The organism is Flavobacteriales bacterium (genome assembly GCA_020635855.1).
GTDB lineage: Bacteria > Bacteroidota > Bacteroidia > JACJYZ01 > JACJYZ01 > JACJYZ01.
The window spans coordinates 1,326,446-1,441,788 of the sequence record JACJYZ010000002.1 but is presented as its reverse complement, the minus strand read 5'-3'; the positions used below and the strand labels follow the sequence as shown (position 1 = coordinate 1,441,788).

At 50.9% G+C, this 115,343-nt stretch carries 86 protein-coding genes and 2 tRNA genes (2 of these 88 running past the window's edge); 35 read left to right on the top strand and 53 right to left on the bottom strand.

What is annotated here, in order from left to right; all coding sequences use genetic code 11:
* Positions 1–469 carry the 5' end (the start) of a cation:proton antiporter gene (locus H6585_05920; GenBank protein MCB9447867.1) on the bottom strand. It extends 1,496 nt beyond the left edge of the window, so 469 of the gene's 1,965 nt are visible here — the first part of the coding sequence; its start codon is at positions 467–469; its stop codon lies off the left edge, out of view.
* Positions 470–944: 475 nt separating this feature from the next.
* On the opposite strand from H6585_05920, the gene H6585_05915 reads away from it, so the two are divergent.
* Positions 945–1,328 carry a DUF1987 domain-containing protein gene (locus H6585_05915; protein ID MCB9447866.1) on the top strand — a complete coding sequence of 128 codons (384 nt, stop codon included), beginning with the start codon at positions 945–947 and terminating at the stop codon, positions 1,326–1,328.
* Positions 1,329–1,366: 38 nt separating this feature from the next.
* Here H6585_05915 and H6585_05910 read toward each other — a convergent pair whose 3' ends face one another.
* A complete protein-coding gene (locus H6585_05910) occupies positions 1,367–2,110 on the bottom strand; it encodes a response regulator transcription factor (protein MCB9447865.1) in 744 nt (247 codons plus the stop codon).
* Positions 2,111–2,340: 230 nt separating this feature from the next.
* Here H6585_05910 and H6585_05905 point away from each other — a divergent pair.
* The 3 genes from H6585_05905 (at position 2,341) to H6585_05895 (ending at position 3,863) form a co-directional block, all read left to right on the top strand.
* A tRNA-Pro gene (locus H6585_05905) sits at positions 2,341–2,415 on the top strand.
* 137 nt (positions 2,416–2,552) lie between these two features.
* Entirely contained in the window at positions 2,553–3,329 is a 777-nt protein-coding gene (locus H6585_05900) for a DUF1835 domain-containing protein (protein ID MCB9447864.1), read from the top strand.
* 156 nt (positions 3,330–3,485) lie between these two features.
* Positions 3,486–3,863: a hypothetical protein gene (locus H6585_05895; GenBank protein MCB9447863.1), complete on the top strand. Its 378-nt coding sequence runs from the start codon at positions 3,486–3,488 to the stop codon at positions 3,861–3,863.
* Here the strand turns inward: H6585_05895 and H6585_05890 are convergent.
* From H6585_05890 to H6585_05865, 6 genes are all read right to left on the bottom strand, one after another.
* A complete protein-coding gene (locus H6585_05890) occupies positions 3,860–6,013 on the bottom strand; it encodes a PKD domain-containing protein (GenBank protein MCB9447862.1) in 2,154 nt (717 codons plus the stop codon). The two genes, H6585_05895 and H6585_05890, sit on opposite strands and share 4 nt — an antisense overlap.
* Positions 6,014–6,142: 129 nt before the next feature.
* The gene (mltG, locus tag H6585_05885) at positions 6,143–7,156 is read right to left on the bottom strand and encodes an endolytic transglycosylase MltG (protein ID MCB9447861.1); all 1,014 of its coding nucleotides are present in this window, start codon (positions 7,154–7,156) and stop codon (positions 6,143–6,145) included.
* 39 nt (positions 7,157–7,195) lie between these two features.
* Complete coding sequence (locus H6585_05880; GenBank protein ID MCB9447860.1) at positions 7,196–9,211, bottom strand: tetratricopeptide repeat protein; 2,016 nt, start codon at positions 9,209–9,211, stop codon at positions 7,196–7,198.
* Positions 9,208–9,732 (bottom strand): GNAT family N-acetyltransferase, encoded by a 525-nt coding sequence (locus tag H6585_05875; GenBank protein MCB9447859.1) that lies wholly within the window; start codon positions 9,730–9,732, stop codon positions 9,208–9,210. Before H6585_05875 ends, H6585_05880 begins: the two co-directional genes overlap by 4 nt.
* Positions 9,733–9,748: 16 nt before the next feature.
* On the bottom strand, positions 9,749–10,312 hold the full coding sequence (locus tag H6585_05870; protein MCB9447858.1) for a hypothetical protein: 564 nt from the start codon (positions 10,310–10,312) through the stop codon (positions 9,749–9,751).
* Positions 10,309–11,109, bottom strand: a complete 801-nt coding sequence (locus tag H6585_05865; protein MCB9447857.1) for a diaminopimelate epimerase — start codon at positions 11,107–11,109, stop codon at positions 10,309–10,311. Before H6585_05865 ends, H6585_05870 begins: the two co-directional genes overlap by 4 nt.
* 186 nt (positions 11,110–11,295) lie before the next feature.
* On the opposite strand from H6585_05865, the gene H6585_05860 reads away from it, so the two are divergent.
* From H6585_05860 to H6585_05845, 4 genes are all read left to right on the top strand, one after another.
* Entirely contained in the window at positions 11,296–12,738 is a 1,443-nt protein-coding gene (locus tag H6585_05860; GenBank protein ID MCB9447856.1) for a Do family serine endopeptidase, read from the top strand.
* Between the two features lie 275 nt (positions 12,739–13,013).
* Positions 13,014–13,877, top strand: a complete 864-nt coding sequence (locus tag H6585_05855) for an RNA polymerase sigma factor RpoD/SigA (GenBank protein MCB9447855.1) — start codon at positions 13,014–13,016, stop codon at positions 13,875–13,877.
* Between the two features lie 35 nt (positions 13,878–13,912).
* Positions 13,913–15,367 carry a glyceraldehyde-3-phosphate dehydrogenase gene (locus H6585_05850; protein ID MCB9447854.1) on the top strand — a complete coding sequence of 485 codons (1,455 nt, stop codon included), beginning with the start codon at positions 13,913–13,915 and terminating at the stop codon, positions 15,365–15,367.
* A gap of 79 nt (positions 15,368–15,446) precedes the next feature.
* Entirely contained in the window at positions 15,447–15,761 is a 315-nt protein-coding gene (locus tag H6585_05845; protein MCB9447853.1) for a YbjQ family protein, read from the top strand.
* Positions 15,762–15,909: 148 nt separating this feature from the next.
* Here H6585_05845 and H6585_05840 read toward each other — a convergent pair whose 3' ends face one another.
* A complete protein-coding gene (locus H6585_05840; GenBank protein MCB9447852.1) occupies positions 15,910–16,959 on the bottom strand; it encodes an acyl-CoA reductase in 1,050 nt (349 codons plus the stop codon).
* Positions 16,960–17,081: 122 nt separating this feature from the next.
* On the opposite strand from H6585_05840, the gene H6585_05835 reads away from it, so the two are divergent.
* The 10 genes from H6585_05835 (at position 17,082) to H6585_05790 (ending at position 26,894) form a co-directional block, all read left to right on the top strand.
* Positions 17,082–17,429 carry a 4Fe-4S dicluster domain-containing protein gene (locus H6585_05835; protein ID MCB9447851.1) on the top strand — a complete coding sequence of 116 codons (348 nt, stop codon included), beginning with the start codon at positions 17,082–17,084 and terminating at the stop codon, positions 17,427–17,429.
* A 90-nt stretch (positions 17,430–17,519) separates the two neighbouring features.
* A complete protein-coding gene (locus H6585_05830) occupies positions 17,520–18,467 on the top strand; it encodes a hypothetical protein (protein MCB9447850.1) in 948 nt (315 codons plus the stop codon).
* Positions 18,468–18,606: 139 nt separating this feature from the next.
* Entirely contained in the window at positions 18,607–19,707 is a 1,101-nt protein-coding gene (gene serC, locus H6585_05825; GenBank protein ID MCB9447849.1) for a 3-phosphoserine/phosphohydroxythreonine transaminase, read from the top strand.
* A 33-nt stretch (positions 19,708–19,740) separates the two neighbouring features.
* Positions 19,741–20,709 carry an NAD(P)-binding domain-containing protein gene (locus H6585_05820; GenBank protein ID MCB9447848.1) on the top strand — a complete coding sequence of 323 codons (969 nt, stop codon included), beginning with the start codon at positions 19,741–19,743 and terminating at the stop codon, positions 20,707–20,709.
* A gap of 106 nt (positions 20,710–20,815) precedes the next feature.
* Entirely contained in the window at positions 20,816–22,060 is a 1,245-nt protein-coding gene (locus H6585_05815; protein MCB9447847.1) for a DUF1015 domain-containing protein, read from the top strand.
* Positions 22,061–22,109: 49 nt separating this feature from the next.
* Positions 22,110–22,784 (top strand): YggS family pyridoxal phosphate-dependent enzyme, encoded by a 675-nt coding sequence (locus H6585_05810; GenBank protein MCB9447846.1) that lies wholly within the window; start codon positions 22,110–22,112, stop codon positions 22,782–22,784.
* Between the two features lie 122 nt (positions 22,785–22,906).
* Positions 22,907–23,854, top strand: coding sequence for a DMT family transporter (locus H6585_05805; GenBank protein MCB9447845.1), 948 nt, complete (start codon positions 22,907–22,909; stop codon positions 23,852–23,854).
* The gene (locus tag H6585_05800) at positions 23,818–25,398 is read left to right on the top strand and encodes an aminotransferase class V-fold PLP-dependent enzyme (GenBank protein MCB9447844.1); all 1,581 of its coding nucleotides are present in this window, start codon (positions 23,818–23,820) and stop codon (positions 25,396–25,398) included. The genes H6585_05805 and H6585_05800 overlap by 37 nt, the downstream gene beginning before the upstream one ends.
* A complete protein-coding gene (locus tag H6585_05795; protein MCB9447843.1) occupies positions 25,376–25,783 on the top strand; it encodes a hypothetical protein in 408 nt (135 codons plus the stop codon). Before H6585_05800 ends, H6585_05795 begins: the two co-directional genes overlap by 23 nt.
* Before the next feature lie 10 nt (positions 25,784–25,793).
* Positions 25,794–26,894 (top strand): NADH:flavin oxidoreductase, encoded by a 1,101-nt coding sequence (locus H6585_05790; protein ID MCB9447842.1) that lies wholly within the window; start codon positions 25,794–25,796, stop codon positions 26,892–26,894.
* 189 nt (positions 26,895–27,083) lie between these two features.
* Here H6585_05790 and H6585_05785 read toward each other — a convergent pair whose 3' ends face one another.
* Positions 27,084–27,566: a hypothetical protein gene (locus tag H6585_05785; protein ID MCB9447841.1), complete on the bottom strand. Its 483-nt coding sequence runs from the start codon at positions 27,564–27,566 to the stop codon at positions 27,084–27,086.
* A 130-nt stretch (positions 27,567–27,696) separates the two neighbouring features.
* Between H6585_05785 and H6585_05780 the strand changes: the two genes are divergently transcribed.
* Complete coding sequence (locus H6585_05780; GenBank protein MCB9447840.1) at positions 27,697–30,021, top strand: M1 family metallopeptidase; 2,325 nt, start codon at positions 27,697–27,699, stop codon at positions 30,019–30,021.
* Positions 30,022–30,474: 453 nt separating this feature from the next.
* On the opposite strand, the gene H6585_05775 is transcribed toward H6585_05780, so the two are convergent.
* From H6585_05775 to H6585_05760, 4 genes are all read right to left on the bottom strand, one after another.
* Complete coding sequence (locus H6585_05775; protein ID MCB9447839.1) at positions 30,475–30,789, bottom strand: type II toxin-antitoxin system RelE/ParE family toxin; 315 nt, start codon at positions 30,787–30,789, stop codon at positions 30,475–30,477.
* On the bottom strand, positions 30,773–31,000 hold the full coding sequence (locus H6585_05770; GenBank protein MCB9447838.1) for an addiction module protein: 228 nt from the start codon (positions 30,998–31,000) through the stop codon (positions 30,773–30,775). Before H6585_05770 ends, H6585_05775 begins: the two co-directional genes overlap by 17 nt.
* Positions 31,001–31,442: 442 nt before the next feature.
* A complete protein-coding gene (locus tag H6585_05765; protein MCB9447837.1) occupies positions 31,443–32,423 on the bottom strand; it encodes a phosphoribosylaminoimidazolesuccinocarboxamide synthase in 981 nt (326 codons plus the stop codon).
* Between the two features lie 13 nt (positions 32,424–32,436).
* On the bottom strand, positions 32,437–33,384 hold the full coding sequence (locus H6585_05760) for a PhoH family protein (GenBank protein MCB9447836.1): 948 nt from the start codon (positions 33,382–33,384) through the stop codon (positions 32,437–32,439).
* Positions 33,385–33,504: 120 nt separating this feature from the next.
* Here H6585_05760 and H6585_05755 point away from each other — a divergent pair, with 120 nt between their 5' ends.
* The 3 genes from H6585_05755 (at position 33,505) to H6585_05745 (ending at position 37,408) form a co-directional block, all read left to right on the top strand.
* Positions 33,505–34,296 (top strand): SAM-dependent chlorinase/fluorinase, encoded by a 792-nt coding sequence (locus tag H6585_05755; GenBank protein MCB9447835.1) that lies wholly within the window; start codon positions 33,505–33,507, stop codon positions 34,294–34,296.
* Between the two features lie 223 nt (positions 34,297–34,519).
* Positions 34,520–34,813 carry an antibiotic biosynthesis monooxygenase gene (locus tag H6585_05750; GenBank protein ID MCB9447834.1) on the top strand — a complete coding sequence of 98 codons (294 nt, stop codon included), beginning with the start codon at positions 34,520–34,522 and terminating at the stop codon, positions 34,811–34,813.
* A 240-nt stretch (positions 34,814–35,053) separates the two neighbouring features.
* Entirely contained in the window at positions 35,054–37,408 is a 2,355-nt protein-coding gene (locus tag H6585_05745; protein ID MCB9447833.1) for a PKD domain-containing protein, read from the top strand.
* Positions 37,409–37,627: 219 nt separating this feature from the next.
* Here the strand turns inward: H6585_05745 and H6585_05740 are convergent, their stop codons facing one another.
* From H6585_05740 to H6585_05730, 3 genes are all read right to left on the bottom strand, one after another.
* A complete protein-coding gene (locus tag H6585_05740) occupies positions 37,628–38,116 on the bottom strand; it encodes a hypothetical protein (GenBank protein ID MCB9447832.1) in 489 nt (162 codons plus the stop codon).
* A gap of 191 nt (positions 38,117–38,307) precedes the next feature.
* Complete coding sequence (gene lysA, locus H6585_05735; protein ID MCB9447831.1) at positions 38,308–39,477, bottom strand: diaminopimelate decarboxylase; 1,170 nt, start codon at positions 39,475–39,477, stop codon at positions 38,308–38,310.
* A 3-nt stretch (positions 39,478–39,480) separates the two neighbouring features.
* Positions 39,481–40,815 carry an aspartate kinase gene (locus H6585_05730; GenBank protein ID MCB9447830.1) on the bottom strand — a complete coding sequence of 445 codons (1,335 nt, stop codon included), beginning with the start codon at positions 40,813–40,815 and terminating at the stop codon, positions 39,481–39,483.
* A gap of 204 nt (positions 40,816–41,019) precedes the next feature.
* Between H6585_05730 and H6585_05725 the strand changes: the two genes are divergently transcribed.
* A complete protein-coding gene (locus tag H6585_05725; GenBank protein MCB9447829.1) occupies positions 41,020–41,685 on the top strand; it encodes a DNA alkylation repair protein in 666 nt (221 codons plus the stop codon).
* 26 nt (positions 41,686–41,711) lie between these two features.
* A complete protein-coding gene (gene xerD, locus H6585_05720; GenBank protein ID MCB9447828.1) occupies positions 41,712–42,614 on the top strand; it encodes a site-specific tyrosine recombinase XerD in 903 nt (300 codons plus the stop codon).
* A 156-nt stretch (positions 42,615–42,770) separates the two neighbouring features.
* Here xerD and H6585_05715 read toward each other — a convergent pair whose 3' ends face one another.
* From H6585_05715 to H6585_05660, 12 genes are all read right to left on the bottom strand, one after another.
* A complete protein-coding gene (locus tag H6585_05715; GenBank protein MCB9447827.1) occupies positions 42,771–44,033 on the bottom strand; it encodes a peptidoglycan DD-metalloendopeptidase family protein in 1,263 nt (420 codons plus the stop codon).
* A gap of 114 nt (positions 44,034–44,147) precedes the next feature.
* Positions 44,148–45,194, bottom strand: a complete 1,047-nt coding sequence (locus tag H6585_05710; GenBank protein MCB9447826.1) for a tetratricopeptide repeat protein — start codon at positions 45,192–45,194, stop codon at positions 44,148–44,150.
* 88 nt (positions 45,195–45,282) lie between these two features.
* The gene (locus H6585_05705) at positions 45,283–47,922 is read right to left on the bottom strand and encodes a gliding motility-associated C-terminal domain-containing protein (protein ID MCB9447825.1); all 2,640 of its coding nucleotides are present in this window, start codon (positions 47,920–47,922) and stop codon (positions 45,283–45,285) included.
* 753 nt (positions 47,923–48,675) lie between these two features.
* Positions 48,676–50,886 carry a glycoside hydrolase family 9 protein gene (locus H6585_05700; protein MCB9447824.1) on the bottom strand — a complete coding sequence of 737 codons (2,211 nt, stop codon included), beginning with the start codon at positions 50,884–50,886 and terminating at the stop codon, positions 48,676–48,678.
* Positions 50,879–53,068: a choice-of-anchor J domain-containing protein gene (locus H6585_05695; protein MCB9447823.1), complete on the bottom strand. Its 2,190-nt coding sequence runs from the start codon at positions 53,066–53,068 to the stop codon at positions 50,879–50,881. Before H6585_05695 ends, H6585_05700 begins: the two co-directional genes overlap by 8 nt.
* A gap of 88 nt (positions 53,069–53,156) precedes the next feature.
* On the bottom strand, positions 53,157–54,125 hold the full coding sequence (gene hutG / locus H6585_05690; protein ID MCB9447822.1) for a formimidoylglutamase: 969 nt from the start codon (positions 54,123–54,125) through the stop codon (positions 53,157–53,159).
* A 22-nt stretch (positions 54,126–54,147) separates the two neighbouring features.
* Entirely contained in the window at positions 54,148–55,374 is a 1,227-nt protein-coding gene (locus H6585_05685) for an imidazolonepropionase (GenBank protein ID MCB9447821.1), read from the bottom strand.
* 159 nt (positions 55,375–55,533) lie between these two features.
* Positions 55,534–57,204, bottom strand: a complete 1,671-nt coding sequence (hutU, locus tag H6585_05680) for a urocanate hydratase (protein ID MCB9447820.1) — start codon at positions 57,202–57,204, stop codon at positions 55,534–55,536.
* Entirely contained in the window at positions 57,182–58,747 is a 1,566-nt protein-coding gene (hutH, locus tag H6585_05675; protein ID MCB9447819.1) for a histidine ammonia-lyase, read from the bottom strand. Before hutH ends, hutU begins: the two co-directional genes overlap by 23 nt.
* Before the next feature lies 1 nt (position 58,748).
* A complete protein-coding gene (locus H6585_05670; protein MCB9447818.1) occupies positions 58,749–59,231 on the bottom strand; it encodes a MarR family transcriptional regulator in 483 nt (160 codons plus the stop codon).
* A 94-nt stretch (positions 59,232–59,325) separates the two neighbouring features.
* Positions 59,326–60,057, bottom strand: a complete 732-nt coding sequence (locus H6585_05665) for a hypothetical protein (protein ID MCB9447817.1) — start codon at positions 60,055–60,057, stop codon at positions 59,326–59,328.
* A gap of 408 nt (positions 60,058–60,465) precedes the next feature.
* A tRNA-Arg gene (locus H6585_05660) sits at positions 60,466–60,542 on the bottom strand.
* Between the two features lie 317 nt (positions 60,543–60,859).
* Here H6585_05660 and H6585_05655 point away from each other — a divergent pair.
* The 4 genes from H6585_05655 (at position 60,860) to H6585_05640 (ending at position 66,707) form a co-directional block, all read left to right on the top strand.
* On the top strand, positions 60,860–61,726 hold the full coding sequence (locus H6585_05655) for a protein-glutamate O-methyltransferase CheR (protein MCB9447816.1): 867 nt from the start codon (positions 60,860–60,862) through the stop codon (positions 61,724–61,726).
* Entirely contained in the window at positions 61,723–62,334 is a 612-nt protein-coding gene (locus tag H6585_05650; protein ID MCB9447815.1) for a chemotaxis protein CheB, read from the top strand. Before H6585_05655 ends, H6585_05650 begins: the two co-directional genes overlap by 4 nt.
* A complete protein-coding gene (locus H6585_05645) occupies positions 62,331–65,885 on the top strand; it encodes a response regulator (GenBank protein ID MCB9447814.1) in 3,555 nt (1,184 codons plus the stop codon). The genes H6585_05650 and H6585_05645 overlap by 4 nt, the downstream gene beginning before the upstream one ends.
* A gap of 252 nt (positions 65,886–66,137) precedes the next feature.
* A complete protein-coding gene (locus tag H6585_05640; protein MCB9447813.1) occupies positions 66,138–66,707 on the top strand; it encodes a DUF2306 domain-containing protein in 570 nt (189 codons plus the stop codon).
* A gap of 38 nt (positions 66,708–66,745) precedes the next feature.
* Here H6585_05640 and H6585_05635 read toward each other — a convergent pair whose 3' ends face one another.
* Positions 66,746–71,089, bottom strand: coding sequence for a T9SS type A sorting domain-containing protein (locus H6585_05635; protein ID MCB9447812.1), 4,344 nt, complete (start codon positions 71,087–71,089; stop codon positions 66,746–66,748).
* Positions 71,023–74,136, bottom strand: a complete 3,114-nt coding sequence (locus H6585_05630) for a hypothetical protein (protein ID MCB9447811.1) — start codon at positions 74,134–74,136, stop codon at positions 71,023–71,025. Before H6585_05630 ends, H6585_05635 begins: the two co-directional genes overlap by 67 nt.
* Positions 74,137–74,486: 350 nt before the next feature.
* On the opposite strand from H6585_05630, the gene H6585_05625 reads away from it, so the two are divergent.
* The 3 genes from H6585_05625 (at position 74,487) to H6585_05615 (ending at position 78,839) form a co-directional block, all read left to right on the top strand.
* Positions 74,487–75,245: a hypothetical protein gene (locus H6585_05625; protein MCB9447810.1), complete on the top strand. Its 759-nt coding sequence runs from the start codon at positions 74,487–74,489 to the stop codon at positions 75,243–75,245.
* Positions 75,246–75,321: 76 nt separating this feature from the next.
* Positions 75,322–77,724 carry a TonB-dependent receptor gene (locus H6585_05620; protein ID MCB9447809.1) on the top strand — a complete coding sequence of 801 codons (2,403 nt, stop codon included), beginning with the start codon at positions 75,322–75,324 and terminating at the stop codon, positions 77,722–77,724.
* 2 nt (positions 77,725–77,726) lie between these two features.
* Positions 77,727–78,839, top strand: coding sequence for a PepSY domain-containing protein (locus tag H6585_05615; protein MCB9447808.1), 1,113 nt, complete (start codon positions 77,727–77,729; stop codon positions 78,837–78,839).
* Positions 78,840–78,904: 65 nt separating this feature from the next.
* On the opposite strand, the gene H6585_05610 is transcribed toward H6585_05615, so the two are convergent.
* From H6585_05610 to H6585_05540, 15 genes are all read right to left on the bottom strand, one after another.
* Positions 78,905–80,218, bottom strand: a complete 1,314-nt coding sequence (locus H6585_05610; GenBank protein MCB9447807.1) for a TolC family protein — start codon at positions 80,216–80,218, stop codon at positions 78,905–78,907.
* Positions 80,199–83,273, bottom strand: coding sequence for an efflux RND transporter permease subunit (locus tag H6585_05605; GenBank protein ID MCB9447806.1), 3,075 nt, complete (start codon positions 83,271–83,273; stop codon positions 80,199–80,201). The genes H6585_05610 and H6585_05605 overlap by 20 nt, the downstream gene beginning before the upstream one ends.
* Before the next feature lie 9 nt (positions 83,274–83,282).
* Positions 83,283–84,323 carry an efflux RND transporter periplasmic adaptor subunit gene (locus tag H6585_05600; GenBank protein MCB9447805.1) on the bottom strand — a complete coding sequence of 347 codons (1,041 nt, stop codon included), beginning with the start codon at positions 84,321–84,323 and terminating at the stop codon, positions 83,283–83,285.
* Positions 84,320–84,757, bottom strand: a complete 438-nt coding sequence (locus H6585_05595; GenBank protein ID MCB9447804.1) for a MarR family transcriptional regulator — start codon at positions 84,755–84,757, stop codon at positions 84,320–84,322. Before H6585_05595 ends, H6585_05600 begins: the two co-directional genes overlap by 4 nt.
* 207 nt (positions 84,758–84,964) lie before the next feature.
* Positions 84,965–85,939, bottom strand: a complete 975-nt coding sequence (gene floA / locus H6585_05590; protein ID MCB9447803.1) for a flotillin-like protein FloA — start codon at positions 85,937–85,939, stop codon at positions 84,965–84,967.
* A 197-nt stretch (positions 85,940–86,136) separates the two neighbouring features.
* Entirely contained in the window at positions 86,137–86,604 is a 468-nt protein-coding gene (locus H6585_05585; GenBank protein MCB9447802.1) for an NfeD family protein, read from the bottom strand.
* A 23-nt stretch (positions 86,605–86,627) separates the two neighbouring features.
* Positions 86,628–87,419 carry a M48 family metallopeptidase gene (locus tag H6585_05580; protein MCB9447801.1) on the bottom strand — a complete coding sequence of 264 codons (792 nt, stop codon included), beginning with the start codon at positions 87,417–87,419 and terminating at the stop codon, positions 86,628–86,630.
* Between the two features lie 127 nt (positions 87,420–87,546).
* Positions 87,547–87,942, bottom strand: coding sequence for a hypothetical protein (locus H6585_05575; protein ID MCB9447800.1), 396 nt, complete (start codon positions 87,940–87,942; stop codon positions 87,547–87,549).
* A 5-nt stretch (positions 87,943–87,947) separates the two neighbouring features.
* Complete coding sequence (locus H6585_05570) at positions 87,948–93,512, bottom strand: PD40 domain-containing protein (GenBank protein MCB9447799.1); 5,565 nt, start codon at positions 93,510–93,512, stop codon at positions 87,948–87,950.
* A 219-nt stretch (positions 93,513–93,731) separates the two neighbouring features.
* The gene (gene plsY / locus H6585_05565) at positions 93,732–94,391 is read right to left on the bottom strand and encodes a glycerol-3-phosphate 1-O-acyltransferase PlsY (GenBank protein ID MCB9447798.1); all 660 of its coding nucleotides are present in this window, start codon (positions 94,389–94,391) and stop codon (positions 93,732–93,734) included.
* A 39-nt stretch (positions 94,392–94,430) separates the two neighbouring features.
* Complete coding sequence (gene prmA, locus H6585_05560; GenBank protein MCB9447797.1) at positions 94,431–99,827, bottom strand: 50S ribosomal protein L11 methyltransferase; 5,397 nt, start codon at positions 99,825–99,827, stop codon at positions 94,431–94,433.
* A gap of 31 nt (positions 99,828–99,858) precedes the next feature.
* A complete protein-coding gene (locus H6585_05555; GenBank protein MCB9447796.1) occupies positions 99,859–100,614 on the bottom strand; it encodes a triose-phosphate isomerase in 756 nt (251 codons plus the stop codon).
* Positions 100,615–100,643: 29 nt separating this feature from the next.
* Positions 100,644–101,720 (bottom strand): ABC transporter permease, encoded by a 1,077-nt coding sequence (locus H6585_05550; GenBank protein ID MCB9447795.1) that lies wholly within the window; start codon positions 101,718–101,720, stop codon positions 100,644–100,646.
* Positions 101,721–101,723: 3 nt separating this feature from the next.
* The gene (locus H6585_05545) at positions 101,724–102,980 is read right to left on the bottom strand and encodes a DoxX family protein (protein MCB9447794.1); all 1,257 of its coding nucleotides are present in this window, start codon (positions 102,978–102,980) and stop codon (positions 101,724–101,726) included.
* Entirely contained in the window at positions 102,980–103,543 is a 564-nt protein-coding gene (locus H6585_05540; protein ID MCB9447793.1) for a DUF1599 domain-containing protein, read from the bottom strand. The genes H6585_05545 and H6585_05540 overlap by 1 nt, the downstream gene beginning before the upstream one ends.
* A gap of 123 nt (positions 103,544–103,666) precedes the next feature.
* Here H6585_05540 and folP point away from each other — a divergent pair, with 123 nt between their 5' ends.
* Both folP and H6585_05530 read left to right on the top strand, forming a co-directional pair.
* The gene (gene folP / locus H6585_05535; GenBank protein MCB9447792.1) at positions 103,667–104,434 is read left to right on the top strand and encodes a dihydropteroate synthase; all 768 of its coding nucleotides are present in this window, start codon (positions 103,667–103,669) and stop codon (positions 104,432–104,434) included.
* Positions 104,431–105,228, top strand: coding sequence for a TIGR00159 family protein (locus tag H6585_05530; protein ID MCB9447791.1), 798 nt, complete (start codon positions 104,431–104,433; stop codon positions 105,226–105,228). The genes folP and H6585_05530 overlap by 4 nt, the downstream gene beginning before the upstream one ends.
* Here the strand turns inward: H6585_05530 and H6585_05525 are convergent.
* Complete coding sequence (locus H6585_05525) at positions 105,208–105,789, bottom strand: tetratricopeptide repeat protein (GenBank protein ID MCB9447790.1); 582 nt, start codon at positions 105,787–105,789, stop codon at positions 105,208–105,210. The two genes, H6585_05530 and H6585_05525, sit on opposite strands and share 21 nt — an antisense overlap.
* A 21-nt stretch (positions 105,790–105,810) precedes the next feature.
* The gene (locus H6585_05520; GenBank protein MCB9447789.1) at positions 105,811–106,371 is read right to left on the bottom strand and encodes a peptide deformylase; all 561 of its coding nucleotides are present in this window, start codon (positions 106,369–106,371) and stop codon (positions 105,811–105,813) included.
* A gap of 118 nt (positions 106,372–106,489) precedes the next feature.
* On the opposite strand from H6585_05520, the gene mnmE reads away from it, so the two are divergent.
* Positions 106,490–107,866 (top strand): tRNA uridine-5-carboxymethylaminomethyl(34) synthesis GTPase MnmE, encoded by a 1,377-nt coding sequence (gene mnmE / locus H6585_05515; protein ID MCB9447788.1) that lies wholly within the window; start codon positions 106,490–106,492, stop codon positions 107,864–107,866.
* A gap of 38 nt (positions 107,867–107,904) precedes the next feature.
* Here mnmE and H6585_05510 read toward each other — a convergent pair whose 3' ends face one another.
* Entirely contained in the window at positions 107,905–109,065 is a 1,161-nt protein-coding gene (locus H6585_05510; GenBank protein MCB9447787.1) for an SGNH/GDSL hydrolase family protein, read from the bottom strand.
* 257 nt (positions 109,066–109,322) lie between these two features.
* On the opposite strand from H6585_05510, the gene H6585_05505 reads away from it, so the two are divergent.
* Positions 109,323–110,384, top strand: coding sequence for a DUF4407 domain-containing protein (locus H6585_05505; GenBank protein MCB9447786.1), 1,062 nt, complete (start codon positions 109,323–109,325; stop codon positions 110,382–110,384).
* 11 nt (positions 110,385–110,395) lie between these two features.
* Here the strand turns inward: H6585_05505 and H6585_05500 are convergent, their stop codons facing one another.
* The 4 genes from H6585_05500 to H6585_05485 all read right to left on the bottom strand — a co-directional run.
* Positions 110,396–111,025 (bottom strand): hypothetical protein, encoded by a 630-nt coding sequence (locus H6585_05500; GenBank protein ID MCB9447785.1) that lies wholly within the window; start codon positions 111,023–111,025, stop codon positions 110,396–110,398.
* 142 nt (positions 111,026–111,167) lie between these two features.
* Complete coding sequence (locus tag H6585_05495) at positions 111,168–111,527, bottom strand: Hpt domain-containing protein (protein ID MCB9447784.1); 360 nt, start codon at positions 111,525–111,527, stop codon at positions 111,168–111,170.
* A gap of 12 nt (positions 111,528–111,539) precedes the next feature.
* On the bottom strand, positions 111,540–115,217 hold the full coding sequence (locus H6585_05490; protein ID MCB9447783.1) for a PAS domain S-box protein: 3,678 nt from the start codon (positions 115,215–115,217) through the stop codon (positions 111,540–111,542).
* Positions 115,208–115,343 carry the end of a DUF2378 family protein gene (locus H6585_05485; GenBank protein MCB9447782.1) on the bottom strand. The gene runs 425 nt beyond the window's last position, so only the last 136 of its 561 coding nucleotides appear in the window; its start codon lies beyond the right edge, outside the window; its stop codon occupies positions 115,208–115,210. Before H6585_05485 ends, H6585_05490 begins: the two co-directional genes overlap by 10 nt.

Sequence of the window (115,343 nt, the reverse complement as noted above, 5' to 3'; positions counted from 1 at the left end):
ACCTGGCTACAAAAATAGTACTGAATAAAAGGGCCACGGCAAAGCGTCCATGAAGCGGCATTGGTTGCATGAAAGGTATCTCCGAAGCAAGTAACATGACCGCAAATGCTCCCAGAACAAAGGTCACAACCAACTGACCAAAAGTCATCCATTTGATGCTTTTGAAACGCCCCCTCATTTCTTTCAGGAACAATTCGGAGCCCGCTGCAAAGGCAATGAATGCCAAGGCCACATCATTCAAAAAGTGGAGGTTATTCACCGATTCCCTGGAGAGAAGACGAAATACAAATGGTCCGGACAACAGACCTACGAGTAGCAACCCCGTTATGGCGGGAAGATGAACTTTTTTGAAGTACGCCGAAAGTTGACGGGCAGCAACCGCAACGATGACAAACCCGCCTAGAAACATCCCTATCTCCTCAAGATCGGTCAAGCCCAACATCAACTGAATATGCCCTTTGATTTTCATCCGACTTTTGAAGCCTCTGCAAAATTCATTTATTTCGCCGAAGCAGATTGTACCCTGATTCGCTCAATAGGTTTCTGAATCCATGCAAAAATTATTGACAAGACTGTCATCTATCAGGCTCAGGTATTTTGCCTGGATATGTTTTGGCAGCACCCTTCTGATCGCCATAACTGCAACCTTACTGATTCATGGAGCCATGCACGGATGGGTGTATGCCCTGTTGATAATTACCCTGTTTATGCCTTCCGCGCTGGTGTTTTTGGCATTTATGATGCGAACGTATCGGGTATTCAGTCAGATGTTCAGTATGGGCAGAATGGATTTCTTCCTGCTGCTACTCACATACATCTTTTCCTTTCTGGCACAATTCTTTTCAACTTTGCTAACAATTTCATATGTCGCAATTTAGTCTTGTATTTTTATATCTTTGAGTTGACGCAGGTGACCTGCCTCCGGGTTTACTTATTATTTGACTATGGAAACACTACAAATTCAAGGAACTGTTAACAGCCCGACCGTATTATTCAATGCCCAGGCGGGCATACTGGAAATCAGCGGGAGGTCCATACCGGAAGCAGCTCATGAATTTTTTGCACCACTGGTAAAATGGCTGAAGGAATATGCCACCAGTCCTGCAGATACCACTACACTGAACCTACGTTTGGAGTACATCAACTCCAACTCATTTAAGATGATACTGGACATTTTCAGACCCCTTGAAGACCTTTACAAAGACGGTAAAAATGTAGTGGTGAAGTGGTACTACGAAGAAGATGATGAAGCCATGCTGGAGGCAGCGGAAGACTACAAGGATGTTCTCACACTGCCGTTCAAGGTCATTGCGGTAGAAGAATTCTGATTGCAGAATTTTCCCAACGCATATCCGGTATTCTCCGGCTATAAACCCAAACTTGCAAACACCTCATCCTTTTTCAATTTGGAAATAGGCACCTGATTGTCATTTTCCATCACGAGGTATCCCCCGTCGCTGCGCACCACCTTTTTGATGTATTTCCGGTTAACGAGGTATGACTTATGCACCCTGAAAAAGTTGGATTCAGACAAGAGCGGGTCATATTCCCTCAGGCCTTTGGACACCATCAGCATCTTGCCATCATTCAATATGAAGCGGGTATACGGACCATCGGCCTCACAGTACATGATGTCTGACACGGCCACGAGGATATATTCATTTTTTTGAGGAAGCGCGATCCTTCTGCTCTCATTGGGATTTTGCAACAAAAGCTCAAGGCGATTCATGCGGTCCTTCTTATCGAGCGCCGAGAACACCGAATCCATCGCATTGATCAGATCTTCCGTCAGAATAGGTTTCAACAGATAATCGATGGCCGCAAAACGTATTGCCTGGATGGCGTAATTGTCGTGGCCTGTAATAAAAACCACTTCAAAATCCCTTCTTTTCACTTTCCGTAAAAAATCAAACCCGGTTCCATCGGGCAATTCTATATCTAGAAAAATCAAATTGGGATGATACGTCGCTTGCTTTTGAAGCGCTTCTTCAATGGAAGCGGCGGTTTGAATCTTTGTAATTTCGGGGTATTCAAGCGCAAGGTAGGCTTGGAGGGTATCGGATGACGAAGGCTCATCCTCTACGATCAAACAGGATAGTGAAAAGCTCATATACTAAAAGTTTCAGGCAACCAATGAAACCGGTGTTTAAAGGTACGAATATTTGAATGTACCCGACGTATCTATCAGCAAAACGAATGACACCGCACAAACAACATGTTGCTCTTTCCTTTTTTGTCAATACCTCAACGTGGATATTTATTCCATCGGTAAGGAAATATTTCTATTTTTGCATCCCCGGAATCCCCAACAGTAAAAAACTGCCAGAGATTCAACAAATTCGGGGTGTAGCTCAGCCAGGTTAGAGTACACGTCTGGGGGGCGTGTGGTCGGTGGTTCGAATCCACTCACCCCGACTGGCAACAAAAAGCCGCCATGCATGGCGGCTTTTCTTTTTTCCTTTTGACCTTACTTATGGATAAAGACACATTCACATTCGGGGATTGTTCTATTTTTGACCGGAGACAACATGTTCCGGCTATTGGAAAAAAGCATGCAAGATTCTGCAGATAACATATACCATATCCTGAACGGAGATGTGCTAAAGGAATATTTCCCTGACGAAATTGTCGGTCGTTACATCGTGATGAGGGAATGCCTGGTCGTTGGGCCGACACCTGATGGTGACCTGGATGATTTCTTCAAAGCACGTGCCGCCTTTCTTCATGAAGAATACAGTGTATCACCGGAAGAATATGAAAGGAACGCAAAGCCGGAGTTGCTCAAAATTGCTACCATTCCTCCCGGCGTGGAAGTAAACATGTGGTTTGAAGACGATCTGTTCTGCCAGGTCAACATGTGGTTCGCCTGCTCACTCCTGTGCAAGATCAAACCAGAACCTCATGTATTCCTGGTGAGACCCGAACATCAGAATCCATATCAGTTTTCTTGCGTGGTACCGGAACATTTGCCGGTACTGCTGAATGAAAGAATATCTCTTCCTTCGAAAACCGTAAAAGGCTTAGCTGATTTGTGGGGCGCCTATCAGACCGAAGACCGGAACCAAATGGAAAAACTGGCAAAGCAAATGGGAAACAAGTTACAGTTCCTGGAACCTGCCGTTGAAGCCCACCTTGCCCGTTTACCTCAAAACGGGAAGCCCGGACGCCCGGAACAGGTGATTACTGAAATACTTGAACGCAACCCCGAACTGGGATTTGAATCTGTATTCAGACTGTTTCAAAGCAAAGAAGCCATTTACGGATATGGAGACCTCCAGGTGAAATCCATTTACAACCGCGTGAAGGAAAAAACGAAACACAAGAAATAAACAAACATTGGAGAAGAAGAAGAAAACACTGGATCTTTCCACGGGTTATGTACTCCCTACCGCAGCACGCACCGGCGGATCCATATTTCTGGCAGGTGGCTTGATTGGTCTTGCAACAGGAAACATGGCAGGAATCAGTTTCTTGCTGTTAGGCTGGTGGTTGTATTTCTTCGGGGAGGAACAGAGATCAACGTTGAAAACAAAGCCTATCGACGATTCACCGGATTGTTGGGGCTTAAATTCGGGAACTGGATGTCCCTGGAGGAATATCCTTTTGTCGTTATCATCCAGGGCGCCGACACACAATCCACCTTCAGCCGGGGACAGTCACAATTGATCACCCGAGATGAATACTTTGACATCACCCTGCTCAACCAAAACCATTCGAAAAAACTTGCCATTAAGCGGCTTGACAACCTTGAGGATGCCAAAACAGATCTTGCTATTCTGGCAGATATGTTGCAAGTGACCCCCACCCGGTACAACCCACCCATCAGCGCTAAAACACAGGCAAGAAAGCGAGCCAGGCGCTAACGAACGAGGGTCACAGAACCTACACGGTATTTTTGCACTCCCAGGGCATCGACGTAATCGATCTTGTATACATATACATCTTCAGGAACACCTTCTCCCGCTTCCCATCCCTGATTCATGTTGTTCGTTTCAAAGATCACATTGCCCCAGCGATCAAAAATCAGCATATGAAATTCTTTGATGTATTCCCCGTAAACATGAAACACATCATTCTTACCATCATCATTGGGCGTAAAAACATTCGGCACATAAAAACTCACCACCGGTTCTATATAGACCTTATCCCATGTGGTATCACGACACCCCCTTGCATCTTCCACCATCAGAGACACATCAAACCAACCGGTATCATTGTAAACATGGATGGGGTTGGTCACTTCAGAGGAATCCCCATCACCGAAGGCCCAATACCATTCAATGGCGTTGAACGATTGATCGGTAAATGAAAATTCGGGATGCATGATATCCTGCTCGTATGTATCCACCGTATACTTTGCTTCAGGCACGGGGTATATTTTCAACAATGCCTTTTTCTTCAGTGAATCCGTACACCCCTGACGGGTGACCATTTTCAGACTGATATCATAAGATCCGGGATCGGTATACACGTGTGATGGAAACCTATCTGTTGATTGTTCACCATCGCCGAAATCCCAATAATAGCTAGCTAACGGATCAAGTGAGTCGGTCGGCAAGAACCCTACCGAAAGGGGGATGCATCCGGTTGCCACCGAAGGCATAAATTCCGGATCGGGATCCGGATAAACGTACATGGTTTTTCGCACCAAGGACCGGCAACCGTCTTTTGACACCACTTCCAGCAAAACGGGGTATACTCCATCATTTTCATATGTATGAACAGGATCGGGCTGATCCGATGTGGTACCGTCACCGAAAGTCCAACTCCATGTCTGGATCGGCTCATTCCCGAAGATCCAGGATGAGTCTGAGAAGACGGATGCATAACTGAGGCACGGCAGGTTAAACCCGAAGTTGGCATGCACAGCCGGAAAAATAGAAATGGTTGCCGTGGCTGTATCCGAGCAGGTTTCGCCCTTGTTAACGATCAGTTGTACCTGATAATCGCCGGGACCAGGATAATCATAATGGGGAGACACATCTTCGGATGTATCCGAGTCGGAAGTCAAATCTCCAAAATCCCAGAAATAACTGAAGGCGCCTTTGCTTGTATTGTTGAAATAAACCCGTTGATCGCCGCACTGCGTTACGTTTTCAGGAATGGAGACCGACACGTTGGGTTCGCAATACATCACATTGAACTGAAAATCCCGCTTATTAATACCTATCAACACACCATCCCTGTACTCTTTTACACAGATCCCCACCACAAACTGCCCCAGCTTGCCGGGGATACCGGTAAGAAATCCTGTCACGGGATCTATGGTCAAAGGTGTACCCCCCATCGGATCCTGAAGGGAATAGGGCGAACTGAATGTGACATTCTTATAAGGTGGCGGGTTGATGGGGTTATTCCCGAACGGATCGGTGTAGCTCGCACCATCGTAAGGAATGCATAATTCATACACCAGCGAATCTCCGTCAGGGTCAGTAGCTGAATGATCGAACTCCAGCACTTCGTCTTTACAAACAAATACAGGTGGATATTCATTGAAATGAGGTGCCGAATTACAAACAACCACACCCGTGTCAAGAATGGCAGTATAATAAGTAGCTCCGGTTTGTCCGGGTCCTACCAGATTACTAATGGTCTGATTGCGACAGCAACGCTGGTAGGCCAACTGGTAGCCACCTGGTATGGGAGGAAGTGTTTCCGTAATCACATATTCGGCAGCCTCGACACACACAGCGGTTGGTGGATTGACGCAAGGATTGCTTACTTCTGTTTGCAATTGATGTACCGACCCCTGATTCAGCGGCATGTTGATCGTTTTAATCAGGTTGTTGTTCGCATCGAAAATATTCAGGAGAGCCGGGTTGTCAAAATACGGGACCCCATTGTAACAGTCGCGGTAGACCTTCAGGTAGATCTTGTAGATATCGTTGCCCTGACATTCATAGTAGATCTCACCTCCTATGATGTGGGTGGCCATGGATGCATCAATCGCTCCCAGCCAAAAGGCCAGGGCAATCCCCCATGCGCGAAAACGCCATGGAATTCGATTGATCAACGATATGGCAGTCCGTATATCAAACACAATCCGGAAAATTCTGATTTCAGAGGAGGGACAAAACAAATTTACAAAACCCCACGGCTCCAGCCAACCCTGCAACGCAGAATTAATCGAGCTTATAAAAACTCAGTGGATATTCATCCGATCAAGGGCCTGCTGGTACCTCCGCCTGTTCTGCAAATGCTGATCGTAGGTTTTGGAAAACACATGATACCCGGAAAGATCTTCTTTCGCACAGAAATAGTAATAGTCGTGTTTCTTATAATTCAACACACTTTTCAGCGCATCCTGTGAAGGAAGGCATATGGGGCCTGGCGGAAGTCCTGAATACCTGTAAGTATTGTAAGGGGAATCGATATCCAGGTGGTTGCTGTTCACCCGACGAATGGAAAAATCCCCAACGGCATAGATCACGGTAGGATCTGCCTGCAACCGCATACCTGTTTTCAACCGGTTGATATACACCCCGGCCACCGTGGGTTGCTCGTCCCTCTTCCAGGATTCCATTTCCACGATGGATGCCAGTATGGTTACTTCTTTCACAGAGAAACCCATGGCCTCAGCCTTATTCACACGCTCATCCGTCCAAAATTGAAGATAATGCTTAAGCATGATGGACAAAAACTTTTCCACGTCAGTTGTCCAATAAAAGTCATAGGAATTTGGAAAGCAGGTAAAAAAGGCTTGACCCCAGTGAATACCTTTACCAGCAAGCCCTTTATTGCCTTTCAACCCTTTGAGAAAGTCCAGGGAATCGGGCTCCAATGAATGCCCCAATATACCGGCCAGTTGTTCGGGCGTATGAATATTGTTGAAGCTCACCCTCAAAGGCTCCTGGTTGCCGCTACGAAGCATGTTCACAAGTTCCTCATTGCTCATACCCTTTTTAAGGCGATAACGACCGGGCTTCACCAGCTGATCGTATTTTTTCAAACGCGCCACCCACAGAAATGAGGCTTCATCTTTTATCCAACCGCCATCCACCAGCATTTGCCTGACCTCACTAAACTGTGCTCCGGTATGTATGTAAATAAGGGGGCTCTGGCCTTCGGTGATGGCTACATTCGGACTAAAAATCCGGTGGTAGAGGGAATATCCCTTCCATGCAGTTATTGTGACTACCGCAAGGAGGACAAGCATTACCCAACGCCGAACAGAAGATTTCTTTTTACGCACCATTTATTGCTGTCTGCTCCACTGCTCGATTCCTTGCAACACCATCCGGGCCTGTTCATGTTCAGGATGCCTGACTAAAACATCCTTCACCACCTGCCGTGCCTCATCGAACTTTTTTTGATAAATATATAAACCGGCCAGGTTTAAAAGCAAAGGTACATCATCCGGATCAAGGGAGATCGCCTTTTTGTAATACCTGAGTGCGGTTTCGGGATCATCTCTTCTGGACAAATTTAAAAAACCCAAATTCGAATATGCCTGCACATTGTTCGGATTTTCCTGCAGGGTACTGGCAAACGCATCGAATGCCTGCTTAACATCACCCACCAACAATGCCGCCACACCTAACTTATTCCGAAAATCGGGCACATAAGGAGCCAGATACACTGCCCGCTGAAACAACATGAATGATTTCTTGAAATCTTCCGAGGCACGGTTCGGATCTGAAGCCTGATGGTAACTCTCCCCTACCCGATATGCGGTCCATGCATCATCATTGTCCCAGCTTTTTGCTGTCAGCCAGTTATTCAGCAAGGAATCCCCCGCTTCGTTCGCCAGTTTCTTCACTCCAGCGAAATCCTGCCTGAGGTATAGCAAACGAACCTTATCATTGAAGTTCTTCTCGGTCATTGAGCCCCTCAACAGAACCTCAGCACTATCAAGCAAATAACGCTTGGGATCAAATCGCTCGAAATGGTTAAGGTAGGCCCGTGCCAACGTGATGCGATCCACATCAGGGTTGTTCACGCATGCCAGCCCCAGGAATCTTCCTTTTTCCCCATCCGTGGTTTTACTGCCGGTACGGTCGGGAATCTGAATGCGGTGATCGGTGATACGAACATGAGGGATATCAATGGACCCTGAGCGGGGCATATGACAACCCACACAATCTCCGCTTCCCACCTTTTCAACATGTATCTGCTGTTCGCCATGACATTGCATACATTTCCCATTAAACACATCTCTTCCCGTGACTTTCACACTCACATGCGGATTGTGGCATGTCACACATGTGAGTTGCTGACGATCACCTCGCATGGCGGTTGTATCCGGATGCGCCGAAGTGCTCAGATAGCATTTGCTTTGATGCAGGCGATCTGCATGACTGGCCATGATAAAGGCGTCATCGTCATTTTCATATCGTGCCACAAACACATTCATCACATCTTTCAGGTGCATACCCGGCTTGAAATCCAGGAATGACTTCCCCGGATTCAAAACGGCATTGCCTTGCAAGTGACACCTCTGGCACAGATCAATTTGCAAATCACCGGGCAGCTTGGCCGGGTTGACAATGGAATAATCTATTTCTTTGGATATATCCACGAGCTTTCCGCTTTGCTTCGCCTTCACATGTGCCGAACCCGGTCCATGACAACGTTCACAATCGATGCCGTTTTTAACAACCTTATATTTATTCTCAGACCCGAACACCATTTCCGGGTAACCGTTATGGCAGGTCATGCATTCCAATCCGATCTTTCTGTCGAATCTTGAATTCTGGCCGTTCTCAAATCCGGGAGGCAGATCCCACCTTTGTTCCTGTGTGTAGAAGGTCATCGGTGCCTGTGTCACATAACCATGGGTATTGATCATATGGGAATTGGTATGCTGTCCCGACCCGATCACATAACTAACATGTTCTTCTCTGGCATGGATGGTATCGTTTCCTTTCAACCTGTACTCACGTACAAACATCGAATCGTTTCTCCAGAAAGCGTGGTAATAGAGATCATGCCAACGGTCATAAATCGTTGCCTTTGTAAAATCAGCCGCACTCTTTTCCCGGGTTGCCAGTCCGAAAGATTGGCCCATGCCGGTATGAATAAAAGTCTGATAAACGGATTCGTGACATTGGCGGCAGGTTTCCATGCCCACGTACCGAACGGTATCTGTCAATGCAGCATAACCAGAAGGTTCTGGTTGGATTAACGGCGCATTGCCTTCGCTGCAACGGCTCAACGCCACAACCAGACCTGTCAAGACCGTCAGAATCAACCACACCCTTCCTGAGGTCATGACCTGAGAAGTTGATAAAACAGTCGATCCTCGGCATCCGGGCCACGGTATATCCAATTCCTGAAAACACCCTGCTGAACAAAGCCGACGGATTCAAACAGGTTGATGCTGGCCTGGTTATCCGGAGCGATCAAACACCAAACCTGCCGCAGATTCACGACCTCGAATGCATACGGAAGAAATACAGATAGCGCCTCGCTGGCCTTGCCTTTGCCGCGATCTTTGTGATCCCCGATCAGGATACCCACGCCGGCCCTGGCATGAATGTGCCTGTACTCAAACAGGTCGATGGTACCGATAGGGCGACGGGAACGGGTAGCACAAATCATCCATCGTTGTTGCCCCGAAACCGTCAGGTCGTTCAGCGAACGATCTTTGAGATATGACTCCAGTTGATACAGGGATAGCGCCTGGGGCTGATCTCCTGCCACCCATGTTTCGGGATTGTTCTCCCAGGTGTACAACAAGGATGCATCGGAAGGCTCGGGAGCCCTTAGGAATACAGATGAGCCTGTCATCATTCCAAATACATAGTTTTTAAATCGGTATGCCCGCCTTGGCCCGGTATATACTTTCGTATATATCAGCAACCACGTACCGGTTCATTGCAAAACATCCCTGGCTGATCACATGCCCCAGATGTTGCTGGTAGATTGCGCCCACAACTTGGCGTTTCTGAAGCTTGGGAAGAAGATCAAAAATCAGGTTCACATCACTTTTTCCGGTTCCGTATACCTCATCACAGAAATCCCTCACCGGTGTCAGACATGTTGTGATTCCTTCATCCACACGATTGTATCCCAAAGTAATTTTGCGGATCCGTTCCAACAACTGCGGGATAGAAAAAACCGGCGGAAGCATCAGTTCAATAAATAAGGTTTCTGCCCGCTGCGATTTTATAAAGCGCAGCATTTGTGCCATGTGCCCGTCCACCATTGGCCCCTTTACACCCAGAGAAAAAATCTTCCCGGCAACAGACAGGTAAATATGGGGTGGCACCCTTCGGGCATGAAGCAGGATAAGGAACACATCTTTATTCAAATGAAATTCGTCGGCAGCCGTAACACCCGACAACACATATTGTTCACGTGGTTGAATCATAGCACCATTTCTCCTGAGAACACATGTGTTGCAATACCTTCCAACCACACATCGGTATAAGTTCCGTCAGCGGCCACTTTCAGGTGCACTGAAACATCTCCACCGGGCATGGTAACAGGGATGATTCCGTTGCCAATGCCATTGATATGCGCGTAACAAACGGCACTTGCGGTCACGCCCGTACCACAACACAGAGTTTCATCTTCAACACCACGTTCGTAGGTACGAACAAGCAAACGGCCATCTTCCCAATCTACAAAATTCACATTGGTGCCCTTCTCCCTGAAGCGATCATTGTACCGGATCGCACTCCCCTCCTGTTTCACATTCAGATTCTGTAGATTTTTCCGCCAGGAAACAAGATGAGGTGAACCCGTATCGAGAAAGAAATCCTGACCAACCATTTCAACGCTCTTCACATCACCCATTTGCAACTTCACATTGTGCAAACCGGGTTGCCCGGTCACAGGCTTAACATATGCCTCATGCGGCCCGTCATATGCCATAAACCTCGCCTGATGGCTCACAATCCCCAACCTGACCGCAAAGGCAGTGATGCAGCGTCCGCCATTGCCACACATGCTTCCGGGGTTTCCGTCTGAATTGTAGTAAACCATTTCAAAGTCAAAGCCTTCCCGTTTCCTAAGCAACATCAATCCGTCTGCACCAATTCCTTTGTGTCGTTCACAAAGTCGCGCCACAAGCGCATAATCATCGGTTGGAAATGAATGACTGCGGTCATCAATGACAACAAAATCATTTCCGGTTCCGTGATATTTTTCAAACTTCAGGTTCATTCGGTACGTAGTAAATTACGGCCACAAAGGTACGGTTAATTCCGGGCTTGATCCATTCATGCCAGGCTAAATCAGGGCTTAACAACTTTTAACATCCTTTGCTTGGCTCTTAACAACAGCGTAGGCAAGGCTTCGTTAAATTTGCATAGTTGCTTGAATAAATTGAATCACTAAAAATCACAGCTTATGAAACGGATCACACAACTGGTGCTTACAGCCATGGCAGGGGGTCTGTTCGCGCTTGGCACTTTCTACTACCTGGGCCCCAAACCTGCCTCGGAAGTCCGCATCGTGAACAACGGGCAAGCACAATTTGCATCAAACAAAGCGCAATCCGACGTATTACCTGATCTAACCACTGCAGCGGAGCAAAGCCTTCATGGAGTGGTACACATCCAAACCATTCAGGAAAACAAACAATCGTATCAGTACGACCCATTCCGTGACCTATTCTACGGTCGCCCTTATTACCAGGAAGCACCTCAAGTGATCGGACAGGGATCAGGAGTCATTGTTTCAGGGGACGGATACATCGTAACCAATAATCACGTAGTGGACGGTGCAGACCAGATCATGGTAACACTTAACGACAAAAGATCCTACCAGGCTGAGGTTGTTGGCACCGATCCCACCACCGACCTGGCACTGATCAAGATCCCGGAAAAGAATCTTGCCCCCATTCCCTACGGCAACTCAGATCGGTTGCGAATTGGAGAGTGGGTGCTGGCAGTAGGAAACCCTTTTAACCTCACATCCACTGTAACAGCGGGTATAGTAAGTGCAAAAGGACGAAACATCAATATCCTGGCCGACCAGTTTGCCATTGAATCTTTTATTCAAACAGATGCCGCTGTCAACCCTGGCAACAGCGGTGGCGCTCTGGTTGACAGCTATGGAAACCTGGTAGGCATCAATACGGCGATCAAATCCAACACAGGATCATATGCCGGGTACTCATTCGCCGTACCGGTTAACATTGTCAAGAAAGTGATTGACGATATCCTCAATTACGGAACTGTTCAGCGGGCATTTATCGGAGTCAACATCAAGGACATGGATGCCTCCGAAGCAGAACAGCTTGGAGTAAAGGACCTTACCGGCGTTTATGTGGCAGGCGTCATGGACGGTGGAGCCGCAATGGAAGCAGGCATCCAACAAGGCGACATTATTGTGCAAGTTGGAGACATGAAAGTAGATAACATACCCGAACTGCAGGAGCAGGTTGGTCGACTTCGCCCCGGCGACAAGATAGACGTGACCATCAAGCGGAACGGTCAAGCCAAAGTCATGAAGATGATCCTGAAAAACAAAGAAGGAAACACCCGCGTAATTCGCAAGGAAGACGTAAGTGAAGTACAGGTGCTGGGGGCAGTTCTCATCCCCGCAAGTAGTGAAGAAAAAAATGAACTCAGAATAAATAACGGATTGAAAATAAAGGAGTTAAAAGCAGGTAAGCTTCGAAATGCCGGCATCCGGGAGGGGTTCATTATTACAAAAATCGATCATAAAGACATAAAAAGCACCGACGATTTACAGACGGCACTCAGAAACAAGGGGAGCCAGGAAGGGGTCCTCATAGAAGGTGTGTATCCCAACGGCTTAAGAGCTTATTATGGTTTTGGAATATAACATCACCTGTTCATCTGATTCAATGGCGCTCCTTCGGGAGCGCTATTTTTTTACCCGCAAACCAACCTTACTTGCGTGAAATCCAGGCATAACACCCAAAGGCGATACGCCATACACCGTTAATAATCAATACTTTAAGTTTTATTAACATGTTAACAAAAAAGGCGAAACATGCTTGAAATCTTCGGTTAAAGTACCTACCTTTGCACCTTTAAAAATTACCTCCGTTCCTTTGATCATGCAGTTTATTTGATTGCTTAAGTAACTTAGATACAATGAGACAACTTAAGATCACCAAATCGATTACCAACCGTGAAAGTCAATCTCTCGATAAGTACCTCCAGGAAATAGGGCGCGAAGAACTCCTAACTGCCGATGAAGAAGTAACCCTAGCCAAACGCATTAAAGAAGGTGATCCTGCCGCGCTGGAAAAGCTTACAAAAGCCAACCTTCGCTTTGTGGTTTCAGTTGCTAAACAGTATCAGAACCAGGGACTTAGCCTGCCTGACCTGATTAATGAAGGCAACTTGGGCCTGATCAAAGCCGCCCAACGTTTTGATGAAACCCGCGGTTTCAAATTTATCTCCTATGCAGTTTGGTGGATCCGCCAGTCCATTCTTCAAGCCCTGGCAGAGCAGTCACGTATCGTGCGACTTCCCCTGAACCAGGTGGGATCCCTGAACAAGATCAATAAAGCATTTTCGAAACTGGAGCAGGAATACGAGCGCGAACCTTCACCCGATGAAATGGCTGAGCTACTTGAAGTTCCGGAAGATAAGGTTGCCGACACCATTCGTGTATCAGGAAGACATGTGTCAGTTGATGCTCCGTTTGTTGACGGCGAAGACAACAGCCTGCTTGACGTTTTGGTCAATAAAGACTCCCCCACGGCTGATAACACTTTGATGTCCGAATCCCTTCAGCGTGAGATCGAACGTTCTTTGAGCACTTTGACCGAAAGAGAGCGTGACGTAGTGCGTCTTTTCTTCGGAATAGGCATGAACCATGGCCTTACACTGGAAGAAATCGGTGCCAAATTTGACCTCACAAGGGAACGGGTCAGACAAATCAAGGAAAAGGCGATCCGCCGACTCAGGCACACATCAAGAAGCAAGCTACTCAAAGCATATTTAGGTTAACAACAATCATGGCAACAGAAACCAACCCAACGGTTATGACGGCAAAAGGAAACGGATTCGAAGAAAAACTAAAATCCTATATCCAGGAAGAGAAGGCAGCCACCGACCTGATTCGCTGCATCAGCAGTGCATGGCTCGACAAATCAGTTGAATTGATCATATTCCGCCATCAACTCATTGATCGCAGCGTGAGTGAGATTCTCAACCTGCATCAATATGCCAGGGAGATCATTAAACAACCCATTCATATTACTGACACACTCGGCCTGACCCAAGAGTTGCTGAAACTGGATCTTGCCCCTGCCAAGATCGACATCGGTAAATTGGCCGGTGAATACCTGGAGGTGAAGGACAAAACCGCCATAACAGATTTTGTTGCGGATAAATTTGCAAACTTCATCGGCAGGGATAAAACCACCTTTAAGCCCAAAGATGTTATTCTTTACGGTTTCGGCCGAATCGGGCGATTACTCGCGAGAGAACTCATCACACAGGCAGGCCGTGGCGAACAACTTCGCCTTCGGGCCATCGTTACCCGCTCCAACAGCGATGCCGACATCATCAAACGCGCATCCCTGTTCCGGGTAGATTCCGTTCACGGCCCGTTCCCGGGAACCATCATTGAAGATCTGGAAAACAAGTCCCTGATTGTAAATGGTCATACTATCCAGATGCTGGCAGCCGACTCCCCCGCCGATATCGACTACGAGGCAGCAGGCATCAGCAATGCACTTCTGATTGACAATACAGGTGCATGGCGTGACCGTGAAGGACTCAGCCAGCACTTGAAAGCAAAAGGGGTTGACAAGGTTCTGCTCACTGCTCCCGGCAAAGGAGACATCCCCAATATCGTGCACGGTGTAAATCAGCAGGAGAGTGATCTTCAGAACGAACGCATCTTCTCCGCAGCATCTTGCACCACCAATGCCATTGTTCCGGTACTGAAAGTGATGCAGGACAACCTGGGAATCACCTCAGGCCATATCGAAACCATTCACAGTTACACCAACGACCAGAATCTCCTCGACAACTACCATAAGAAATATCGCCGTGGCCGCTCCGCTCCGATGAACCTGGTAATCACCGAAACCGGCGCCGCAAAAGCAGTTGCCAAAGTATTGCCTCAACTAAAAGGCATACTAACAGCCAATGCCGTGCGTGTCCCGACCCCGGATGTATCCCTTGCCATCCTGAGCCTGAAGGTGAATAAAAAAGTAACTGTGGAGGAAGTGAATGACATCATGAAAGACGCCGCCCTTAAAGGTCAGCTTGTGGAACAAATCCAGTACTCCTTTTCCCATGAACTGGTTTCTTCCGACCTGATCGGCAATCCATGTGCCGTGGTTTATGACAGCCCCGCTACCATCATAGGCGAATCCGGTCAAGATATTGTATTGTATGCTTGGTACGACAATGAATACGGATACACCCGACAGGTGATACGACTGTCAAAGTACCTTTCTCAGGTTAGAAGGCTTACCTTTTATTAATTGGCGAAAAAGGCGGAACAATGTTCCGCCTTTTTTATTTCCTACCCCTTATATTTGATTTCACCTTCACTCTAAAGCAATGATCATCACCACAACAGAAACCATCCCTGGTAAAAACATAACAGCCGTTTTGGGAATCGCCAGGGGTAGCACCGTAAGAGCCCGTAACATCGGTCGGGATATATTTGCCGGGCTCAAAAACATTGTAGGAGGAGAAATCAGCGAATATACCCGCCTCCAAGCGGAAGCTAGGGAACAAGCCTTGCAACGCATGATAGACGACGCCACAAAATTGGGCGCCCATGCCATTGTCAACATCCGTTTCAGCACTTCCGTGATCATGCAGGGGGCCTCGGAAATCATGGCCTACGGAACCGCAGTCACCCTATCATGATCCCATGAAATGGGCGCACCTGATCATTGGGCTTGAAATGCTGATATTCATTTCCATCCTTGTTATACTTGTTGTCCTTGCCATTCGACGCATAAAGGAAAGATCCAAAGAGACCTTTGAGAAGCGCAACAACTGAAAAGACATTACCTTAAGCAGGAATAGTCAGCAGGAATTCCATGGTATCCACCTGATCTGCATAGTCCCACAGCGCCGGAGACTGTGTGGTACCAAAAGGAATGGATCCCGGAAATTGTCCGCCGGAAGAGACGACACACTGTAGCATGGCTGCTTCATCCATCAACCTGTTTTCCACATCATGAAGGGCACGGTAGTGTTCCAGGTGCAAAACCGTCACCGGCGCTCCCAGCGCCTTGTCCTCCTTCATCAGCACCACCCCATTGTCCATGTGGGGCACTTTGTTTAATAAGAGCAGCGACTTATTATAGTCGTAGTTATTCCTGTATTTATCATGTTGCAGGTATGCACCGAAAGCTTCCATAACCTGGCAGAACGGCTGAAGATTATATCCTTCCGGAATCCATAACTTGGTTACATTCCTGCATCCCAGGCCGAAATACGCCATGCAATCCCTGGACAGCGCTTCCAGTTCCGCCTTTGTTTCCTTTCCGGTAAGAACAGCAGCCGAACTCCTGTTTCTTCGGATGATATGGGGATATTTTCCGAAATAGTATTCAAAGTACCTGGAGGTATTACCTCCACCCGTTGCAATCACCGCATCAAAATCCGACAACTTCCCATCTGCTCTCTGGTATTGCCCCCGCAGGGCGGGTTCGTGCTCAAACAAGCGTTCCACCAACATCGGTAAAAGCCGGTCATCGTCACCGGAAAACTTGACAACCGCCTGATGACCGGCCATCATCACACACATGAGGTCATGAAAACCCACCATGGGCACATTTCCGGCCATCACCAAACCTATGCGCTTCATCGGTCGCGCTTCATCCAGTTTGGCATATGTTGCCATCCATTTAACCAGCGCAGATCGTTCAAGCATGTGCCCCAAAGCAGCTGCTGCCTGGCGATTGTTCTCTACCGTAAACCATTTGTTGTAGGAATATGCATCCGAGGATACCTGTTCGAACCTTGCGGCAAACTCGGTACTCGAATTCCCGATCGAAAGAAGATCCTCTCCCAATGCCTGAAAAGCCTCGGCTCGCCTGATCAATGAAGCTTGCATGGCGGCAAATGTAGCAATTCAGATTTGATTGGATTGTACAGAAAATCAACACCACGGAATTGATAATTTGGTTATTTTTACACACTCAATCCAATTAACCAAAGAAAAGAAAGGAACACGCCATGGCGATCATGATCACCGACGAATGCATCAATTGCGGGGCCTGCGAGCCGGAATGCCCCAACAATGCCATTTACGAGGGCGGTGCGGAATGGAGGTTTTCCGATGGCACAACCCTGACCGGCAATGTGGCACGGATGGACGGTTCTTCTGTAGATGCGGGTGCACCTCAGGAACCGAAAGCCAACGACATCTACTATATCGTAACAGATAAATGTACCGAATGTAAAGGATTTCATGACGAACCACAGTGCGCCGCCGTATGTCCGGTAGATTGCTGTGTGGACGATCCGGATTTCCGCGAATCTGAAGATGTTCTGCTGGCAAAGAAAGCCAAGCTTCACATCTGAATAAGATAAGTTGAACACCAAACACCGCAAAGTCAGCTTTGCGGTGTTTTTGTATACAACACCCGCTTGCATATGCGTTACAACAAGGTCATGCCCTTCAAATCCCATACCCTGGCCTTCATTTTTCTAGTCATTCTTTGCCTGCCTGCCGCGGCCAAACCACGACTAAAGAAAGAGAACCTGGCTTACTTCCAGGATCAGGAAGCGACATTGAAAGTGATGGCGCGCGACATTCTTTACGGATATTCGGATAACGACAAACTGGAAACCAGTGAAAAGTTCAGCAAGCTGCTGCGAACGGTTCTGAACCACGAACAATCCTTCCTCTACCCTTTTGACTCCCTGGTTACCATCGCACGGGTGGTGCCTTCGGATAAGGCTTTCAGAATCCTGAACTGGAACCTTCCTATGAAAGACGGTACTTTCAGGTACTTCGGATACATCCAGAAGCCGGACAAGAAGAACAACACATCAATTTTGTTTGAACTGAACGACGTATCCGATGAAATCACCGAACCCGAACGCCAGCTGCTGAGCAACAAGAAATGGCTGGGCGCCCACTACTACACCGCAATCCCAGAGAAGAAAAAAAGAAGCAAATACTACACACTGATCGGATGGGACGGCAACACCACGGAAACCACAAAAAAGGTGATTGACGTGATGTATTTTGAAGGCAATACCGTAAGATTCGGAGCCCCCCTGTTCAACTACCCAAAGCACGAAAGAGCAAACCGACTGGTGTTCGAGTATTCCTCCCAGGCAGTGATGTCCATTCGGTATTACGCTGACACCAAACGGATCGTTATGGATCACCTGGCACCATCCAAGCCTCAATTCGAAGGACAACTGCGTTACTACGGCCCGGACATGACCTACGATGCACTTGTGCTGGAAGACGGCAAATGGACGTACGTGCCCAACATCGACATGAAGAACTCTTCCAACGGAACCCTCTCCGAAGTGGCACCCACCCTGGAAGACAGATCCAAACTGGAACAGGGCACCAAAAAAGGACTGTTCCCAAAGAAGCCGTAAGCAAAGGGGTTTCATTCCACAGGCTTCCTAATTTTCAGCAAAAATTCGGCCGACGCAGATGTGATGATTCACAACATATTGCGTAACTTGCGGCGCCGTTATACAACCGGAGTTTTCACACACATAAACAACGATAAACATGAGCCAGGTTCTCAATCCCACACAAGTGAAGAAAATTCACAATTTCAGCGCCGGTCCGGGCATCCTGCCCCAGGAAGTTTTCAAACAGGCCGCTCAGGCTGTCCTCAACTACGAAGGCACCGGTCTTTCACTTCTTGAAATGTCTCATCGCAGCAAAGAATTCATTGCTGTTATGGAGAAAGCCGTCGCCCTCGTAAAAGAACTTTTCAATGTTCCCGCCGGCTACCAGGTATTGTTCCTGCAAGGTGGTGCAAGCACCCAGTTCACCATGGTACCCGCCAACCTGCTGCCCGTTAACGGCAAGGCGGCTTACATCAACACAGGCGAATGGGCCGGCAAAGCTGTTAAAGAAGCAAAGCTCTACGGACAGACTGACGTCATTGCTTCTTCCGAGGATCAGAATTTTTCCTACATTCCGAAGAACTACACCATCCCCACCGATGCTGCTTACCTGCACATCACCACCAACAACACCATCTTCGGTACCCAGTACAAACAAGACATCGACTCCCCCATTCCCGTTGTAGCTGATATGTCTTCCGATATCTTCAGCCGTCCGGTGGATGTATCAAAATACGCACTGATCTACGCCGGCGCCCAGAAGAACATGGGACCTGCCGGTACAACCATGGTGATCGTTAAGGAAGACCTGTTGGGCAAAACCGGTCGCCAGATCCCGACCATGCTCAATTACAAAACACACATCGACAAAGAATCGATGTTCAACACGCCTCCCGTATTCCCTATCTACGTGTCCATGTTGACCCTGCAATGGCTGAAGGACAACGGCGGTGTTGCATTCGCCCAGAAGCGGAACCAGGAGAAATTCAACATCCTCTACAACGAGCTTGAATCCAACCCGCTGTTCAAACCCACTGCGAAGAAAGAAGATTGCTCGGTGATGAACCTGACCTTCGTACTCACCAACGAAGCCCTGGAAGAACAATTCAATGCCATGCTGAAAGAAGCCGGCATCAGCGGACTGAAAGGCCACCGTTCAGTAGGCGGCTTCCGCGCTTCCATGTACAACGCCATGGACACCGATAGCGTGAAGGCCCTCGTGGAAGTAATGCAGGCCCTCGCTACCAAACAAGGATAATGTCTTTTGCCAACAACAGAAACACACATTCCCATGAAAATTCTTGCCAACGATGGCATCGCCCCCATCGGAAAACAAAAACTCGAAGCCGCAGGTTTTACTGTGGTAACTGATAAAGTCGATCAAGCCCAACTGGCCGACGCCATTAACAAGGAAGGCTACGAAGTACTCCTGGTGCGTAGCGCAACCACCGCACGCAAAGACCTGATCGATGCATGTCCCAACCTGAAATACATCGGTCGCGGTGGTGTAGGTATGGACAACATCGACGTGGAATATGCCCGCTCGGTGGGACGCACCGTGTTCAACACGCCTGGTGCCTCTTCCCAATCCGTTGCCGAACTCGTGTTCGCTCACCTGTTCAACATGGTGCGCTTCTTGTACGACAGCAACCGCCAGATGCCCGTGAAAGGCGAAACCGAATTCAATACCCTGAAAAAAAAGTACGGTAAAGGATCCGAACTTCGCGGAAAAACCATCGGCATCATCGGCTTCGGCCGCATCGGCCAGGCCACTGCCCAGTACGCCCTCGGTTGCGGCATGAAAGTAGTTGCCAGCGATCCCGGCATCAGCAGCGCCACCATTACAGTTGAAGTAGGTGGTGTTGAAAAGGTGACCGTAGAGATTCAAACCATCCCCATGGAAGAACTGCTGAAACAAGCCGACTTCATCTCCCTGCACGTTCCCAAGATCGGCGACAAAGCCCTGATCGGAAAAGAAGAGCTCGCCAAAATGAAAGACGGCGTGGTACTGGTCAACAGCGCACGCGGCGGAATGATCGACGAACTGGCCCTGGTGGAAGCCCTGAACAGCGGCAAAGTAGCCCACGCCGGTATTGACGTGTTCCAGAACGAGCCCACACCGAAAAAGGAATTGCTGAGCCATCCGAAGATTTCCCTGACGCCACACATCGGTGCCGCCACCGAAGAAGCCCAGGACCGCATCGGAGAAGAACTGGCCGATTTCCTCATCGCCAGCTACAAACAACAAACGGTTAGCTAACCGGGAGGCAACCAACGTCACCCGTTCAATGCGGCTCTATGATTGAAGTGCCATGCATTCAGACGGGTAAACAAAAAACTACAAACAACAAACCACAAACTTTATAATGGCTGTACTGAAACCGTTCAAGGGCTATCGTCCCGTGAAAGACAAAGTTGCCGAAGTGGCATCACGCCCCTACGACGTATTGAATTCCGAAGAAGCTAAAAAGGAAGCAGAAGGCAAACCGTTCTCTTTCCTCCATGTTGTGAAACCAGAGATCGACCTGCCGGAAAACATCGACCACTATGCCGCCGAGGTATACGAAAAAGGCCGCGACAACTTCAAGCAGCTGCTCGCAGACGGCGTGTTCTTCCAGGATGAAAAGGATTGCTACTACATCTATTCCCAAACCATGGACGGCCGTACCCAAACCGGCATCGTGGGTTGCTCCGCCGTTGACGATTATTTCAACGATGTGATCAAGAAACACGAACTGACCCGTCCGGACAAGGAAGAAGACCGTAAGAAACACGTGCGTGTAAGCGCCATCAACGCTGAACCCGTATTCTTCACCTTCCCCGCGGTACAGGCGCTGGATGAGATCATGGAAAAGGTAAAAGGCTCCAAGTCGCCCGAATACGATTTCACCGCAGATGACGGCATCCGCCACACCCTTTGGGTCGTGAACGACGATGCAACCATCCAACGCATCGCCGACGAATTCAACAAGATCCCGAGCGTGTACGTTGCCGACGGCCACCACCGCACCGCAGCCGCAGCACTCGTAGGACAAGACCTTCGCAAGGAAGTGGGCCAGTACTCAGGCAAGGAAGAGTTCAACTACTTCCTTTCCGTGAACTTCCCCGACAACCAGCTGAAGATCTTCGATTACAACCGTGTGGTAACCGACCTCAACGGCCTGTCAGACGATGCATTCATGCAAAAACTCTCCGAGGGTTTTGATGTGAAGGAAGTCAACGGACAACACCGCCCCACCGGACTGCACAACTTCGGCATGTTCCTGAACGGCAAATGGTACTCACTCACTGCAAAGGCAGGCACGTATGACGACAACGATCCGATCGGCGTACTGGACGTGACTGTTCTGACCAAGCAGGTACTGGAACCCATCCTGGGCATCATGAACCAGCGGACCGACAAACGCATCGACTTTGTGGGTGGCATCCGTGGCCTGGGTGAATTGGAAAAACGCGTGAACAGCGGCGAAATGAAAGTGGCTTTTGCCCTTCACCCGGTCACACTGGGTCAGCTGATCAACATTTCCGACACAGGCAACATCATGCCTCCGAAAACCACCTGGTTCGAACCCAAACTCAGAAGCGGGCTCGTGGTTCACGGACTGAACTAAACAAACTCCAGAAACCCGGGCCCCCATCGCCCGGGTTTTTTTTATGCCTATGGTACAAACCAATATTTCAGAAAGATTGCATCAGATCGAAGCCGAACTGAAACCGTTCGGCGCCCGGCTGGTAGCTGTTTCCAAAACCCATCCACCCGAACTCATCCGCGAAGCTTACGACGCAGGGCAAAGAATCTTCGGCGAAAACCGGGTGCAGGAAGCCACCGCCAAACAACCCGAACTCCCGGAGGATATCGAGTGGCACCTGATCGGACACCTGCAAACCAACAAGGTGAAATACATCGCATCTTTCGTAGCCATGATACACGGTGTGGACAGCCTCAAGCTTCTCCAGGAAATCGACAAACAGGGCGCCAGAAACAACCGCGTCATTCCCTGCCTGCTCCAGTTTCATATTGCCTCGGAAGAAACCAAGTTCGGACTGAATGAAGCCGAGGCCAGGGAATTGCTGGAAAGCAAGGAATACGCCGCCATGCGACACATTTCCGTTCAGGGTGTGATGGGGATGGCTTCGTTCACCGATGACAAGAACAAGGTCAGGAATGAATTCCGCCATCTGAAACAAACATTCGATACCCTCCGGCAAGGATATTTCAGCAACACCGATGCATTCCGGGAGATTTCGATGGGCATGTCGGGCGACTACCGCATCGCCCTGGAAGAAGGCAGCACGATGGTACGGATCGGAAGCGCCATCTTCGGACAACGGTAGGCTCGTTGTTTGTTGGTGGTTGTTTGTTGCACCTTTTTATGCAACAAAAGAATGATGGATGCCTCATTCGTAATTCGTAATTTCACTCCCAATTCCTCATTTCTCATTCATAATTAACATCCGTGGTTGGCATCTTCGTAGCCCTCGCTACCACCGTCTGCTGGTCGTTCAGCATCTTTGCGTTCACCGAAGGATCGCGGCGCATCGGTGCGAATGCCGTGAACCATTTCCGGCTGGTGGTTGCCACCCTATTGCTTACGGTCTTCGGCGTCCTTCTCATTGACGGGCCACCCTCTACCCTTTTCACATCCCCAACGTCTTCTCACTATTTCTGGCTCGGGTGCTCCGGCATCATCGGCCTCGCCCTGGGCGATCATTTCAACTTCAGCGGATTTGCCATCCTGGGCGCCCGTTTGTCCAGCGCCCTCACCACCTTCGCACCCATCGCTGCATTGGTGGGCGGATACCTATTACTGGGGGAAACCCTCAACCTGCCCGGTATGCTTGGGATCCTGATCACCATTGCCGGTATCCTGGTGCTTATCCTCACCAGACCGGGTACCAACGAAGGTTATTCCGAACACCACGGTTCATTCGCCAAAGGCATACTGAACGCCCTGGCCGGAGCCACCTGCCAGGGAATAGGTTTGGTGCTGGCCAAGAAAGGACTGAACACACCCGGCCCCAAACTCCATTTTGTTCAGGCCGCATGGATCCGTATGCTCATCGGCACCGTGGCCATCTATACCCTCACCATTCTCACGCGCCGCTTCTGGACGGTCACCCGCCCCATCCTCAGCGGCAACAAAGCTGCCGTCGGCTTCACCCTCTTCGGGGCCGTCATGGGACCGGTGATTGGCGTATCCCTGAGCATGCTGGCCATCACTTACCTGAAAGTATCGGTGGCGCAAACCATCTTCTCGCTGCTACCGGTGACCGTGATGCCCATTGCCGTTTTTTATTACAAAGAAAGGGTCACCTTCCGCAGCCTGCTGGGTGCCCTCATGGCCATCCTAGGCGTGGTCATTCTCGTATGGCGGGAAAACCTGGCCGATGTGGCGGGCTTTTAACCGATACAATTATCTGTTATTTTTGTGCCGTGAGTCACAAAACCGTACCAACATCCGAAAACACATCCTTGCTCGAAGAATGGTTCCAACCCTTCCGCGACAAGATCATCGGGCTTCACCAGACGTTCAACGGACCGTATGGTGAAAAGGAGATCCTTTATGCCGACTGGACCGCAAGCGGCCGGCTGTATGAGCCGATCGAAAACCGCATGCATCACCAGATCGCTCCCTATGTAGCCAATACACATACCGAGACCAGCACCACCGGTTCTACCATGACACAGGCCTACCACCGGGCCCTGCAGGTGATCAAGCAACATGTGCATGCCGATGAAGATGACATCATCATCTCGTCTCACTCAGGCATGACCGGGGTAGTCAACAAGTTCCAGCGCATCCTCGGGTTCCGCATCCACGAAAGATACCGCGACCGCATCAAGCTGGCCGACAACGAACGACCACTGGTGATCCTCACTCATATGGAACACCACTCCAACCATACCACATGGCTCGAAAGCATCGCGGAAGTGGTGGTGATGGATGCCGATGACCAGGGACTGGTGGACACCCGAAAGCTGGAAGAGATTCTGGAAAAGCACAAAGATCGCCCGATCAAGATCGCTGCCGTTACTTCCTGTTCCAATGTGACCGGCATCAAAACACCCTACCACAAAATCGCCGCCATCATGCATGCCCATGGCGGACTCTGCTTCGTGGACTTCGCCTGTTCCGCACCGTACATTGATATCAACATGCATCCGGAAAATACCGCGGAGCGACTGGATGCCATCTACTTTTCTCCGCACAAATTCCTGGGCGGCCCCGGATCATCGGGCATCCTCATTTTCAACAGAACACTTTACAACAACCGCATCCCCGATGAACCGGGTGGCGGCACCGTGGCCTGGACCAACCCCTGGGGCGAACACCGCTTCCTGGAAAACATCGAAGCCCGGGAAGACGGCGGTACCCCTTCCTTTCTCCAAACCATACGCGCTGCCTTGTGCGTGCGCCTGAAAGAGGAAATGACGGTTCCCAAAATCATCGCCCGCGAAAAGGAATTGATGGACATTGTCTTTCCTGCGCTTGAAGCCATCCCCAACCTTCACATCCTGGCAGGCCATATCAAAGACCGGCTGGGTGTGGTTTCCTTCTATATAGACGGATTGCACTACAACCTGGGCGTGCGGCTGCTCAACGACAAGTACGGCATCCAGGTGCGCGGCGGTTGTTCCTGCGCCGGTACCTATGGTCATTACCTGCTACACGTGGATGTGGCCCACTCCCGCTCCATCACAGACAAGATCAACCAGGGCGACCTGTCTGAAAAACCCGGGTGGATCCGGATGAGCATCCACCCAACCCATACCAAACAGGAAGTTCAGCAAATCCTGGAAGGCATCAAAGACATCGCGGCGAACTTTCGGAAATACGGGAAAGACTATACCTATAACCCACACACCAATGAATTCCAACATAAAAATGACCGGCCGGGTGATGCACCCTGGGTTCAGGATTGGTTTGACAAGCCTGTTTTGGATTAGCCTGATCACACTGTTTTCCTTTTCCAGCGCCCGCGCACAGGACACTTTCGAATACAAGGATGGCGACAGCACCTATGTCATGCAGAAGTACTTCATGGTATTTCTCATGAGAGGCGATAAAGCCCTTGAACTGGATTCCACCCAGCTGGCCAACATACAGAAAGGCCACCTGAACCACCTCAGCAACCTGGCCAAAGCCGGCAAGATCTGCATGGCCGGGCCTTTCGATGAAGACACCGATTTCCGTGGTATCGCCATCTACACCAATGTAAAAGACAAAGAGGAAGTACGTATGCTGGCAGAAGCCGACCCCGCTGTAAAGGCAGGTCGCCTCAAGGTGGTAGTGAGACCGTGGTGGGCCGCCAAAGGAAGCAAACTCCCCTGAACCAAATCCTGTGACAGACCCTTACCTTCCGATTACGTTTGCCCGAAGTGGTGTGACAGCACCCAACCGCCTTGTGCTGGCACCCATGACCAACCTGCAAAGTCATGAAGACGGCAGCCTGGGCGACGATGAATACCACTGGCTTGTCCGCCGGGCGAAAGGCGGATTCGGCACCCTCATCACCTGCGCTGCACACGTATCTCTGCACGGCCAGGGATGGAAGGGCGAACTCGGCATCTTCGACGACCGCCTGCTGCCAGGCCTTTCCCGTCTGGCCAAAGGGATCAGAGATTGCGGAAGCCTTGCCATCGTACAACTTTACCACGGCGGTATGCGTGCCCCGGAGGAAGTGACCGGACAAATGCCCGTTAGCCCCTCCGGCCATGAGATCACCAAACGCGACGGCAGCCTGCTCAAGGTCAGGGCCATGACAGAAAACGAGATCCTGCAGACCATTGAAGATTTCAGCGCCGCCGCCGAACGTGCGTACAAAGCAGGATTCACAGGCGTTGAGCTCCACGGCGCACACGGATACCTGATCAGCCAGTTCCTGAGCAAGACCTTCAATTTACGGACAGACCAATGGGGTGGTAATGCTGCCAACCGGGCCAGGTTTGCGGTGGCATGCCTGGAAGCCTGCCGCAGCAGGGTACCCGATCATTTCCTGGTGGGCATCCGTATTTCCCCGGAAGACTTCGGGTTCGCAGAAGGCATCGACATAGTGGAAAGCCTTGACCTGTGCGACCAACTCGTACAGTCCGGTGCCGACTTCATCGACGTTTCCATCTGGGATGCGCGCAAACGACCGAACGAAATGGACGCCGGTCCGACCGTGGCCGAAATGTTCCGCCAACGCATTCCATCCGGCATTCCCATGATGGTGGCAGGAAAGATCCGAACCAGGCAAGATGTGGACCACATGCTGGAATTGGGTGTGGACATGGTAACCGTGGGTACAGCCGCCATCGGCAATCCCGACTGGGCACTGCACATCAAAGATGCAAACTATGTTCCGGACGCTCCCCCATTCTCTGTTGTACAGCTTCGCGAACGCGGCCTCGGAGATCCGTTCATCGAATACATGAAGCGATGGAAAGGGTTTGTGAAATAATTAGGAATTAGAAATTAGAAATTAGGAATGTGTATGCATAACTCTTGAAAATTCGCAGGTCTCAGGTTAATGCAATCGGCAACAAAATATTTTGGGAAGAAAACATGCGTGCCTTAGAATCCCAAGCAGCAAATGATGAGTTTCAAACCTACCTTCAATTCCTAATTCCTAATTCCTAATTTCTAATTCCTAATTTGGAATAAACTCCGCCACCGGGCTGGGCACCGTACATGTCGCCGAATGCTTGTAGTTTCCCCGACGGAAGTGGATGAAGTTCTGCTGATCCGCAAATTCGTCGAACAACACATCCTGGCGAACGGTCATCCGGTGAAATGCTCCTGCCGGCGCCGTCATGTAGATCCACAGGTCTTCTCCCTTACCGTCCTTTCCAAGCATACTGATCAGCACCGGTTTTCCATCCAGGGAAATCGTGAAATGATCGGCCAGGTAAGCAACGATCAGGCTGTCGTGGACGGAGTCGGTCAGGTCGTCGCTGAAAGCAATCTCCTGACCGGTTCGCTCGGTCAGCGCCTGGGCCATGTCGTCCACAAAAACCTTCAGGGATATCTCCAGGGTATGCTCCCTTTCATTGTGTGCAACCTCGCACACCGACACATGCACCGGATGCCAGTTTCCGAAAATCAGCCAGCATGCAACCCATAGGATGTTCATCGCGTCTTTATCTGGAATTGTCCGACAAAGGTACTATTCTGTCCACCCGAATGCGAACCGGGTTGCATTCTTGGTGGGATTGTATACCTTTGGAAGAGCCGTATCGATTATCTCTTATTCATCTTTTCTCATGAAGCGAATTGCACTTTTCCAGGTGTTGCTGTGCATGGCCGTTGTTGCCGGTGCGCAGAACAATACCGACCACTCGAAGTTCAGGCAGCTAGACATGGAACTGCCGACCCCGAATGTGTACCGGACCGGTTCCGGGGATGCAGGTCACGAGTACTGGCAACAAAAAGCGGATTATGTGATCCAGGCAGAACTGGATGACGCCCAGCACCGCATCACGGGTTCGGAAGTGATCACCTACACCAACAACTCCCCGGATCAACTTCGTTACCTGTGGCTGCAACTCGATCAGAATGTACGCGCCAAAGACGCCGACGCCATCTCCATCCGCACCGGCAGCCTGCCCGACCACATGACGCTTTCACAGGCCCGGTGGTTTCTCGACAGCGACTTCGACGGAGGCTTCAAGATCCAGGAAGTGAAAGACAAGAATGGAAAAAACCTAAGCTACACCATCAACCGCACCATGATGCGGGTGGATCTTCCCACCCCGCTCGCCCCTCATACCTCCTTCACGCTGTCCGTCAAATGGTGGTACAACATCCAGGATCAACGCCAGATGGGCGGACGCAGCGGCTACGAGTATTTCAAGGATGACGACAACTACCTCTACGAAGTGGCCCAATGGTTTCCGCGCATGGCCGTATACAACGACGTGAATGGTTGGCAGCACAAACAATTCCTCGGAAGAGGTGAGTTCACACTTCCTTTCGGAGATTACAAAGTAAGCCTTACCGTTCCTGCGGACCATGTGGTGGCCGCTTCCGGTACCCTGCAGAATGCAACGCAGGTCTTGTCATCCGCACAACAAAACCGCCTGAAAACCGCTGGCAACGCCAAAGAACCCGTGCTCATCATCACCCCTGAAGAAGCAAAGAAGAACGAAACCTCACGCAGTACCGCCAAGAAAACATGGGTATTCAAAGCCGACAGGGTCCGCGACTTCGCATGGGCCAGTTCCCGCAAATTCATCTGGGACGCATGCAACGTGACCATCGGAAACAACCACGTACTGGCCATGTCATACTACCCGAATGAAGGCAATCCGCTGTGGTCGCTCTACTCTACCAAAGCCGTGATGCACACCCTGCGGGTATACAGCAAACATACAATCAACTATCCCTATCCGGTTGCCATCTCCGTGAACGGACCCGTGGGTGGCATGGAATACCCGATGATCTGCTTCAACGGTCCGCGACCTGAGAAAGACGGCACCTATTCCGAACGGTCCAAGTACGGACTGATCAGCGTGGTGATCCATGAGGTGGGTCACAACTTCTTCCCCATGATCGTAAACTCCGACGAACGCCAATGGACATGGATGGATGAAGGCCTGAACACCTTCACCCAGTTCCTTGCCGAACAGGAATGGGAAGACAACTACCCGTCACGACGCGGCCCCGCCAACCTGATCGTAGACTATATGAAAGGCAGCCAGAACACCATGGTGCCCATCATGACCAATTCCGAATCACTCAAACAATTCGGCAACAACGGTTACTCCAAACCCGCCGCAGCACTGAATATCCTCCGGGAAACCATCCTGGGTCGCGAACTGTTCGACTTCTCCTACAAAGAGTATGCACGGCGCTGGGCATTCAAACATCCTACCCCCGCCGACTTCTTCCGCACCATGGAAGATGCATCAGGCACCGATCTCGACTGGTTCTGGAGGGGATGGTTCTTCACCACCGACCATGTAGACATTGCGCTGGACAAGGTAACGTGGTACCGCATCGATACCCAAAACCCGGATGTGGAAAAACCCAGCCAGGTAGCCGAGAAAAAAGAGAAACCACAAAACATCACCGTGCTGCGCAACAAGGAACTTCACAAATTGTCAGACGAAGACTCCACCATCCTCGACTTCTACAGCAACTACGATCCGCTCCAGGTAGAACCCTGGGACCAGTCGGATTACCAGAAATACCTCAACAGCCTCACCGATGAAGAACGTGCATTCGTGCAATCCGGCAAGTACTTCTACCAGCTCGACCTGAGAAATGTGGGCGGACTGGTCATGCCCGTGATCGTGAAGATCGACTACACCGACGGCACATCTGAAGTGAAACGCTACCCGGCCGAGATCTGGGTGATGGACAATGATTCTGTTTCCAAGGTGATCACCACCGACAAGGAAGTGGCGCAATTCACACTGGACCCGTTCCTCGAAACCGCGGATACCGATGAAGAGAACAACTACTTCCCCAGGAAGGTGATCCCCTCAAGGTTCCAGCTGTACAAGCAAAAGGAATGGAACCACCAAAACCCGATGCAAATCAAGAAAGAGTACGACGACAAAAAGCAGGGAAGCTCGGGGAAATGATTTGAAAAAGGGGTGATGTGCTAATTTGAAAATGGGCTGAAGAAGACCACCGTTTGTCGCCCGTACCAACGCCCGTCGGGCTATGCGTTGCAAGTCCGTCCGGCACACATTGCATACGCGCTGCGGGCTTTCCACTCCTATCCCGTCTATTTTGCAGATATTCCGTCGTTGTAGCGGATGCGGAATGTGAGATGTGAGACGATAGACTTTAAGCTCAAAGACCCAATCACTTTCATTTGTCATTCGTAATGTTTGTGGCGTACCTACGGCACGCATGCATTCATCTCCTTAGTGTGTGTTCTTCCACCCATGTGTTGTTCCTATGGAACAATGCAAGACGCATGCGTCAGACCGGATTCGCTCCATTAGGAGCGATACATTGGTAGCATGCATACACCCGCGGTACGCAGGCGTGCCGCAGGTACGCCACAAGCCGTCATCTTGCATCTTCATCTACCAAGCTTCATCGAGTCGATGATCCCACGACGAGGGATTTCTGCTTGTATGAAACACCGCCATCACACGGATATTCAGCTCATCCAGTAAGTAATGAATTCCATAGGGAAAGCGCGAGATGTAATGTACCCGAATCCCCTTGTACATGATCTGATTCAGCCGGGGACTGCGCGTCAAAAGGTAAAACGCATCTTCAAGACATGATTCAAATTCCTCTCCTAATCCCGGACGCCGGGATTCGTACCACAAATAAGCATCCCGGATATCAAGTCCGGACTCGTCAGAAAACAGAAGGCTATAATGTGTCGTCATTCGGGCGAAGGAACTTTTTGATTTCATCCCATGTATGAAATCCGGTTTTCCCTCCCCGGTGTTTTTCCAGGCGCTTATCAAGCTCCTGTTTTTGGGCTTCCGAAAGTTTCAGATCGCTCGGATCAATGCTGTCCCAAAGCTGTTGAATGATCAATATACGCTCCGCCACACTGAGTTTCAGTAATTCCTGTATACGGATGGCATTGTTCATATGATAAAGGTAAAGGAAATTATCTGATTCCGTTCGTCCATTCCAGACGTTAGACGCAAAGACCCGATCACTTTCATTTGTCATTTGTCATTCGTCATTCGTAATGTTTGTGGCGTACCTACGGCACGCATGCATTCATCTCCTTAGTGTGTGTTCTTCCACCCATGTGTTGTTACTATGGAACAATGCAAGGACGCATGCGTCAGACCGGATTCGCTCCATTAGGAGCGACACATTGGTAGCATGTAAACATCCGCGGTAGGTAAGCGTGCCGTAGGTACGCCACCATCAAAACAAAAAGCCTCCCGTGGTGAACATGAGAGGCTTTTTTTGATACCGGTAGGAATGCGCGGGGTATTGGTCAATAGTCAATGGCCTGTCCGACCGTAACGAAGTGCAGGCGGGTCAATGGTCGGATGTTATTGACACGACCGACAGGGAGTTATTGACTGCACAGCAACTGACTACCCTCACCCCACCTTTCGGTCAGGAATTTATTCACGTTCGCTTCGATGCGTGACAACACCTGGCCGCTGTCTGCCTTGACAAACGCATCGCCGGTGATCTTTTCGAACAGCTCGATGTAACGCTCGGATATCTGTGTTACGATCTCATCGGTCATCTCAGGTACCTGCTGACCTTCCTTGCCCTGGAAACCGTTTGCCATCAGCCATTCGCGCACGAATTCCTTTGACAGCTGTTTCTGGGCTTCGCCTTTCTGCTGACGCTCTTCGTAACCTTCCTTGTAGAAGTAACGGGATGAATCAGGGGTGTGAATTTCATCGATGAGGGTGATGACACCGTTCTCATCTTTTCCGAATTCATATTTGGTATCCACGAGGATCAGTCCGCGCTCGGCAGCAATTTCGGTACCACGCTTGAACAATGCACGGGTGTATGCTTCCAGTTGTTCATAGTCTTCTTTGGAAACCAATCCGGACGACACGATCTCGGCCGGCGTGATGTCCTCATCATGGCCTTCATCGGCTTTGGTGGAAGGCGTGATAATGGGTTCCGGGAAACGGTCGTTCTCCTTCAGGCCTTCGGGCATCACAGCACCGCAGAGTTCGCGGGTGCCTGCCTTATAGGTGCGCCATGCGTGACCCGACAGGTAACCACGAATCACCATTTCCACTTTGAAAGGCTGACAGTAGCGGCCCACGGTCACCATCGGGTCCGGCACATCAATCACCCAGTTGGGCACGATGTCGGATGTGGCATCCAGGAACTTGGCAGCGATTTGGTTCAACACCTGTCCTTTGAACGGAATGCCCTTGGGGAGCACCACGTCAAAAGCAGAGATGCGGTCAGACACGACCATCACCAGTAATTTGTTATCGATGTTATACACATCACGGACTTTTCCCTGGTAATGACTTACCTGTCCGCGGAAGTTAAAGTTGGTTTTTGTCAATGCATTCATAGGCTTGAATTGATTATTTCTGTTCTGGTTCTCCGTAAGCTTCTACAATTCGTTTCACCAGCTGGTGGCGGATGATGTCTACCTGGTCCAGGGTGATAAAAGAAATTCCTTCCACATTGGCCAGCAGCTTCCTTGCCTGGAGCAGGCCACTGGGCTGATGCCTGGGCAGGTCGATCTGCGTTACATCACCCGTGATCACGAACCTGGCGTTAGGCCCCATGCGGGTGAGGAACATCTTGAGTTGGTTCTCGGTGGCGTTCTGGGCTTCATCCAGGATCACGAAGGCATTGTCGAGGGTGCGGCCGCGCATGAACGCAAGCGGTGCAATCTGGATGATCCCGTTTTCCATGTACGCCTGCAGTTTGGATGCAGGGATCATGTCGTGCAACGCATCATACAACGGCTGCAGGTACGGATCGATCTTTTCCTTCAGGTCTCCGGGCAGAAAACCCAGGTTCTCCCCTGCTTCCACTGCCGGACGTGTAAGGATGATGCGACGCACCTCCTTCTTCTTCAGCGCCCTTACGGCCAGGGCCACGGCGGTGTATGTTTTGCCGGTTCCCGCCGGACCGATGGCAAAGATCATGTCGTTCTCGTCGCAGGCAGCCACCATGCGACGCTGGTTCAGGGTGCGGGCTTTGACCATCAGGCCGTTTTGCCCGTACACCAGCACATCGTCAAAAGAAACGCCGTTGCCGTTTTCCGGATCGGCATGCTGAAGGATCTCCTCCACCATGTGATCGGGTAGTTTTCCTTTTTTCTCGATCTGGGCGATCAACACATCCATTTTCTGACTAAAAAGTTCAAGGTCGGCTTCGATGCCACGCGCCTTCAGGACGGTGCCCCGGGCCACAATGGAAACCGCCGGGAACTGCTTCCTGATCGCATGCAGATGGGTGTCGTTGACCCCATACAGATCAACCGGCGAGATGGTGTCGAGGTGGATGATGATCTCTTTCAAATGCCTCAAATTATTCCTGTCCGATACACCTCGCCTTTCGGGCAAGGTTTCTTTTTCATTAATTTTACGGTCAAATTTAGGACTTTCGCCTCGATTTGGCGTCCTGCAAGCGGCCTTTTTATGCGCATTATTACCCTCACAAGCGACTGGGGAAACCGGGATTATTATGCAGCAAGTGTAAAAGGCACGATCTATAAGCAATACAGCGAGGTTAACGTGGTGGACATCACCCACAACATTGACCCTTTTGACATCCTGCAGGCTGCCTTCGTTCTCAAGAACGCTTACAGCCAGTTTCCACCCGGAACCATCCACATGGTGGCGGTGCACTCACACCCCGGCGCCGATGTACCCCACCTGGCGCTGGAATACGAGGGGCACTATTTCATCGGCACAGACAATGGCATTTTTTCCCTGATCCTCGAACAGCCCGCCACCAAGGTAGTGGAACTGACCATCAGCCAGGACAGCGACCTGATGACCTTCCCTGCCAAAGAGCTGTTCGTAAAAGCTGCATGCCACATCGCCAGGGGAGGCACCCTGGAAATGCTGGGACGTCCCTATACCCAAATGGTACAACGCACCTTCCTCCAGCCGGTCACCGAAACCAACCTCATCAAGGGCAGCGTATTGTATGTGGATGTGTATGGGAACGTGATCACGAACATCAAGCGACAGGATTTCAAGCAGGTGGGCAAATCACGGAACTTCAATATGTCATTCCGCCGACCCGGCTATGACATCCAGGTCATTCACAAAGCCTATGACGAAGTACCAGACGGTGAAAAACTCGCACTGTTCGGTGCCTCGGGCTACCTGGAAATAGCCATCAACAAAGGACATGCAGCCAACCTGCTGGGTCTGCGGGTGGGCGAAATCGTAAGGATTGATTTTGCGGAAGAAGAAAGATAATTTGAAAATGGTCAATGACTCCCTGCGGTCGTGTCAATTCGCTGCGCGGTCAGTGGCTCCCTTCGGTCGCGTCAATTCGCTGCGCGGGCAATAGCTCCCTATCGGTCGCGTAAATGGCATCCGACACCCATTGACTATTGACCATTGACTATTGACCATTGACTATTGACTATTGGCCATTGACTATTGACTAACGACTTGCTACTTACGACTTACGACTCCCATGCTCACCCGCCTTGTAAAAATGACCTTCCGCTCCGAAGCCTGTGCCGAATTCGAGCGCATCTTCGAAACCGCATCACCGCAGATAAGGGCATTTGAAGGGTGCCGGTCGGTGGAACTTCTGCGCGATATGGAAGCCGGAAACATCTACTTCACCCGAAGCACCTGGAAGTCGGATGCAGCATTGCAGGCATACCGCAACTCGGAATTGTTCGCTGCCACATGGGCGAAAACGAAGGTGCTGTTTGAGGAGAAAGCTGAGGCGTGGAGTATGGAAAGTGTTGCGAGCTTGTAACATGAGTCGCTGTGTGGCAAGTTGCTCCTTTCAGTCGCGTAAGTGTGCTGCGCGGTAAATACCTCCCTTCGGTCGTGTCAATTCGCTGCGCGGGTCAATGGCTCCCTCCGGTCGCGTCAATAACATCCGGCCCCATTGACCATTAACCATTAACCATTGACCATTGACTATTGACCATTGACTTGCTACCTACGACTCACGACTAATTTTCCTACTTTGGTCAGCCTAAACCTTGTACCGATGAAAAAAACGCTGACGTTTTTCATGCTGGCCGCATCTTTGCTGGCCATCTCCACCATCCAGGCTTCCGGCCAATGCACACCGGATTTCAACAAAACCACACCTAATGCATACCCGGATACACTGACTGCTGCTTTGAATGGTACAGGCTATACGGATACAGTAACGATGGTATTCTATGCGGATACCACCGTCAGCGGGTTTACCTTCCCGGTCGACTCCGTGCAAATCACATCTGTAACCGGTCTCCCAACAGGCGTCAGCTATACCTGTGGAAGCGCAACCTGCACCGCTTATGAGAATTCTTCCAATCCGCTCTACGAATGCCTTGAAATATCAGGCACACCTTCGGGCATGTCGGGAGACATCAGCCTTATCATCAACTACACCTATTGGGTAACCATCTTCGGCACCCCCAATCCTTTTCCGTCAGCCGATACGATCACCCTCCCCTGGAATTGCTCCAATCTTGATCCAGGCTTCAGCTTAAATGCCACCAACCTGCAAGTCGCATTTACCGATACTTCTTCCGGAACACCCACCAGCTGGCTCTGGGATTTCGGCGATGGCAACATCAGCACCCAACAAAACCCGACGCATACATACGCCACAACAGGAACCTATACTACGTGCCTCACGGTCACCAACAGCTGTGGCACCGATTCGGTTTGTCATTCGGTGAACGTCACCTGTCCGGTTCCTGATCCCGGTTTCAGTTTCACAGCTTCCAACCTGCAGGTATCCTTCACAGATACTTCCACCAATACACCCACCAGCTGGCTGTGGGATTTCGGCGATGGCAACATCAGTACCCAACAGAATCCCACGCATACATACGCCACAACGGGAACCTATACCACATGCCTCACTGTAACCAACAGCTGTGGCACCGATTCGGCCTGCCATTCGGTGAACGTCACCTGTCCGGTTCCTGATCCCGGTTTCAGCTTCACAGCTTCCAACCTGCAAGTCGCATTTACCGATACTTCTTCGGAAACACCCACCAGTTGGTTCTGGGACTTCGGTGACGGAAACACCAGCACACAACAAAACCCAACCCATACATACGCCACAACAGGCACCTACACCACATGCCTCACTGTAACCAACAGCTGTGGCACAGACTCAGCCTGCCATTCGGTGAACGTCACCTGTCCGGTTCCTGATCCTGGTTTCAGCTTCACAGCTTCCAACCTGCAAGTCGCATTTACAGATACTTCTTCGGAAATACCCACCAGCTGGCTGTGGGATTTTGGTGACGGCAACATCAGTACCCAACAGAATCCCACGCATACATACGCCACAACGGGAACCTATACCACATGCCTCACTGTAACCAACAGCTGCGGTACCGATTCGGCCTGCCATTCGGTGAACGTCATCTGTCCGGTTCCTGATCCCGGTTTCAGCTTCACAGCTTCCAACCTGCAGGTATCCTTCACAGATACTTCCACCAATACACCCACCAGCTGGTTCTGGGACTTCGGTGACGGAAACACCGGCACACAGCAAAACCCCACACATACGTACGCCACAGCAGGAACCTATACTACGTGCCTCACGGTCACCAACAGCTGTGGCACCGACTCAGCCTGCCATTCGGTGAACGTCACCTGTCCGGTTCCTGATCCTGGTTTCAGCTTCACAGCTTCCAGCCTGCAGGTATCCTTCACAGATACTTCCACCAATACACCCACCAGCTGGCTGTGGGATTTCGGCGATGGAAACATCAGTACCCAACAGAATCCCACGCATACATACGCCGTTGCAGGAACCTACACCACATGCCTCACCGTAATCAACAGCTGTGGTACCGATTCCATCTGTCACTCCATAACCATTTGTAACTCCCTGGTGTCAGGCTTTAACTACGCACAAATCAACCTGGGAGAAGTAGTTGAATTCACAGACACTTCCTCGGGTTCGCCGGTAAGCTGGCTATGGGATTTCGGCGACGGAAACACAAGCACGCAACAGAACCCCACCTATTACTATGCTGCCAACGGCACCTACACGGTGTGCCTGACTGTGACCGACGAATGCACATCCGACTCAACATGTGACACCGTGGTGGTCCTGATCACATCCGCCGGAACACAGCAAGAAGAACCGCTATTCTCTGTATACCCCAACCCGGGCCATGGCCGGTTCACGCTGCGACTGAAAGATGCAAGTCAGCAAGACTACACCTTGAACGTCTACGACCTGCAAGGGAAAAAGCTGCACACCCAACGCGTTTACCAGGCTGGCGGCGAGATCTCACTAACCCTGAACCTGGCGCCGGGCCTGTACCGTGTGTCAATGATGGGATCGGATGGAAGAATCGGAAATGTAGCGGTGGTGGTGGAGAATTAATAATTAGAAATTAGAAATTGGGGGATGTGTGGCAAAGAGCTCCTTCCAGTCGCGTAAATATGCTGCGCGGTAAATAGCTCCCGTTGGTCGCGTCAATGGCCTACCATCATTGACGCAACTTCACGATGAACCTTTGGCGATATGCGTTGGGCGATGCAGTTCTACAGCTACCGACACCAACTTGAGACTCGCGACTTGAGACTCGCAACTTGCGACTTATCAATGGCTCCCTCCGGCCCCGGAATCCAACAATTCAAATGAGTCCATAAACCTCACAGCGGATGCATTGTTATCTTTTTCTGTTTCAGCAATGGTTTGCAACATATACATGACGTTTTTCACCAGATACATCCTCATGCGAATAATGGCCTGGCCATTCCCATAATCAATGGACATTTCTCTTCCCGGGTATTGTCCCAGTTGAATTTCCTTTTTGGATAGCAGCTTGCCCTGAACATTTGACACAGCGCCGTTAATGGCACCTTCGAAAAAGGCCTCCAGCTGCTCCGTTTTATCCGAATGCACCAATGTATCCGGGTATTCCGTGCAATTGACGAGATAAAGCACGTTGTCATCATTCCCTCCTTCGGAAGCATCATACATGAACATATTCATCTTCAATTCCCCGATTGCGGAGTTTACCACCTGCGTATTCTCTTCAGGCTTTTTGGGGAATTCCACGCTATATCCAAAGTGTTCCGACTTCAACAAAAACCATTTTTCAGGCTTAACAAAACCCATGAAGGCTATTAGCACCAAGGATGCAGAAAAAATTTTCAGAAACTTCATTGCGTATTTTTTAATAAAATTCAACTGTTGTACCTGCCATCCGGCCACTAACAACCAGCAACCATTAACCAATTCCCATTTTCAAATTGGCACATTCACACATTGGCACATCAGGAAATCACCGACACCTCTGCGTATACCGCAGGCGCTTTCGTCCGGAGGTTGTAGAACGATGCCATGACTTCCGAATAGGCGCCCGTGGTGCGAATGGCGATCAGGTCGCCCCTTTTCACCACAGGTAGTTCAACGGCCTTTCCGAAGCAGTCTGATGATTCGCAGATGGGTCCTACTACATCATACTTCTCCTCCCCTTCACCCTTGCGGGGCGTGAGGGATTCAATTTTGTGGTAAGATTGGTACAGGGCCGGACGGATCAGTTCGGTCATGCCTGCATCAAGGATGGCGAAGTTGGTCTTCACGCCTTTCTTCACGTACAGCACCTTTGAGATCAGGCTGCCGCATTGCGCCACGATAGCTCGGCCAAGTTCGAAATGAATTTTCTGTTTGGGGCGTGGCTCCAGGAATTTCTGAAAGATGTCGAAATATGCCTTGAAATCGGGAATGGCATGTTCGTCGGGATGGTGGTAATCCACCCCGAGTCCGCCACCCAGGTTGATATGATCCACGATGATGTGATGTCCGTAGAACCATTGCTGGATCTCATTCACACGGGTACAGAGTCCTTTGAACGCCTCCAGGTCCAGGATCTGAGAACCGATGTGAAAGTGAAGTCCGACCAACTGGATGTTGCTGCTTTTCTTCAGTGTTTCCAGGGTCTTGTCCAGCTCCCACACGTTGATCCCGAACTTGTTTTCTTCGAGACCGGTGGTGATGTACTTGTGGGTATTGGCATTCACGTTGGGGTTGATGCGAAGGGCGATGCGGGCCTGTTTTCCGCGTTGTGCCGCCAGTTCATCGATCACGCGGATCTCCTGGCGAGATTCGCAGTTAAAGCAAAAGATGTCGGCATCCAGGGCAAGGATGATCTCCTCATCCGACTTACCCACCCCGGCAAATACGATGCTTTCGGGGGCGAATCCACATTCCAGTGCACGTTTCACCTCGTTGCCGCTTACGCAATCGGCACCCAGTCCGAACTGGCGCACCATGTGCAGGATCTCCGGGTTCGAATTGGCTTTCAGCGCATAGTGCACGTGGTAGCCATGCGGTTCCGCATTTTTCTGCAGGTCAGTCAGGGTCTGATGCAACACACCCAGGTCGTAATAGTACAGGGGTGTTTGCAGTCCCTTGATGCGTTTGATATCTAGTTGTAGAGCCATGGTTTACTGGGCCTGAGGTACGCGGTATTCTTCAAAGATCACATTCAGTGCGTTCAGCGCGCGGTTCTTCTGGTCGGTGGGTACGAGCACGGAGATGTTGTTCTTGCTGCCACCGTATGAGATCATACGCAGGGGGATGTCGGAAATTGAACTGAAGATTTTGGAAACCACTCCTTCTTTTTCCACGATCAGGTCGCCCACGACACATACGATGGTCATGTCGCCATCCACTTCCACGAAAGCGAACGTTTCAAGTTCCTTGATGATCTCATCCAGGTGCTTCACGTTGTCGATCGTGAGGGATACAGCCACCTCGGACGTGGTGATCATATCAATGGGCGTCTTGTAGCGCTCGAAGATCTCGAACACCTTCCTGAGGAAACCGTAGGCCAGCAACATGCGGCCAGATTTGATCTTGATGGCGGTGATACCGTCTTTCGCAGCCACGGCTTTGATGGTGGCGCCACCGGTTTCGTTGCTGATGGTGGTACCCCTGGCGGAAGGCTCCATGGTGTTAAGGAGTTTCACGGGAATGTTCTTGTCTTTGGCGGGGCGTACGCTTAGCGGGTGCAGGATTTTGGCACCGAAGTAGGCCAGCTCGGCCGCTTCTTCGAATGACATGGCCGCTACCGGGAAGGTGTCTTCCACGATGCGGGGATCGTTGTTGTGCATGCCGTCAATGTCCGTCCATATCTGAATTTCCTCGGCATCGGCTGCCGCGCCCACGAGGGATGCGGTGTAGTCGCTGCCCCCACGCTTCAGGTTGTCGATCTCACCGAATGCATTGCGGCAGATGTATCCCTGGGTGATGAACATTTTCTTGCCTGCATGTGCTTTCAGCTGCTTGGCGAGGTGTTCGGTGATGTAGGCCATGTCCGGCTCTTCATTCTCATCGATGCGCATGAAGTCGAGCGCAGGAAGCAATACCGACTCTTCACCTTTTTCTTCCATGTACAGGTGGAACATGGCGGTTGACATCAGTTCGCCCTGAGCCAGCACGGCGCGTTCTTCAAACAGGGTAAATGAATCTTCGGTGAAGGCGGTCAGGTATTTGAAATGCTCGTTCAGCATGTTGCGGGCCTTTTCGCGGGCCGCATCGGAGCTGTACAGGCTCTGAATGAACGTGTCGTAATGTTTCTGAAGCGCCACGATCTTCGCCTTCGCCCCTTCCTTGTCTTTCTTATACAGGCATTCAGCAATTTCTACCAGGGCATTGGTGGTGCCGGACAGGGCCGACAGTACCACAATGCGCATTCCTTCGCCACGGATCAACCGGGCCACTTCATGCATCCGCTCGGGCTTGCCTACGGATGTTCCTCCGAATTTCAGAATCTTCATACAACCTATGGGTATGATGGGGTTATTAGCTAGAACTATTAAAACGGCTGCAAAGATAAGCAATTCCACATGCTTTCCATGTGGCACCCACCAGAAGCTGTGGCAATTTAGTAAGTCAGGCGCGAACCGATGAAAACATTTGTTGTTTTTGTCTTCCCGTCCCGCCACAATTCCTGATTCCTAATTCCTAATTTCGTCAACATTATGCACCCCTACATCGCCCCGCTCCACCAACTTTTCTCCGACCACTGCAAAGCGGAGGATGCCGCTTCCATGAAGGCCTACATGAAAGACCGTTTCGAATATTTCGGCATCAGGGCCACGCAACGCCGCGAACTGACCCGTGCATTTTACCAGGAAGCCGGACTTCCAGACCGCCGCAACCTGGATGTGATCGTAAAGGAACTATGGAAAATGCCCCAGCGTGAACTGCACTACGTGGCGCAGGAAATGGTGCAGAAGGTGTACAGGAAAATGAATGCAGACGACCTGGACCTGCTGGTATACCTGGCCTCGCATAACTCCTGGTGGGACACCGTGGATTTCATTGCCGCCCACCTGATGGGCACCTATTTCAAGCAACATCCCGAGAATATCACCGGCGCCACACAGGAATGGATGAACTCCGGTAACCTCTGGCTGCAGCGGTGCGTGCTGCTTTTCCAACTGAAATACAAGAAAACGACGGACACGGAACTGCTGTTTGATACCATCCGCGAGTTAAAAGATCACAAAGACTTCTTCATCCGCAAGGCCATCGGCTGGGTGTTGCGCGAATATTCCAAAACAGATGCACATGCCGTGGCCGCCTTCCTGGAAACAATTGAACTGTCGCCGCTCAGCATCCGGGAAGCTTCCAAATATCTTTAGTAGCCCGGCAATTCGTAAATTGCTGCATGGATTGGTCGTCTTCCATCAAAGGATTCAAAGCATTTCTTCAGCTTGAAAAAAGCCTATCGCCGAATTCCGTGGCCGCTTACGGACGGGATGTGGCCAAACTGGCAAAGCTTATGGAAGAGATGAACATCTCCCCTTTGGGCGTTAACCTCAACCACCTTCGCACTTTCCTCGAACATCTGCACAAACAAAAAACCAGCGCCCGTAGCCAGGCACGCATCATCAGCGGCATCAAGGCTTTCTACAAGTTCCTGATGCTGGAAGACATGATCTCCGATAACCCCACTGCCCTGCTGGAAGGCCCCAAGCTGGCACGAAAACTACCGGACGTGCTGAGCATTCAGGACATCGAAACCCTCTTACATACCATCGACCTTAGCAAAGCAGAAGGCCAGCGCAACCGCGCTATGCTGGAAACGCTGTACGGATCCGGCCTGCGTGTATCCGAACTGGTGAACCTGCACATCTCCGACGTACATGGCAAAGAAGGTTTCCTGCGCATCATCGGAAAAGGCAACAAGGAGCGACTGGTTCCCCTGGGAGGCCAGGCCTACAAACACATTGAGATCTACCGCAAAGACGTACGCTGCCATGTACCGGTGCAACGCGATCATGAAGACACGCTGTTCCTGAATCGCCTGGGGCGCGGACTCACGCGCGTGTACGTGTTCACCATGCTCAAAGACCTCGCAGTAAAAGCAGGCATCAAAAAGAAAATCAGTCCGCACACCTTCCGTCACTCCTTCGCCACCCACCTCATTGAAGGCGGCGCCGACCTGCGTGCCGTACAGGAAATGCTCGGCCATGAGTCCATCACCACCACGGAGATCTATACCCATCTCGACAGGGATTTCCTGCGCAATACGATCATCCAATTTCACCCAAGGGGAAAGAATAAATAATTACGAGTGACGAATGGTGAATGAAGTCAATGACTCCCTGTGGTCGTGTCAATACGCTGCGCTGTCAGATGCTCCCTTCGGTCGTGTCAATAACATCCGGCCTCCATTGCTCATTGACCATTGACCGCCCGTAGCTCAAAAAACGATCCGCGAATCCTACAACGCGGCCGTTTGCGGTTGTTCCACCTTCACCGGAATGGCATCCAGTTCTTTTTTCAGGCTGTCGCTGGCAGCTTTGAATGCATCCATGTTTTCCGGTTTCACGGGTTCCGAGGGAGGAAGTTTTTCACGGAGCGGATCCACCTGCTTCCCGTTTTTCCAGAAGCGGAAACAAACGTGCGGACCGGTGGCCAGGCCTGTACTGCCCACAAAGCCGATCACCTCCCCCTGCTTCACATACTTACCGGGCCTGATGCCACTGGCGATCTTCGACATGTGCAGGTACTGCGTGGTATAGGTACCGTTGTGGCGCACCTTCACAAAATTCCCGTTTCCGCTGGTATAGGATGCAGCAATGATCTCGCCGTCACCCACCGTATGAATGGGTGTACCTGTTGGAGCGGCATAGTCGGTTCCGAGATGCGCTTTGTTCCTTTTCAGGACGGGATGAAAACGGTTGAGGCTGTAACGGGAGGATATCCTCGAAAACTTCAGGGGAGCCTTTAAGAACGCTTTGCGCAGACTTTGCGCATGGTCATCGAAGTAATCACCCCGTTCTGCCTGATTGAAATAGAAAGCATAAAAATCCTCGCCCGCGTGCTTGAACCAGCAACCATGTATCTGACCGATACTCACCGGCTTGTCATCCACATACAGTTCATCATAAATGATCTTGTACTGATCTCCGTCCTGGATGCGGTAAAAGTCGATGGTCCATGCATAGATCTCGGAAAGGCTGATGGCCAGACCGGGGTCCACGCCATTGCGCACCATGTTCAGGTAAAGGGATGAGTGAATCTCTCCCGCCACCGTCCTTCTGAGGGTATCCACCCGTTTGGCATCCTGGTAGATTTTGAGGGAATCCCGCCAGTCGAATACCACATAATCAACCGGACTTTTCTCATAAATGAAGCACTGTGCCGCCCCGGCCGAATCCTTGTTGCACAACAGGGTATATTTCCTGCCGGCAGCAAGCCTCCTGACATCAAAGACTTCTTTTGACTGATGGGCGAGGTCTGCGATGGTGGCATAGTCGACCCCATGTTTTCTCAGCAGGGTGGACAGGTTTTCATTGGCACGGATCTCCCCTTCAAAGACATTGAAAGAATCCACCATAAAACCGTAGAGTGAAGCCTGATCGGGTTCTGTAACAACGGTGTCGGGAGCTGCTTTTGATTCGGGGGCCTGCTCTTGATTACGACATGCACCGGCTCCGAGTACAACAACGAATGTCAACAACCACGAAAACGATTTGATCATCTTATACTTGCTTTGTCATCAACAACGGGAAAAGACCCACAGGCCTTGCATCATGCAAGTAAATGAAAATACCCGGCCTCTGGGAAGCCGGGTATCGTTTTTATCAACACCGTTTTATTGATTTCCTCCGGTTTGTTCCTTCAGTCGCTGCTGGTCGTACATACGCTGCTTCAGGATGGAAATGTAGGCATTGGCATTCCCGTTGCCATACTCTCCCGCCGCCTTCTGTGCCCAGCTCAGGGCATTTTCGAGGTTGCCCTTGACTTCGGAAGCCACGGCCAGGTTATATGCTGCACGGCCTTTTTGCTTGTTATCCCCATCAATCAGTACCTTTTTCCACTCGGTGGCGGCAGCGTCCCAGTTTTGCGCGTTTGCATAGGTGGCCCCGGCTTTGAGTCCCGGATGCTTCCGCACGTAATAAGAGCGCGTCACCCACAGGTTCACCGGGCTGATGCGGGCGGCGTAGATGTTTCCGGCGATGTATCCACAAGACTTAACCGTTTCCCTCCTGCTGGGCAGCCGATGACGTGCATCTTTTTCATCAATGCCTTTTGCCGACCATGACTTGGTTCCTATGGCCTTGAACTCGTCCACGATCTGCATGGAGGATGCATCATAGAACCTCCAGCCGGTGGTCACCTTCACATCGGTATTGGCCACGGTAACGGTACGCACGTGCTCCACCCCCTCCTTGTCCTTGTACTTCTCATCCTGCAAGGAAATGTCAACCGAAGCATCTGAGTCAAACACTTCCAGCAGAAGCAACCCATCCGCACCGTTGGCTTGACAAAGCCTTTTCACCTCTTCCCAATCCAGCACGGGCGGGAATGCCTCCCGGCCGGTACCTTCCAGTTCAACCCCGGCATTCACCGCGGTATACCTGGGATAGTCGCGTAGGATCTCCACAAGACCAGCCACACATTCTTCAGACCCTTCTCTGTCCATCCCGATCCCTTCACCGGTAATGATTCCTTCCAGAATGTTTTCCACCTTTTGTTTCTTACTTGGGAAACTGCGATTGGCGATGGCCACCTTCTGAATATGTTGGGGAATGGTGATCTCGGCCGGTTTCACAACCTGTATCCGAAGGCTGTGCATGCCGCAAGAGGAAAGACCTGCCGCAATCATGCACGCAACAGCAAATGATAGGATTCGATTCATGGTGCCAACTTAATAAGAAATTATGTTTTGCATATAAACAAAAAGAGGGCCAAACGACCCTCTTTTTCTGCAACTGAAGAATAACGCATCATTGTTTGATCAGCATCACCGTTCCCGCTTTGATGCTGCCATTCACATCCACCACATACAGATAAGTTCCCTCCGGCACTTTTTCCCCGGCAGTGGTATACCCGTCCCATGCCAGCTGTCCGCCCGGCGGCCTGTAGATCACATTCCCCCACCGGTTCATGATGGTGAGCTTGGTACACTCAGACATCTCTCCTTCCACGAAGACCTTGAACACATCATTGATACCATCGCCGTTCGGGGAGAACACATTGGGCACCTGGGGTTCATTATAAAAATCGTAGTTCCGGATATCGGCATTCACCGTTGCCGTATCGGTGCAGGCACCATTGGTCACCTTCAGTACCACCAGTGATACCTCCCCATAGGTGAACACATGCACGGGGTTGTATTCGGTGGATGTGGTTCCATCGCCGAAATCCCAGAAGACTTCAGTGGCATTGATGCTGACGTCCTTGAATTTCCCTTTGATGCCGTCGCAACTGGGAATCCATATCACATCGAAATCAGCCCTGGGTTGTGTGCTGGTGTTGATGGTAACCATGTCTGTTTGCTCACAGCCATTCGCATCCGTCACTGTGAGGTTATAAACGGTAGGCTGATCCGGCGTAACGGTGACAATGGCCGTAGTGCTGCTGTCCGCCCACATATAAGCATACGGACCTGTTCCTCCGGAGGGATATGTACCGATGGCAAATGTAGAGTTTTCGCATACGGTGGTATCCGGACCGGATTGCGTGACCAGCAACGTGGGTTCATTCACCTGCACACCCACCACACTGTCGCAACCGGCATTGTCGGTAATCGTCACCAGGTAAGATCCCGAGGCAAGGCCAGTGGCCAGCTGGTTGGTCTGACCGTTGTTCCATAGATAGGTATAAGGCGGGGTGCCGCCTGATGCAGTCACCGTTGCTGTTCCATCGGATGAACCGAAACACAGCGCATCTGCAGACGATGTGGTTCCTGTCACCGACGGCAAATCATTCACGGTGGCGGTTACCACAACCTCACAACCATGTGCATCCGTAATGGTCACCACCGCAGGGCCGCTGTAGAGACCAGTAGCAGTTGGCGTGGTCTGGCCATTATCCCAGAGATAGGTGTATGCCGGCGTACCGCCTGATGCAGTCACCGTTGCTGTTCCGGTAGCGATACCACACGGTGCATCCGTACTATCAGTGGCTGCCTCCAGTTGGGTAGGTTGATTGAGCGTAAATGTTTCGGTGGTGGTGCATCCCTTCGAATCCGTCACAGTTACCACATAACTGCCAGTTACAAAACCGGAAGCAATTTGTGTGGTTTGGCCGTCACTCCAAGCATAGGTATAGCCGGGTGTACCACCAGCCGGTGTGGCTTCCACATATCCGTCATTTCCACCATAACAAGCAACATCCGTGATGTTACCGGTGGTACTAAGGGGTGCATTGGGTTCATTGATGGTCACCGATTCCACATACACACAACCGTGATCATCCGTGATGGTCACCTGGTATGTGCCTTTATTGAATCCGGTGCCGGTGGCATTGGTTTGCCCATTGCTCCATAAATAGGTATAAGGTGATGTTCCTCCTGACGGTGTCACGGTTGCTGTACCATCATTTCCTCCGAAGCATCCCACCACGGTGGTGGTTGTAGAAGAACTCGTCAGGGGTGCAGGCTCACCGATGGTAACGGTCGCCTGATCCACGTTCACACATCCGTTGGCATCGGTCACCGTTACCGTATAGGTGCCGGCTGCAAGTCCGGTAGCAGTTGCATTGGTTTGCCCGTTGCTCCAAACATACATATATCCCGGAGTACCACCGGAACCACCTGCTGTTGCGGTACCGTCACTTGAACCATTACACAGCGCATCCACAGGGGTAATGGAGGTCGTCAGATCGGCTGTGGGTTCACCCACCTGCACAGTCACCGTGCTGGCCGGCGTACATCCGTTGTTGTCGGTAACCGTCACGTCATAGTTACCCGCCATCAGTCCTGTTGCTGTTTGGGTAGTCTGACCATCAGCCCACAGATAGGTGTAGTTGGGTGTACCACCCGAAGGCGTTACAGTAGCCGTACCGTCATTGCCTCCGCGGCAGCTTACATCGGTATGTGAATCTGCCACAGTCAGGTCGGCTGAAGGTTCGGTCACATCATAAAATCCGGATCCTTTACAACCATGGCTGTCGGTGATGGTGACCTGATAGGTACCTGCTAGCTTGTTGAACACCGAGTCGGTTGTTTCTCCATTGTCCCAAATGAGGGAATAAGGCGCCGTACCTCCCACTCCGGTTGCCACGGCCACACCGTCATTACCGCCACGGCAGTTCACGGGTATTCCGCTGCCATCCACAACCAACGAATCGGGTGTATCCACCGTGATGGTTTGAATATCGGTACATCCAAAGCCGGCAGAGGTTACAGAAACGGTATAGGTACCGGCCGGTATGCCTGAAATGGAAGAAGTTGTTTTACCATTGCTCCATAGGTATGTAGGATTCACGCCCGTCACGGTGGTCAGGGATATGCTACCGTTGCTGTCACCATAACAGTTGACATCATTGTGGTTGATGGTTTTCACCAGGGCGCAACCGCAATTGTTGCTGGGGCATTCGATGATCGGACAAATGTTAATGGAACATCCGGCCGACAGTTGCATACAAACCGTATAAATATTTCCTTCCTGGAAACCACAAGGAATACCGTATATGAGGCCGTTACCCACCAAATTACAATTTTCATCATAGGTCACCATGTTGGTGACACCGGGGGTACAGGATTGGTTTTGTTGGCGACAGGTAGTTCCATTCGGATCATAATAGTAAGATCCCGAATAACATGTGGAACTTCCGCAGTTTACCGCTTGATACAGCTGAGCGCCAATACCACCTGGACCCGGTTGGCGGAAATAATAACATACGGTTCGGGTGGAAGCGGACGAATTATAGTGGTAACATAATCCTGCATTATAAGCATCGTTATAACTGCTTACATTGCCGGGATTGTTAAAAAAGGGTCCGTTTGGGCTCTGGCAAGAACCTTGCGCAATCGCGTGTTGTACCCCAATGGGCAACAGCAATACCCACAAATAAAAGCAACCTTTATTTATCCTCATTTCCAAGAGTTACTATATTCCAGAACAGGAGCGCGTCAACTGGGTGCTCCGGTAATCAAGTACTCAATGTGGTAATCTTACAATTCAATTGTCCTCAGTGGGGACGCTAAAGACTTACTACACAAACTCCTAGAAAGATGCACAATTCACTTACTACGCAGCAAAAATAGGCAACCCTATGAGTTTTCCCAAATATTATTTTATTAAAAGCTACCAGTGAATTTGAAGTCAGTGATAATTTAAGATCACATGATTCTAAAATTAGAACTTGAAAATGGGAATATTACATGATGCAGGTTACCTGTTCACAACAAACCGCACATGGTATGAATAACCATGATCCGAAAGGGTGAGCAGGTAAAAACCGGCCTTGAAACGGGCCAGTGAAAGTTCATAATGCATAGCACCGAATATCTCGCCACGAAGAACAGTTTGTCCAAGCGCATCAACCACCTGATACGTATACCTGCTCTGTACCGGCACGGCAACATATAGGTGTTCATGCGCAGGCGACGGATATACGGTCACCTCCCCCACCTGTCTTCCTTCATATACCCCGGTGCTGCATAAATCCGGATCGGTCACCGGTGTAATACCCGTTCCTCCTCCGGCACATGTTCCGCAACTATCTATGAATGCCTTCCCTCCTGTTTCCCCGTTACAATCCTTCGGTGGGAGCTGCGTGAACGAAGCGAGCAGGCGTATATATGCCGACTGGTAATAGATACCCGGTTCCGTGATCTCCCAAGAGTTTTCGGGGTACCCGGTATTCCATTCGTAGTAGGATTTCTGCACCGGCTCAGAACCCAGCCAAGCAAGTGATCCGCCATAATCTTTGTTGGGGCCACCGGGGACATAACCCGGGGCCGGACCATATGATGAAGTGCGCACATCATCCCAGGGTGTTCCATCATTGAACCAACTATGATAGATCGTGTTCACGCTGTTCTCAGCACCCAAAGCGCCCATGTTCGATAAATACACCATTTGCATCGGATTCACCCCGTGCATATAGTGCAAACTCGCCAGTGCCCGTTTTGCATATTGCAGGCTGTCCGCCTGATCCAAGCCATACAGGTTCATATCCAGGTTGATGATACCTGTGGCGGCCTTCACCTGGTTGCTGCCCCAATGGTATTGCGCATCGGGCATGTAGGAACGATACAGGTCTTTCTGATCTGCAAACCCATAGAAATCCGTCACCCCGTTTGCATTGCCTGTTTTCTTGCTTAGGACATCACCGGCCACAGTGACATCTGCGGATGGTAATCCCGCATAGTACAACAAAGCATCGCCATATGTAGTGCCATAGGGCCCCCACCAGTTCAGAAGCGTAACTTCCGTATAGTGATTCTTCACATACATGGAGTACGTCGCTTTTCCGGTTGCACCGAACAGGTACGCAGCCGCTGCAACGGCCCCCTGGTCCTGATCCGATAAACTTTTATCCGCGTCTCCCGCTTTGATCTCCTGGGAATCACAATCGGCGCTTCTCGGGTTCTGGGAATACCAGGTCCAAGCCAGTTCGGCACGAGCCCTGAGGTCATCCGCATATCCTGTCAGCGAAGGGAAAGCGGACAACACTTCTGCGGCGTGCGCGAAAATACCGGCGGCAACGATGGTGGATGAGGAACACTTGGGGCCATAATAGCGCGGACCGGTATCACTGCTGGGCGGTGATGGCGAATTGAAATCGATGTCACCCATTTTGATGTGCACACCCCCATCCGTTGTATCCTGCATGCGTTTCATCCAATCCAGTTCCCACATCACCTCATCCAGCAGGTCCGGTAAACCGTTGCCCGATTCGGGTATACCGAAATCATCCGTCCATATCCCGGGTTGAAAGGCGTAGGCATCCAACAACTGGTGCAGCACATTTTCCAGGAAAGTGATGTATTTGTTGTTGTCTCCCGCATCATACCATCCACCGTGCAGGTCCAATACTTTTGAGGCATTGTTCTTGTCATCCACATCATGGGCTTCGGTATCCTGACCGGGTCCCATGTAGGATGCAGCATCTGTCCATGAACTATCAGCGGATGGCACTTGCTTGTCTTGTCCGCAACGCTGGTAAAAGTACACGCGTGTGGCTGCGCGAAGCACCTTGAAGTATACATCCGGGAAAATATCGAACGGATAAGATCCCACAGCATTCGAAGGATCGTACACATAAAACGTACCGGTATCCTTCACGGAAGAGAAATCGAACCACCACCCCTTGTCGCCGGATTGTGCCTGGGTGGCACCTCCGTTCCAGGCGGTCGGAGCGCCTGAATACACAACACTGCCATCTGAAAGCCGTCGCAACTCCAGCGTGCCGCCGGGCTGGTAACTATCGGACGCATTGGCACCCTGTTGCGGATCCACCAGCACAGCCACCTTGTCATCCTGCGGCCTGTAGCCGAACTGATCCACGCAGATGTACTTCTGCACAGTGTACTGTGCAGAAGCCCCGGGCATCAACCCGATGAGCAGAACAACAACCGATCGCAGCTTTTTATTCATTCATGAACATCACCTTTTGGTTCCAGACAAAGCCGTCGACCTCCAGCTGAACAAAGCAGAGTCCGGCCTTTGGCTCATTGCCCTTTAACACTTCAAGCACATGTGCACCCTGTCCCAGGGAACCGACATCGGTCAGCTGGAGGGTTCTTCCCAGCAGGTCCACCAGTCTCGCCCGTACAGAAGACGCGTTATGTGCCAGAGAGAAACTCAGATGCACCGTGGCGTTTGCCGGGTTCGGGAACAATACAGGCGACATGGAGAAGGGTGACAACTCATCCGTTCCGGTGGTCTTGTCCCTCACCTGGATATCGTCAAGGTAAATATGGTTTCCGCGCCACGACTTAAACACAAACTTGAAGCGCACATTGGTGCCGGTGCCATACGAACCGGTGAGGGGAATGCTGTCTGTTTTCCATTCACTCATGGAAGACGGAACAAAAGGCGTAGTTTGGTCTGCCACCGTTTTAAGGGTAGCGCCCGACAAGCTTTTCCTAAGTGCCCAGATGTTGCCGCAGTTCGTAGAAACAAATATCTTCAATTCATCACCCGACAGGTTGTCGATGGCCGCATAGGCCACCTTGAAGTACAACTGAGCATTGGGCACAGTTGACATGTCATAAGAAGGGGTGATCAATTCCAGGCTTTCACCGCTCCATATCCGCTCATAATTGTTCACCATGAACGAATGACTTCCACTGGCACCGGCCATATCGGTCAACTCCCATTGGTTGCCACCGGCGGTCACGGGATTCAGCCACATGCCATTCACGGATGCTGTGTCTTCGAAAGTTTCCGTATAGATGGAGTCCTGCATATCAGCCAGTGTCGGGAATACGGTCATATAGTTCTTGAAGACCACCGTATCGCTGCCGGCACTGTTGCCTGCGATCAGCTGCACATCATACACACCTGCGCTGTCATAGGTGATGGTTGGCGACCGGTCTGTAGATGCGGCGGGGGTTCCACCCGGGCATGACCACGTCCAGGAATCCGGCGTACCGCCATACGAGTAATCGTTGTACTTGACAGAAGCGCCGGCACATATATACCTTTTGCTTGTGTATAGATCCGCAACCGGGGCACACAGGGGCGCCACGTAACCGGAGTCGGTTCCGGTGGCAGCCGCGTTGGCCGGTGAGGTCAGGTTTTGCAAAGCGGGGTATGTTGCAAACACAGCATCCATCCTTTCCTTCTGTCCGATGGAGAACATGGTCGGGCAGTCGCTGTAGCTCATGAAGTTGTCCAGCGGATCTACGGTATCGGTTGCAAAAGGCGACGGACCGATGGTATCGTTGCCGCAGGTATTTTCTGTTTTGTCACAGCCGTATGTTGGTTCCAGCATGGGCGGGGTGTCGCACACCATGTCATCGTGGTCGGTACAGTCGTGACCGATATTGAACGAGCATCCATCGCCGGCACCGTTTACCAGCTGATCCTGCCAAGGATGCCAGAGACCGAGGCAGTGGCCCAGTTCATGGGTTTCGGTGCGGCCGTTGTTGCTGACGGCTGTCCCGTTTGTTCCCCAGTAGTTGTGGCGCACGACCGCACCATAGGTATCGCTGATGCCATACGCCCAAGGAAACTCTTCGTATCCTGCGATCACTCCACCACCCGGCAGGTTCCAGCGAGTGGGGTCGATGCTGTTCACGATCCAGATGTTGAAGTACTTGTCGGGCGGCCATTGGATAACGCTCTTGAGTGTATCGCGGCAATTGTAGGTCAGGGGCGTTCTCCAGTAGGTAACGCCGCTGGTGCAGTTTCCGTCGGGGTCGATCTTCGCCAGCCGGAACTCCACTTTACAATCGGTGGCGAACGGCTTGAAGAGGGGAAGCGTTTGGGTGGTGTCTTTGTTCAGTTTCCGGAAATCCAGGTTCATTTTATCAATTCCACTTTGGATCTGAGCCAGGCCTATGCGTTCGGCACCATCATCGTGCATCACGTGCACCACCACCGGAATATAGCGGGTGGAGTCGTTGCTACTGGTACGTTGCGATTGGATTTTCTGTACCATGACCCGGATCTTATCCATGTCCTTCAGCACCCTTCCGAGCATATCAGGGTCGGCAGCCAATTGATCCCTGAAATGTTCATCGGTGGCACATTGGCCGTATTCCTGTTGGGCATGCGCCGGAACATACGCGCATAACATGAAGGTGAAAGCAGAGAATAGAAAGCGTTTCATTTTGTTGGATTGGTGAATGAAAACTATACACACGAAGTGTACAAGTATAGCCAGAAAAACGGAGGGCAGAAAAAGAAAAAACGACGTGTTATCTGGCGTCCGATCGGGTGCGAATCACCTGGTCCAGCATGATGGCAGCCAACCTGGCGGTGATGCCATCACGGTCCATTGCGGGGTTCATTTCCGCCACATCCATCGACAACACCTTGCCGCTCCGGAGCAGTCTTTCAAGGAGGGGTTGCACATCCCGCGGGAGCAATCCGGCCGGGTTCGGTGCGCTCACCCCGGGTGCCACGGAAGCCGAGAACACATCCAGGCATAGCGTCACATAAAGGCGATCCACAGAAGCCAGAAAATCATCCATGCTTTTCAGGCTGCTTTCAGGGCAGGGCATCTGAACATCCTGGGAAAACAAGTACTGCACGCCTCTCCCCTTTGCCTGTTCAAACAGGTAAGCGGTGTTGCCAAACCATTCGATACCGGCACAGCAATAGGAAAACGGGGTTCCTTCCTCCTTCAACTTACCGGCAATTTGTGTAAAGGGTGTTCCGGATGTGGCGCCCTGCTTGTCATCGCGCAGGTCAAAATGGGCATCGAAGTTAAAAATACCGATGTGGGATTCGGGATGGGCTTGGTGCAAACCCATATAGTGGCCGAACGAGACTTCATGTCCGCCACCCATCACCAGCGGAAAATATCCGGCTTGCAACAGTGTTTTAACCGCCTCCGCCAAACGCACCTGTGCCGCTTCCAGCTGGTCCCGGTCGCAGATCACATCCCCGGCATCCACGATGATCACATCCGTTCCGGCGTGAAATGGCAGGTTGGCCAGTGCCGCGCGGATCGCATTGGGTCCTTCTGCCGCTCCCGCCCTGCCCTTGTTCCGTTTCACACCTTCATCCGAAGAAAATCCAAGCAAGGCAAAAGCCATCCCGGAAACCTGGGGCACATCCGCACCCATATCAAGCGGACGAACCACATGATGGTAGCGGTGATGGGAAGGCTCGTCACCGTCGTGGCGACCTTTCCAGAGGGATGTGTCAGGGGCGTGATACATATGAGTCGTTAGTCTTTAGTCGTTAGTGAGGGATGTGGGTTTGCATTCCGTTTTTCCAGACGAGGTTGGGTTGAAGGCTGCCCTGGTGGTAGAGGACCTCGCGGAAATCGGCCACCGGGAAAGCGACCATGTCCGCTTTTTTATCTGCAGCGATCACGCCGCGGTCGTTCAGCTGCAAAGCAGCGGCGGCGCGCACCGTGACGGCCGCCAGGGTTTCGGTGGTGGTCAGCTTTTCCGCAGCACCCATTACAGCTGCCTGCAAAAGGAGATTCCCCATCGGCGCGGAGCCCGGGTTCCAGTCGCTGGCAATCACCAGGCAGAGTCCGGCATCCAACAACTTTCTCGCAGGCGCGAACGGCATGCCCAAGCCCAATGTGGCGCCCGGCAGTACCGTGGCGATCACACTTTTCTTCTTCAACGCAGCGATACCAGCATCATTCACCGCTTCGAGGTGGTCGGCACTGACCGCATCAAACTCCGCGGCGAGCATACTGCCCATGGCGGTGAATTGATCGGCATGTACGGTAATGGCGAAGCCCAGGTCCCGGCATGCCTGCAGGTATGTGCGGGCTGCATCAGGCGCAAAGGCAGATGGTTCAACAAACACATCGGCCCTGTTCGCAAGTTGTTCCGACTTCACGACCGGCAGCACATGTTCTATGAGAAAGCCTACATAGGATGCGGCATCTTCAAACTCCGGGGGCTTTACGTGCGCCGCCAGACAGGTAGACACCAGGTCCAAAGCAGTTTGATCATTCGCCTCACGAATGGCGCGAAGCATTTTCAGTTCATCTTCCAGAGAAAGACCGTACCCGCTTTTCACCTCACAGGTGGTCACGCCTTCCGAGGTCAGTCGGTTGCATCTTAACACCATCCCTTCAATCAACTCTTCCGAAGTGGCTGCCCGTGTTTTTCGTACGGTATCCATGATACCGCCGCCTTCTTCCAGTATCTGCACATAGGATTTGCCTGCAATCCGGGAAGCATAGTCTCCGGCTCGTGATCCGGCGAAACAAATGTGGGTATGTGCATCAATAAAACCGGGCATGAGCACATGATCACCGGTGATCTCTTCCACTTCCTCCGCCTCCTTTTGCAAGGTATTGAAGTCGCCGACCTTCACGATCACCCCATCCTGCACCAGCACACCTCCGCGAAGGATGATCTCCAGCCGGTCATCAGCAAGAGGGCCTGCCAACGGGAGTCCGTTCAGGGTTACGATCTGGGTAAAAGGTCCGATGAGTTTCATGGCCTAAATGTGGAAATATATTTTGGAAACACATAGGTACATAGGGAACAAAGCGAATGAATGGGTAAAGGGGTAAGGTGTTGTAAAGGGGTAAAGAATTGTAAGGAAAATTAACCTATGCGCAAACCTCATGTGTTCTATGTGCCTATGTGGTTCCAATCAAATCTTCAATCCGAACTTTTCCTCGAACTCTTCCGCTTCTTCATAGCCTGCATCCGCATGGCGCATCACGCCCAGGGCAGGGTCGTTGAACAGCACACGTCTCAGGCATTGATCCGCACGTTCCGTACCATCGGCCAGCACCACCATACCGGCATGTTGCGAGAAGCCCATGCCCACGCCACCGCCATGGTGAAAGCTCACCCATGTGGCGCCTCCGGCGGTGTTCGACATCAGGTTCAACAGGGGCCAGTCGGAAACGGCATCCGATCCATCCTTCATCGATTCGGTTTCACGGTAGGGAGATGCCACCGAACCGCAGTCGAGGTGATCGCGGCCGATCACGATGGGCGCTTTCACTTTGCCGGTTCGCACGAGGTCATTGAAGATCAATCCTGCCTTTTCGCGTTCACCTAGTCCGAGCCAGCAAATGCGCGACGGCAGTCCCTGGAAGGCGATTTTTTCCCGGGCCTCCTTCAGCCAATGAATGAGGTGGGTGTTTTCAGGAAATGCCTCCATGAGGGCGTTGTCGGTGGTGTAAATGTCTTCCGGATCTCCCGAGAGCGCCACCCATCGGAACGGACCTTTCCCCTCACAGAACAGCGGCCTTACATATGCGGGCACGAAGCCGGGGAAGTCGAAGGCGTGGGATTCTCCACCCTGCCGGGCGAACTCGCGCAGGTTGTTGCCATAGTCAAATGTGCGGCTTCCTTTGGACTGCATTTCCAGCATCAGGTGCACATGGCGCGCCATGCTTTTGAGGGATCTTTCCTTATAAGTCACCGGGTTTTTCTTTCGCAGATCCGCAGCTTCTTCCAGGCTCATTCCATTCGGAACATAACCGTTCACCGGATCGTGGGCAGAGGTTTGATCTGTCAGCACGTCCGGGATGATGCCATCTTTCAAAAGTTTCTCAAGCATATCACCTGCATCGCTGACCAATCCGATGGAGATGGCCTGGCCTTTCTCTTTCGCCTCCAGCGCCCAGTCGCGCGCTTCTTCGTAACTGGCGGTCATCTTATCGATGTAGCGGGTCTCCAATCTCTTTTCAATGCGTTTCGGATCCACATCGGCCCCCAGGAACGTTGCACCGGCCAAAGTAGCTGCCAGTGGTTGCGCACCACCCATGCCCCCAAGTCCCGCGGATACCAACAACTTATGCTGCAGGCTGCCACCAAAGTGCTGCCTTGCGCACGACGCGAAGGTTTCGTAGGTCCCTTGAAGTATGCCCTGGGAGCCGATATAAATCCAACTTCCGGCCGTCATCTGGCCGTACATCATCAATCCTTTTGCCGCCAGTTCATCGAAGTGTTCCCAGTTCGCCCAATGTGGCACCAGGTTGCTGTTGGCGATGAGCACGCGTGGTGCTTCCGCATGGGTTCGCACCAGTCCGACGGGTTTGCCCGACTGCACCAGGAGGCTGTGATCTTCATCCATGGTCAGCAGGGTTTTCACGATCAGGTCGAAGGCTTCGCGGTTGCGCACTGCCTGCCCCCGCCCCCCGTACACCACAAAATGATCGGGGTCTTCAGCCACCTCATGGTCGAGGTTGTTGAGGAGCATGCGCAGCGGCGCTTCCGTCTGCCACGACTTCGCATGCAGTTGTACGCCGTGAGGCGCTTTGTAGTTCGGGTGACTTGCGTAGATTTTAAGAAAGTCTGAAACGTTCATGTTGTTCACCGTTTAGGTCGATCCCTTCACGCGCGGCGGTTTCTTCGGCGAGGGTCGAGAGTTGATATCCGGAAATGAGTTGTGTAGCCACCTGCAGGTCGTCGGAGAACACGCGGTCTTCTTCGGTGTGACTGATATGATCGCGGACCAGGTGGTGACAGGCTTCGAGGATCTTGCCGGACTTCATGGGACGTCGGTAGTCGAACGCCTGGGCGGCGCAGATAAGTTCCACGGCCAGGATCTTCTCCAGGTTGTCGATCACCTGGTTCAGTTTGCGGCCGCTGATGGAGCCCATGCTCACGTGGTCTTCCTGTCCGAGCGACGTGGGAATGCTGTCGGCGCTGGCCGGGAAGCATAAAGCTTTGTTCTCGCTCACCAGAGCAGCAGAGGTATATTGTGGGATCATGAAGCCGGAGTTGATACCGGTGTTCTTCATCAGCAAGGTGGGAAGTCCTTCCCTTCCTTCCAACAACAGGTAGGTACGGCGGTCGGAGATGTTGCCTACCTCATGGGCTGCCAGGGTGGCATAGTCCAACGGGAGCGCCATGGGTTGTCCATGGAAATTACCGCCGCTGATGGTGTTCTGCGCATCCAGCACAATGGGGTTATCGGTCACTGCATTCAGCTCCACATGCAGCATCTCCTTCACATGCAACCATGCGTTGCGGGAGGCGCCATGTACAGGTGGCATGCAGCGAAGCGAATAGGGATCCTGTACCCGTTCGCAGTGTTCGTGGGAGACCACCATCTCTGAGCCTTCAAGCAACTTACGAAGGCGGCGTGCCACCAGCAGGTTTCCGGGAAAAGGCCGCAGGTGATGGAGACGTTCATCAAACGGGCGCACGGAGCCGAGCAAGGCTTCCAGCGACATGGCCCCGATGATATCGGCGGTATTGAGGGCGTGATGGAGGCGTTCGATGCCCAGCGTGGCATGGGCTGCGATGAACTGTGTGCCGTTGATGAGGGCGAGGCCTTCCTTGGCCAGGAGCTCCAGCGGTTGCATGTCTTCTTCCTGCAGCATTTGTGCGGTCGGCTTCACTTGTCCTTTGTGATGCACATGCCCCAGTCCGATCAACGGGAGGAACAGGTGCGCAAGCGGTGCCAGGTCGCCGGACGCACCAACAGATCCCTGGGAAGGCACAACGGGAATGATGTCGTTATCGATGTGCCAGAGAATACGTTGAAGCAACGGTTCGGACACGCCGGAGAAGCCCACGCATAGCGACTGCAGTTTGGAGATCAGCATCAGCTTGGCGAGTTGAGGGTGCACGGGGTCTCCTACCCCAACGCTATGACTTTTAAGCAGGTTCACCTGGAGCTGACGGGTATGGTCTGCGGAGATGCGGGTCTGGCAGAGAGGCCCGAAGCCGGTGTTCACACCATAGAGGGTCTCGCTGCCAGTGACGATGGTTTCCACGGCTTCGCGGCTTTTGGCGGCAAGGGCCAGCACCTCAGGCGTGAGGCGACCCTGCACATGACCACGTGCAATATTGAAGGCAGCTGACACCGACAATTGATCTTTCCCGAATGCGAATGTTGACATCTTAAGTAAGCATTTCGTTCACGCGTGTGAACACATTTTTTTTGTTGAGTTGCAGTTCCAGTTCGTCCAAGGTAGTGAGGATATGTTGCAAATGTTCGCCCTCCTGCATCATGCCCTGCATGGCCTTTTCGAGGGATGCCCACACCGGCTTGATGCGCTCCAGGAGTTTCTTGCCGCGGGTCGAAAGCGACACCATGCGGCGGCGGCCGTCGGCAGGGTCGCGGGCTTCGTTCACCAATTGGTTTTCGCGGAGCTTGCCCACCATCTGGATGATGGCCGGGTGGCTCACCTGAAGCATGTCGGCCATTTCCGTAATGGAGAGGTTACCGCGACGGTCGAGCTCGAAGAACACCGGAAACCAGGTGATCTCGAAAGGAATGTCCTGCGCCCTGTACACCCCTGCAATGTCTTGCAGGATGCGTTCACTGAGGCGTTTCAGGCGCGAGCCCAACACGAGATATCCGGCTTCTTTGTAGACGTCCATGAAACAAATATACAAATTTATGTAAGTGGTTACATATTGAAAGCAAAAATTAGCACGAGGATCCACGTTCCCGCGCTAAGCATTCAAGAGTATTCTATGGTTGCTGTATGGCATAATCATACACCTGAATTTGCGCCATTCCTGATCGCCGGAATTTCACCCACCCCAACCGGTCATGCAACCGGAAACCGGCATACGTGGTATCGGTGAAATCGGGATAGCCACATTGCTCGTTGTGGGTGATGTACCTATATGCCGGGAAACCATAAGCTGGAGTCTGTGTAATGGTGGTTCCGGTTGTTGTATTCAGGTTAAAACTTGACTTCGCGGAGAAACCATCTCCTTTTCTCAGGGTATCTCCTGCCTGGAAAGTGATATCATCAATGAAACCTGATTCTTTCAACGGAAAGCCGCTGGTCGGGTCACAGGTCCGTTCGTAGACTGTGAATTGTTGATAATAAGGTTTATCAGGATCGATTCTTGCAGAATCCTGCCGAACATCTTCATATACATCATAGGGATGAGACTCCGCAGCCACCTGAATATCGCTGTGAAGACAATTTAAAAAACTGTAGCCGCGCACACCGCTGCCAGGCGAACCGACAATCGCGGCGCCAAACCTGATATCTGCTGTGCCGTCACCGTCCAGATCGATCACCAAAGTATCCGCATGATTGTACCCACCCGAAACCTCGTGGTTCACTTCAGTGGGATGCACATCAGGGTCGGCGATGATGATATAGGAAGGTCGCAGGCTTTCATCCGGCTTGCAGGATACAATAGCCAGTAACAACAGCATCCGGATTGCATGTGAGATTTTGGTCATGGCGCGGGTGTATAAGGAGGTATAACAAATCTACAAACTTGACGGTAAAATGTCGAGAGAAGTACCGTGTCAGCATACAGTGTGAGCATACAGCAACAGGACAAAAACAAAAGCGAGCTTTTCCCGGGAGTGCTCCGCTGCGCTGCGCGATCCCTTATCGCTCCGAGGTCCAAGCCAAATCAATGACATGCTCGTCCCTCGCATGTGTTTCACAAGGCGCTCACAAAAACAAAAGCGAGCTTTCTTCCGGGAGTGCTCCGCTGCGCTACGCGATCCCTTATCGCTCCGAGGTCCAAGCCAAATCAATGACATGCTCGTCCCTCGCATGTGTTTCACAAGGCGCTCACAAAAACAAAAGCGAGCTTTTGTTTTGCTCGCTTTTGTGAAACTGCCATTGATTTGGCTCTCTGGTGACCTCGCAGGGAGTCGAACCCCGAACCTCCTGATCCGTAGTCAGGTGCTCTATCCAATTAAGCTACGAGGCCAAAAGGAGTGCAAATATAATAATCTCATCACAATGTCAATACATTCCCATGAGCAATGTTCTTTGCCCTCCTTTGTCACCCTTCCCCAAATCACCCTTACGCAAATACCGCAATCGCTATCCACAACTTTTTCACAACCCGAAAATTGGGTGTTTTTGCTGATGCGCGCGGATTTGAAATGACCTATTTTCACACCGGTTTTTGATTGTGATAACACAGCCCGGAAAGGATGATGCACTATTCCCTCCTCCGCTAACATCACCCTTTGTTTCCGGATGTGTTTGCATCAATAATGCATCCATTTGACCACTTTACCTATGCACGATTTATCGACGGAGGACGAACAGGATCCTCTCGCCACCCACCAGGATGCGGATCTGGAGATCGAACTGCTTATGGAAGCATTGTTCCGGAAGTACGGCTACGACTTCAGGGGATATTCCAAAGCGCATATCCGGCGCAGGGTTACGCAACGCCTTCGCACCAGCGGCCTCAACACCGTGTCGCAGATGCAGGACAAAATGCTGCACAGTCCGACATTCGCCGAAGCCCTGCTGAACGACTTCAGCATCGGTGTTACGGAGATGTTCCGCGACCCGCCGTTCTACCAGCAAATCCGTCAAAAGGTGATTCCCCTCCTCAAGACCTGGCCGCACATCAAGATATGGCATGCCGGATGCAGCACGGGAGAGGAAGTATATTCCATGGCCATCCTGCTGAAAGAAGAAGGTCTGTATGATCGCACGCAGATCTACGCCACCGACTTCAACCAGCATGCGTTGAATGTGGCCCGGGAAGGCATATATGCATCCAACAAGATCAAGAAGTACAGCCAGAATTACAGCGCTTCCGGTGCCAGGGCTACCTTCGGCGACTACATCCACACCCAGTATGATGCCGCCATCCTGTCCAATTCCCTCCAGAAAAACATCGTGTGGGCCCACCACAATTTGGTTACCGACAGCGATTTCACGGAAGCGCACATGGTGGTATGCCGCAATGTGCTCATCTATTTCAGCAAGGAATTGCAGAACAAGGTACACCAACTGTTCTTCAACAGCCTTGTCAACGGCGGTATCCTATGCCTGGGCAATAAGGAATCCCTCCAGTTCACAGACCATGCATCCCACTACACCCATGTAGACAAAAAGCAAAGGATGTATAAGAAAATATATGCTGAATGACAGGACATTCATCTCAATTCGACGCAGTGGTGATCGGCGCTTCTGCCGGGGGCGTCAGTGTACTGAAACAACTCGTTACGTCTTTGCCCGCAGACTTCTCGTTATCAACCATCGTTGTACAGCACATCGCCGATACATCTGACAGTTCATGGACGGAATTGCTCGACAGGCAAAGCAAGGTACGCGTGAAGGAAGCGGACGAAAAGGAGAAGATCCGGCCCGGCACGGTTTACTTCGCCCCGGCCAATTACCACCTGCTGGTAGAACGCGACCGTACCTTCACACTCACCATTGACCAGCCCGTGAACTATGCCCGGCCATCCATCGATGTGTTGTTTGAAACCGCAGCCGAAGCGTACCAAAGCAGGCTCATCGGCATCGTATGCACCGGAAGCAACTTTGACGGCGCCAAAGGGCTGCTCTATATCAAACAGCGGGGCGGACTCACCATGGTGCAGGACCCGGAAACCGCCGAAGTACCCATGATGCCCAAAGCAGCCATCGAAGCCACACAACCCGACCACGTCTTACCCATGGAGGGAATCATCCATGCCCTCATCCGCATCAACCAGCAAAAAACAACCCGTTCAACCACACCCAATTCATGAGTACAGAGACCCAACACGACATCAGTCAGTCCCTGATTGAAATGCAAGAGAACCTGGCGCAGCTTACCTCAGAGAACGAACGCACCAAACGCCTCCAGCAAAGCAGCGAAGAGATCAACAATATCCTTCGGGGCGACAAGGACCTGACACCCTTGTGCACAGACATACTCAGCTACCTTGCTACATTCACATCCGCCACTGTGGGTACATTCTACACCACTGACCTGAACGGGAACCAGGAATTAACGGCCGGATACGCCCTCAACAAAAAAGCTTACAAAAACAAGGTGATAGAGCCGGGCATAGGGTTGGTGGGACAGGTGGCCCTTGAACAAAAGATCATCCGTTTCAACAACCTCCCGAAAGACTACCTGCAAACCACCTCGGGAACCGGAGAAGCCAATGTCACGTACCTGACCGGGCTGCCTCTCATATACAACAACAAGCTGGTAGGGGTGCTTGAGTTGGGCACGTTCGAGGTCATCCCTGAAGAACACATGCGCACCCTCTCAGGTCACACGGAAAACATCGCGATCGCCGTGAACGCCGCCAAATCCAAGATGCGCACGGAAACACTGCTGCAAAACATACGGGAAAAGGAAGCCGAGCTTTCCGGGCAAATGAACGCCATCAACAAATCCAACCTGGCCGTGGAGTTTGACATGAAAGGTTATGTAACCAGCGCCAATGAGAACTTCCTTGATGTGATGGGCTATCAGCTGGAAGACCTCATCGGCAAGCACCACAGCATATTGGTGGATGCGACCTACAAGAATTCGGCTGAATACAAACAGTTCTGGGAGGATTTACGTGCCGGCAAATCGCATAACGGAGAGGTTTTGCGCATCAATAAAGCCGGTGACATCGTGTGGCTTCACAGTTCCTACAACCCCATTTACAACAAAGACAACAAACTGGTGAAGGTGCTGAAGCTGGCCATTGATATTACGGAACAAAAGGACAAACAGCTGCAGAACAGCCAACAGGTTTCGAGCCTGAACCAGGCGGCCATCGTTTCTGAAACCGATGCCCAGGGGAACATCACCTTCGTAAATGAAATGTTCTGCGAGATCTCCCAATACACCGAAAAAGAGTTGATCGGGAAAAACCACCGCATCCTGAAATCCGGCACGCAACCCGACGGCCTCTTCGTAGGCATGTGGAAAGCGATCAGCCTCGGAAGGGTTTGGAGGGGGAACATCTGCAACAAAGCCAAAGACGGAAGTTATTACTGGGTAGCCACCACCATCATGCCGTTCCGGAACCTGAGAGGGAATATATTCAAGTATGTGGCCGTGCGCTTCGACATCACGGAGCAGGTCAACCAGAAACAGGAACTGCTGAAACAGGCGGAAGAAATGCAATCCCAGCAGGAAGAGCTCAAACAAACCAACGAGGAACTGCAGGAGCAAACCATGAAACTGAAGGAACAGCAGGAAGAACTGCAGGCCGCCAATGAAGAACTGGAAGAGCAAACCCAGATCGTGGAACAAAAAAACCACGACCTGGAAATCGCCCGCACCGACATCGAGCACAAAGCAAAACAACTGGAGATCAGCAGCAAATACAAAAGCGAGTTCCTGGCCAACATGAGCCACGAACTGCGTACCCCCCTGAACAGCCTGCTGATCCTGTCCGATGACCTGGCGCAAAACAAAGAAAACAACCTCTCGGTCGACCAGATTGAAAGCGCCCAGGTGATCAGCAAAAGCGGCCACGACCTGTTGAACCTGATCAACGAGATCCTTGACCTGAGCAAAGTGGAAGCGGGACGAATGGACCTGAACGTAAAATCCATCAACCTCCATGAATTCGCCACCAGCCTGCGACGCGATTTCACCCACGTGGCCGAAGACAAAGGACTAAAGTTCGACATCATCGTGGATAACGATCTGCCCGAATCATTCGAGAGCGACCAGCAACGCCTGGCACAGGTTCTGAAAAACCTCTTGAGCAATGCCTTCAAATTCACCGACAAGGGCGAAGTGATCGCATCGTTCAAGAAAAACGCCAACCTGATTGCCTTTTCGGTCAAGGATTCAGGCATCGGCATCGCTGTTGACAAACAAGACATCATCTTCGAGGCTTTCCAACAAGCAGATGGCAGCAATTCCCGTAAGTACGGAGGAACCGGACTGGGACTGTCGATCTCGCGCGAACTGGCCAAACTCCTTCGGGGCAATATCTCGCTTGAAAGCAAACCCGGTCAGGGTTCCACTTTCACCCTGACCATCCCCCTTGAACTTCCCCAGGAGATGCAGAGCAAAAAGGCTGTTCCTGTCAAACCCCAAAAGGCCGTGATGACAACCTACGACAGCCAGTTTCTCAACTACCCCACCCTTGATGATCAGCGCAATGAGATCTCTGAAAGCGATAACGTGGTGTTGATCATCGAAGACGATACCGACTTTGCCAGGGTGCTGGCCGCGCAAGCCAACCAAAAATCCCTGAAATACCTGTGTGCCGCCACCGGTGAAGACGGATTGAAACTGGCCGCAAAATTCCAGCCCAATGCCATCATCCTCGACCTCGACCTGCCTGGCATCGACGGCCATATGGTACTGAAAGAACTGAAGAGCAACCCCGACCTCAGGCACATTCCCGTTCACATCATCTCCGCCAATGAGAAATCCATGGAGCCCATCAAATCCGGCGCCGTGGAATACCTGACCAAACCCGTCAACAAAAAACAACTGGAAGGTGCATTCTCCAGGATCGAAGACCTGATCAGCCGCAAAATGAAAAACCTGCTGATCATTGAAGACAATAAGAACCTGCGCAAGTCCATCATCAAACTCATCGGCAACGGCGACGTGAAGTGCCATGAAGCCAGTACGGGCGAAGAAGCCCTGAACGTATGCAACAAAGAGAAGGTGGATTGCATCGTGCTGGACATCGGCCTGCCCGACATGACCGGCTTCGAACTGATCAAACAACTCGAAAAAGACCAGGAAGGTCATGTCCCCCCTATCGTGGTGTACACCGGCAAGGAACTCACCAGGGAGGAAGACGAAGAGCTGAGACAACACGCCGAAACCATCATCGTGAAAGGTGTAAAGAGCGAAGAACGTCTTCTGGACGAAACCGCCCTGTTCCTACACCGTACCCTCCGCAACCTGCCGAAAAAGAAACAGGAAATGATCACTGGCCTCTACGACAATGAAAAGGTGTTCACCGACAAAAAGGTATTGCTCGTGGATGACGACATGCGAAATGTATTTGCCCTGGGCAAGGTATTGAGGGAAAAAGGCCTGGAAGTCGTTAAGGCGGAAAATGGGAAAGTGGCCCTGGATGTACTCGGCAAAAATGCAGACATAGACATTGTACTGATGGACATCATGATGCCAGAAATGGATGGCTACGAATGCATGCAGAACATCCGCAAGGAAAAGAAATACGCCCACCTTCCCGTCATCGCACTCACCGCCAAAGCCATGAAAGAAGACCGCCAGAAATGCATCGATGCCGGCGCCAACGACTACATCAGCAAACCGGTGGACGTGGAGCGTTTGTTCTCACTGATGAAGATTTGGTTGAAGAATAGGAAGTGAGGGGGTAAAGAGGTAAAGAGGTAAAGAGGTAAGGAGGTAAAGGGGTAAAGGGGTAAAGAGGTAAAGGGGTAAGGGATTGATAGGGTAAGGGAGTAGATAGGTGGAAGAACAACTTTCCTGCGCGACCAAAGGTTACCTCCTTACGCGACCAAAGGGAGCACTTTACCCCTTTACAAATCGTTCGCTATCTTCACGCCGTACCAGTTTATTCAACCCATGCCCCACCCTGCAATTCGAATACCCCTCCGCTGGATGGCAGCCATCCTCAGCTTGCTCATCGGCATCTATCCTGTTCTGTACTTCCTGAGCGACGAACCTTTCGGCATCCTGTTGAACAAACCGGAAGAAGTGGTAAAGAATGCGCTCTGGATGGCAATGTTTTATGGCCACATCGGTGGTGGTGGACTTGCACTGGCAATCGGTTGGCTCCAGTTCAGCAAAAAACTGCGCACCCGCAGGATTGCCCTGCACCGTACCATCGGAAAAATCTATATGATCGCCGCGCTGATCGGAGGACTCTGCGGTATATTCCTGGCTTTTTATGCGGAAGGCAATGTGCTGGCTGCACCCGGATTCACCGGTTTGGGCATGGTATGGGTATCCACATCCATTATGGGCTACCTGTCGATCCGCAAAGGAAAAACCGACCAACACCAATCATGGATGACCTACAGCTTTGCCATGTGCTTTGCCGCAGTCACCTTCCGGATCTGGCTGGGTGTACTGGCGTCGTCAATGGCTGATTTTAACATGGCGTACGGGCTGGCAGCATGGTTGTGCTGGCTACCCAACCTGGGCGTGGCGTATTTGGTGAGACGGTAGACATTAGACGATAGACATAAGACGCAGATCCTGTCTCCTCAGTTTCGGTCAACAATCAGCCGTATGGCATCGACACCGTGAGAGGAACGAACCGTAACCAGGTACACGCCCGGATGCATTTCATTCAGCTGGCTTATTTCGGCAACGGCATTTCCTGACGGATCAGCTTGTATCGTCAGGTCACGAAAAACTTTCCCAAGCATATCCTGCACGACAACTGTTACCTCGCTATTTCCCTCCATTCCTTCCAGCACAACAAACGCCTTGTCTTTTGCCGGATTCGGAAAAACAGACAGTTGGTGCTGACCGGATCTTCCGGGCAAATACCTGACAGGAACCAGATCAAATGTTTCCGATTGACCATCGTAATCCGTTTGTGTCAACCGGTAGTATGACAACCCTTCCAACGGTTGGGTATCGTATGTCCGATAGGTCAGTATCCGATTGCTGTTTCCTGCCCCTTTCACGTTCTCTATGGCTTCAAAATCGATCCCGTTGTGTGATCTTTCCACCGTAAAGAAATTGTTGTTGATTTCCGCGGCCGTTACCCATTCGATACGTACCACATCCCGCTCCAGCCATACATTGAACGATAACAATCCGATGGGAAGCACCGCACTTGCATTCGCTCCGGTCATATCTCCAAAAGCCGGCACCCCGCTCCAGGAAAGGGTATTGGTGCCAGTATTAACCGATCCGTCAGCGGTCCAGCTTCCCAGCGTGTATTTCATGGGAATCATGTACGCTTCCGTTCCATTCACATCCGCATCCTGGTATGTATAACTCGCATCAAAGTTGATATCACCGGCTCCGTCGTCGCAGGTACCGTTGCAACTGATTCCTGATGCTGAAACTGTCCAGTACCGGGATATGTAATCCGTTGTTCCACTCAGACTCGGATGCTTTGAATCTGTTTGTTTGAAAGTGACATATGAAAGTCCCGACAGCGTTCCGTCCTGCAACGTAAAGGTAAAAGGGGCATATTCGTTTGCGTCTCCCATCGGCATCGCAAACGCAGCAGCGGGTACAGCGTTGTATAGTTTCTTCAACACACCTATGCCATCCGCCTCAATGTAGCTGGATGCGCTTCCTCCGGAAATGGTACCCGACGTACCGAAGGTGAGATCAAAGCTACCCAACTGCAGGTTACCGTTGGTCATGGTGAGTGTGCCGTCCACTTCTATGTTACGCAGCATTTTCACATACCCGGATGCTTTATTGATGGTCACGTTGGTATAGGTCTGGGCCACGGTTGCGGTGAGGTTTTGCGTACCGGTTCCGTCAAACACAACCGTTCCCGAGCGTGGCACAAAGGTACCGCTGTTGTTCCATTTACCGGCCAGGTTGATGCCATAGTCGGATGCGGAAACATCCAGGGATACGCCACTTGCCGTTACATTCAGGTCGCTGTTCACATCTATGTTGCCACAAAGGGTTTTGGTACCCGAACCTGCCAATGAAAGTTTGTAGTAGGTTAAAGGAGTCACACATTGATCTCCGGAGGCGGAATAGATCACTTTGCCTGTACCGGCATCAAAGGTTCCGTTGTTGGTGATGGTTCCCTGATCCACAGTCAGGGTCTTGCTGTTCAGGTTCAGGGTGCCGTTGATCGTGAGAGAACCGATGGATTGATTCGCGGTCAGGTCCACAACATGCCCGGTGTTGATGATGGCATTTTCACCGGTACCTGGAACAATACCCACGAGCCAGGTGGCGGGGTCATCAAAGTCGCCGCTTTGCTTGGTGATGTTTTCGCCGGCCACAACAGCCACATAATCGCCGGCGGAAAAATCAATCCCGGATGCGGCATATTCCGTCCCGGATGTATAGATCAATGGATACAGGACTGCCCCGGATGTAAAGTCCCCGTCTCCATCCACCGCCAGCATCATCTGGTAACCCACGGGTACGGCGGGAAAAGTAGCCGTATCGATGGTAACGGTAACAGTTCCCACGTCTCCTGTTTCGTCCACGCGCCATTCCCGAGCAAGGCGGGAAGAACCGGATACGGTGGGCGCCTCGGTTGTAGTCCAGGCGGTGATATCACCGTTGTCATGACCGAATAACAGGTACTCGCCATTGCCCATACCACTTGCATTGCTTACCCGCAGGATACCAGCCGACTCTGCAGCGGTGTGCATGTTCGACGCATCTTCCCGACCGATACCTGCCACATCATACAGGTGCACGCCATCATAGGAGAACTTGTCATTCACAATGGTGATGCCATACTTGGAAGAAAGGTAGTTGTTCACAATGATCTGCTGGGCATCGTTCAGCACCTTGTTGTATAGTATTACCTCCGCGATGCTACCGGCATAATAGCCCCATGCCGTGTGTCCTCCGATCACCATGCCTGATTCCCAGTTGAAATCGGATCCGCCTTTGGTACCGGTCTTGACACTGGCTTCGTTGATGAATATTTCCTGCCCGACCCCTGTGGTCACCTGGAGTTCGGCAATCCTGGCTGCATTGTCGTTATAGTCCGACGCAGTGCTGATCACCTCAGTGTTGTAAATCCGGCTCGACATTTTGTTGCTGCTGAGTCCGAACTGACGGTCGTGTGCACCACCGCTGTAGGTGGCCGGACTGGCAATTGTGGTGAAGGGTCCGGTGGCGTCCGACGACTTGAAGATCACAAATTCGGTGTAGTTGGTTTCGGGGATATCACCGGTTACGATGCTCATCCAATCAGAACTGCCGTCAAACGTCAACACGCTTTGTCCGTTGATGCTGCTTGTTGCGAGTGTGGGCTTGCTTCCTGCCGTTGTCTGGGTAGCATTGTTCCCGTTCCCTGATCTATCATGCCACTCCTGTACGCTTCCGCCATTGGTTGCATCCGTGGACCCGGCATCGCTGTATACCGCATCATTGGCCGACAGCCAGATCTTGTTGTTGGTATCATCCCCCACTCCACCCGGCCCCACATATCCGTCGTTGTCGTCATCATTGATGGTGACCGTTGTTACAAGATCCGTTCCCGGGTCGGCATTGGTTGGATTCGAAAGGGTGATTTCAAAGGTTTCCTCCGATTCAACGATACCGTCATCCACTATATCCACGCTTATATCCGCAGTTGTGTCACCGGCAGCAATGGTAAGTGTGCCATCAACAAGGGTATAATCTACCCCGCTTCCTGAAGCGGATCCGCCCGTGATCGCATAATCCACCGTTACATCCGTACCCGTAGCTGCTGACAGAACAACGGCTATCAATGCCGGAGATGTGCCTTCATCCTGACTGGAAGTGGTCTGGGCAAACTCCACTGTAGGCTTGGAGTCGTTATCGGTGATGGTATAGGTAAAAGTTGTATTGGAACTGTTCAGGTTGCAGTTGGAGGGATTATAGAGGCTCACTACAATGGTCTCACTGTTTTCGTAGGTAGCATCATCCGTGATGGCGATATCAAAAGTAATGCTGTCTTCCCCGGCGGGTATGGTGGCGATGCCGGCGGCCAATACGTAATCGGAACCGCTGGTGGCCGTCCCCCCCGTTACCTTGTAGCCCACCGTGGTGGGGTTTGTACCATCAACCGAATTGATCTGAACCGTGGCCGTGGCCGGCGTAACCGCTTCGTCGCTGGTGCCTGTGGTGGTGCGAAAAGACACCTTCCTCGAGTTATCATCATCATTGATCCGCAGGGTATCGGATGCATTTGTACCGATGGTAACACCGGCGGAAGGGTTCGACAGGGTCACGATCATGGTTTCATCGGATTCCACAACCACATCATTGATGATAACAATGTTGAGATTGGTGGTGGTATTGCCTGCGGTGATGGTTGCGGTTCCGTTTGAAAACACATAATCACTTCCCGATGTGGCGGTACCACCTGTAACAGTATAATCAACCGTTGTATTGGTACTCAACGGATAGCTGAGGGAAATCTGCATGGTGGCCGGACTCTGAGGTTCGAATTTACTGGCATTGGTGGATGTGAATTCAATGATAGAACGTACAACGGCAATGGTTACATAATTCCCGTCGGCGATCGCTACCCCGCTGGCTTCGTAATTGCTGCCCCCCACGGAAGTCATAGCGTAGGATGTTGCCCCGGAACTGAAGTTGCCATCGGCATCCACCAATAAAAAATATTTGGTGTACCCGGCAGGTCGGGCCGGCAGGTCGGTTGTATCGATACCAACACTCACGGTACCCACATCCCCGGTCTCATCCAACCTCCATTCCCTGGCCAACCTTTCTATGTTGGTGCCTGCATTCGGGGCCTCCGCCGTAGTCCATGTAGTGATATCCCCTTTGTCATGACCGAACAGCACATACTCTCCATCACCCATATCACTCGGGCTGCTGATCTTCAATATACCTGCGGATTGCGCCGCCAGGTGCTCATTGGAAGCATCCACCCGACCGATGCCCGCCACATCATTCTTATGGGTGGCATCATAGGATATTTATCATTTACGATAGCAATGCCATACTTGGAAGAAAGGTAATTGTTCACAATGATCTGTTGGGCATCATTCAGAACGGTGTTATACAGCAGGATTTCCGCAATACCACCGGCATAATATCCCCAGGCATTATGGCCGCCCACCACCATACCTGTTTCCCAGTTAAAATCCGAAGCGCTCTTGGTGCCTGTTTGTACACTGGTTTCGTCTATGTAGATTTCCTGCCCCACGCCATTTGTCACCATGATCTCACTGATATGGGAGGTATTGTCACTGTAAGTTCCGGCCGAACTGATGACCTCGTTGTTCCAGATACGGCTGCTGAGCTTATTGGAATTCAGGCCGAACTGTCGGTCATGGGATCCTCCACTGTAACTCACAGGATCAGTTACGGCAGTAAAACATCCGGCCCCATCTGAAGACTTAAAGATCACGAACTGGGTGTAATTGGTCTCCGGAATATCACCTGTTGTGATGCCCATCCAGTCTGAACTCCCATCAAACGTAATCACGCTCTGGCCATTCATGCTGTTGGTTGTCAGGGTGGGTTGACTGCCGCCTGTGGCTTGTACCGCATCATTTCCGTTCCCTGAACGATCATGCCATTCCTGAACGCTGTTACCGTTGGAAGCCTGCGTGCTACCCGCATCGCTGTATACCTCATCATTGGCCGACAACCAAATCTTGTTCGTATTCGCGTCTCCCACTCCACCCGGACCTGTATAGCCGCTGTTGTCGTCATCACTGATGGTAAAAACATGTGTGTCCTGTGCATCCAACGTAGCATTGGCCGGATTTGAGAGGGTAATGGTAAACGTTTCTCCCCCTTCAACCGTGCCGTCATTCACCAGTACCACATTGATGAAAGCATAACTGCTGTCTTTCGGAATGGTAAGGGTGCCGTCGGCCAGGGTATAATCAACGCCTCCTCCGGTAGCTGTTCCGGGGGTTACGGTGTAATCAACGGTGATGTCCTGGCCTGCCACCGTAGAAGCATGCACCTGGATACCAACCGTGCCGGAATTTTCAAGGCTGCTGGAGGATGTCAAGGCGAACTCCACAGCCGGTTCAGTATCGTTGTCAAGAATCGTATAGGTAAATGTCTTGTCTGCACCCAGGTTGGCATTGATCGGGTTTGACAAGGTCACAACAATCGTTTCATCGGCTTCGGCCAATGCATCCTCGTTGACAAAAATATCCACCGTTACACTATCTTCCCCTGCCGGAACCGTGGCTGTTCCGCTGGCAAGGATATAGTCCGTGCCACCGCCGGTTGCTGATCCTCCCGTCACAGCGTAGTCCACCGAAGTGGCATTGCTGCCGTCGGTCAGGTTGATTTCAATGGTGAACCCACCGGGCGTTATGCTTTCATCCAGGCTGTCTGATACCGTGCGGAATGCAATCTTCCTTGGGTTATCGTCGTCATGAATGGTGAATGCATGTTGTGTATTATCACCCAAAGTACCGAGGGAAGGGTTGGATAGTTCGAGTACGATATCCTCATCATCTTCAATATCGGTATCATTGGTGATGGGAATGCTGATGTCCACGCTGGTGTTTCCCGCGGTTATGGTTGCGGTACCGGGCACTGCCAGGGTATAATCCGACCCATTGATAGCCGTACCTCCGATGATGTCATAGTCCACGGTCACATCGGCATCCATGGCATAACTCAGGGTAATGGTGATGGTTGCCGGACTGTTAGGTTCATCGTCATCGGAAGACGTCACCGCAAATTCCACAACGGGTTCAATGATGGCGAAGGTGATGTAATCTCCTGCAGACAAAGGCACACCGGTTGCTTCAAACAGGCTGCCACTGGTATAGGTCATCGGATAAGCAGTTGCTCCGGAACTAAAATCCCCATCGGCATCCACGAGTACTTCATAGGTCATGTACGAAGCTGCATGCGACGGGAACAAAGCAGTATCAAGTTCCAGGGTTACGGTTCCCACATCGCCGGTTTCATCCACGCGCCACTCCCTGGCAACGCGTTCAATGTGTTCACCACCACCGGGAGCTTCCGTTGTGGTCCAGGAGGCTATGCTACCATTGTCATGTCCGAACAGCAGGTATTCCGCGTCATCGAGGTCATCTGCTCCGCTGATTGTCAAAACGCCCGCCGACTTCGCAGCGGTATGCATGTTGGAGGCATCTTCGCGTCCGATACCAGCCACGTCATAGAAGTGTGAAGCATCATACGAGAACTTGTCGTTGACGATGGCGATGCCATACTTGGATGAAAGGTAATTGTTCACGATGATCTGCTGGGCATCGTTCAGCACGGTGTTGTACAAAATGATCTCAGCAATGCTGCCCGCATAATAGCCCCAGGCGTTGTGTCCGCCCACCACCATACCATCCTCCCAATTGAAATCCGAACCTCCTTTTGTACCGGTTTTCACGCTGGCTTCGTTAATGAAGATCTCCTGTCCGACACCGCTGGTCACCTGAATTTCCGCAATTCTTGCGGTGTTGTCGTTGTAGTCCGTTGCAGAGCTGATAACTTCCGTATTCCAGATGCGGCTGCTAAGCTTGTTTGAACTCAAGCCGAATTGCCTGTCGTGTGCACCACCTGTATAGGTAGCCGGACTGGCGATCGCGGTAAAACATCCGGTCACATCGGATGACTTGAAGATCACGAACTGGGTGTAGTTGGTTTCCGGAATATCTGCGGTCACGATGCTCATCCAGTCGGAACTTCCGTCAAACGAAACCACACTCTGACCATTCATGCTTCCGGTGACAAGCGTGGGTTGACTGCCCGCGGTAGTTTGAGTGGCATCGTTGCCATTCCCAGACCGGTCGTGCCATTCCTGAATACTGCCACCGTTGGTAGAGGGCGTGGTTCCTGCATCACTGTATGCGGAGTCATTGGCGGTCAGCCAGATCTTATTGGTGGATGCATCTCCAACACCACCAGGTCCCGTTTGACCAAGCGCATCGGAAGACATACCCGCGATTCCGGAGAGCACAAGCATGAACAAATAAAACCCCAACCGTCTTTTGGTTAGCATCTATTATCTGTGTTTATGAACAAGTTACGGGTGCTTTGCATGAATAATATTTACGAATACCTGGGGTGGATGTTCGTAAAACTCGACGAATCGTCCACGAAACCCTATGAATGGGGTCGATTTCCTTATCAGTCGCGCTGTTCCGGGCGAAAACATACAAAATCACCCCATATCCGGCAATACCGCCAAACAAGTAGCCCATACCCTGATTCAGCTACTACAATCATGCGATCCATCCCCCATTCCCGGTACGATGAATGCCTCAAAAGTGGCATTGACCGCAGGTATATGAAGTGCGAGTTTTGCTCCCGGATCACACCTCCCATATTGAAATATACAATGCTGCAACCATGAAAAATCAGCCTTCAGGCAAAAACACTACCGGTAATCACGGGGATAAGCTTCCTGCTGAAACGCACGTGCTGGATCGGTATGGATTGCCCGGGACATCGGCAGAACATTTGTTCGACCTGTTGAACATCCAACACGCCATGTTCCTTGCGGACATACTTGACACATACTCCAACTTCGGGGAACGGGATCCGGAACCATTCATGAAATACCCTGTACCCATGCTGACCGACTACATCGAACGCTCTCACCGGCACTATGTCAGCAAGCGACTCCCTGAAATCGAACAAAGCCTGTCCATCCTGCTGGAGAACAACCACTACACGCACCCCTCCCTTCACATCATCTGCAACTTCTTCCAACACTACAAACACGAATTGAATGAACATTTCAGGATGGAAGAAAAGGTGCTTTTGCCATATGCCAACATGTTGTACAATGCATTTCACAACCGCGGAGGATTGCTGGTCAGCATGGTTCATTTCAACCGGTATTCGGTAGAAGATTTCATACAGCACCACCATCACATCGACACATTGTTCAGGCGGGTTAGAACATCCATTCTCAGGTATGACCCACCCGTCACAAACTTATCTCCACACCGGATCCTTCTTAACCAGATGAAAAGCTTCGAAGAGGATCTGAACATACATGAAATGATTGAAGACCAGGTGCTGGTTCCCAAACTCAGATCCATGGAAAAACGCTTGAAAAACTTGTTCGAAACCACCGACGGCAATCACTTCGCAAACAACTGAAAAGAACGACAAGCTCCGCCGCGGAAAAAGCACGGGCCAGCGGGCCGAGACATAAAAATTCCGTGCATGAACATCAATGAATCGACACACCACAAAAACACATACCGTGAAAACCTTCATTACCAACATCACCGCATGCCTTTTGCTCACCGCATCGATGGCATCCGCACAAACCGGGCACATCCGGGGAACCGTCACAACCTCCGACGGGAGGCCGGCGGAGTTTGTGAACATTATTTTAAAATCAACACAAAAGGGAACATCCACCAACCGGAAAGGGGAATACGAGATCAGGAACATCCAACCCGGCACCTACACATTGGTCACCTCCTACGTAGGATTGGAATCCCGCGAACAGCAGGTCACGGTCAAAACCGATGAAACGGTCGTGATACCTGCAATCACCCTCAAGGAAAACACGAGTCAACTTAAAGAAGTGGTGATCCTTTCACATCCAGACAACTACCAGGAACGCCTACCATCCACCAGCCTTCGCATCAACACACCTCTTCTGGAAACAGCACAGAACATACAGATTGTGAGCAAGGTAGCCCTGGAAGACCAACAGATCTTCGACATGCTGGAAGGGGTTCAGCGGAATATCAGCGGAGCCCAGAAGGTAGAACATTGGGACAACTATGCGCGCATCAATATGCGCGGTTCTCAACTTACTTCGTTTCGCAACGGCATGAATGTTCATCTGAGCCCATGGAGTCCGCTTACCGAGGATATGAGCATGGTGGAACGCATCGAATTTGTCAAAGGTCCGGCGGGCTTCATGCTTGCCAACGGAGAACCAGGAGGCTTTTACAATGTGGTCACAAAAAAACCCAGTGGCAGGGAAAAGGGAGAAGTGGGATTCAGCCTGGGAAGTTTCAACACCTACCGTGTCACAACGGATGTCGACGGAAAGCTTTCGCAAAACGGCAAATTGCTTTACAGGTTGAATCTCATGGGACAATTGCGTGACTCGCATCGGGACTTCGAATACAACAACCGCTATACCGTAGCTCCTGTTCTCCGGTATCTTATCGACGATCAAACATCCCTCACCCTTGAATACAATGAACAATTCTCACAAATGAACGCCATCGGAAGCAACTACGCATTCTCCAAAAGAACATATGGCGATCTGCCCGTCGGGTTCACCACTGCAGAACCCAATCTCAAGCCAACGGTGCTCAGAGACCGGACCTTATTCGCTACCCTCGAACATGATCTCAACGGCCAGTGGAAGCTGACTGCCCAGGCTGCCTACCTGCAATTCAAACAGATCGGTCAAAGCTTATGGCCAAAGGGTATTTCAGATGCAAATGACAGCCTGATGCAGCGGGGTATCAGTATCTGGGACGCACTCGGCCATGGAAAAAACGGACAGGTTTTCCTGAACGGCAAAATGCGGACCGGGGCCGTAGACCACAACATCCTGGCTGGGCTGGACATGAACAACCGCGACTATTTCGCCGATTGGAACCAGGGAGCCACCCTGGGAGATTCAACCTTCAACATTTACGATCCGCATTATGGAAGTATCTCCGCAGCCGATATACCCAGGTGGGACAGAACAGCCGATATCCGAGAACGAGGCGTTCAATACAGCCACGGTTATGCCGGGTTATACGTGCAGGATGAACTGGGTATTCTACAGAACAAAGTGAGATTGACACTGGCAGGACGGTATACCACCAACCGGTACAACAACCCCTACAGCGGTTCAACCCAAGACGGAAAGCTCACCCCAAGGATGGGTATCAGCTGGAGCATCACGGAGAACACAGCCACCTATTTCCTTTATGACCAGGTATTCCAGGGAACACCGGGCACCGACTGGAAGAAGCAGGCTTTCGATCCTCTTACCGGCCTAAACATGGAATGGGGAATCAAAAAAGACTGGCATGATGGAAAATGGAACACCTCGCTTTCTTCCTACCAGATTACCAAGAACAACATCCTATCTACCGACACCGAGCACCCCGATCCTGTTTCCGGCCAACTTGTATACAGCCGGCAAACCGGACAACAAAAGATCAACGGTGTTGAGTTTGATGCCAAAGGTGAGATCATGGAAGGCCTGCAAGTTGTGATCAACTATGCATACACCCATGCGAGGGTCACCAAAGATTCGGATCCGGAGCTGGTGGGAGATCCCGTGGCAGGAGCTACAACCCACATCCAGAATACCTGGCTGAACTACAAATTCAACAGGGGAAAACCAAACGGAATCCGCCTCTCACTCGGCTACCAATACCAAGCCGGTCGTACGTCCTGGTATAACTTCGACAATAGCGAGGAAGCACTTCCGAACTACTTCCGCATGGATGGTGGCATTGGTTATCAACATAAAAAAGCAGGGATCCACTTACTTGTGAACAACATCCTGAACGAATATTTGTATTCAGGCGCACCGTATGCCGACATGTACTTCTGGCAAACGGAACCGAAACGCAATTACAGATTAACCATGACTTACCGGTTTTGAACATGCCCCGGAAAGTCATGCGTAACGTGCACCTTTGGCTCGGACTCACGTCCGGGCTATTGGTGTTCGTGATCGCCATCACCGGTTGCTTGTATGCATTCCGGGAGGAGATTGAAAACCTGACCCAACCGTATCGTTTTGTAAAGCCACAATCCAAAAGATTCCTCTGTCCTTCGGAACTGAAACAGATCGCTACCGATAGCCTATCAGGTTTACCCCTGCACAGCATCCATTACCCAGGAACAGGAAGAGCTGCAGAAGCTATCTTCTACAGGAATGAACCTGAAGGTTACCTGAAGGTTTTCATCCATCCTTATGACGGACGGATACTGAAAGTGAAAGACATGAACCGCGGCTTTTTCGCTTTTGTTCTGGATGGCCACTTCTATCTCTGGTTGCCGCATGAGATCGGCCAACCGGTTGTTGCCTCAGCCACATTGATCTTCACCGTTTTGCTGATCACAGGCATCATCCTTTGGTGGCCGAGAAACCCGAATGCGGTCAAACAACGTTTCTGCATCCGGTGGAATACAAGATGGAGAAGAAAAGCATACGATCTTCACAATGTGTTGGGATTCTATGCTTCATGGATTGTTATCTTCATGGCACTCACCGGACTGGTATGGGGTTTCGAATGGTTCTCCAAAACCGTATATGCCGTGGCTTCGGGAGGACGGGAAATGATGCCTTACCAGCTACCCTTATCCGACACAACCCGAACAACGGGGGCCACAATTCCCGCTATTGACCGTGTATGGGAAATGCTGTCACAAGAAGCGCCACAAGGAGCATCCATCGAAGTACATATCCCCGAAACCAACACCGCATCCGTTGCGGCCGGCATCAATCCCCATCCCGGCACCTACTGGCAAACCGACTACCGCTACTTCGACCAACATACGTTGAAGGAACTACCCGTAAATCACATATGGGGGCGGATCAATGAGGCTTCCGCCGCCGACAAAATCATGCGAATGAATTATGACATCCACGTTGGCGCCATAGGTGGCTTACCCGGTAAGTTCATTGCATTCTTCGCAAGCCTGATCGTAGCTTCACTACCCATCACAGGCATACTGGTCTGGTGGGGAAGAAAAAGAAAGAGAAAAACATAGATCTGCGCTTCCTGCATCCAGGCACAACCGAACACCCTGCACAAGCCAAGTTCACCGGATGATCCTCAGCGCATATACCTTTCCACGATCTTGCCCGCTAAACGGTTCAGGCTGATTTCCGTTGACTTCAAAAGAAACTGCAGCTGGGCCAGGGTAAGTTCGCTATTGAGAAGGGAAAGCTGAGCCAGTCGGAAATCATAACCGCTGATCGCACCTTGCTTCAGTTGTAGCCCGGCAGCCGCATATACGTTTTGCATCCGCTTCACATTGTCGCTCGCCAGGCCAATACGCATTTGCAATGAAACCGCCTGGTTGTAAAGGTTGATAACCTGCGCCTGTACATTCCGGGTTGCGTCATCACGCGTAAGGGTGCTGTTCTCGTGTTCGAGCGCTGCATTCCGAACCTCCCGGTTCACTCGGCCTCCGTCGTACAAATTGAAATGCACGCTGACACCAAAAGTGGGTCCGAAGTTTTTGTTGGATTGAAAAAAGCCCACTTCTGAGGACGTGCTGTTGTACTGATAGCCGGCGAACAAATCCACCTTGGGATACCGATCGGCCTTCGCCATGCGCGTTTCCGTTTCAGCAATCAGCTCCTGCAGCTTTTGTTGCGCGAGTTCACTGTTGTTGCTTTCCACCTGGTTTTGCAAGCTGTCTTTGGATGTAAGCGGCAACACCGGAAACAATGTGTCGGTCACAACCAACGCAGCTTCCAACGCATTTCCTGCCACTCGGTTGATCTCCGTCTCCAGCGACCTTACCCCGGTTTCCTGCGACAACACCCGGATGCTGTCCGCCTGGTAATCGACAAGCGCCTGGTCATAATCCATCGCCCTGCCCGCCCCTACTTCCTTTCGTTTCTTTTCAACTTCCAAACGAAATGCAGATATGGCAAGGGAACGCCGGTTGTTGGCCAGCACACGCTGCTCGTACATCAACTGATAATACGCCATGGCCAGATCCGAAACGGTTTGTTCGATGTAGTATCGCGCATTCGCCTCCCCCACTTTCTGCAGGTAATCAAGCTGATCTTTTTTGGCCTGTACACGGAAACCGTCGAACAAGGTCCAGTTCACCATCACCGCACCATTGACATTGGTATTTTTTGCATTGTTGCCTTCCCGCACGGTACCGTCGGCAAACCGTTGGCGGGTGTTGTTAAACGACGTTGCATACCCTCCGTCCAACCCTACCGAAGGCAGTTGTCCGGCATTCCCGGGCGTATTGTTATTGGTAGCAATGGCTGCTTCGTTTTTGGAGATCCGGATCTGATAATTGTTCTCCAGAGCCTGGTTCACCAACTCCGGTAGTGATTGAGCCATCACACCGGAAGCAGTGCACAACAGCACCAGCAGGGTATCAATCAAAATCCGCTTCATCCACAATGATATTTTCTTTGTTGGCGATGTAGGAGTACAGCGCAGGTATCACATACAGGGTCAGAACCAGGGAAAGGATCAGTCCTCCGATGATGGTGAGCCCCATTGGAATCCGGCTGGAGGCGGAATCTCCCAATGCCAGTGCAATGGGCAACGCACCCAGCACGGTAGACAGGCTGGTCATCAGGATCGGGCGGAAACGCTGGGATGCTGCTTCGGTGGCGGCTTCCTTCAGGGACATACCCGCGTCTCTTTTCTGGTTGGCGAACTCCACGATCAGGATTCCGTTTTTGGTTACAATGCCCACCAACACGATCATCCCGATCTGACTGAAGATATTGAGCGTTTGTCCGAACAACCACAAGGTGAGCACCGCACCGGCCAGAGCCAGCGGCACAGTGAACATGATTATCAGCGGATCCCGGAAACTTTCAAACTGGGCAGCCAGGGTGAGGTATACCAGCACCAGGGCGAACAGGAAGATCAGGTGGGTGCTCTTCGAGCTCTCTTCAAAATCGGAAGCGCTGCCCGCAAGTTCGGTGCTAAAAGACTCATCCAGCAGGTCGGCGGCAATCCTGCGCATTTCATCCACCCCGTCTCCGATGGTGTGGCCGGGTGCCGGATCCGCTTCCACGGTAGCGGAAGTGTAGCGGTTGTATCGCAACAGTGCAGGCGGACGGCTGTTGTACTCAATGTCCACCAGGTTGTCGAGCGTCACCATCTGACCATTCCCGTTGCGTACCGAAATGCTTTTCACGTCCAGGGGTTCATCCTTACGGTCGGGTGTGGCCTGCACCAACACCTGGTATTGCTTCCCGTCAAGTATGAAGTACCCCAGGCGCTCTTCACTGAGGAAAGTTTGCAACGTTTGTGCGATGTCCGCTACATTCACATCCATCAATAAAGCCTTGTTCCGATTGATGTTAATGGTGATCTCCGGCTTGTTGAACTTCAGATCGACCTGCGAAACAGCGAACACCGGACTGGCCTGCACGCGATCCATGAAGGCGGGCAAAACCTCCTTCAACCTTTCCAGGTCCGGCGCCTGTACCACGAATTGGATAGGCAGCCGACCACCGCCCGTATTGGTTTTGATGGTGGGCTCCTGTATCACGAACGACTTGGCAAAGCTGAGCGAACGCAGACGCGCATTGATCTCGTTGGCCAGCTGATCCTGTGATTTGGTGCGCTCCGACGGTTGTTTCAGCGGCATGTAGATAAACGACGAATTGGCCGCAGTGGAAGCCCGGAACGTGGGCGATGTCACACCCAGCAGAAAAGCCTTTTCCGGGAGGGTATCCAGCATGTGCATCAGCTTCAGCTGGTAATGATCCATGGCTTCGTAGGAAGTACCTTCCGGTGCAGTGGAGATGATGCGCAGCTGACTTTTGTCTTCCATGGGTGCCAGTTCCGATTTCAACTGCGACCCTACCCAGAAAATAATCCCGAGCATCAACAACAGGATGGAAAAAGCCAGCCCGCGTCTTTCCATGAACTTCTCCAATGTACGCGTATAACCTCTGGTCAGGCTGTTCACCACCTGCCCGAAAGCGCGCATCAATGCATTCTCACGGCCACTCTTCTTCAGCATGCGTGAACTCATCATTGGGGTCAGGGAAAGGGTAACAAAGGTGGAGATCACGATGGACCCGACCACCACCATGGCAAACTCCCGGAACAGGTGACCGGTTAAACCCGACATAAAAAAGATGGGCAGGAACACGCACACCAGCGTTACGGAAGTTGCCAATACGGCAAAGTACACTTCCCTGGATCCCTGGAATGCGGCTTTAACAGGGTGCATGCCGGCCTCCACTTTGGCGTAGATGTTCTCCATCACCACGATGGCATCATCCACCACCAATCCTGTGGCCAGCACGAGGCCCAGCAAGGAAAGGATGTTGATGGAGAAACCGGAGGCATACAGCACTGCAAAACTTCCGATCAGTGAAATGGGAATCAGCACCACGGGTATCATGGTGGTGCGCCAGTTTCGGAGGAAAAAGAAAATCACGATCAATACCAGTCCGAATGCCAGAAGGATGGTCGACTTCACTTCTGCGATCGCTTGCCGGATGGTGATGGTTTTGTCCATGGCCACATCCAACTCGATATCCGCCGGCAGGTCTTTCTTCATGATCCCGATGCGGCGGAATGCCTCATCCACGATGTCGATGTAGTTCGAACCCGGCTGGGGTTGCAGGGCGATACCCACCATGGGGATCACGCCATTTCCGCGCAGGATGGTGCGTTCCACTTCCGCGCCCATGCGGGCGTGGCCGATGTCTTTCAGGCGGATGAGCGTTTGCCCGTATTTCTTGATGATCAGATCATCAAACTCCTCCGGTGTATACAGGCGGCCAACGGTACGAACCGTCATTTCGGTTTCGGTGCCTTCGATCCTGCCGGATGGCAATTCGATATTCTGGGCGCTCAGGGCGGTTTCCACATCCAGCGGAACGATGTTGAGTTCGCGCATACGCACGGGGTCCAACTCCAGGCGCATGGCATATTTCTTTTCTCCCCAGATGCGGATGCTGCTGACACCGGGAATGGTTTGCAGTCGCTCCTTGAACACATTGTTCCCGATCTGGGTCAACTCCAACAGTGCACGCTTCTTGCTTTGCACGGTAATGGAGAGAATGGTTTCTGCGTTGGCATCGGCCTTATTAACGGTGGGAGGATCCGCATCGGGAGGCAGGTTGCGGACAGCCCGTGCCACCTTGTCGCGCACATCATTGGCCGCATTGTTCAGGTCAATCTCAGGGAGAAACTCAACGGTGATGGTGCTCCGGCCATCTGTGCTGTTGGAGCTGAGTATCTTCACACCGTCAACGCTGTTGATCTGCTCTTCCAGGGGTTCGGTAATCTGCGACTCGATGATCTCGGCATTGGCGCCACTGTAGTTCGTTTGCACCGTCACCACGGGCGGATCTACGCTCGGATACTCACGCACCCCGAGGGAAAGATACCCGACCACGCCCAGCAACACGATCACGATGGCGAAGACGGTTGCGAGTACGGGTCGCTTGATGCTGATATCTGAAAGCGTCATTCCTATCGCTTATTGTACCGATTGAAGTTGAATGCTCATCCCGTCTTTGACCTGCAGGAGCCCGGTGGTGAGCACGGTATCACCTGCACCCACACCTTCCAGCACATGCACTTTATCAGCCGTTCTGGTGCCGGCCTGAATCACACGACGCACCGCTTTACCTTTTTTGAACAGGTACACGGTTTGTTCGTTGATCTCAGGCACCACGGCCTGGGAAGGCACAAGCAAGGCATCATCGATCTGGTTGGTAGCGAGCATCACTTCCGCGAATGTACCGGGCATGATATCCTTTCCTTCTTTGGGTTGGAGCAGGGCCCGCACCCGAACGGTTCTCGATTGCGGGTCGATCACGGGATCCACCGCATAGATAGTGGCCGGAAGCGTATCACCGGTAACCATCACACGAATGGATTTGCCGATTTCCACATTGCTGCGATAGGCCTGGGCGAGGGTAAAATCCACTTTCAGCTTACGCGCTGCGGTAAGTGTGGTAATCAGGTCTCCGGCCTGCAGGAAGGCACCCACGCTGAAGTTGCGCATGCCCAACCGGCCGGGAAAAGGTGCGTTCACATTGGCCAGGTCGATATTGACCCTCAGTTGTTGCAATTGGGATTTCAGTGACTCCAGGGCAGACAGGGCGGCATCCACTTCTTCCTGACTGCTACCACCCACGCCAAGCAGGTTGCTTCTGCGGTCGTATTCTTTCTGTGCCGCATCCACTTCTGCCACAACCCCACCCAATTGTGCTTTCCAGGCACGGTCATCCAAACGTATGAGGGGATCGCCTTGCTGTACCTTCTCTCCTTCCCTGAAATGGATCTCAAGCACCTGGCCTGCAATGGGTGCCCTCAACTCCACTTGCTCATCGGCAAGGAGTTCGGCGGTCACCACCACATCGTTGTTGAAAGGTTGAGGCATCACCCTGCAACCTTCCGCTGCCAGTTGCGCGTTCGGTGCGGCTGCCTGATCCCCTTCACCCGGGTTCGAGCAAGACCAGATCATGGTCAGGGTGATGAAGATCCCACCGCTTATGATGAGGTATCTGTTCATTTTTTTCTTTTGAATGCTTTCACCACGAATGCCGGCTCAGGCAATTCGCAAATGGTCTGAAACAATTTATCCATACAGTTCCGGAACAATTCTTTTTCTTCGGCGGTAAATCCCGACAGCAATATTTCGTTGGTCTGCCGAATACCGTCTTTGATTTTCGGCAAAAGTTGCATGGCTTTGGGCGTTACTTCCAGGAGTTGGCATCTGCGGTCGTTGCAATCCTGTTTGCGAACAAGCAGGCCTTTGTCACAGAAGTAATCCACGATGCGCATGGTAGACACCTTGTCGCGCCGCAAAGCCTGCGCAAGATCCTTTTGGGTGATCTTCCCGCTGTTTTCGCAAAGGTGAATGAGGGGTGCAAAGAAACGTTCTATGCCGTGCGGTTGCATGATCGCCGACAGGGTGCTGAGGTACACCTCGGAGATCCGCGCCATTTGAAATCCATATACCTTGACCGCTTCCACAAACTGGTTACATCACAAAACAGTTACAAATGTAACCAATAACAACATACGGCAAACAGGTTGTTTGCGGAACGATAGATATGAGGCGATAAACGCCAGATAGTAGACGTTATGCCTGACTTAAGACTTGAGACTTGTTTGCCCGCCGTCGCTAAAGCTATGGCGGGAGACTTTCGACTATTCTTCCTTTGAACCTGAATCACCCGAGATGGAATTCCGCATATCGGTATCCGCCTGGATGTTCTTCATTTTGTAGTAGTCCATGATGCCGAGGTTTCCATTGCGGAAAGCTTCTGCCATAGCTTGCGGAACCTGGGCTTCGGCTTCAATCACCTTGGCACGGGCTTCCTGGGCTTTGGCCACCATCTCCTGTTCGAGGGCTACGGCCATGGCGCGGCGTTCTTCGGCCTTTGCCTGGGCAATGCTCTTGTCCGCTTCCGCCTGGTCTATCTGGAGGACAGCGCCAATGTTCTTACCTATATCCACATCGGCAATGTCAATGGAAAGAATCTCGAATGCCGTTCCGGAATCGAGTCCTTTGGCGAGCACCACTTTGGAAATGGAATCCGGATTTTCAAGCACATCTTTATGAGAACCTGCGGAACCGATGGATGATACCACGCCTTCGCCGACGCGGGCGAGGATGGTGTCTTCACCGGCACCTCCGACAAGCTGACGGATATTGGCACGCACGGTAACACGGGCTTTGGCAATCAGCTGAATGCCGTCTTTGGCCACTGCGGTTACCGGAGGCGTATCGATCACCTTCGGGTTTACCGACATCTGTACGGCTTCAAACACATCGCGTCCGGCCAGATCGATGGCGGTGGCTGCTTTGAAGTCGAGTGGGATGTTGGCCTTATCAGCCGAAATGAGTGAATTCACAACATTGTTCACGTTGCCCCCGGCAAGGTAGTGGGCCTCGAGGTCGTCACGGGTAAGTTTGAGTCCGGCTTTATGGGATGTCACCATCGCTTTTACGATCACGGATGGCGGCACCTTTCTCCAGCGCATCATAATGAGCTGGATCAGGGAAACCCGCACACCGGCAAGTACGGCCGAAAACCAAAGGCCAACCGGCACGAAGTAAAAGAGGATCCAAAGGCCGACAACCGAAACGACTGCCGCAACAATGATGAACTGAATTTCCATAAAGCGAGGGTCTGTTTATTTGATATCCCAAAGATTGGGATTTTTTTTGAGAAGGTTGTTGGTTATTAGTTGTTGGTTATTAGTTGTTGGTTATTGGCTGTTAGTTGTTGGCATGGTCACCAGCAAACTTACAAACTCCTTCAAAATGATACGGGAGGAGGCTTTCGTAATTCGTAATTTCTAATTCGCAATTTATATCACCCCACCTGCTTCACCCAAATCTTGTTCCCGCTCACCTTCGTCACCTCCACATCGGTTCCTTCGGCGATGAAGGCACCGGTCGACTGCACCTCATACATCTTCTCATTAAAAACCGCCTTTCCCATGGGCGCAAGCCTTGAGATGGATTTACCTTTATCGGCAGGATTCACCTCTCCTTCTTCCAGCACATTCACCTTACCGGTGATCTCCGTCCGCACCGATAAACGCTCCCAGGTTTTGGCCCTGAACCCCAGGATGAACATGCCACCGAGGATCACCGCGGATACAGCCAGGATCACATGCCCGGATGTACTCCCGTGGTCGCGGTAGGCAAACAAAACAGCCGCCACAACAAGGGCTGCCCCCAGGAACCCTACGATGGTGGTACCCGGGATCACGAGGAACTCCAGGATGATAAGCCCGAGTCCCAACAGGAGGATGAGGATGATGGTGGTGAAAGTCATTTGAAAACCGGTATCGACAATGGTTATTTTTTATAATACTTCATGGCTTCCGGCAGGTATTCCTTGATGGCCTTGATGCGGCTGGCATCGCTGGGGTGTGTACTGAGGATCTCCGGTGGCTTGGTGCCGCCCGTTGCCGCCATACGTTCCCAGAAACTGATCGCCTGAGACGGATCGTATCCGGCCATGGCCATGAACACCAGTCCCATCTTATCCGCTTCCGACTCCTGTTTACGTGAATAGGCCAGGATGCCCAGTGTGGATGTAACTCCATACGACTGATTGAACAGGTCCTGTGTTTCCTTGGGTTTCTGCGACATGGCTGTGCTCAACCCTATACCGCCCAGCTGAACCAGCAAACCTTGTGTCATGCGTTCGCTTCCGTGGCGGGCGATGGCATGTGCGATCTCGTGGCCGAGCACAACGGCAAGTCCCTGTTCACTTTGTGTAATAGGCAGCAGGCCCGAATAAACGACCACCTTTCCTCCCGGCATACACCATGCGTTCACCGTGTTTTCATTCACCAGGTTGAACTCCCAGGCGTAACCCTTGATGCGATCCGATAGGTTCTGCTGCGCCATGTAGGTTTTCACCGCATTTGCAATCTTGTTACCTACTTTCGACACCAACTGGTAATTGGCATCACCCGAAGAAACCGGTGGATGTTCTTTCAGGTAATCCTTGTAGTTGGTCAAACTCATGCTGATCATGGTACTTTCCGGAACCATGTTCATCTGGCTGCGGCCCGTGATAGGAACTTTCTGACAAGCGGCAAACATTACGGCCGTTGTCAGCAGCCATGCTCTGGAATTCATTTTCATATCTCAAATATTTAGTCCGTATGACCTGTTCTTCTCTTCCAGTCAACACGAATACAAAACCTGTTCCAAAGGTAGCAAAGGAATTCAAAAGCGGCGGGAAAGCAACAGAAGGAAAGCGTACCTATTGCCGTGGGCAAATGGCATCACGGTGCAAAATGCCGTCGCTCAGGTCGGGCGACACCCATACACAAAACTGCTCCGGGAACACCATCAGGTTAAGTGGCTTCCTGAATCGATAGGTCACACAGTAAAAAGCGCCGTCGGCTGTTTCCATTTTACAGATGGTTTTGTCGTATCCTTCCGGCGCCAGTTTGATCTTCTTGTCGTTGCTCTTGAGAAAGGAGAACAACTCCTTGCCTTCGTAGGTAGATAAGAATATTTTCAGTTCATCAGCCACCACGGCATCAGAAGCTTTCAACACATCCTTGTCATCCGCATCCAGGGCAGATTGTGCCAACAGGTACCCGGGCATCACCAAGAAACCCAACCAGAGAAACAGGAGCATTGTGCGTTTCATGTGCATCAGTTGTTACCAGAGGTTTGTTGCATGGCACGCTGCATGGACACGGGTTTGCCGTCTTCATAAGCTGCAATGAATGCACCTTCCAGGCCTTTTGCAGCCACTTCCGCTTTCAATGTGCTGGCTCCGTTGTACGACCGCTCATCCCCCACTGAATACAATGTGACACCCTCGGGTGTGCGATAGGTTTTCACCTTCCTTTTGAGTTGTGACGACCAGAGATCCACCAGATCCGACGGCACTGCCTGGCGATAGGCACCTATCTGCACGCGGAACACCACGCCCGACTCATTGGAACTGATCGCTTCAAAGATATCTGCAGGCGGCTTGGTACCGCCACTACTGGTATTGTTCTCGCTGCCTCCGGTAACCGGTGTATTGGTTGTTCCGTTGCTTCCCGAAACGTTGCCTGCCTCACCCAGGCTGATGCGCTTGCCATCCCTGAAAGCAATCACAAAGGCATCTGTCACGCCTTTGTTCACCGCATCCCGTTTCGCTGCTGCTGCAGCTTCCAGGTTGGTGAACTTACCTGTGGTATAGCGGGTGGTACCGTTGCTCAATGATTCGGTATAAATCGGTGACAAGCCATTAAGATCACCTGCTTTCAACGCTTTGCTGTACACGCCTACCTGTACGGTATACACAATACCTTTCATGCCGGCCAGGTCTCCCTGGGTTTGCAATACGGCCTGGCTATTGCCCACAGTAGATCCGGCGGTGTTGGTGCCCCCGGGCGAAGTAGCCGGGTTGGTTGTACCTCCTGAGGGCTGACCGGTATTGCTGCCGGTACCGAGGCGTGACCCGTTGCTGGTGCCACCGGTGCCGGTCTGACCGATGGAGGCCAGCACATCTTCGCCTGACTTTTCACCCTTTGCAATGGCAGCTGCTTCATACAGCGGAATGCGTTTGCCGTTATAAAAAGCCACCACAAAAGCATCCCTGAATCCCAAATCACGAATGGTTCCCTTGGCCTGGTTGGCCGGTTTGTAATCGCGCCAAATACCTGCGGTGTATCGGATCATTCCACTTGCGGTCTTTTCTCCTGCCAACGGCTTGATACCACCGAAGAGGTCTTGACGAATCGCATTGCGGAAGGCGCCTACCTGTACCTTGAAGATCAGGCCCTGTGGCAATGGCGGATCAATGGGGATGGGATTGGAAGCGTTGTATATGCTGGCACCGTTGGTGGTAAACTCCATGGAAACCGTATTACCGAGGATGGGTTTACCCTTCTCCCCGGTGGAGGTATGCGCATACAATTCCTTGTCCGCATTCTTCTCCGTTTGAATTTTCTTCTTTTCGCGTGGGAGGGCGGCATCGGCCATTGATTGGTTATCCCCGCTCTGGATGGCGCCATTGTATTTCTCCCCGTTGAGTGTTGTGATATAATCATCCACGGCTTTGGCTTTTTCCACGGCTTGCTGCAGGATATCGGCTTCTTCCAGGTCATGCAACTGATGTGATCGCAGGTCTTCCGCCTTCCTTGCCTCCTCAACGGCAAGTCGGTTGGCCTGCAATGCCTCATTCACCATGACCGTGTATTTCGCATACTCGTTGTCTTCCAACACGGCACGAACGCTGTTCACATCATGCTTGAGTTTGATCGGCGTGGTGGAAACGGGTTCCTGGGTGGGTTCAACCGTTCTGGGTGTTTCCGCAGCTTTCCCGGTCTGATCACCTGCAGATGCGGTCAGTGCCGTTGCACCCGGGTCTGGGATGCGGTTTTCCAGCACATCGTTGTAGCGCCTATCTGCATACTCTTCGAGCGATTCCGCAGCTTCAATCTTTTCATCCCGTTGCCGGAGCAATTCATCACGTTCATCCGGTTTACGCGTCTCCAGCATTTGTCGTGTCATGGCTTCGGCTTCATCCCTAAGCACACGGGCTGCCTTGAGCGAATCCACCGCACTTTCCACGGCGGCGATTTTCGCCAATCTCAGCGATTCGGTGCCTTTTGGCAGGTCGGATTCGGGGTATGTTAACGTTTCACCCGCACCCAGGCGGTTCGCATTCACCTCCTGACGCAGCATGTCTGTTTTGGTATCCAGGAAGAGCACCTCTTTCTGGCGGATGTTTTCCATGCCGCCTATGTTGTCCATGATGTCGAGGTAGATCTGCTCCTTTTCACTGTTTTTGGCCCTGGCCATTTCCTCAAACGTCTGATCTTTTCGGGCAGACAACACCACCTGTTCATTCTTCAATGAATCAATTTCCGCACGCTGAGACTCCACCGCCACCTGTCCTTCTTCCGCATCTGCTCTCATCTTGTCGGTCGTCTTGGTATCCGGGAAAGTTGGAGCTGTATTTTTATCCACCGGTTTTGGCAAAACCGCCGGTGCTTCCTGTTCTTCCGCATCTGTTGCATCTGCAGTCAGCGGCTCTTCCGTTACCGGGGGCTGCGTCTCATCTGCAACCGGTTGCTGCCCTTCGGATGAAGCCTCATCCCTTCCCGTCTCCACAGGTTCTTCCGCTTTACCACCCTGTGCAATCACCGCCTCGTCCGATGTATCGTCACCCCCTTGTTCTTCCCTCAGGTCCTGTGTCTGTTGGCCGGGGTCGGTGGTTTGAGCTGTTTCCAGGGTTTCATCCTCGGATACTTCATCCGGAACAGATGCCGTAACATCTTCCGTGGTATCTGCACCCTGTGAATCATTTCCGGTTTGATCAGCCGGGCGTTTCCCAACAGGTTCGGATGAGGCGGTTTCAGTGCCATCAACTTCCTGTTTTTGGGCAGCCAGCTCCTCAGGTGTGACCTGGTGTCTTACGCCATCCTTCCGCAGCTTCTGCTCCTCCTCCATGGTTTGGATGCGTACACGGGCATCGGTATTCAGCTTTTCCTTTTGGTCGGCTTCCGCTTCCTTCCTGGCCGCCTTATCCAGCAATGCCTGACGGTTATCAGGGTCGGGGATATTGGTTGCTGTGGAACGAAGGATGTCTGCGTCGCTGCGCAAGGCTTTGATGGACTTCTCATTCTCACTCACAAACAACTTTTCTTCGCTGGCACGTGCAGTCAGATCCTGATCGGAAAGGGTCGACCATTGTGAGGGGGCCTCTTGCTTCTTCGCAGGTTCCGTGTTTGCTGCCGGTTGCTGCTGCTCATCGGTTGAGTCGGTTGAAACAACAGGCTGGATGGTATCATCCGGTTTCGCCGCATCTTTTTCTGCGGGGTGTTCGGGGTTTACCTCCTGCTGATCGTTTTCTGATGCCGGCTGGTCCTTTTCCACATCAAGCTGCCCCGTCTTTGCATCGGGTTGTTCGGGCTTCGTATTGGATTGTTCGGACTTCGTATCAGGTTGCCCCGTCTGCGTATCAGGTTGATCTGATTTCGTACCGGATTCTTCCGGTTTCACATCGGGTTGTTCGGCAGGTGGTATATCGGATTGATTTTTCTTTGCTTCGGGTACGTCCTCGGTTTCCTCGTCAGGCTGATCATTCATAACCAGCGCATCTCCATCCTCCCCTGCTTCCGTTTTGTTCACGTCGGATTTGGGTGGTGTGGTTTTTTCGGGTTGTTGCTTCGACTGGTTCTCTGCCACATCATCTTCCTGACCGAAGCCCTTGATTTCTTCTACAATGCCTTGTGCCAGTCCTTCATCCGATTGCCCTTCATCGGCCGAGGCTTTCATGGCATTCAGGTTTTTCCTGACTTCTTCGGCTTTTTGTTGTTTCGATTTTGATTCAGCCTCCAGATCTTCAGCCTGGGCAATCAGCTCCTGTTTAACCTGGGCATCCTTGGTTTTGTCCGCCTCATCGCGGAGGATGGAAGCATCTCTTTGAAAATCCACCACATCTTTATCCAGTGATTCAAGAAAAGCCTCCGATTTAACCAGATCCTCCTTGTTACCGGACACCACTTCATCCACCGCATCCTGGGCAATGGCATTGTAATCGACCTCGGTATCGTTGCCTTTTTCCTCAAGTTTGGCTTTCTGACGTGCAAGTATTTTCAATGCTTCATCCGTAGAATTGGCGTTCATGGCCTTTTCTATGACCTGGGCATTTTCAGTGGCCTGCCTGGCGTCAAGCATGCGTTCGTCCGCATCCGAATCAAGCTGCTGGCTGATGCGAAGAGCAACCGCATATTCCTTTCTCAATCGCGCTGCTGACTGATGCAGGGCTTTTGCTTCCTTCTGCTTTCGGTCCTTTACCTGATCATCCACCTCGTAGGCCACCTGTTCATCCAAACGGTTGGCCTGATCTTCCTGGTCCTGTGCCTTCAATCGCTTTTGTTCTGAAATCATGCTGGCGGCATCCGCATCCCTTCGCAGGCCCTTGCTCTCGTTGTTCAAGCGATCGGCATCCTCATAAGCCATGTTGACAATCTTATCGGGTGTCAGGTTGGAATATGCTTCTATGTCCACTTTCTCCTCTTCGGGCTCAGGTGCAGCGGCTTCCTTCTCTTCCGCCGGGTTGCTGTTCTTTTGTTTTTCTTTTTCGAGAAGTGCCAGCAGGTCGGGCGATGAATTAACATCCAGCTTGGCCCTGTTGGTCATCTCAGATGCGGTATAGGCGAGGGAATCTCCATCAGATCCGCCGGGGCGAGTGGATGCATAGTAGGAATCCGGTAAGCGACCGGTTCGGATCTTATAAACGGTCAACTTGCCACCTTCGCAGGCACGGTTGGAGGCAAAGAAGGCAACGCTGTCTTTCTTGTCGACCACGAACAACACATCATCGGCCGGGGTGTTGATGGCAAAATCAACATTGACGGGTGGCGACCAAATGTGGCTTTCCTCGTTGTATACAGATTTGAACACATCATACCCTCCCATGGAATTGTGTCCTTTGGAGGCAAAGTAGAGGGTGCGTCCGTCCGGATGAAGAAAGGGGAATGCTTCATCGTAAGGGGTATTGATGGTGGAGCCCAGGTTTTCAGGGGCCGACCATTCGCCATTGATGTCTTTTGAAATGCGATAGATATCCAGGTTATCGGAATTATTTCCGTAGCTGGAAATATAGATCTCATCCTTCTTATTGGTGATGTACATCACCGAAGCACCTTTCTGCTCCCTATCCCTTTTGGATTTGAATTCATCTGACAACGGGAACACTTTCCCACCGAAGTCTTCCGTCATTCCGTAGGACCGGAAAAAATCATCGGCATTCACATCTTTCCTTTCAATCACCACCAGGTCACGAATATGCCTCAGCAGCTTCTGACCGTTGCGGCACATTTCCATGTTACGGTCGACCGCGTATTTCTTCAACAGGCTACCGCTGGCCTTTTCCTTGAAAATATCGTAGTTGGCCAGTGCTTCGCCAAACCTGTAATTGAGGTGGTACGCACGGCCGAGAAAAAAGTAGGCCTCAACAGGAGCTCCCTTCTCCGTGGCGAATTTCAGGTATGAGATGGCTTTTTCCTTGTCTTTCCCGGCAAACAATTCACATACCCCGAACCGGTAGTTGAGGTCGGCATTGTATTGGTCCAGACTGAGCAATTGGGAATAAATGGGATGGGCCGCTGCATACTCTTCATTATCGAACAGGGCATCGGCCTCGGCACGTTTGGGGTTGTCTCCGCCATCCTTTTTTCCTTTCTGTGCAACCGCATAAACGGAAAAAACCATCAGGCAAACCAGAAGACGAGCAACCAGTGCGGCCCTACGCACCCGAATCCGGGTTCGTGCCTCAGCAAAACGTATATGTTTTTTTAATTCAATCATGCACAACCGGAAGTCCCTGCCGTTCACATTGGCTCGTTGTACGTAAAACCACCTGAATGGTTAAGCATAGGGCCTCAGGATATCCGAGCATGAAGTTACAGGGAAATCACCGCATTCGTGATGTCATTTCTCATCATCATCTTCCATTTGCTGGCGATTCCGCCGCAGGCGGGCTTTTGACTCTTCCCCGCGAAGCAGGCGTTCAAGGTTTTTCTGGTGGGTGACCAGCACCAGGATAGCAACAAAAAATGAAAAAAGAATGAGGGATGATTCACCGGGTTCGAAGTAAAGGATGAGGGACAATGGAAAAGCCAGGGACGCGATGATGGAACTGAGGGAGACATAACGGGTAATTATCAATACCAATGCAAAGATACAGATAGAGACCAGGGCGGCCTGCGGGTGAATGGCAATTACCGCGCCCAACAAGGTGGCGATTCCCTTCCCTCCCCTAAAGCCAACGTACACCGGGAAAATATGTCCAACCAGAGCTCCAAGGCCACAGATCAACTGAAGGTCTACGAAGGCGTCGGTACCGGGCGTATACCCATTCATCAGATAGGGAATATTCACAGCACCGAAGCCTTTCAGGATGTCGATGATCAGAACAGGAATTCCGGCCTTTTTACCAAGAATGCGCATGGTGTTGGTTGCACCGGCATTGCCGCTTCCGTGGTCACGTATATCTATGCCGTAAAAGGCCTGGCCCACCCAAACTGACGTTGGGATAGAACCCAATAAATACGCGCAGAAAAATGGGATAAACTGAAATTCGAAATGCATTCGGGTTAACGCTGTGAAGTGCGGTGCAATGTATCCAAATTATTCATTCACCCCAAATTTTTCAAGAAAATCGCGGCGCTTGCGAATGGTAGATAACATGAAGGTATACCCACCCTCTTCCTTGGTGGTTTTCACCCTCCGGTCATCCGGTTTCATCTCGGTAATTGCCTTGTTGAATTCATCATTGGAAGACATCACCTGCAGCAACCCGCGGGTATACAGGAACAGATACCATGTATTTGCTTCTGCCTCTATGTATACACCGAACCTGTCACCGCTGCGGTGTTTTTCGAATTCGATATATCCGTCGTAATACTTATTCAGGTTTTCTTTTCGGATGCTGGCCACCCCGAGCTGATCCATGGACATGAAGCTGCTGTTCGCCTTATCGTATCTCAGCTTCACCTTGGCGAAATACATGTTATGCACCAACTCCGAAGGTGTCTTTTTCGGACTTCCGTACAGGTTGATTTCGGAGAACATTTTATCTGCATCTTTTTTATCGATGAACTCCCTGACGGACTTTTCAAACACCTTGTCGGTCAAATCCACAGGGGTCAGTTCAGAGAATGATTTCAGGTCTTCCGACATCACCTTCTCCGCACCTTCTGAGAAGTGGAAGTCGAATGCCAACGTGGTCTGCACCACCACTGAGTCTGGGATGAGGTAATGGGTGATGTTACCCGCCGAAGCTACCTGAACGTGTCCCAGGTTCACACCCAGGTCGAGCTTGCCTTCACCGTAGATCACACAATCGTTTACATTCAGGCTAACGTAATTGCCCGGGAGATTTTGCTCCACCAGTTTTTCTTTGGAAGATACCCTGTATTCGTTATAGTCCTTGTTGTAGTACAGGAACCCTTCAGCGCGAAGCACCTGGTCGTCACGCTTGGACCTGAGTGGTGTAAGGAATGTGGAGTAGACACCGGTACTATCCGCTCCCATGTAAAGTCCTACATACAACGGAATGTTGTTCTCACTGACCGTATTGGTATCGATCGGAATATATACCTGGGTTGGATCCACGGAAGCATCGAACCGGAACCAGCTCTTCCCTACCTGTTCGCAACCGTGTTTGATACGGCTGACGCCTTTGAACCCTAGAAACTGATTGCTGGCCTCGAGGAACACCTTCCCTTTATAGTCAAAGTAAGGGCTGAGCGTAAAGGTTGCATCTTCCGGAATGGTTCCTTCCGCAATGGTTTGCTGGGTGGTGTCCACCTTGATCAAATCCAGGTGAATGGTTTGTTTGGTATCCGTTTCATCCACGTAATCGATATCACCATTGCCCATGTAATCCTTCTTACCCGTGATGGTCACATTGGCATTGTAGATCTTGTGATACTTGGTCACCTTATTGGCCAGGATACGCGCATTGGATAGCGGATCCATTTTGGCTTTTTTCTGTACAACCACTTTTCCATCTCCCGGGTAGATGATGGCATCCGCAACTGCGATGATCTTCACATCCTCCGCTGCGATGATGTTGGTCTTCAGGCTATACTTTGCGCGTGGTGCAACCCAGCTCAGGGAGTCTTGTTTCGGGTGATAGGATATGAACCTGGATCCCTCCAGTTTGAGGTCTTCCCCGGCATCTGTCGAAATCACTTCATTCTTACCCGCGCTCATCTCGATTTCACCTTCATCCATGTACCATGTGAACTGATCCATGTAACATGCATATTGGTTCACAGGGAACTCAACCACAGAACCACCACCGTTGGATTTGAAGGTTGCCTTTCTCGCGTTGAAATCAACATGTGCCTTCACGTTCACGGTGCTGAACGCAAGTTCTTCCTGTTCCAGAGCGGCGAGTTTGAAATCCGATGTATCCGCATCGAAATCGTTTTTATGATAATGCATCATTTTCGATTCAAGGTCGGCGCCGGAGAAGGTCATGACGCCAGCACCAACCAGTTCAGCCGGACTCAGGGTAGCCATGCCTTTCAGGGTGGCCTGTTTGTTGAAGAACGACAGCGGGGTGGTCACATTCTGAATCTGCATATAATCCCTGTATGGTCGCCAGTGAATGGCTACACTGTCGCCGTGTGCCTGGGGAAATTCCTTCGGCGGTCCCATTTCGCGGTTATCGAATGTCTGGGCCAGGGTGTTCATGGAATCCGGGTAGAACACGAATTCTTTGGAAACAGATGTACTGGTTACGTATTCCAGTTTGCCATCTCCGCGCAGTCCGCGGTGGCTCATATCAATTACGTTATAGTACTGACCTTTGCCGCCATAAGCAGGAAAACCGGCCGTGGGTGTATTGCGCACGAATCCCAGGGAAAAGTCGGGCTGTACGGTGAGTGCTTCCTCAAATTCCGGGAAGATACCTGCCGAAACGAATCGCCCTTTGAGGGCCATACCTTCCGGATTGAAGGTACTGAGGCTGTCGATCGCGAAGGGCTCAAGGTGGAAATAGAATTTATCCCGGGTGTATACACCATTCCTGATCTCTGGCTTGTCGTAAAACACATAAGAATCCTTGAAGCTTTTGAATACTGGGTATTGTTTGAAGGGTTTCAATCCGGACTTATTCCCGGGGTGATCGATCAACAGTTCTCCCTCAAGGGCCTGTACGACGGTCTTCACACGCCGCAGCCGTTTCCTGCCCATCTCATCCAATTCTTCGGTTTCCACGGACATGGCCATGGAATCGATATTGGCCATGTTGATTTTGAACATGTCGTATGTGAAGTCGAAATTCTTACCATAGAATGCGAAACGCCCGGCATTCACTTTACCTGAAAAAGCAAAATCGCGGTTTTTCTTCATCACCACTTCCTGGTTGGACGGATAGATGTATACGTTCTGGGAATCGCTGAGGAGGATTCGTGACACGCCCCGCATTTTCAAATCGAAGTTGAGCAGGTTCAATGATGCGTTTGGCTCTCCGGATATAACGGAATTAAACTGCATCACATCATAATCCACCTTTTTCGCCTTCGCGTTCAGGTAGCGATACAGTTTATCTTTCACCACAGCGCTTTCATCATCGAAATTGTAAATAAGAAATCCTTCGATGGAAAGCCTGATGAGCATGGCTTTCACCTGGCTCGTGGCCATGTGCATCATTTCGGAGAGTGTCTGGACATGCACCACATCACCGTAGTTGTCTACATATTTCTTGATGTAGATGAGGGGATGTACGTTATCGATTCCCCGGAGCTTATCGAAGTGTGCTTCCTTGTAGTAGTTGGAAGACTCAAACGTGGCATCGTCTTTTGTACTGCCTTTGAGGGAACGGAAATCCATCAGCGGGTCATCTATCTTCCAGTAAAGGGCATCAAAATACATATCCACGTCGTGGAAGGAATTGAAGTACGGACTTTGTGATACGCCCCGGTCTTCCCTAATCAATGTCAGTTCACGGTCTTTGGTATTCAGTTTGAATGTGAGGCCCGGATGGTAAATGGAATCTGATTCCAGATACATGGTCACGGCACAATAGTCGGACACAATGCGATCTTCATGTATAATGTATACCTGAGCGGACGCCACCAGGAATTGCTGTCCGTCCCGTTTAAAGATCAGGCGGGCGTCATGGGTGGGGGTACCTGAGCCGATCACGGTGCCTCCTTTCATGGAAAAACCACCCACGTAGTCGACGTTCTTGATCAGGTCTTTGATCTCGTATTCCGACTGGTAGGATACAAAGCGCGGGTAAGCTGCGTTGTCCTCTTCCACATCCGCCAGTATCTTTTCCTCAAGACTTCCGAGGAGTGGGAAATCAAAATATTTCTTGTTGTAGAAGGTCACCGAATCCATCTTGTACTTGGCACTTTTAATGGCGAAGCTGTACTTGCCAACATCGGCATACACCTCATCCGGTTTGAGGCCAGCCCTTTCCCAGGTGACCTTTCCTCCCTCTCCCACAAAAAGATCTTCGGTTGGGTATAACACACCGCTGGTTTGGCTGATGATGGCGCTGTCGTTCTTGGCGTAGCATTTCAGATCCATTACCGGGAATACGATCTTCGGCAAGGAATCGTAATCGAACACATAGTCTTTGGTGGTGGTCACCCACTTGGTGGTGCGTGAGGCGTACAATGCGTTAGCTGTAAACAGGTTGTCACATACTTCAAGGTATGCATTGAACCTGCGTGCCGTACGATTTTCCAGCATCTTCATGATACTGGCCATGAATGAATCGAAGCTTGATTCCGGCTGATCGGTGATCATGAAATTGATGACCGTATACATGAAGCTGGTAAAGTGCGGATAGGCCTTCATGCGTTTGGCCAGCATTTTGTTTGCAGCAATGTACAATACCTCCCTTTGAATTTCTCCGATTTTGCGGGTGTTCGGACCGTAGACGTGATGAATCTGAACAGGCGCATCCTTCATGCGTTTCTCAAGGGCTTTGTTCGCCTTCTCATACATCTTCTCCAGGTCTTTCTCATCGGTAATGTTGGTTTCCCACACGGCCCGGAATTCATCCATGATCAGCTCTGCCTGATCCTGGTTGGTTTCCGCAAGAAAAGCCTTCATTTCATCAAAGAACTTGGCCGGTTCCGCGGTAAAACTCTTGCGACCTTGTGCCCACGAAGCACCGGTGAATAGCAGCAAAAGAAGAGAAGTAAATATGAGAGTGGTTTTTTTCATGCGTCTATCCGGTCTTTTTTCAAAACGGGCAACCACCCAGTTTTGTCTTTCCCGAAGTCCAAAAAGGCTTAACCCCTGTTCCTTTGCTTTCCGATAAAGCTCCATCAGGTCTTTTGACAGAAAGCCGCTTATCAACAGAGACCCGTTACTCCTGAGTGACGCTGCATATTGTGGCAGGTGTTCGAGCAGGACGTTCCGGTTAATGTTAGCGAAGATAAAATCAAAGCCGGTATTCTCCAACCGGTCTACGTCACCTACTTCAAAGACAACATTGGTAACTCCGTTTGTGGCGGCGTTTTCCTCCGAATTTACAATGGCATGGGGGTAATTGTCAATGCCCAAAACGGATTTCGCGCCTTTTTTTCCTGCCAGGATCGCGAGGATACCTGTACCACATCCCATGTCCAGCACTTCTTTGCCTTCCAGATCGAGCTCCATGATTTCCCTTACCATCAGCCAGGTGCTGGCATGGTGTCCGGTACCGAATGACATCCTGGGCATGATCACGAGTTCCATTCCCCTGGATGCGGGTTCGTGGAACGGGGCACGGATCAAGCAAATATCTTCCACACGTATGGGGTGAAAATTCTTTTCCCATTCTTCGTTCCAGTTCTTGCCATCAATGAGGTTGATCTCGTACTGCAAAGAGAACCGGTCGGAAGCTATTCCGGTAAGTGCTTCCCTGACATCAACGGGGAGTTGATCTCCTTTGAAGTAGGCCTTGCAACCCGCATCGGTTTCTTCGAACGACTCAAATCCAAGTTCACCCAATTCATCAATCAGCAAATCCGTCCAGGGGTCGCGGGGATCGACCTGACAAACAACCTCCATATATTCCAATCCAACAGGCAAAACGGAAGTCTTAAAATGAAGCAATTATTGCGGTAAAGTCGCGGGCATTCAGGGATGCACCGCCTATCAGTCCGCCATCCACGTCTTTCTTCCCGAAAAGATCCCGGGCATTCTTTGCATTGCAGCTTCCTCCGTACAGAATCGGCATGTGATCAGCCACGTTGCCACCCCAATGGTCTGCTACCACCCTGCGGATGTATGCATGCATTTCCTGCGCCTGTTCGGGTGTTGCGGTTTCACCGGTACCGATGGCCCATACGGGCTCATAAGCGATCACCACGCGCGTGGCCAGGTCGGGATTCAGGTGGAAGAGTCCTTCAGCAATCTGGTTCTTCACCACATCCTGTTCCCTGCCGGATCTGCGTTCATCCAGATGCTCTCCACAGCAAAAAATGGGGATCAGGTTATTTTCCAGCGCCCTGTCCACCTTCACCGCCAGCAATGCTCCGGCTTCGTGGTTGTAGGTACGTCTCTCAGAATGACCGATGATGACATGGCTGCATCCGGCGGAGGCGAGCATGGCTGCCGAAACCTCGCCGGTAAACGCACCCTTCTGCTCATGGTGACAGTTCTGTGCCGCCAATTGCAGGCCGACCTTGTTGGAAATCATTTCCTGAACGGAGGTCAGATGTATATACGGAGGGGCCAGGATCACCTGCACATCCTGCAAATCGTTGATGCAGGCAACAAGTTCCCTTACCAATTCCCGGCCTTCCTGGAGATCCTTATTCATCTTCCAGTTGCCGGCGACAATCTTTAATCTCATTTGCAATCCAGCCTTAAGTGAAGCAATTCCTAACGTACCCTTACCCTTGGATCCAGTACACCGTACAAAATATCCACGATGATGTTAATCACAACAAATGCAAGAGCGATCACAAGCACACAACCCATGACCACAGGAAAATCATATTTTTCCAATGAGTCTACAACTTCCTTACCCAATCCTTTCCAACTGAACACCCACTCCACAAAGATAGCACCTGCCATCAAAGAGGCAAACCATCCGGACACCGCCGTGATCACGGGATTCATGGCATTTTTCAATGCATGTTTGGTTACCACCTTGTAAAAGCTAAGGCCTTTGGCCCTTGCCGTGCGGATATAATCCTGCGACAACACATCCAGCAGGGAACTGCGTGTAAGCTGTGTGATGATGGCAAGTGGTCGGATTCCAAGTGTAAATGCCGGAAGAATGAGGTTTTTCAGGTCCAGCATTTCTCCCTTGAACGGATCGATGGTATACAAGCCTCCGGACATATTAAGACCGGTATAGTCACTCCATACAAAACCGAATAACCAGGCGATGATGATGCCGGAGAAAAAAGAAGGCAGGGACATGCCCATGACAGACAGCAACAGGGATGTGTTGTCATAAAGGGAGTGACTCCTCACTGCCGCAATGATACCCAACAGGATGCCGAAGATAATGGCAAACAGAATGGCCGTAGAGGCAAGCACAATGGTGCCGGGCATCGCTTCCGCCAGCAACTCGCTTACGTTCCGTTTGGTCTGGTAAGATCTTCTTAAGTAAGGTGTTTTAAATATGAGTACCTTGCTTCCGGCGTGAATCAGTTCCGAGTAGCTGCTGTACTTGGTGGTATCGAGGTACAGGAAGCTGTCATCGTTCAGGGTTTCGTGGAATGACAACGGAGAAAGGTCATTCAGGTACATCAGGTACTGCTGATAAACGGGTTTGTCGCGCCCCAGGTCTTTGTTAATCGCCTCGATGGAAGCACCGTCCGCGCGCTGACCGAGCATCATGCGGGCCGGGTCACCGGGCAACACGTTAAAAAGCAAGAACACAACAGTAATCACTCCCCAAACCACGAGGAGCCCGTACAACAATCTTTTTATCAGAAATCTTATCAGCACCTAGTCTTTCATTAAGTCCGCCTGCACACTTGAAAAATCGGGCAAATCCCGGTAATGCCATTTGGCTTTGATAACGCCGTCTTTGATCAGCAGTATTCCCGGATTGGCACGTATTATGGTTTTCAGAACCGTTCCATCCATGATGTAATACGGATACATGGCCTGTACTTCCACGCGGAAATCGCGCACCTCATCCACCGATGCCGTCCATCCCATCACGGTTGCTCCTGCCTTTTCCGCTTCCATCATGAATGTATTGAGCTTTTCCTGACATCCACGATCGGTTGCTGACAGATCGTATGCCACCACGGCAACTGTATAGCCGGGGTTGTTCAATACTTCTTCGGTAATATCTTCGCCGTCTTCATTGGTGATGACAAAGTCATGAATTTTAGGATCCACCCCTTCTTTCACTACCGTTGTGACCGCATCCACATATTCATAGTTCTGGTCCCAATTGGCCGGAAACTGATCAAACAGTTTTTCTTCATCGGTTTGTTTGTCCTTCAGACGATATTGAAAAGACAGCACCGGTGGAACACCCAGCATGGCCTCCCGCATGTTTACGCCCAAAGCATAAGGCCGGAAATCCTTGATAGGTAAATGGCGGATGATATAAACGGAAAAGACCAGTGCGAACAGGGTACTCCCTCCGAGCACCACGGCATCAGAGCGTTTTTGTCCAAGCAGAAGATCAAGTCCGATCAGGATACCCATTGTAACCAGTGTGTACCAGATGGGATATGACCAAGGGTTGTGCAATACACCCAGGCAGAATACGGCAATCAGCAGTACCCCGATCACGGTGGTCATGATGTCCCCGGCGACGGTATCTTGCTTCATGTTCTTCCGGTAAGCGAATATCACCAGGACAAAAGCCAGCAACACCACATCTTTTGTAAACGACTCCCAGGGGGTGAGCTTCAGCGCGTCACCAAAACAGCCACAATCCGTCACCTTATTGAAATAGGCCGAGTAGAATGTAAGGAAGGTAAAGAAGCCTATCAGACCCAGCAGCACCCATGCAACGAAGCGCATCCTCACAGCCAAAAGGGTAGCGGCACCCACAGCTATTTCCATCACGCAGATTCCGATGGCAATGGTCAATGCAAGTCCTGACAACCACTCCATACCGAATACTTCGAAATACTCTTCCAGCTTATAGGAAAATCCCAACGGATCGTTGGCCTTGATTAATCCGGACACGATGAACAATGCTCCTACAAGAAGCCTGCTTATGTACGCCAATATTTTCATTACTGAGGAACGATTGATTTAGAGGCCGCTTCATCCAAACGGATCAGAGCAAACACAGCATAGTTGACCATGTCGAGGTAGTTGGCATCCAGCCCCTCGGATATGATGGTCTTTCCTTTGTTGTCTTCAATCTGCCGCACCCTGAGTATCTTCATCAGGATCAGATCTGTGATGGAAGATATTCGCATATCCCTCCAGGCTTCTCCGTAATCATGGTTCTTATTTTCCATTAGGTTACGGGCCATTCCCACATACTTGTTGTATAAAGATGCGGCTTTTTCAGACTCCATCTCATATTCTTCGCTCAATCCCAGCTCCAATTGTATCAATGCAATGATGGAGTAGTTTAAAATTCCGATGTATTCGCCGGCGATGTCATCCGCCACCTTCTGGGTTCCTTTCTCTTCTATGCTGCGGATGCGCTGGGCTTTGATAAAAATCTGGTCGGTGATAGAGGACAAACGCAGAATCCGCCATGCGGTCCCGTAATCCTTCATTTTTTTCAGAAATATATCTTTGCTGCGTGCAGATACCTTGTCGTACTGGCTCAGGGTTTTTTCCATGTAATCAAATAAACGAAACTGGCTGTGAACTACGATCTTACAAAGCGGAAAGTTACGGTTTTTTCCCAAAACCGGACAATCCGCATCAACAACGGGATCGCCTTGTTAAAGTCCCCGCTGGTGATGGGCATCCTCAACCTCAACGACGATTCGTTTTATGATGGATCGAGGGTTGGAATGAATGGCATCGGTGACCGGGCCGCACAAATGATCGCAGAAGGTGCGGACGTCCTTGACCTGGGTGTATTCTCCTCCAGGCCCGGGGCAACCATGGGATCGGAACAGGAAGAAATAGATCGCCTGATACCCGCTATCAAAGAATTGCATGAACGCTTTCCCGGCACAACCCTTTCCGTTGACACGGCAAGAAGCAAGGTGGTTCGCGAGGCTGTCAATGCCGGTGCCTCGATGGTTAACGACATCTACGCAGGGCACTTCGACCCGCACATGGCAACGGTGATCGGCGAACTACAGGTACCCTACATCCTTATGCACATGCAGGGAGAGCCTGAAAACATGCAGCGGGCCCCTTCATATAAACATCTACTTTCAGAGATTGCATCTTTTTTCGATGAACGCATCCGAACCTTTCAGGCCGCCGGAGCAAATGACCTGATCCTGGACCCGGGGTTCGGATTCGGGAAAACGCCCGCCCACAATTTTGAGCTCATTCGAAATTTGTCCTATTTTCGTTGCTTCGAACGACCTATCATGATTGGCATTTCAAGGAAATCAAGCATTGCACGCCTGTTGAACACCGACACCGATCATGCCTTGAACGGCACCACGGCCCTCCATGTAGTCGCATTGCAGCAGGGCGCATCCATACTCAGGGTGCATGATGTGAAGCCGGCCGTGGAAGCAATCAAGATCACGGAGGCTTGCATATGACACAATTTCTGACGCCCCTTTTCATACACTTCCGTTTCCTGGACGCACTTGACATCCTGCTGGTGGCTTTTTTGTTGTACCTCCTGTACAACCTGGTAAAGGGCACCGTAGCCATTAACATTTTCGCGGGTATTCTGGCCGTAGTGTTGTTGTGGACCATTGTGGATGCTGCGCAAATGAAACTACTCAGTAAGATCCTGGGGGAATTCATCGGCGTGGGTGTGATTGCACTGATTGTGGTTTTCCAGCAAGAGATCCGCCGCTTCCTGTTGTTCATAGGAAGCCGCGGTTTCTATCAGCGCAACGTGTTATTCAAACTGCTGATCCCCTTCATCAAGAACCGGCAAACCGGCTCATCGCTGGACAGCAAACCTTTGCTTGACGCTTGCCGGAGCATGTCCCAATCCCTCACGGGCGCTATCATCGTGCTGACGCGTAAATCGGAACTTAAATTTTACCTGAATACCGGCGAAATGATCCATTCGGATGTGTCACCCATCCTACTGGAATCCATCTTTTACAAGAACAACCCACTGCATGACGGGGCGGTGATCATATCTCACAACCGTATCATGGCGGCCAGATGTGTATTACCGGTTACCGAGAACACAGATTTCCCTGTTCATCTGGGCATGCGACACAGGGCTGCCGTTGGCATCACCGAACAATCCGATGCCATTGCGATTATTGTTTCCGAACAAACGGGAGAGATGGCTTATGCCCGCGAAGGAGAAATCTTCACGAACCTGACGATAGAGGATATGAAACTTCGTTTAGATGCCGACTTTAGATGAGTCGACTCCGCCTTCCCCGTTGGATTTAGCGCTGTCCTGCTGCTCCCACTTCTTAATCAACTCTTCCACCGGAATACCCAGGTTATCCAAACTTCCCTGTGCATCATCGGCAAACTCGTGGTCGGGGAATTCTTTGATGAATTGTTCATATAAAGCGCGGGCCTTTTCAAAGTCGTGCAGCTGATTATCGTAGGTGAAAGCTTCCAGGAAAAGTCCCATGGGGCCCTTCTGATGATTCCGGAACTCGGTATAAAGGCGGTGATAAATCTTCACGGCTGTATCGGGCTCCTGGAGTGTAACCGCCACTTCGCCGGCTTTAAACAGATACTCACCCGCCATCGTATCAGCGGGGCATTTGTTCACACAGGCCTGGTAAGCTTCCACGAGTTTCTTTGCTGAATCCGCAGGGAACACCGAGTTATCGCTTTGGTAAACATATTGTTCAAGCCTGGCCACCCGCTCCTTCTCTTCAGAGTTATCGCAGCCTGATGAACAGGAAGTCAGAAATGATGCTGATGCAGCAATTGCAAGAATGGCTACAGGGTAGATGATGGTTCTCATGTGTTCTGAAATAAATTGAACTTATCGACGAACGGGAAAGCGCATTTTATATTTCACATCCACATTACCCGCTGCAATTTCACTGAGTTTCCTTTTCAGAAGCTTTCGTTTAAGCGGGCTGATGCGGTCCGTGAACAGAACGCCTTCCAGGTGATCATATTCATGCTGAATAATGCGTGCCGCAATTCCCTCATAGGTTTCCTCATGGGACTGAAACTTCTCATCCAGATAGGTGATGCGTACGGTGGGCTTGCGTTCAACATCTTCCCGAATGGTGGGTATGGACAAGCATCCTTCATTGAACTTCCATTCGTTTCCTTCCTCTTCCACAATGATCGGATTAATGAATATCTTCTTGAAATCCGCCAACTGTGGTTCGTCTTCCTCAAACGGAGAAGCATCCACCACAAACAACCGCACGGACTGACCGATCTGTGGTGCAGCCAGACCCACACCAGCGGCTTCATACATGGTTTCCCACATATTCTCAATCAGCTTTTCCAGTTCAGGAGTCATGGCGCCAACTTCAGAGGCTCTTTTCTTCAGCACGGGGTCTCCGTATGCAACAATGGGTAGTATCATAAGAAGCAAAGGTAGAAATTTGCCGCATTTCATTCCGCAGATAAATTTTGTAAGGCCTGCTCCCGCGAAGTTTATTGAGGATCGAACAAACAAACCACATCAACCTTACCTTTGCCGGATGAACGACACCATCATAGCACCCATCACAGGTTCTGCAGCATCCGCCATATCTGTATTGCGGATCTCCGGCCCAAAAGCATGGGAGATGGCAGCCAAACTCACAGCGAAAAAAAGTGAATGGAAAGCCCGCACGTCCTATTTCCTGCCGCTGGTGGACGAAACGGGCATACTGGATGAAGCTCTGATCACATGCTTTCGGGCGCCCGCCTCCTATACCGGTGAAGATGTAGTGGAGATATCCATTCATGGTTCACCTTACATCCGGCAAAGTGTTCTGGACCGGTTGCTGTCGCTGGGAGCACGCATGGCCACCCCTGGTGAATTCACACAGCGGGCGTTTCTTAACGGCAAGATGGATCTGTCCCAGGCAGAAGCGGTGGCCGACCTGATCGCAGCAGAATCATCCGCCGCACACCGCATGGCAATGCACCAGATGCGGGGTGGTTTTAAAAAGGAGATTGATTCATTGCGTGAGCAACTGATGAATTTTGCCTCGTTGATCGAACTCGAACTCGACTTCAGTGAAGAAGATGTAGAATTCGCCGACAGGCCCGGATTAAGGCAGTTATTGGAAGCCATTCTTGAAAAATGCACCGGCCTGGCAGCATCATTCCGGCAAGGGAACGCCATCCGGGAGGGCATCCCTGTGGTCATTGCGGGTAAACCCAATGCCGGCAAATCCACCCTGCTGAATGCATTGCTCAAAGAAGAGCGTGCGATTGTGAGCGATATTCCTGGTACGACCCGCGACATTATTGAAGAAAAATGGATCATTGGAGGTTCGGTATTCCGCCTGATGGATACGGCAGGGCTGCGTGAGACCACGGACAAAATAGAGCGAATCGGCGTGGAGAGAGCCATGAAACGGATTGCCCAAAGTGCAATGGTGTTATATGTATTTGATCTTTCGCAAACCGACCGGACAACCCTTGAGCAGGAAATAAGTTCCCTCCAATCTTCTCAACCCGCCCTTCAGAACGGAGACGCACAACTCGTATTAATTGCCAACAAGGCCGACCTGTGTGATGCAAGCCATGCAATAGAAATCACCGCGGAAAGATCCGACTGCATCGTTGTGTCTGCACAGGATGGCGAAGGCATAACCGATTTAATGAAGTATATGGAATCATTTGCACAGGCACTGCTGCCCGATGAACACACCACATTGGTCAGCAACATGAGGCACGTAGACGCGCTCAGGAAGACAGCCGAAGCAGTAACACGCGTGCTGGATGGCATGGATACCGGACTTACCAGCGAACTACTGGCAGCAGATATCCGCACGGCACTGCATCACCTGGGTTCCATCACCGGAGCCATCACAACCGAAGACCTGCTGGGAAATATTTTCTCAAAGTTCTGCATCGGAAAGTAAGTCACCCTTCCTACCAGGAATGAAACAAAAACACCCGTTTATTTTACAAGGTATTGCTGGCCAATTGCATCCACAATTTCCTCAGCCACGAGATAATTACCGTGCCCTGAATAGTGTTGTTCGGGCGCAAAAAGACTATCCAGGCAAACCGTTCCGGCAAATTCCAATAGTTTCCTTTCGGGATGTATCAACGCATTCTCTGCATCCAATTTCGCCAGCAGGTTGTCGTAGGATAACTTCTCCTTGTTCATAAGCGCCTTTACATCTGCTTTCCTGGGGAGGTGCACAAGAAAAAACGCGCCTCCTTTCTCCTGAACATCTCGTTTGAATGCTTCAACAATTTTCAATGTCAATGTCACCGGTTCAAGATCCGGCGCATAAAATCGTCTTTCATTCTCGTATATATTGAACCTGTTTTCCTCCCAAAAACTGAATGCATACGCGACCAATCTGCTGCGCAGCCAAAAGGTTTTTTCATAATCTTCGGGCTTGTAAAAAGTCTCATAGTTTCTGAAGCGCCACCCGATCATATGCTCGATGATGGCCGCTGTAGAATCCGGTATGGGAACCGGATAATTTTTTAAAGCCAGGGTATCATGTTCCAAAACAAACCTGGGTTTCAGAAACGGATATGCATCACCGGGAAGATAAAGGGCCCGCACGAGGTTCACATTTCTCTTCACATTCTCCGGCTGAAAGCCTAATATAACCACGTCCGGGGCAAACCTGCGAGCCTCCTTCAGCCAACGCAGATAGGCCTGATCCATTCCATATGCAGGCACACCGAAATTCATCACTTCCACTTTCAGATTGTGATCTGCAAGCAGCTTACCTACATAAAACCCGATGGTATTCTCGAACGGAACTTCTTCTCCATATATAAATGAATCCCCGAAAAGCGCAATTCGCAAAACATCCGGCACTGACATCTTCGAACTGTTATCGGCATTTTCTACCCGTATGCCTCTATCATCATGGCTATATATTCCCGTGGTTGCATTGGGCCTGTTGGTCCACCCCAGGGAAGCATCAAATACCCGAAGCGTATTGGAATGCGACAAATACCCATCTATGTTTGCCTGTATTTCTGTTACCGGCAGGTGGTAGGGTTTCAGCATCCTCGAATGAAACCAAACATTCCCGTCTTTATCGGTATGCGTAATCAACAACATGATGACCTCTCCGGTGAGCAAAGCCACGGATATGCCAAAGAGAGATAAAAGAATATGTTGAATGGTCCTTTTACGCACCGCATTTCGGTTTTGGAAACACCTATCCAAAATTGAACGTTGACTGACAGGTATTCAAAGTATGTAAATCTAAAACGAAACTACAGGATATCCTTTTCATGCAACATATTTCACCTGCTTGAACCGGGGTGTGCAACAAAATGTCACTTCCGACCATCTTTAAACGACATATGTCATAAACCATCTCACACCCACGTTCTTGTTTCATGGAAAAGATCAAACGGTTCTTCTGGTGGTGTTCGGGTGCTACTCCTAACCTATTGAGCAAGGCGCCTTCCGAGCACAATAAATATTTCGGCATCGGGGCCACGGTGTTTTTCACCGGCCTCTTTGCAACCCTATCAGGCGGATATGCCCTGTACTTCGTATTCAACGATGTACATCCGGCCATCCGCCTTTTTGCTGCCCTGCTGTTCGGTGTGGTATGGGGCATGATGATTTTCAACCTGGATCGCTTCATCGTGTCCAGCACGAAAAAAAGTGGAAAAGCATGGAAGGAAGTGCGGCTGGCCATTCCACGGTTACTCTTGGCCGTTATGATTGCACTGGTGATTGCAAAACCCCTCGAACTTCAAATCTTTCATACTTCCATAGGTTATGAGATGGAGGTCATGAAACACCAGGACATCAAGAAACAGGAAGATGCGCTTTTCACCCGATTCGCGGGTGACTTTCTTGCCATGGAGACTGAAACAACCAGGCTACAAAGCCAGATCGACTCAGCTGCAGCCAAACGTGACAACCTGGATCAGGAAGCGCGAAAAGAAGCGGACGGAACAGGTGGCTCCGAACACCGAGGACTGGCAAAGATCTATGCACTAAAGAAAGCGGATGCAGATAAAGCTCAAAAGGAACTGGATGCCATCTCGGGGCAAAACCTGCCCCTGATAGCTGATCTAAAAAACCAACACAGCACCTTGAGTCTGCAGGTAGATAGCCTGCGGCAGAACATACACCGGGAAGCTTATGATGGATTTGACAAACGGTTGGTAGCCTTGGGAACACTGGCGGAAGAGAACCCAGCCATTTCCATTGCCGGGCTGTTCCTGATGTTGTTGTTCCTGATGATTGAAACGGCCCCTGTTCTGGTTAAACTCATGGCCCCCAGAGGACCGTATGACGAACTGCTGGAGGCTCACGAACACGCCTATGTCAACTTCCGCATTGAAAAGATTACCAAGCTGGATTACGACATGCAGCAGCGGCTAGCCAACTACGGTGTACGTCTGGAGGGCTACCCGCATCTCTCGCAACCTGCGGGCATATGAGGTCGGATGAATCAGTAGCTGCTTAAATACCACTTACCGCTTCTGTTCACCAGCTTGAAAGTTTTGGGCGTACGGCCTTGGGGGCCGCACATCACCTGGATGCTTGCTTCGTTACCCCGAATAACGGGTTTACCTACCACCTGTCCGTATCTGAACTCGGCTTTGAAGGCCTGTTTAGCGCTTCCCGACGCAGTAGCCACTCCACAAAAGCTTTTGGTTTCAGCATCTCCGTGCCCCGTGGGATCACACAAACCCGACAACACACCGTAGTTACCGGTTTTAGCCGCTGCAAAAACTTGTGACACCACCCACTTAGGGTCTTTTTGTTTGGCTGCTATTGTTTCCGCATCCGAAGCACTGCTTTTTTTGGAGGAGGAAGATGCCTCGCCTGCATCCGACCCACTGGACGAACGGCTACCGCCGACATCAGAAGCAGATCCTCCCCTACGTCCCCCGCGTTTCGATTTCTTCTCCAGCTCCTCTTCTTTCATGGCAAGTTCACGTTTTGTGAGCTCCAATTCCTTCTTAAGCAACTCCACTTCTTTGGAGCATTGGCTTTCATCAGGTTCTTCACTACAACCGGCGATTGTAACAAGAAGACATACAAAGAAAAGATACGGGAGGTGTCGTAAATATTTCATGTGTTGCATTTTGGAGGTGAATAAATAGGCAAATTCCAAATGCCCAAAGGACAAGGTTCCTAATCCCAATATACAAAAATGCAACAAAGGAGGACGAACGGACGGAAGAAGAAAAGGGGGCTCATCACACCCCCTGGGATCACTATGCGTCGGGATTTTGGCTCAAGCGGTCTTTGATGAGCTCCATCTCCTGCACGGTTTGCTGCCAGGCTTTTGCAGCTTCCTCAATTTCCGGTCGCAGTTCTTCGATTGATCGGCCTTTTTTTGCACCGATCTCAATGTGTTCGAACAAACGGGAAATGTTATCAATCCCCATGATACGCGTTGAGCTCAGTATCTTGTGTGCTGAACTCCGTATCCCCTCGACATCCTTATCATCAAGTCGCTTTTCAATCTGACGGACAATGGTTCGCGACTCAGAGATAAAATGATCGATCACCTTTGCTACAAAGGCATCATCACAATCGAGGTACTTCTTTAACTTTTGTACATCCAGGCTCATACTTTACTCATTTTAAATTACAAGGTTGGCAATCTTCTTATATAGGGTAATTTTCTTCAGGGGCTTGCTGATATAATCGTTCATGCCCACAGCTTTGCACTTGCGCTCTTCTCCGTTGATAGCATGCGCTGTCATAGCGATAATGGGCACCTTACTTTTCAATTCGTGGCGGATGGCCCTGGTGGTCTTATACCCATCCATACCTGGCATCTGAATATCCATAAGCACCACATCAAAGACTCCGTTTCTGATCTTATCCAAGGCTTCCATTCCATCATTGGCGATCTGCACATTCATCCCCATCGAACCCAGGAAGTCTGAAGCCACCATCTGATTGAGTTTGTTATCTTCCACCAACAAGACCGACTTATTGACAAGTTTCTCGCGCAAATCCTCAACCCCTTCCACAACTTTGCTGTTTGGAGTTCTGCTGTGAGCGATTTCCAATGGCAAATCGATGATAAAGGTTGTTCCTTTTCCCTCCTTACTTCGCATCTTTAATGTGCCATCCATCAATTTTGTGAGGCGTTTGACGATGGATAATCCCAAGCCGGTTCCACCATATTTCCGGGTATTTCCCTTGTGGGCCTGTTCAAACTCCTCAAAGATTTGCTCCTGCTTATCTTTTGGAATTCCGATGCCTGTATCTTTCACAGTAAACCGGAGCACGCACCTGTCTTTTCCTGCTTCCTTGAGGTCAACGCTCAACTTCACCGAACCCTCGTGCGTAAATTTGATAGAATTGCTGATCAGGTTCATGAGAATCTGATTGATGCGGACCGGATCACCCAAGATCACATCCGGGATATCCAACCCCATCACCAGTTTCAGATCGATATTCTGCTCATTGGCCCGATAAGAAATGGTATTAATAAGATCCTTCACCATTTCACCGATGTTAAACTCAAGCTTTTCAATGCTGAGTTTTCCAGATTCAATCTTGGAAAGGTCCAGCACATCGTCGATGATACGGAGCAAATTCTCACTGGCAAATTCCATTGACTTGAGATACTTCTCCTGTTGCTCGGTGGTATGTGTTTCACGCAGCAGCTGAATAATTCCCATGATGGCATTCATAGGAGTTCGTATCTCGTGGCTCATGTTTGCCATGAACAACTCCCTTGCTTTCACTGAACTTTCAGCAATCTTTCTGGATTTGATGATATCCTTTTCCGCTTTCTTCTTTTCGGTAACATCCGAATCCATGGCCACGATTCCTTCAATCTCACCGTTCTCGTTCAGAACCGGCGTGAGGGTTGTCAGCGACCAGAACTCCCGACCCGACTTTGCATAATTTTTAGACTCATAGGAAACAGAATGCCTTGTCTCCTGCATGCGCTTGAAGTAAGGATGCTGGGGATCAAGGCCGGTATATTTGCCGTGGCGAAGTACTTCGCCATGGGTGCCCTTCACATCATCCAGAGAATAGCCACTGATGCGCTGAAAAGCAGCGTTCACCCATTGAATTTCTCCCTGATGATTCGCGATAAGAATGGAGTTATCTGTCTGAGACAACACGAACAAAAGTCGTTTAACTTCCTCCTCGGCTTTTTTTGCGGCGGTAACATCCGTTCCGTAAAGGTTGATATAATGTCCTTGATGAATAGGTACAATGGTGAACAGATAAGTCCGGCCAGCGATATCTATCTCTTCCTTCATGACCTTATTCTCCCGGTATACCCTGGTGACCAATTCCATCCAGTGATGGTGCAGTTCCTCATCGCTGTCAAGCGCCTGAACCAGGTGCACCGCAGCCCTGTTCACATAAATGAGGGCCTGGCCATGCATGGAAAATCGCATGACTGGACTGGGACTTTCAGCTGGAAATTTTGCCAATGCGTCCAGTTCCGCTTCATGTTGTTTGCGTTGTGTAATGTTTGTATGCAAACCAACCGATCCCACCACCCGGTTGGAGTTATCGTAAACCGGTGAACCATTCACGAGCATCCATAGTTTCTGACCCGATTTGGTTGTCAGTTCCAACTCATACTGGCTGGATTCGCCTCTCATACGACTTTCAACAATTCTGGCCATGCGTTCCTGCTGATCTTTATCCAGTAGAACTTCGGTTGCCTTCCGCCCCATCAACTCTTCCTGGGAATAGCCAGTTTGCTGACAAAAAGTACTGTTCACGAATTCAACCTCGTCACGGTTGTTCACCACGAGTACACCCTCATTCATGGTTTCAACCAGGGTACGGTACTTCTTTTCGCTTTCGTTGAGCGCCTGTTCATTCAGTTTATGTTCCGTGATATCCCTAGCGATCAATCCAATGCCACTTTCCAGCCTGAATACCTCCATAGAAAAATACCTTTCACCGAAAGCCGGGTGGGCGACAAAGTCCTCAAAGCTTTTGCTTCTTCCGGTCTCCAGGGTTTTTTGGTACATGCGCTTCTGCGACTTGGCAGACAGGGGGAACAATTCTGTCAGGTGACGACCAACAAGATCTTTTTTGGTTCTACGCCCCATGAGCTTGGTACCGGCCTTGTTGATATCAAGCACCTTCATGTTGGCGTCAAAAATGACGAACGTATCCTTTGCCGCATTCATGAAATTATTCAACATCTTACGGCTTTGCCTCATCTTTTCCTGGGCAGCCACCTGCTTGGTGATATCTTTGGCAATACTTGATGCACCGATAATTTCACCGCTAGCATTCTGGATAGGAGATATGGTAAGGCTTACATGTACATTGTTGCCTGCTTTGTTTCTTCTGACTGTTTCCAGGCGTTGTATTCCTTTGCCGTCGCTCAGACGTTCCATAATACCATCCAACTCCTTCCTTTTGTTTTTTGGAACGATCAAAGAGATATGCTGCCCAACCGCTTCTCTTGCAGAGTAACCGTATAATTTCTGTGCGCCTTTGTTCCAGGAAGTGATGTATCCATCCAGGGTTTTTCCCAAAACAGCATCAGTGGTTCCCTGCACGATTGCCGCCAACTCGGTAACCTTGGCCTTCGCCTCCTCTTTTCTTCCCATTTCCCGCCGAAGGTCTTCCAGGGTGCTTTTCAGTTTCTTGGTGCGTTCCTCCACTTTTAATTCGAGCTCATTTTTAGCCCGGAGCAACTCCGCTTCGGCACGCTTCAACTCTGTTACATCCTGGGCTGTCCCCAGCATCCTCACTGGTTGATCGTGCTTATCCAGCAATACTTTTCCCCTTCCCTCAAGAATTCTCATTTCACCATCTGCACGAAGGATGCGATACTGAATAATAAATGGCTCACCGGTTTTGTATGCATCTGAAACGGTTGATTCAACGTACTCCCGGTCATCCGGATGAATGTATACCAGGAAATCGGCGTATCGAATGGATTCCAAAGACTGCGGGAGTCCATATATACGGCACATCTCATTTGAAAGGGATAAAAGTCCGGGAGCAACCTCACACTCCCAGCTACCTATGTGAGCCAGGTACTGGGCTTCCTCGAAAGCTTTTGTTTTTTCCTTGACAATCTCTGCAAGTTCATCATTCCATTTCCCAAGTTTTCCCAGTTTATCGCGGATTACGTCCAGCATAATCTGGACACCCACGTACAGTTCGGAGAATTCATCTTCGGAGCCTGCATAGGGGACATCCTTGGAAAAGTCACCGATCATGGCACGGGCGAATACAGGAACCAGGTCGGCCAGTTTGGCTTGGACCAAGTCCTTGTATGCATCCAGTTCACTATGTACGTGTTTTACTGCCATCTCATGGTATATTCGTATATGCCTTCGCGGATAGAAACAGCTTCCACCTCACCGGTGTATTCCCAAAATGCCATCCACTCGGTAAAAAAACCGTAAAAATGATCCATGTCATAACCACTGTTCTCA

Excerpts from the sequence above, each read along its gene's own strand:
- H6585_05725 (MCB9447829.1), top strand. The coding sequence starts at position 41,020 with ATGCACCCCTACATCGCCCCGCTCCACCAACTTTTCTCCGACCACTGC.
- H6585_05780 (MCB9447840.1), top strand. The coding sequence starts at position 27,697 with ATGAAGCGAATTGCACTTTTCCAGGTGTTGCTGTGCATGGCCGTTGTT.
- H6585_05620 (MCB9447809.1), top strand. The coding sequence starts at position 75,322 with ATGAATCGACACACCACAAAAACACATACCGTGAAAACCTTCATTACC.
- H6585_05875 (MCB9447859.1), bottom strand. The coding sequence starts at position 9,732 with ATGATGACAGGCTCATCTGTATTCCTAAGGGCTCCCGAGCCTTCCGAT.
- H6585_05520 (MCB9447789.1), bottom strand. The coding sequence starts at position 106,371 with ATGATACTACCCATTGTTGCATACGGAGACCCCGTGCTGAAGAAAAGA.
- H6585_05815 (MCB9447847.1), top strand. The coding sequence starts at position 20,816 with ATGGCTGTACTGAAACCGTTCAAGGGCTATCGTCCCGTGAAAGACAAA.
- H6585_05645 (MCB9447814.1), top strand. The coding sequence starts at position 62,331 with ATGAGTACAGAGACCCAACACGACATCAGTCAGTCCCTGATTGAAATG.
- H6585_05840 (MCB9447852.1), bottom strand. The coding sequence starts at position 16,959 with ATGCAAGCTTCATTGATCAGGCGAGCCGAGGCTTTTCAGGCATTGGGA.
- H6585_05580 (MCB9447801.1), bottom strand. The coding sequence starts at position 87,419 with ATGAATTCCAGAGCATGGCTGCTGACAACGGCCGTAATGTTTGCCGCT.
- H6585_05715 (MCB9447827.1), bottom strand. The coding sequence starts at position 44,033 with ATGATCAAATCGTTTTCGTGGTTGTTGACATTCGTTGTTGTACTCGGA.
- H6585_05900 (MCB9447864.1), top strand. The coding sequence starts at position 2,553 with ATGCAAGATTCTGCAGATAACATATACCATATCCTGAACGGAGATGTG.
- H6585_05915 (MCB9447866.1), top strand. The coding sequence starts at position 945 with ATGGAAACACTACAAATTCAAGGAACTGTTAACAGCCCGACCGTATTA.
- H6585_05530 (MCB9447791.1), top strand. The coding sequence starts at position 104,431 with ATGACACAATTTCTGACGCCCCTTTTCATACACTTCCGTTTCCTGGAC.
- H6585_05810 (MCB9447846.1), top strand. The coding sequence starts at position 22,110 with ATGGTACAAACCAATATTTCAGAAAGATTGCATCAGATCGAAGCCGAA.
- H6585_05785 (MCB9447841.1), bottom strand. The coding sequence starts at position 27,566 with ATGAACATCCTATGGGTTGCATGCTGGCTGATTTTCGGAAACTGGCAT.
- H6585_05695 (MCB9447823.1), bottom strand. The coding sequence starts at position 53,068 with ATGAAACGCTTTCTATTCTCTGCTTTCACCTTCATGTTATGCGCGTAT.
- H6585_05850 (MCB9447854.1), top strand. The coding sequence starts at position 13,913 with ATGACGGCAAAAGGAAACGGATTCGAAGAAAAACTAAAATCCTATATC.
- H6585_05540 (MCB9447793.1), bottom strand. The coding sequence starts at position 103,543 with ATGGAAAAAACCCTGAGCCAGTACGACAAGGTATCTGCACGCAGCAAA.
- H6585_05500 (MCB9447785.1), bottom strand. The coding sequence starts at position 111,025 with ATGAAATATTTACGACACCTCCCGTATCTTTTCTTTGTATGTCTTCTT.
- H6585_05860 (MCB9447856.1), top strand. The coding sequence starts at position 11,296 with ATGAAACGGATCACACAACTGGTGCTTACAGCCATGGCAGGGGGTCTG.
- H6585_05650 (MCB9447815.1), top strand. The coding sequence starts at position 61,723 with ATGACAGGACATTCATCTCAATTCGACGCAGTGGTGATCGGCGCTTCT.
- H6585_05700 (MCB9447824.1), bottom strand. The coding sequence starts at position 50,886 with ATGAATAAAAAGCTGCGATCGGTTGTTGTTCTGCTCATCGGGTTGATG.
- H6585_05855 (MCB9447855.1), top strand. The coding sequence starts at position 13,014 with ATGAGACAACTTAAGATCACCAAATCGATTACCAACCGTGAAAGTCAA.
- H6585_05570 (MCB9447799.1), bottom strand. The coding sequence starts at position 93,512 with ATGGTTTTTTCCGTTTATGCGGTTGCACAGAAAGGAAAAAAGGATGGC.
- H6585_05640 (MCB9447813.1), top strand. The coding sequence starts at position 66,138 with ATGGCAGCCATCCTCAGCTTGCTCATCGGCATCTATCCTGTTCTGTAC.
- lysA (MCB9447831.1), bottom strand. The coding sequence starts at position 39,477 with ATGGCTCTACAACTAGATATCAAACGCATCAAGGGACTGCAAACACCC.
- H6585_05730 (MCB9447830.1), bottom strand. The coding sequence starts at position 40,815 with ATGAAGATTCTGAAATTCGGAGGAACATCCGTAGGCAAGCCCGAGCGG.
- H6585_05710 (MCB9447826.1), bottom strand. The coding sequence starts at position 45,194 with ATGAATCGAATCCTATCATTTGCTGTTGCGTGCATGATTGCGGCAGGT.
- prmA (MCB9447797.1), bottom strand. The coding sequence starts at position 99,827 with ATGGAGGTTGTTTGTCAGGTCGATCCCCGCGACCCCTGGACGGATTTG.
- hutH (MCB9447819.1), bottom strand. The coding sequence starts at position 58,747 with ATGTCAACATTCGCATTCGGGAAAGATCAATTGTCGGTGTCAGCTGCC.
- H6585_05600 (MCB9447805.1), bottom strand. The coding sequence starts at position 84,323 with ATGAACAGATACCTCATCATAAGCGGTGGGATCTTCATCACCCTGACC.
- H6585_05490 (MCB9447783.1), bottom strand. The coding sequence starts at position 115,217 with ATGGCAGTAAAACACGTACATAGTGAACTGGATGCATACAAGGACTTG.
- H6585_05670 (MCB9447818.1), bottom strand. The coding sequence starts at position 59,231 with ATGGACGTCTACAAAGAAGCCGGATATCTCGTGTTGGGCTCGCGCCTG.
- H6585_05765 (MCB9447837.1), bottom strand. The coding sequence starts at position 32,423 with ATGAATGCATTGACAAAAACCAACTTTAACTTCCGCGGACAGGTAAGT.
- H6585_05800 (MCB9447844.1), top strand. The coding sequence starts at position 23,818 with ATGGCGGGAAAACCTGGCCGATGTGGCGGGCTTTTAACCGATACAATT.
- H6585_05910 (MCB9447865.1), bottom strand. The coding sequence starts at position 2,110 with ATGAGCTTTTCACTATCCTGTTTGATCGTAGAGGATGAGCCTTCGTCA.
- H6585_05870 (MCB9447858.1), bottom strand. The coding sequence starts at position 10,312 with ATGATTCAACCACGTGAACAATATGTGTTGTCGGGTGTTACGGCTGCC.
- H6585_05595 (MCB9447804.1), bottom strand. The coding sequence starts at position 84,757 with ATGGCGCGGATCTCCGAGGTGTACCTCAGCACCCTGTCGGCGATCATG.
- H6585_05770 (MCB9447838.1), bottom strand. The coding sequence starts at position 31,000 with ATGAACAATGCCATCCGTATACAGGAATTACTGAAACTCAGTGTGGCG.
- hutU (MCB9447820.1), bottom strand. The coding sequence starts at position 57,204 with ATGAACGTTTCAGACTTTCTTAAAATCTACGCAAGTCACCCGAACTAC.
- H6585_05545 (MCB9447794.1), bottom strand. The coding sequence starts at position 102,980 with ATGAAAATATTGGCGTACATAAGCAGGCTTCTTGTAGGAGCATTGTTC.
- H6585_05505 (MCB9447786.1), top strand. The coding sequence starts at position 109,323 with ATGGAAAAGATCAAACGGTTCTTCTGGTGGTGTTCGGGTGCTACTCCT.
- serC (MCB9447849.1), top strand. The coding sequence starts at position 18,607 with ATGAGCCAGGTTCTCAATCCCACACAAGTGAAGAAAATTCACAATTTC.
- H6585_05750 (MCB9447834.1), top strand. The coding sequence starts at position 34,520 with ATGCTCACCCGCCTTGTAAAAATGACCTTCCGCTCCGAAGCCTGTGCC.
- H6585_05625 (MCB9447810.1), top strand. The coding sequence starts at position 74,487 with ATGAAAAATCAGCCTTCAGGCAAAAACACTACCGGTAATCACGGGGAT.
- H6585_05820 (MCB9447848.1), top strand. The coding sequence starts at position 19,741 with ATGAAAATTCTTGCCAACGATGGCATCGCCCCCATCGGAAAACAAAAA.
- H6585_05865 (MCB9447857.1), bottom strand. The coding sequence starts at position 11,109 with ATGAACCTGAAGTTTGAAAAATATCACGGAACCGGAAATGATTTTGTT.
- H6585_05555 (MCB9447796.1), bottom strand. The coding sequence starts at position 100,614 with ATGAGATTAAAGATTGTCGCCGGCAACTGGAAGATGAATAAGGATCTC.
- H6585_05665 (MCB9447817.1), bottom strand. The coding sequence starts at position 60,057 with ATGACCAAAATCTCACATGCAATCCGGATGCTGTTGTTACTGGCTATT.
- hutG (MCB9447822.1), bottom strand. The coding sequence starts at position 54,125 with ATGTATCACGCCCCTGACACATCCCTCTGGAAAGGTCGCCACGACGGT.
- H6585_05755 (MCB9447835.1), top strand. The coding sequence starts at position 33,505 with ATGCGCATTATTACCCTCACAAGCGACTGGGGAAACCGGGATTATTAT.
- H6585_05525 (MCB9447790.1), bottom strand. The coding sequence starts at position 105,789 with ATGAGAACCATCATCTACCCTGTAGCCATTCTTGCAATTGCTGCATCA.
- H6585_05585 (MCB9447802.1), bottom strand. The coding sequence starts at position 86,604 with ATGACTTTCACCACCATCATCCTCATCCTCCTGTTGGGACTCGGGCTT.
- H6585_05775 (MCB9447839.1), bottom strand. The coding sequence starts at position 30,789 with ATGACGACACATTATAGCCTTCTGTTTTCTGACGAGTCCGGACTTGAT.
- H6585_05830 (MCB9447850.1), top strand. The coding sequence starts at position 17,520 with ATGCCCTTCAAATCCCATACCCTGGCCTTCATTTTTCTAGTCATTCTT.
- mnmE (MCB9447788.1), top strand. The coding sequence starts at position 106,490 with ATGAACGACACCATCATAGCACCCATCACAGGTTCTGCAGCATCCGCC.
- H6585_05615 (MCB9447808.1), top strand. The coding sequence starts at position 77,727 with ATGCCCCGGAAAGTCATGCGTAACGTGCACCTTTGGCTCGGACTCACG.
- H6585_05880 (MCB9447860.1), bottom strand. The coding sequence starts at position 9,211 with ATGACCTCAGGAAGGGTGTGGTTGATTCTGACGGTCTTGACAGGTCTG.
- H6585_05495 (MCB9447784.1), bottom strand. The coding sequence starts at position 111,527 with ATGAGCCTGGATGTACAAAAGTTAAAGAAGTACCTCGATTGTGATGAT.
- floA (MCB9447803.1), bottom strand. The coding sequence starts at position 85,939 with ATGGAAATTCAGTTCATCATTGTTGCGGCAGTCGTTTCGGTTGTCGGC.
- H6585_05655 (MCB9447816.1), top strand. The coding sequence starts at position 60,860 with ATGCACGATTTATCGACGGAGGACGAACAGGATCCTCTCGCCACCCAC.
- H6585_05630 (MCB9447811.1), bottom strand. The coding sequence starts at position 74,136 with ATGCTAACCAAAAGACGGTTGGGGTTTTATTTGTTCATGCTTGTGCTC.
- mltG (MCB9447861.1), bottom strand. The coding sequence starts at position 7,156 with ATGCTTGTCCTCCTTGCGGTAGTCACAATAACTGCATGGAAGGGATAT.
- H6585_05605 (MCB9447806.1), bottom strand. The coding sequence starts at position 83,273 with ATGACGCTTTCAGATATCAGCATCAAGCGACCCGTACTCGCAACCGTC.
- H6585_05610 (MCB9447807.1), bottom strand. The coding sequence starts at position 80,218 with ATGAAGCGGATTTTGATTGATACCCTGCTGGTGCTGTTGTGCACTGCT.
- plsY (MCB9447798.1), bottom strand. The coding sequence starts at position 94,391 with ATGCATTTCGAATTTCAGTTTATCCCATTTTTCTGCGCGTATTTATTG.
- folP (MCB9447792.1), top strand. The coding sequence starts at position 103,667 with ATGGGCATCCTCAACCTCAACGACGATTCGTTTTATGATGGATCGAGG.
- H6585_05745 (MCB9447833.1), top strand. The coding sequence starts at position 35,054 with ATGAAAAAAACGCTGACGTTTTTCATGCTGGCCGCATCTTTGCTGGCC.
- H6585_05845 (MCB9447853.1), top strand. The coding sequence starts at position 15,447 with ATGATCATCACCACAACAGAAACCATCCCTGGTAAAAACATAACAGCC.
- H6585_05705 (MCB9447825.1), bottom strand. The coding sequence starts at position 47,922 with ATGCAACTGTCGGCCGGATGTTCCATTAACATTTGTCCGATCATCGAA.
- H6585_05575 (MCB9447800.1), bottom strand. The coding sequence starts at position 87,942 with ATGAAACGCACAATGCTCCTGTTTCTCTGGTTGGGTTTCTTGGTGATG.
- H6585_05835 (MCB9447851.1), top strand. The coding sequence starts at position 17,082 with ATGGCGATCATGATCACCGACGAATGCATCAATTGCGGGGCCTGCGAG.
- xerD (MCB9447828.1), top strand. The coding sequence starts at position 41,712 with ATGGATTGGTCGTCTTCCATCAAAGGATTCAAAGCATTTCTTCAGCTT.
- H6585_05685 (MCB9447821.1), bottom strand. The coding sequence starts at position 55,374 with ATGAAACTCATCGGACCTTTTACCCAGATCGTAACCCTGAACGGACTC.